Origin of the sequence: Neisseria sp. S1 (genome assembly GCF_048060015.1) — a bacterium.
Classification (GTDB): domain Bacteria; phylum Pseudomonadota; class Gammaproteobacteria; order Burkholderiales; family Neisseriaceae; genus Neisseria; species Neisseria arctica.
This window is the reverse complement of sequence record NZ_JBLUPI010000007.1, coordinates 57,672-173,014: the sequence shown is the minus strand read 5'-3', so window position 1 is coordinate 173,014 and position 115,343 is coordinate 57,672. Positions and strand designations below refer to the sequence as shown.

The window sequence follows — 115,343 nt, the reverse complement described above, 5'->3', positions numbered from 1 at the left end:
GGCAAAATTTTCGGCTACTTGAGAAGATACCCAATGGCGCTGTTCGTCATTCAACTGCTCCTCGGGTGTATTGACAATATCCAGCATACGGCTGGCTTCAAGGTAAGCCTCATCAAGGTTTCTGCTGGCTGGGCTGGTTTTCTGCATAGTTCCTCCTGGCATCGCACATGGTACTCACCGCAGGCACAACCTTATTGATGAAACGTTACAAAAACTGAATAACCAATAAAATTAAGCCGGCTGATTCGATAATTCTTTCATGGCACCGCTAAGATAAAATGGAATAAAAAAATCTAAAAAAACAAAAGCAAACTTGCTTTGACACCAATCTACCCTGTTTAATCAAAAGTCGTCAAGAGGGAGCTTTTTCCTTTCAGACGGCCTATACGCTATAATCACCCCCATTAAGTACCCTTGCCGATTGATGAAAATGAACCGTATTGCCGCCCTTCCCGACCATCTTGTCAACCAAATCGCAGCGGGTGAAGTAGTCGAACGCCCGGCCAACGCCGTCAAGGAGATCGTTGAAAACAGCATTGATGCGGGCGCTACCGAAATCAATGTCGAACTTTCGGGCGGCGGCATCAAACTCATCCGCATTACCGACAACGGCAAAGGCATTCATCCGGATGATATCGAATTGGCGCTTTCACGCCATGCCACCAGCAAAATACAAAGCCTTTCCGATTTGGAGCGCGTGGCTAGTATGGGTTTTCGTGGCGAAGGTTTAGCCAGTATCGCATCGGTATCGCGGCTCACACTAACCAGCCGACAAGCCGATAACAGCCATGGACGACGCATCAGTGCCGTAGACGGCAAACTCCACCAAGGCGGTGCTGCCGCACATCCGGTCGGCACTACCGTAGAAGTCGGCGAATTATTTTTCAACACACCGGCACGCCGTAAATTTTTGAAGTCGGAAAACACCGAATACGCCCATTGCGCCACCATGCTCGAACGCCTGGCATTGGCCAATCCCCATATCGGCTTTTCTCTCAAGCGCGAAGGTAAAACCGTTTTCCAATATCCGCCGCAATCGCTCGGTGAACGCGTAGCCGCGATTGTCGGCACAGACTTTCAGACGGCCTCGCTGGAAATCGACAGCGGCAGCGGCCCGTTACGTTTAACCGGTTTTATTGCCAAACCCACTTTTGCCAAAGGAAAAACCGACAAACAATTCTGCTTTGTCAACCGCCGCTTCGTTCGCGATAAAGTCATGCTGCATGCCGTCAAACAAGCCTATCGCGACGTTTTGCACAATGCACTTACCCCCGCATTCGTACTATTTTTAGAACTGCCGCCCGAAACTGTGGATGTCAACGTACATCCAACCAAAACCGAAATCCGTTTCCGAGGCAGTCAAGCCGTACATCAGCTGGTTTTCCACACCCTCAACAAAGCCTTAGCAGAAACCCGGGCCGACCAAACCGAAAGCGTTAGCAATGTAGGCAGCATACTGCATAACATTGCAGTGGGAAAAAACTCTGCAACCCCTACCTCTTCTTTTTCAGACGGCATGAATCCTTTACCTGCCGAAAAAAGTACTACTTTTAAAAATACCAATATCAAATCCGCGCCTGCCTCCTATACCCCGGCCGCACGGCCGACCCAACAACGCAGCCTATCCTTACGCGAAAGCCAGGCTGCACTCAATACATACGCGGAGCTATACCGTGACCATAAATCGGTTAGTCACAACGATACCGAACTGCACCCAATAGAATCGGCTTATTTCGGTGGCAAAACAAACGGAATCACCACACCTTCCACTGGTGAAAACCAAACAACCGATACGGAAACACCTCCCCTCGGCTTCGCTATCGCCCAACTTTTAGGCATTTATATATTGGCCCAAGCCGAGGAAAGCCTGTTGCTGATAGACATGCACGCTGCAGCCGAACGGGTGAATTATGAAAAAATGAAAGCACGCCGCAACGAACAAGGCAGCCTACCCTCACAATCTCTTCTGATCCCCGTTACCTTTACCGCAAGCCATGAGGAAATCGCCGCCTTGGCCGATCACGGTGAAATATTGCGCGAATACGGCTTGGAACTTTCCGATATGGGCGGCAACACCATCGCCGTTCGAGCCGTACCGCAAATGCTAGGGAAATCAGATGTTGCCGCACTGGCGCGCGATATGCTGCATGAAGTCGCCCATACAGGATCGGCACAAACCATAGAAGCACGGGAAAACCAAATGCTTGCTACCATGGCCTGCCACGGTTCGGTACGTGCAGGCCGCCAACTCACCCTGCCCGAAATGAACGCTCTCTTGCGCGATATGGAACGTACACCGCGTAGCAACCAATGCAACCACGGCCGCCCTACTTGGGTAAAACTGTCGTTAAAAGATTTAGATTCACTTTTTTTACGCGGGCAATAATCACTATCCATAACCCTTACATTGCTATCCTAAAGAATAGCCGACAGACATAACAAGATAATTGATTAATATAGAAAAATAAATTTACAAGCTACCCTAATCCCAATCTCAAGGGAATACCTTGCAAAGTTGCTTGCCCAACCATATCATGTTGCTGCAACCAAGTTACACAAAAATCAATATAAACACGCACGATGCTGGATGGATGACGATGGCTGGGATAAACCAAATGGATATTTTGCTTAGGCAAAGCCTGCTCTGGCAAAATGATGACAAGCTCTCCACTACGGATAAAACTATCTGCTAGCATCGCCGGCAGCTCACATATACCGTTACCCAACAATGCCCAATATCGCAAATGGAAATAATCATTGGTAGCAAAATGCGGCTTTACCACCAGTATTTTACCACCCAGTCTCCATTCTGCCTGCTTATCCGCCGCCTCTGCATTACAAGCCAAAGGAAAATCCAATAACCTGTCAATACTGTCCGGCATGCCGTAACGGGCAGTAAACGTTTTTCCGGCTACCAAGCGCATTTCCAGTTCCATCACTTTTTTCGCTACCATATTTTCCACTCCGACAGCTCCCACTCTAACAGCCACATCAATACCATCAGCAATCAGATCGAGTTTTCGGTTATTCGCTGCTACATGTACATCGATATCAGGATAAGCCAATTGGAAATCATGCAGTAATGCCCACCACAATTCAAAAGCTTGCGGCATCGAAAGTCTTAATTTTCCAGTTAATTTTTGCTGGCTGTTACGGATATACTGCTCTACCGTACTCAAACTTTCAATACTTTCTCCTGCCTGTTCAACAAGCTGCTGGCCGCTTGATGTCAAACGGATACCTTGGCGGGAACGCTCAATAAGCTGTACGCTCAAGTATCTTTCCAACTCTTTAATTTTTCGGCTCAAAGTGGCAATAGGAATGCCTGTTTTAGTGCTACAACCCGAAAAACTTCCCGCTTGAACCAAGGCAATAAACATTTTTACTGCATTTAAATCTATTTTTAATTTCCATATTTGAAAACAATACTTTCATTTTAGTATCTATTTTTTTATTTTTAAAACAAATACAATCAAATTCGTTATCCAATATAAGGTTCTATACAATGAAAAATACCGCTGCACTACTTCTAACTGCTTCACTTTTAAGCCAAACCGCTTTAGCGGATAACTTAAAATTTCATACTTACAACCCTCAAGAAAATAGTATTTTCCCGGTTACCAGCGTTATCGTCGAAGGAGACAGCGAGTTGATGCTTGTAGATGCACAATTCCAACGTAATGACGCACTGAAAGTAGTATCTCAACTGCAATCACTCAACAAACCTCTGAAAATCATTTATATCAGCCACTATGATCCTGATTTTTATTTTGGCTTAGATGTCATCACCCAAGCTTTTCCAAAGGCAAAGGTAATCGCTACTCCCGAAACTGCTAATCATATTCAAAACAGTATTATCGGCAAATACAACTATTGGTCACCGATTCTAAAAGAAAATGCCCCAAAGGCTTTAGTATTGCCACAACCTTTTACCGGCAATAACTTGACAGTCGGTAACAGCCGCATAGCCATAAAAGGCCAAGATATTGACCCTGCACATACCTATTTATGGGATACGCAAAGCCGCACCCTATTTGGCGGTGTGCAACTTTACCAAGGTATGCACTTATGGTTGGCTGACAGCCAAACGGCAGAAGCCCGTAGCCGCTGGCAGCAAAGCCTTCAACAAATGGCAGAATTAGAACCCAAAACGGTTATTCCCGGACACTTTATCGGTACACCTAGTCCAAAGGTTATTCAAGAAAACCAAGAATATCTGCGCCATGTGGAAAAAAATTGGCATCCAGGTGAAACAAGCAAGGTATTTATCCAAAAAATAAAAGCCGAATATCCGAATTACAAAGGCACCCAAGATTTGGAATTAAGTGCCAAGGTATTAAGCGGTGAAATGAAATGGCCGCAATAAGCGGAAACAAAACAATTGATACCCCGAAACTCTGTAAATACGATTAAGAATCTCAGCGTTTTTTACTACTGAAATACACACCACAGTCCTTTATTAATCTTGGTAAGCACGGATATGCACCAACGTGCTTACCTGATAGGACTCACCCTCCGAAGTTGTTAAATCTTAATACCTATTTTATACCGATCAATCTTTACAGACTTACTTATGGCAAAGGTCATAGGCACAGTATATTGTGATGCAATAGAAACACAGACACAAAAGAAGGCCTGGCAGTAGCAATCAAACCGGGCAGCTATTCGCTTACTCTCTAATTTAAGCTTTACTTAATCCTTCTATGTTAAGATTAATAAGAAATTATTAACGATAGAGAACTCTCATGCATTCCCACAGCGAACAACATTACAGCCACCGCGGTAACTGGCTGCGGGCCGGTGTGCTCGGTGCAAACGACGGCCTGATTTCAACCGCCAGCCTTTTGATGGGTTTAGCCGCTGCCAAGCCCGATTTCCACACATTAATGCTTACCGGTGTATCCGCCTTGGTAGCTGGAGCCATTTCCATGGCAGCTGGCGAATACGTATCCGTATCAAGCCAATCTGATACCGAACGCGCCGACTTAGCCAAAGAAGAATATGAATTGGCCAACAACCCCGAACGTGAACTAGCTGAACTGGCGGGAATTTACCGCCAACGCGGACTGACACCAGAGCTGGCTCAACAAGTAGCGGAACAGCTGACCGCACATAATGCGCTCGATGCCCACGCACGTGACGAAATCGGCATTACCGAAACCGCCAGTGCCAATCCTTTGCAAGCGTCGGGAGCCTCCGCTTTGGCTTTTTGTTGCGGAGCTATCCTTCCGCTGCTTGTTGCGCTGCTCACTCCTTCCGAACAATTAATGACGGTATTAGCCGGAACCACTTTAATCGGCTTGGCCATTTTGGGCTTTTTATCGGCCAAACTCGGCGGCGCACGGATTCTGCCGGCACTGATGCGCGTATTGATTTGGGGCTCCGTCGCATTGGCATCCACGGCTTTCATCGGTAAATTATTGGGGGTAAACGTGGCTTAAAGCCTTCTCATTTCCATAAAAGATTTCACCCCGCTTTCTGAAAAACAGCGGGGTGAAATCTTTTAATACGGATACCGATAGATCAAAATTTAAATATAGGCCGTCTGAAAATTACAGATACTTATCTTCTGTTTTTTCAGACGGCCTATTTTACGAAAATCACTTTAAATAGAAATTCTTTAGTCAATCTTGATATATTGTACCGATAAAATCTCGATGGTTTCCTGTCCATCCGGACCGTTCAGCACAACTTCATCTCCCTCGCGCGCCTTAATCAAACAGCGTGCCAAAGGAGATACCCAAGAAATTTTGTTGCGGGCGGTATCAATTTCATCCACTCCGACGATTTTAACGGTTTGCTCGCTGCCATCACCACGTAACAATTCAACCGTAGCGCTAAAAAATATCTGGTCGGTCGGCTCTCTTGCTTCGGGATCCACAACCACAGCCGCTTCCAAACGCTTGGTTAGAAAGCGAATGCGGCGGTCAATCTCACGCATCCGCCGCTTACCGTAAAGATAATCGCCGTTCTCACTGCGGTCGCCATTGCCGGCCGCCCAATTTACCACCTGCACAATTTCCGGGCGCTCTTTATTAACCAACTGGTAAAGTTCGTCTTTCAATGCCTGCCAGCCGCCGGGAGTAATATAATTTTTTAGCGTATCACTCATTTTACCAATGCTTAAGTCTAACCAATCATAAAAATACTGTTAAAACGCTTCACCTACTTTCACACCGCCGGCCAAATCTTTAGGACTCGCCAAACGGGCAACGGCAACCCTAGCAGCTTGAAACTCGGACATTTCCAAAATCGCTTGCACTTTTTCCGTTCCCAAAGTATTGGCCATATACTGCCAGCGTGCGGCCAGCTCGGGATTGTCGGGCATTTCAAAATTACAACGCAATTCATCAACCAAATCCGGGCGGTTACATACCAAAACAATATCGCAGCCCGCATCAAACGAAATTTGCGCACGCGCTTTAATTCCGCCCGCCCCGCTAGCGCCTTCCATAGTCAGGTCGTCTGAAAATATCACCCCGTTAAAGCCGATATCCCTACGCAGGATCTGCTTGAGCCATTTTTCAGAAAAGCCTGCGGGCTTCGAATCTACCAGAGGATAAACCACATGTGCGGGCATCACCGCCGCCATACCTTCGGCAGCCAATCGGCGGAAAGGCAGAATATCGGCCGCTTCAAGCTCATCCAAGCAACGATTATCTTGTGGAAGCACATGATGGCTGTCTCCCTCTACAAAACCGTGACCGGGAAAATGCTTACCGCAAGTTTTCATACCGCCACGATTTAAACCCTTCTGCAATGCCAAAGCCAATTCAGTAACAACCTCAGCCTCTCGGTGGAAACTACGGTTACCGATAACGGCGCATTGCCCCCAGTTCAAATCCAACACTGGCGTAAATGATAGATCAATACCGCAAGCAGAAAGTTCGGTAGCCAATACCCAACCGACTTGTTCCGCCTGAGCTTTAGCTGCATCCGCTCCGGATTCATCCCAAATTTCACCTAATACACTCATGGCGGGCAAACGGGTGAAGCCTTCTATGAAACGCTGTACCCTTCCTCCTTCATGATCTACGGCAATAATCAATTCGGGAGTACGCAAAGCTTTGATTTCCACCACCAACGCTTTAAGCTGCTCGATATTTTCAAAATTTCGACGGAATAAAATCACGCCGCCCACTGCCGGGTCGCGCAGGCGCTGCTTTTCTTCTTCAGTAAGCTTGAAAGCTTGTACATCGGCCATTACCGGGCCGCGCGGAATACGGGTTTCAGACATAGTATCCTCGGAGAAAACATAAAGTCCGACTTACTGATTTCAAGCCGAATCAAATATACTAAATTATGGTTTTCAAAAATTTCAGACGGCCTTTTTTTAAAAAGGCCGTCTGAAACGCATTAATCATCTTTATTGCAGATTCATTGCAAGAAACAAAGTACTGCCGTCGCGCTGCACCAAAAGCGGAATATTTTTTCCCGTACTTTCGATGGCACTTCGGAAAGTAGACTCATCTTCTACGCTCAATTGGCCAACAGCCAGGATCTCATCGCCCCTGCGTAACCCTGCCCGTGCCGCCAACCCTTCCGCATTCGACACCACCAAGCGTTTACTACCGTTACGCTCACGGACCTGCAAACTCAATCCCATTTCACTTATGGTAAAACCTTGGCCTTGTTGTGCACCAAAGGTAGTATTATCAGATGCAGCCTCACCCGACTCATTAGCACCATCAACCGAACCAAGCTGCACTTTGACTTCTACTTCCTTACCTTTTCGCCATACCCCCAAGATGACCTCTTTACCCGGTGCCATTGCACCTACCATAACGGGTAAGTCGCTTGAAGTACGGATTTCTTCACCGTTTACACTGCGGACGATATCGCCCACCTGCAATCCTGCCTTAGCAGCCGGACTAGACGGCAAAACTTTGGCAATCAACGCCCCGCTGGCCTTGTCCAAACCAAATGATTTGGCCAAATCATACGAAACTTCCTGAATAATCACGCCCAATTGACCGCGCTGTACTTTACCGGTTGATTTCAATTGTTCGGCAACATTCATGGCAACGTCAATCGGAATGGCGAAAGAAATACCCATAAACCCACCGCTACGGCTATAGATTTGAGAGTTGATACCAACTACCTGTCCGCGCAGATTAAATAACGGGCCGCCTGAGTTACCGGGGTTAATCGCCACATCGGTTTGAATAAACGGGGTGTAATTTTCATTTGGCAAACTACGCCCTTTAGCCGATACGATACCTGCCGTCACACTGTTATCAAAGCCAAACGGGGCGCCAATGGCGGCAACCCACTCGCCCGGCTTCAAAGTTTTGGGATTACCGACTTTTACGACCGGAAGGTCTTTGGCTTCGATTTTCAATAATGCCACATCGGATTGCTGGTCCGAACCAACCAGCTTGGCTGTATATTCGCGCTTGTCGTTAAGCAACACCTTGATATTGTTCATTCCGTTGACTACATGGGTATTGGTGAGAATATAGCCATCGGCGCTGATGATAAAGCCTGAACCGAAATTAAGCTCGGAATCCTCTTCTTGCTGCGGCACATCCGGCATATTCGGAACCAGTCGTTTGAAAAACTCGTAAAACGGATCATTGTCGGTGAATTGGCTCAAGTCCATACCGTTGTCACTGCGCGATGCAGTCGTCATCGTCGCTTTGTTTGCCTGAATATTCACAACCGTCGGGCCTTCTTGCTCAACCAGTTTGGTAAAGTCGGGCAGCAGCATATTAACCGTGCCGTCCTCGGTTTTAGTTTCGACCGTTTGTACCAAACTGCCTTCTTTAGCTTCATCTTGACCAAAAAAACTACTTACTTTGTCGCAGCCGCCCAAAGCCAGCGAAGAAGCAAGAAGCAGTGCGATATATTTTGGCTTATTATTCACAACTTTTCCTTTTGTTTTCATATTGTCCATCAACCGATCCAAAGATCATTTTAAATGAAATCAAGCCTGATTGCACAAAACGTTTATTAAAAAAATGAAATACTTGTTTATAGCCGTCTGAAAAAATAAGCAGAGCCCCAAACAAAATGCGATATAAACAATTACCATAGCAAAGCAATATCTTTAGAAATATTTTTCAAGGAAAATATTTTATATCTTTATTGTTTTTGCTGGATATTCACACAAATCATTAATAATGCAACGTTCGCACTGCGGCTTCTGGGCCTTACAGGTATACCGGCCATGCAAAATCAGCCAATGATGGGCATCCAGCAAAAATTCTTTCGGAACAAACTTCATCAGTTTGTCTTCAACCTCACGTACATTTTTACCCGGAGCAATCCGTGTACGGTTACTGACTCGGAAAATGTGGGTATCTACAGCCATAGCAAGCTGGCGAAAAGCCGTATTCAATACAACGTTCGCCGTTTTACGCCCTACACCGGGCAACTCTTCCAAAGCCTCTCGGGTATCCGGCACTTCCCCACCGTGTTTTTCTAATAAAATACGGCAAGTTTCAATAATATGCTTGGATTTGGTTTTATAAAGCCCGATGCTTTTCGTGTACTCCATAATACCTTCCAAACCCAAATCCAACATGGCTTGCGGTGTATTGGCAACAGGGAAAAGCTTGGCCGTGGCTTTATTCACGCCAACATCCGTTGCCTGCGCAGAAAGTAATACGGCAATCAGTAGCTCAAATGGGCTGCTGAAATTTAACTCGGTAGTCGGATGCGGATTATCGGCACGCAATCTTTCAAATATTTCTTGGCGGATATGTTTGTTCATAATCAATCATACTTTGTATCGTGATAAATCCTGTATCGCAAACCGGCCTAACACGGCAGCTACGGCCTATTTATGAGCGGCTAGGCGACAATTGTTCAGGGGGCGCATATCATCCGGGAGGCATTACCCTTAAATCAAATATTGTATATGGTTTTCCGAACACTGTTTCTTTAATTATTTACTTACCCGTATTACTTTGCTGCTCCCTGATCATTGCCCGAAAATCCCACGGAGCTTGCGGCCGGGCTGCCCGCCATAAACCAATACGGTTTTGCCGGGCTTGCGCTTGGGCATACGTATAATCACTGTAGTCCACACCATTTTGAGCACGCTTTGCATACTGCCTATAATGCCAAGCATGCCCGTTGGCAATCATCCACAAACCTACATCCCGGCCATTGAGGCGGACTTGAGCGACTTCCCGTCCGTAGCGGTCGCGATCGAACACCAGCACTTCCACATTTTGTCCCTCGATAATCTCCATCAAGGCCTTACGCGCTGCTTTACCGTATGCTTGGTTTAATTCGGGAGCATCGACATAAGCGAAACGTATACGCCGCCGTTGGCCGTTTGGATCAATTACCCTGATACTGTCACCATCAGATACGGCAGACACATATGCGCCAAAGTGTGCCTGTGCTGCCGATTCAGTCTGCTCACGACTTTGCTTCCTGATAAACTCAACACTATTTTGAAGCCATTGGGGCAATGCCGCATCCGACACATTTGCACCCAACAAACCGAATATGGCCACTACCCAGCCATATAAAAAACTCAAATCCATATTTACTACTTAAAATATTTGCCAGCTACCTTTATCGGCCGTTGATACCGCCAACCAAACCGAATCCTTTGTTTAATACTTATTTTCCGCGTATTTTCAAATTCTTAAATATTAGTTCTAATATTTTTATCTACTAATTCTTATATAAATACTTCTCGGAAAACATTCCACTGCACTCTTTTGTACTACCCCATAAATAAAACAAGGCCGTCTGAAACTAGGCTTTCAGACGGCCTTTGCCGGTATCATACCAACAATTTACTATTGAGGCTTAATGACTTTTGCCCCATCAGCAGTTCCCAACACCAAAATATCGGCCGCATTACGGGCAAACAAGCCGTTTTCAACCACACCGGCGATTTTATTAATTTCGTCTTCCGAAGTTAAAGGTTGAGGGAAATACATACCGTGTACATCTACAATCTGATTACCAGACTCGGTAACAAAATTCAAACGCAATTCCGGTTCACCACCCATTGCCAGCAAATGACGGGATACCATCGAGCGTGCCATCGGAATCACCTCTACCGGCAGGGGGAATTTGCCCAAACGTGACACATATTTGCTTTCGTCCGCGATGCACACAAAAGTATCCGCCATACTGGCGACAATTTTTTCACGCAAATGCGCACCGCCGCCCCCTTTAATCATTTGCAACGAATGATTGACTTCGTCTGCACCATCAAAATAAGCCGCCAAACCCATCACATCGTTTAGAGCTACCTGCGGGATTTCATACTTAGCCATCAAATCGGCCGTTGCCTGAGAGGTAGCGACCGCCCCTTTAATTTTCTTACCGCTTTTTCCCAAAGCTTCGATAAAGAAATTAACGGTTGAGCCCGTACCAATACCGATATACTCGTTTTCAGGTACGAATTCTACGGCTTTTTCTGCCGCAATACGCTTCAAATCATCTTGTGTTGCCATGAAATATCTCCTCGTTGAAACCACACTGACCAATAAATCCTAACATTTTTCCACCGCTGCCGCAGCAGTTTCACACCGCCCTATACTGCTTGCAACAAGATCGCAACCTGTGCCTCAATTGCTTCTACGCGCCCCAAATAGCCCAGCTTTTCGTTGGTTTTTCCTTTAATGTTGACGGCATTTTCAGACAAACCCAAATCCGCAGCGATATTGGCACGCATGGCAGCGATATGCGGAGCAAGCTTAGGCTGCTGAGCAATAATGGTGCTGTCTACGTTAACCACACGCCAGCCAGCCTCTACTACGCTACGGTAGGCTTCACGCAATAATATGCGGCTGTCTGCATCCTTAAATTCTGCTGCAGTATCAGGAAAATGGCTGCCGATATCGCCCATACCCGCGGCACCTAACAGTGCATCTGTAATCGCATGCAATAAAGCATCGGCATCAGAATGCCCCAATAAACCTTTCTCAAACGGAATCGTTACTCCGCCAAGAATCAAAGGGCGCCCCTCTACCAATTGATGCACATCATAGCCTTGTCCGATACGGATATTCATTATTTAACCTTCATACTTTCTATATCAGATCCCTATACGGATCCTATTTAATCTTTACCTAAAAAAATCATGGGCCTAACCAAATCAGACCATACTTATTGGAGGCACCATAGATACCCTTGAGGTTTACCCTTCATTCGTTTATTTTCAGACGGCACATTATTATAGGAACCCCATCAACAACCGACTGTGGCTTGTCGCCCATTAAATCGTCCTACAGTAGATATTTCACAAATTATCCGAAAGAAGCAGGCGCACAATATATTCATCCTGTGGCAGGGTCAATTTCAAATTGCGGCTATCCCCTTCTACCAAAAATGGTCTTATGCCCAATGCTTCCACAGCACCTGCCTCATCAGTTACCTTATCTAAATCACCCGACAAAGCACGCTGTAACAATGCAGCCTGAAACAGCTGCGGCGTTTGTGCCTGCCACAAACCATCCCGGGAAACGGTCTCTTCAACCTGCTGCCCTGCATCAGCCCGCTTGAGCGTATCGGCAACCGGCACAGCCAGGATTCCCCCTTCGGAGCGGCTTCCCGCCGATTCGATCAATCGGTCTAGAGCTTGTTCGGGTAAACAGCAACGTGCGGCGTCATGCACCAAAATGTTATCCTCTAACGCTGCAACACCTTTTCCCAGCAAAACATTGATACCGTTTCGCACCGTTTCCGCACGGCTTGCTCCACCACAACGTAAGATGCTCACACGCTCACATGATGAGGCCGTCTGAAAATAATTATCCTCCGGCGACAATACAACGGCTACATGATGTATAGCTGTATGATTGATGAATATGTCCAACGTATGCTGCAATACTGTTTTACCATGAATCACGACATACTGTTTAGGCTTGTCTGCACCAAAACGCGCGCCCACTCCAGCTGCCGGAATCAATGCGATATTACGCCTCATGCTTCAGCCTCTGCTTCTTTAGGCCGCCAAATACAATTGCCACCGGAAGCCTTGTCCAAAATATCCAAATATGCTTTATGCTCGGCCAATTCGGCTTCATCTGCCTTCAACACTTTCAAATGTACAGGACGTGCCACTTGCCGTACCTCCTCTTGGGCAGCGGTTTCTGCCAAACCATCAACCAAACTGAACTGGCCACGCGTCATCGCCAGATACACTTCACCCAACAATTCGCAGTCAATTAATGCACCGTGGTATACACGCTTACTACGATCTACATCAAAGCGGGTACACAACGCATCCAAACTGGCTTTTTGGCCCGGAAACATTTCGCGCGCCATCGATAAAGTATCCGTAACACGGCAGCCCAACTCCTCTATGCTTGGCAAACCCATACGGGAAAACTCCATATCCAAAAAACCTACGTCGAATTTGGCATTATGGATAATCAACTCGGATCCGCGTAAAAAATCGGCAATTTCCTGTCCCACCTTGGCAAATATAGGCGCATTTTTTTCTTCAAGCACCTCAATCGTTAAACCATGCACGGCGGCCGCCTCTTCCGGCATATCACGTTCCGGATGAATATATAAGTGTAGGTTACTACCGGTAAATTGGCGGTTTACCATTTCCAAACCGGCAAACTCCACCATACGGTCGCCGCTTTGGGGATAAAGACCAGTGGTTTCGGTATCAAGAATAATTTGACGTTGGCTCATACTAGATAAAAACTTTCTTTAAAATTCAACCGCATCATACTAAAAGCAGCCGTCAAAGTAAAAATAAGCCTGTTCCGATAATGAAAAACCATAACCATCCCTATTTAAATAAACTTTATTTCCTTTAAATACAAAATACTAAAATAATTTTATTAAATAATAACAATTATCATTTGCAATTATTTTTAATTTTCCGTACTATATGGTTAACGGTAACCAACAGTAAAGGAGAGTTATATGCCAGAAAATATTTTCAAGCAAATCTCTCTAGATATATTGCGACTACACCAGCATACATATCGTTTGCTATTAGCTACCCAATGTAATAACAGCGCTGAGGTTCATGAGAGCGTATATGTTACGCTTGATGGCAATTATTATGTTTGGCTGCCGCAAGCGGATATACCGTATAGAAACCGCCAAGGGATTTTTCTGATAGAAGACAATGCTAATCAAGCCCGTTTAAGCTGGATTGCAGACACCAAAGCTATCAGTCCTAAAAGCAGCCTGTATAGCCGCGCACTACACACACTCCAGCAACGCATACGTCATACAAAGGATTCTTTAATACAAGTTGCCAATACCCATCTGCTTGAACTGATACCCCTACAAGGCCGCTTTACTATAGGCAATAGCCAAGATTTCACACTTTGTGCCGGAGATTTGCATAGGGCTTTATATCCTGCAGCCCATCTTTCCATAGCAGATTTATAGATGCCCATAAAATTTTGGTAGTGGTTTGTGTTCCTTTTACGCCCCCTCACGCAGGGGCTTTTTTTTGCCTTCCAGACGGCCTCAAATAAATTACAATACGGCTTTGTATTCAATATTCCATATCACCATGCAACTACTCAAATATATCCAATCACAAGGCGTAGGCAGTCGCAAACAATGCCAATGGCTGATCGAAAACGACTGTATCGCCCTCAACGGTGAAATTTCCAACAACCCCAAAGCAGATATTAATCCTGATGATATCTACAAGTTAGAAATAGATGGTGAAGAAATCGTCACAGTACCGATGCCTTTTTTTTATATATTACTCAACAAACCTGCCAATTATGAAACCTCACACAAGCCCCAACAATATCCGAGTGTCTTCAGCTTGTTTCCCAACCATATGCGTAATATAGATATGCAGGCAGTCGGCAGGCTTGACGCAGACACCACCGGTGTTTTATTGATTACTAACGACGGCCAATTCAACCATCGGGTTACTTCGCCAAAGCATAAAGTGGCCAAACTCTATCGCGTCACACTCAAGCACCCGGCAGATGAGGAAATCTGCATGACGCTGAAAAAAGGCGTCTTGCTGCACGATGATCAAGAAACCGTTTGTGCCGCAGATGCCGTATTGGAAACCCCCACTACGCTGATGCTTACCATTACCGAAGGCAAATACCATCAAGTCAAACGTATGGTTGCTGCCGCTGGTAACCGAGTCAGCCATCTACACCGTGAAAAATTCGGAGAACTGGATACCCAATCGTTATTACCCGGGCAATGGAAATTTATTTCCCCCTTAAATCCATAAAATCCCAGTCAAATAAATTTATTAAATTTTATTTAATATCAACAAATTATTTATTCATTTTTCATATTTACAATTCTTAACACTAATTTTAGTGAACTATTATATAATTCTTACGTCTGAAGTAACACTTACTTCATGAGAAGTGAGTAAGTGAGTAAGACGTTTTCCCCGTAATGTGTTTGGCCATCTATACTTTTCCCCTTGGTATAGATGGTTTTTTTTATCTGCTGTTTTTAAACCTTGCCTGCCACCTTTTATTTATATCTTTACATTATCTATTCGTACCGTTTTTCCCAATTTTTCCTAGCACCTATTTCCCATATCATCTAACCACTGAATAATCGTTCTCATATGCAACACCTTATGACTTCAAACTGTAACCGCTTGTAACTCCACCTTGACTACACACCACTACATTACGATATAATCCGCCCTGTCAAAAAACTGCAATTTTGCGAAACATAAACTATATTATATAAGGAATTCAAACATGGGCATTAGGATTGCCATCAACGGCTATGGCCGTATCGGACGCCAAGTATTACGCGCAATCTACGATTATAAATTGGAAGACCAACTCGAGATTGTAGCCGTTAACGCCAGCGGCAGTTTGGAAACCAATGCCCATCTGACCAAATTTGATACCGTACACGGACGCTTTTCCGCCGATGTTGATCATGATGAAAACCATTTAATTATTAATGGTAAAAAAATCCCCTTCTTCTCTACCCGTAACCCAGCGGAATTACCTTGGGAACTACTGAAAGTAGACTTGGTAATGGAATGTACCGGCGCATTCACAAGCAAAGAAAAAGCTAAGGTACATTTGGAATCGGGCGCAAAAAAAGTGCTGATTTCCGCTCCCGGTGGAGACGATGTAGACGCTACGATCGTCTACGGTGTGAACCATGATGTTTTAACTGACGATATGACTGTAGTTTCCAATGCATCATGTACAACCAACTGCTTGTCCCCCGTTGCCAAAGTACTCAATGACGCCATCGGCATCCGTAAAGGGTTGATGACTACCATCCACGCCCTGACCAACGATCAAAACATTACCGACGTACGCCATAAAGACTTACGCCGCGCCCGTAGTGGTGTAGAGAATATGATTCCAACCAAAACCGGAGCAGCCAAAGCGGTCGGCTTGGTATTACCCGAACTCAAAGGCCGCTTAGACGGCTTGGCCATCCGCGTACCGGCAATCAACGTTTCGCTGGTGGACCTCAGCTTTAAGGCAGGCAGAGATACTACTGTAGACGAAATTAACGAAATCATGAAAAAAGCCGCCGAAAATGGCCCGTTAAAAGGAATTTTAGGTTACAACAGCCTTCCTTTGGTTTCTATGGATTTCAACCACACTACCGAAGCCAGCCATTATGATGCCACGCTCACCAAAGTAACCGGCGGCAATATGGTTAAAGTATTTGCTTGGTATGATAACGAGTGGGGGTTCAGCTGCCAAATGCTAAATACCGCCCGTGCGATGTTCGGCTTGGAAGTTAAACCGTTCAAATAATTTCCAAACGCAATATAGCAAAGGCCGTCTTTTCAGACGGCCTTTTACTTTTATCTGGCCCGATCTTATCTATTTCAACATTTCTTACCTTCTAAAAGGCTTTCTATCCTACGTCCTTTCACATTTTTTTTTCTAATCCGCTACTATCTAATCCATAATCCGCCACTAAAAATAAAACAGCCCGGATATTTCCGGGCTGTTCAAAAGTTAGGGGAACTTTACTCCAAAACTACCTCAACGCGCCGAGCTTCGGTATTACTACCGCTACCGCCGCCATCCGAGCTGGCCGGTTTGCGTAACTCGATCTGACTTTCAGGCACACCGAGGGCCAACAAGGCATCACGTACGGCAAAAGCACGTTGTTTCGATAATTCTTCATTTTGCTGTACATTACCGGTACTGTCATGAAAACCGGAAACCACTGCTTTTTTACCATTTTGAGTGCCGGCCAATACGTCTTGCAAAGCATCTTGCGCACCAACGGCCAAATCCGCCTTACCGCTGGCAAAATAGAATTTCACCACGCCATTTTCCACAACTACGGAAGCTTCATCCGCCGCACTGGCTGCAACAGGAGCCAAAATAACTTCGGCCGGATTAGCCACCGCTTCTGCTGAAGCGGCAGAAGCAGCTACCGTTTCAGCAGAAGCTGCCGAGGCCTGACCATAAGTGGGCGAACCTTCGACATGGCCGTTTTCCCAGCCCCAAATACCGTAAAATAATGTTGCCAAAACAGCCAGGCCCGCAGCTCCGCCGGCAATCCACAAACCTAAACGTTGTTCTTTATCGTCGTCACGATCAGACATTTCCAGCCTCTCTTTTCAAAGTAAAGCAAACAGGATATCAGCGTATTTGTAATACACCGTAATTTAGTGATTTTTCGCATTATACCCAACTTAACGGCGATGCGACAGCCGAATCCCTGTTCAATAGGCCGCCGAAACAGTAAAATAGCGGCTTTATCTCTCTACTATTCCGAACACTTTATCATGCTGACCTTTCAAGAAATCATCTTTAAGCTGCAAACTTACTGGGCTAACCACGGCTGTACCGTCCTGCAACCTTTCGACATGGAAGTCGGAGCAGGTACCAGCCATCCGGCCACCTGCCTGCGTGCCCTCGGCCCGGAACCTTGGTTTGCCGCTTATGTACAACCTAGCCGCCGCCCTAAAGACGGCCGCTACGGCGACAACCCCAACCGTTTGCAACATTATTACCAATTTCAGGTGGCATTAAAGCCGGCGCCGGAAAACATCCAAGAGCTTTACCTCAATTCATTGCGCGAACTGGGTATTTCACCGCTGGAGCACGATATCCGCTTCGTAGAAGACGACTGGGAAAACCCAACTTTAGGCGCATGGGGCTTGGGCTGGGAAGTATGGTTAAACGGTATGGAAGTTACCCAGTTTACCTATTTCCAACAAGTAGGCGGTATTGATTGTTCTCCCGTACTGGGCGAAATCACTTACGGTATCGAACGCTTGGCCATGTATCTGCAAGGCGTTGAAAATGTTTACGACCTGGTATGGGCGAAAACGCTCGACGGCCAAACCGTTACCTACGGCGATGTATACCACCAAAATGAAGTTGAACAGTCTACCTACAACTTCGAATACGCCAACGTAGAACTTCTGCTGCAAAACTTCAATAATTTCGAAGCCGAAGCCAAACGTTTGTTGGAAGTAGAAGACACCAGCCTTGCCCTGCCCGCCTACGAACAAGTATTGAAAGCAGGCCATACCTTCAACCTACTGGATGCGCGCGGTGCTATCTCTGTTACCGAACGGGCCACCTATATCGGCCGAGTGCGCACCCTCAGCCGTATGGTCGCGCAAAAATTTGTCGAAAGCCGTGAAAAATTAGGCTTTCCGCTGATTAAAAAACAAGCCGATTAAAAACATTAAAAGATATTTTCAGACGGCCTGATGTTTCTCTCAAGAATGCCGTCTGAAAACATACCGAAAGTTAAAAATATTATGACTAACCAAACCCTGTTAATCGAACTGCTCACCGAAGAGCTGCCGCCCAAAGCCCTCAATCTTTTGGGCAACAGCTTGGCAGACTCCATCGTCGAATCTTTGGAAAAAGAACAACTTATCGAAAGCAATCCTGATTACACCGCCTACGCCTCGCCCCGTCGTCTGGCTGTTCAAATACGTAACGTCAAATCCGTACAAGCCGACCGCCAAGTTACCCGCAAAGGCCCTTCAGTAGCAGCCGGTATGAAAGACGGCACCCCAACTAAAGCTTTAGAAGGCTTTGCCCGCTCATGCAATACCGATATCGCTTCGCTTTCGATCGTCAATGACGGAAAGCAAGATGTATATGCTTACGAATTTACCCAAACCGGCCAACCATTGAGCGCACTTATCAGTGATATGTTGGCGCAAGCAGTAAAAAAACTGCCGATTCCGAAAGTTATGCGTTGGGGCAGCAGTACCCATACCTTCGTGCGCCCTGTTCACGGCTTGGTCGTGATGCATGGCAAGGATACCGTACCCGCAACCGTATTAGGTTTGCAAAGCTGCAACCATACCTTAGGGCACCGCTTTCTGTCTCAAGGAGAAATAGTATTTTCCGATGCTGACGAATATGCTGAAAAAATGCGGAGTACGGGCAAAGTCATTGCTTCATTTGCCGAACGCAAAACGGCTATCCAATCAGCCTTAAACCAACAAGCCGCCGGCTTGGGAGCGACCGTAGCTGCCGATGAGGCCCTATTAGACGAAGTTACCGCATTAGTTGAATGGCCTGTCGTACTCGAAGCGGGATTTGAAGAACATTTCCTCGCCGTACCTCAAGAATGCCTGATCCTCACCATGCAGCAAAACCAAAAATACTTCCCGCTGTTAAACGGTAACGGAAAACTAATGAATCGCTTCTTATTGGTATCCAATTTAGAAGCCGAGAACCCCGCGCATATCATCCACGGAAACGAACGTGTATTACGCGCCCGTTTGGCTGATGCCGAATTTTTCTACAAGCAAGACCAAAAAGCCACGCTTGAAAGCCGCTTACCCAAACTGGAAAATGTGGTTTACCACAACAAACTGGGCAGCCAGGCAGAACGTGTAGCCCGTCTTACCACAATTGCCGCCTATGCGGCCGAAGCATTGGGCAGCGACAGCAAAACAGCAGAGCGTGCCGCCCGCTTGGCCAAAGCAGATTTGGTTACCGAAATGGTAGGTGAATTCCCCGAGTTACAAGGTACTATGGGCAAATACTATGCCCGCCTAGACGGAGAAAGCGAAGAAGTAGCCTCTGCCATCGAAGCACACTACCAACCGCGCTTTGCAGGTGACTCACTACCCGAAAGCCATACGGCCACCGCCGTTGCGCTAGCAGATAAACTCGAAGCCTTGGTAGGGATTTGGGGCATCGGCCTGATTCCGACGGGAGACAAAGATCCATATGCCTTGCGCCGTGCCGCTTTGGGCGTATTACGGATGCTCATGCGGCATGATTTGGGCATCAATGATTTACTTCAAGCCGCTTACGACAGTTTTCCTGCCGGCAAACTCGCATCTAACACCGTAGCCGAAGTAGCCGACTTTATGCGTGCACGTTTGGCCGTATTGCTTCAGAATGATTATCCGCAAGATATCGTTGCTGCCGTTTTAGTCAAACAGCCCTCACGCTTAAGTGATATCGAAGCGCGTCTGCAGGCTGTAAGCGCATTTAAGACACTGCCGGAAGCCTCTGCCTTGGCCGCAGCTAACAAACGTGTACAAAACCTGCTGAAAAAGGCCGATGCCGAATTGGGCTTGCCTGATCCTGCCCTATTCCAGCAAGAAGAAGAAAAAGCCTTGTTCACAGCCGCTCAAAATCTGGCACCTAAGATCGAATCAGCACTGGCTGCACAGGATTTCCAAACCGCCTTATCCGAGTTGGCTGCTATCAAGCCGCAAGTAGATACATTCTTCGACGGTGTGATGGTGATGGCAGATGATGCAAGCATTAAGCAAAACCGCCTTAACTTACTGAACAGTTTAGCTGAGCAACTCAATGCGGTAGCCGATATTTCACAGCTAACCGACTAAGGTTAAAGCCGGAATGTATATTTTCCAGAGGCCGTCTATTTTCAGACGGCCTCTGTCGTTTCCGCAAAAATGCTATAATCGGTCAAACCGCTTATAAAGAAAGCCTACCGCCATGTACGACAATATCCGATTCCATACAGATGAAAACTATCCTGCCAACCTTCCGCCGGAAGCCGCAGCCACCCATATCGGTATGTATTGGGCATGGGCCGCCTCGCAAGGCTTGGCAAACCCTGCTTGGCAAAATTCCCCCGAAAGCGCCTCGGATTTTAAAGCCATGCTGGCCGGAGAGATGAGCGGTGCTGATTTTGTATTGACCCATATGGACGGGGCACTTATTCCTGAAGATTTTAATGAGCTAGGACAACGCTTTACCGCCTTTTATTATGATGATGAAGACGAAGGCTATGGTAAATTTATGGAAGATTACGTGACTACCATGAATACCCCTGAACTCGACAGTTTTTATCACGTAAACAACAGCAATGAAAATCAACGGCTACTGGCAGCAGTTTTTCAGACGGCCTTCGAACAATGGCAAGAGTCTTTGCGCTAATCTATAAACCTATAAATATTAAAAAAGAAATTTCTAATGAACATTCTGATTACCGGCGGTGCCGGATTTATCGGTTCGGCAGTTATCCGCCATATTATCACCCATACCGAACACCATGTTATCAATGTCGACAAACTTACCTATGCCGGCAATTTGGAATCCCTCGCTTCCGTAGCCGACAACCCTCGCTACGCTTTCGAGCAAACCGATATCTGCAACCGCGTAGAATTAGACCGCATCTTTACAGAATACCGGCCTGACGCCGTGATGCATTTGGCTGCCGAGAGCCATGTCGACCGTTCTATCGATAGCCCAGCAGCCTTTATGGAAACCAATATTATCGGCACCTATACCCTTCTTGAAGCAGCTCGATCTTATTGGCAACAACTGCCAGCCGAAACTCAAAATAATTTCCGTTTCCATCATATTTCTACCGATGAGGTGTATGGCGACTTACACGGCAAGAACGACTTGTTTACCGAAACCACGCCCTACTCACCAAGTAGCCCCTATTCTGCCTCCAAAGCCTCAAGCGACCATCTTGTACGCGCATGGCAGCGCACTTACGGCCTACCGACACTGGTGACCAACTGCTCAAACAACTACGGCCCTTATCATTTCCCAGAAAAACTCATTCCTTTAATGATATTAAATGCATTGGCAGGCAAACCGCTGCCTGTTTATGGCGACGGCCAGCAAATACGTGATTGGTTATTTGTAGAAGATCATGCCCGCGCGCTCTATACTGTCCTTACCCGGGGCACAGTTGGTGAAACCTACAATATCGGCGGGCACAACGAGCAAAGCAATATTCATGTCGTACGTAGCATCTGTCAAATACTTGAAGAAATAGCTCCTCAAAAGCCCGATGGTGTAAACCATTACGAAGATTTGATTACGTTCGTTCCTGACCGTCCCGGGCATGATGTCCGCTATGCCATAGATGCCTCAAAAATCGAACGCGAATTAGGTTGGAAACCACAAGAAAGCTTTGAAAGCGGCCTGCGAAAAACCGTAGAATGGTATCTGAATAATACCGAATGGTGGCAACGTGTATTAGACGGTTCATATGCAATGGAGCGGCTCGGACACCCAACCACACGGGATCGGTAATACACACAAGCTATAACAAGGAATAAACATATGAAAGGTATTATTTTGGCTGGCGGCTCAGGTACCCGACTCTATCCGGTTACCCGCGGCGTATCCAAACAACTACTACCAGTTTACAACAAACCGATGATTTATTACCCTTTATCGGTATTAATGCTAGCCGGTATACGTGAAATTTTAGTCATTACCACCCCTGAAGATAATGCGGCTTTCCGCCGTCTGCTCGGTGATGGCAGTGATTTCGGCATACGAATAGAATATGCCGTCCAACCCAGTCCTGATGGTCTGGCCCAAGCTTTTATCATAGGCGAGTCATTCATCGGTAACGACAGCGTATGCTTAGTATTGGGTGACAATATCTTCTACGGGCAATCATTCAGCCAAAGCCTGCAAAAAGCAGCAGCACAGAGCCATGGCGCAACGGTATTCGCCTACCAAGTAAAAGACCCGCAACGCTTTGGTGTTGTTGAATTCGACAAAGACTACTGCGCCCTTTCTATCGAAGAGAAACCAATTCAACCCAAATCACACTGGGCCGTAACCGGCCTGTATTTCTACGATAACAGAGTAACGGAATTTGCCAAACAGGTTAGACCGTCCGAACGGGGTGAGCTGGAAATTACCAGTATTAACCAAATGTACCTAGAAGACGGTTCGCTGAAAGTACAACTACTCGGTCGTGGCTTTGCCTGGCTAGATACCGGCACACATGAAAGCCTACATCAAGCCGCATCATTCGTACAAACCGTTGAAGAACTGCAAAATATGCAGATTGCTTGCTTAGAAGAAATTGCATGGCGCAATGGTTGGCTTTCAGACGGCCAACTCGAAACCCTGGCTGCACCTATGGCAAAAAACGAATACGGACGCTATCTGTTGCGACTACTGCAACATACCCATTAAACCAAAGGTGAAAATATATGAACATTATCGACACCGCCATTGCAGACGTTAAAATCCTAGAGCCTAAAGTCTTCGGCGATGATCGGGGTTTTTTCATGGAAACCTTTCGTGACGAATGGTTCCGAACCCATATCGCCCCCCGTACCTTCGTACAAGAAAACCATTCGAAATCATCTGCTAACGTACTGCGTGGTCTCCACTACCAAACCCGCAACACCCAAGGCAAACTGGTACGCGTGGTAGCCGGAGCAGTATTTGATGTCGCTGTCGACCTGCGCCGCAACTCCCCCACTCTTGGCAAATGGGTCGGTGCAGAACTATCAGCCGAAAACCGCCGCCAACTTTGGGTTCCCGAAGGCTTTGCCCACGGCTTTTATGTTTTGGGCGAAGGTGCCGAATTTGTCTACAAATGTACCGACTACTATAATCCCGAAGCAGAACACTGCCTGCTTTGGAACGATCCGGATATCGGCATAGACTGGCCACTAAAAGGCGAACCGCAACTTTCAGCTAAAGATTTGAATGGTTTACCGCTTCACAAAGCCCCAATATTAGATTAAATCTTATGGATAAAAACATCACTATCAGCATCAACCGTTTTCGTAGCGGCGGCGGTATGGAAAGCTATACTTTTGACCTTGTTAAATATTTAACGGCAATCCAACATCCGGTCAAAATTTATGCTACTACCTTCGATACCCAACTGCCTCTATACCAACACATTAAAGCTGTAGAGATTAATCAAAAACGTATTCCCAAAAAACTTAGGCCGTTCTTTTTCAGCCCACAGCTACAAAAATACCGCCAATCGAATGAATATTTAGTTGCTTGTAACCCTACTGACTATGCAGATGTATTTATCTGTGGCGGTACGCACTTGGGCTACCTAAAAGGCATGCAAAAGCAAGGAGGGATTCTTGATAAGCTCATTATCCATCGTAACCATACCAATTATAAAACTGCAAAGTCTATTATGGCACACTCACACTTAATGCAACATGAGCTTACCTCTTTGTACGGTATATCCCCTGAAAAAATCCATGTAGTTCATCCACCAGCAGATACCGAACGCTTTCAACCTGCCAACAAGGAGCAAATTTCTAGACTCAGAAAACAATACGGCTTTAATGAAAAAGATACGGTATTCTTGTTTCCCTCTACTGGGCATAAACGTAAAGGTTTAGATTTTCTAGCCGATTTTTTTGAACAAACAAACTTACCTGTTAAGCTTGCCGTTGCCGGCTCTCCATTACCACGTCCTATGAAAAATGTGATAGAGCTGGGCTTTTGTAAAAACATGCCCGAACTCTACCAAGCTGCCGATTACACCATTATGGCGTCACAATACGAACCATTCGGATTAATTGGCGTAGAATCGGTATTAAGCGGTACACGTGTCGTATTGGCAGACAATATGGGATGTTGTGAAGTATTGAATAACCAAGCTGGCTTTTTCTTTTCTCGTAATAACCCTCAAACTTTAGCTGAATATATTACCCAAGCTGTTATATTAAAACAAAACGGCAAACATAAGATTAATAACCCTTTACAGGCATTAAACTATAACCCCACCCTCTCATACCATATAAATCAACTCTGCAAGATGCTGGAACCTGCTTAGTTTGTTTGGAATATAAAAAATGAAACTAATTATTCTTGACCGTGACGGTATTATTAACCACGACCGTGACGACTTTGTAAAAAATGTTGATGAGTGGATGCCGATAGAAGGCAGCATGGATGCCATAGCCCTTCTAACACAAGCAGACTATACCCTAGCAGTTGCTACCAACCAATCCGGCATAGGCCGCCACTATTTCACTATGCAAGACCTAACCGAAATGCACCAAAAAATGCACCGTTTAGTACAGCAGGCCGGCGGACACATCGATGGTATTTGGTTTTGCCCGCATACGGCCGACTCCGCATGTAACTGTCGCAAACCCAAACCCGGTATGATTGAAGATATTATCGACCGATTCAATGCCGAGGCCAAAGAAACTTGGCTGGTAGGCGACAGCCTACGCGATTTACAGGCAATTGCGGCGGTAGGCGGCAAACCCGCTTTAGTATTGACAGGAAAAGGTAAAAAAACACTTGCTACCCAAGCAGACCTATTACCTGAAAATACCCAAATTTTTGACGATCTGATGGCCTTTTCCCAGTATATCCGCGAGCAACAATCATCGGGGGCCGCGGACTGATATCTTTCTCCTAAACCCAATTTTTCAGGCGGCTCTTTCCCGAAGCAAAGCATGCCGTCTGAAAATATTCTTCTCCAAACATGCTACAATCCGCCTGATTTAGACGATTTAACCGGAATCATCATGCTGTTACTCCGAAATTTACTTTATTGGCTGTTATTGTGTCTGATTACCCCGCCGATGTTCTTATTTCTCTTTCCTCCTGCTTTACTGTTTCCAAATGGGGCAGGGAAAATGGGAAGATTATGGGCTCTTACCTTATTATGGATGCTAAAAAATATTATCGGCCTTAAATACCGCGTTATCGGCCGTGAAAATATCCCGACAGGTCCTGCTATTATCTGCAGTAAGCATCAATCGGGATGGGAAACCTTAGCCCTTCAAGAAATATTTCCGTTGCATGTATATGTAGCCAAACGCGAACTGTTCAAACTTCCTTTTTTTGGCTGGGGCTTGAAGCTAACCAAAGCCATTGGTATCGACCGCAGCAACAGTGCGGAAGCCAGTCGACAATTGATGGAGCAAGGTATTGCCCGCCGCAATGAAGGCTTGTGGATTGCTATTTTTCCCGAAGGTACCCGTATGCCGCCGGGTGAACGTGGGAAATATCGTTATGGCGGAGCCCGTATGGCTAAAATGTTTGAAATGGATTTGGTACCCGTTGCACTCAATAGCGGTGAATTTTGGCCGCGAAATTCTTTTATGAAATACCCGGGCGAAATAACCGTTATTATCGGCCGACCCATCGCACACAATAGTGGCACACCCGAAGAAATGATGAAGCGATGCGAACATTGGATCGAAGAGCAGCAATCACAAATCAGCGGTGTTGGCCCGTGCGCCAAACCCCCAAAGGCCGTCTGAAATGGATAATGACTCATTAGCCGCCGTTGCTTTTGCAGCGGTGGCACTAATTTTCGGCTGGCAGCATTTTAATCGGGCTTTGGTAAACAATGCTATTCCTGCACTTTGGCGCCGTATTATTTTAGGAACTGCTACCGTAATTATTTTACTAAGCTTGCTTTATTATCTCGGCTGGCTATAAATGCAAATATCTCATACTCTTTCAGACGGCCTTTCTATCTGTTTGCATATAGTCCGCCGTGCGAAAAAAAACATTATCTTGCGCCCTATGCACGGTAACCAGATCAGCTTAAGCATCCCGCCTAAGCTCAACGAAAAACAACTTCGCTACTGGCTTCAAACCAACGAAAAAGTCTTACGTAATATTCTTAAACGCAATCTTGCGGAAACGCCGTCTGAAAACAATATTCCTCAAAAAATCTGGTATCGAGGCATATCACATGATGTGAGAAGCCACAATAAGCCCTATATTGAGATTGCCGAAAACCATATTTTTCTTCCTGAAAAAGAGCAGGAGCAACAAAAAGCCCACTTGCTCCGCTTTTTAAGAACTCAAGCAGAAAATATCTTACTTTCACGCTTACAAACACATGCAGAACAATTAGAACTATTTCCCGCAGCCATAGCACTATCAAACGCCAAAACCTTTTGGGGAGTATGCCGTCCTCAAAGCGGCATCCGCCTAAACTACCGCCTAATAGGCGCACCCGATTTTGTAATTGACTATGTATGTATACACGAGCTCTGCCACCTGATTCATCCCAATCACAGCAAGCAATTCTGGGCTGCCGTCAACCTCTATACCCCGCATACCATTAACGCTAAAACATGGTTAAAACAACACGGTAAAGAACTTTTTATACTTGAGTAAAATATTTTGCATTTTAAGCAACCATTCAATTTAAAACCGATAGATTGATCACTATTGATATAACCTACCAACAATAGACCAATCATCTTCATATTCAAACCAATATAAACCTATTTGGGAATATAAATAAAAGGCCGTCTGAAAATATATTTTCAGACGGCCTTAAAAAAACTCAAAATATCACGGCATCAGCATGCCACCATTAACATGCAATGTCTGCCCGGTAATATATTTAGCCTGAGGGCTGGCCAAAAACAAAACCGCATCAGCAATATCCTGAGCTTCACCGAAACAGCCCAGAGCCGTTTGCGCTTCAAACATCGCACGCTGCTCTTCAGGTAAAGCACGGGTCATATCAGTATCAATAAAACCAGGAGCGACACAGTTCACAGTGATACCGCGACTGCCTACCTCACGTGCCATAGATTTTGAAAAACCGATCAAGCCTGCCTTTGCAGCCGAGTAATTAGCTTGACCAGCATTTCCCATTACGCCGACAACAGAAGTAATATTGATAATACGACCACTGCGCTGTTTCATCATTCCGCGTAACACGGCCTTACTGGCACGGAATACCGATTTCAGATTTACCTGCATAATAGAATCCCACTCTTCCTCTTTCATACGCATTAAGAGGTTGTCGCGGGTAATTCCGGCATTATTCACCAAAATATCTAATTTACCGTTTTCTTTTTCAATTTCAGAGATCAAAGCTTCGATACTACCTTCCGTAGCAGCATCCAATACCTTGCCCTCCCCACCCCATTGCGCCAAGCGCTCGCCTATAGCGGCTGCACCGCTTTCAGAAGTAGCCGTACCGACAACTTTGGCACCGGCTGCCGCCAACGTATCCGCAATCGCTGCGCCAATACCGCGCGAAGCACCTGTAACCAACGCAACTTTACCAGTTAAATTTTGTGAACTCATGAATCATCCTTTCTTTGGCAATCAGAATCGATATTGATACCGTACCCTAAAATCATTATTTCATATAAGAATTTTGACGATATTTTTTTGGCCTAAACCACTTATAAAATATTTTTCTATAAAACCTATTATAATACTTTTTTAATTTTTCCCTTTTTTCAAACCCAGACCACATTAATTCTTGAAAGTAAATTCCATTCTTAATATAAAACTCATAGTGCTTGTTATAAATTTTTAATAAGTTATTTGATTCATTTTCTTTGGAAATAGAATTAGAAACAGATGTTTTATTTTTTCTTTTCCTATAAAAAAATAAATATTCATTTATCTTAAATACCTTACCATTATTCTTTATTATAGAGATAAATAGATCCCAATCTTCATACATTGTAAGTGAAGTATCAAACCCTCCGACCTTATCAAATACTGACTTTCTAATCAATGCAGTAACATATATACAATTTTTTAATAAAAATCCAACTGTATCAAACTCCGGCAAATACCAAGGCTTATTTTCATTATCAAACAAAACAGCATTACTATAAACAATCGCGACATCATTATTAGACTCAGCCACAGCAACGCATTTTTCAATATAACTAGGATCTAATTTGTCATCCGAATCTAAACAAACTAAATATTTTCCCTTAGCATAAGCAATAGCATTTTGCCTAGCTACAGCACAATAAGCATTTTCTTGACTCAGAACTTTTAAATTGGCATTATTTTCCGCATAGTGCTCTAACAATCTAAGAGTACCATCTGTAGAACCATCATCAATAGCAATAACTTCAAAATTTTTATAAGTTTGGGCAAACAAACTCTCTAATGTTTCAGGCAAGTATTGCTCAACATTAAAACAGGGAATAATTACAGAAACTAAAGGATAATCAGCCAATATTATCTCCAATATATAACTCTATTGAGGAAGTGAAATTTTTTGATGTGGTTGAATATTTAAAATATATTTAATCCAGTTACCAAAGCTATATTTCTGGCGAATACCAATATCAATTTCATAGTATGGTAGCTCTAAAAAGTCATTTAACTTAGAAAAATCCTCACCATCCCAAACTAAAATATTATTAGGATGATAAAAATCATAATTTAAAACCTTCACATTCGTAGTAATAAGCTTTTTTCTATATCCCAATGCTTCAAATGTTCGAAATGATAAGCCCGAATGTTCATCTATTACAAAATCAACCAGGACCCTGCTTTGCCGGCTTCTTTTTAAATTCTCTTCAAAAGAAATAAATCCATTATTTAATTTAATTCCATCAAGATAACAAGTTCTTTTTTCAACCTCTTTTCCGCACACTTGTATATCAGCTGAATACTTATTTGCTTTTATGTATCTTAAAAAATTATTGATTACATTCACTCTACAATCCATATGTGCCCCAATAAAATAAAAATCGCTCTTTATTTCATAACTATCATGCAGATCATAATCAAAGTAAAAGTTAGTTGCTGGATAAATATTTAATCCTGGAAATTCCAAATCACTCGAATCAAAAACATAAAACCGATCAAATATATCAATTACTGAATAAATCTCAGGAAATCGATGTAAGCCGTCAAACTGGTAATTAACAATACCATGTTTACTTTCTTTACTAATAAATTTTAGAAAATCTTGGCTATATATATGGCCATTTATAAATAATGCATAGTCTAAACTTACTCCTTGAATTCTCTCACTTGCCAAATATTTCAATCTTTTAGCTTTTAAACTGTGCTTATAGCTATAATCACGATAACGGATTTTTCTCCATCTACCATAAATTCTTTCACTTAAAGATGGCTTCCAATTATCAAAATCTTCTACAATATTAATTACATTAAATCCATAATACTGTAGATTCTTTTCAATTAGCTTATACATCCCTGCAAAAGATGGCATTCCAAATAAAATAGTTTTATTCATTAGACTCTCTTCAAAAGCTATAAAAATAAAACACGCTGACGCTGCACTTTTTTTATCATTCTTATAGGCTTCAACAATACATGTTGAATTCTTTCAGAAAATTTTTTTCTTTTTTTCTTTTTAGGCAAGTTATTAAAATTAAAAAACCTATCTTTTTCCAATTGACTTACTAATCCTTTTTGTTTATTTAAAACACTATCTTGAATACAGAGAGCCGGAGTTAATTGGTATAAGGAAAATTTAGGAATATTATTCAAGTAATCATAAACTAATACATCTACAGGATTTAAATCATAAGCTGACAAAGTATGTATCTTTTGGAGTAACAGTCTAATAGCCTGATTTGATATAATATAAGCACCACATCCACTATTGCTGCTTTCTAGAAATTTAAACTGTCTGCCTTGATATTCTTGTATTCCAGTCGATTTTAAATTAATTAAGCGCAACACTGTCTCTAAGCATAGGAAATATGCATCATTAGCAAACCTCTGCTCCAACCATAACGTATCTATTAAAAATTTTTCAGCCTGACTTCCTAAAACAATATCATCCTCAAAAATAGCAATATATGGTAAATCCTCTTCAAGGCATTTCTGCCACAATGAAAGATGACTCATTAAACATGCCTTTTCTCCATCAGTCATATTGGGCTCATCTTGTAAACGCGGAAGTATCTTCACTATATGTTGCTGTAATTCAAACGATGGCTGTAGTGCATCAAAAAATTTAAATGGTATATTTTTCGCATCAAACTCGTTTCTAATATGTTGTCTTCTTTCCTCTGCTTGAGGAAGACTAATAACATAATTATGCAACATATATAAATTCCGATGAAAAATTAGGACAATAGACAATATGAAAGTGCCGCCCAAAAAAACTTCAGACGGCTTACATCATTTTGACTTAACTACAGATTATTTTAAATTAATAAATGCTACCACCTGCTCCATATTAGTTAGAGCCGTACAAACAGCGGCTTTATTAATACGTTTGGCCAAACCTGCCAAGACCTTACCCGGACCGCACTCCGCTGACTCAGTGATACCACGTTCAACCAATGCATTAACGGTTTCAGTCCATCGTACCGGGCTGTAAAGCTGACGTACCAATGCATCTTTGATTTTCTCCACATCAGTGTAAGCAGCCACATCGGCATTATGGATTACTTCGATTTCCGGACGGGTAATTTCCACGTCTTTTAATGCTTCTGCCAATTTTTCAGCAGCCGGCTTCATCAGGCTGCAATGCGAGGGTACAGATACCGGTAAAGGTAAAGCGCGCTTGGCTCCTGCTTCTTTTGCTAATGCAATTGCACGCTCCACGGCAGCAGTATGGCCGGCAATAACAACCTGGCCGGGCGAATTGAAATTAACAGCTTCGACTACTTCGTTTTGCGCCGCTTGAACACAAATGTTTTTTACCTGTTCATCTTCCAAACCCAAAATAGCAGCCATTGCTCCCACTCTGGCCGGTACGGCAGACTGCATCAATTCGGCACGCAAACGTACAAGTTTGACGGCATCTTCAAATTTCAATGCACCTGCAACTACTAAGGCCGTATATTCGCCCAAGCTATGACCTGCCACAACTTTAGGTGCCTGCCCACCTGCTTCAAGGTATGCACGGTAAGTGGCTACACCGGCAGCCAACATCAGCGGCTGGGTATTTACGGTTTCATTAATCGGCCCTGCATCTTCGGCATTCATCATAGCCCATAGGTCTTGGCCAAGAGCCTCAGAAGCTTCATCAAAAGTTGCTTTTACAACGTTACTTTCATTAAAACCGTTCATCATACCTAGGCTTTGCGAGCCTTGGCCGGGAAAGAAAAAGGCAAAGTTCATAATGTTCAACTCTTTTACATAAAAATATTCAAGAAAAATCCACACCAACTGCATAATAAAAGCAAACCGGCAAATACTGATTTCTTTTATTTTAAGATACTTCCCTCATACGATTGAGAGCCGCTTCCGTTTGGTTGTAGATATTCGGCACCATGCAGCTTCATACTCATCCCTTTGGGCGCCCCAACTGCAAACTGTAAGCTGTTTGTCAACGATTCGGCAAAATTTCCGCAATACAACTTACTACCCTGGTGATTTAGATTAGAATTTGCATCTGCATAAATTTTACCGCCGATATCACGCCATAATTTGTAAAATCCATAATCTTCAGACAAATAACGTCCACTATCCGGATGCACCATTACATCAAAAAAGCGGTAATGCAGTCCCTGATCGGCAACACCTAGTGTATCAGGTACATAACGCAATTGAGGATAGGCAGATATCATACGCTCAAATACGCTGCGTTTGATCAGCATAAATCCGGTAGGGGCTTCGTCTACTTCAAAAAAGCCGTCTGAACCGATGTTTATTTCAACTTCTCCGTTACTGTTGCATTGACTATGTTTACAGTATAACGGGTATATTGTGCTTCGAACTGCTGCCGTGTTATGCCCTGAGGAAGTCCGCCTAGCGGCCAATTTTCATGCTTGAGCGGATAAACCCCACAAGCGACATCGTAATCCGATAGTAATAAACGGATTGCCGCCTGCGGTGAAAATCCAATATCGCTATCTATCCAAAAAAGATGTGTCCACTGGGAATGAGATAAAAACTCGGCTACTGCATTATTTCTTGCCCGCGTAATCAGACTCTCTCCGCGTTGAAGGGATATCTGGCAAACCAAAACCATAGTCATAAGAGGCTGATAGCAGGTTTAACAATGACTATGTATAATTTTGAAAATATTTACCGTCATGACTGGGCGTCATTACTACGGGAAACATCTTCTTTAATTCGCTCTCGGGCAGCATAAAAATCTTATCCTAAATTACGACAACCCGTTCGACCCGAATTCAACGGTTAGCAAATGGGAAAGCCAATCCAAAATACCCGACCACACCAATAGTGACGTAACCAAAATATTTATCAATACGGTAATCCAAAAACAAGCAACAAACGGCTGTTTGGTAGTTTTATGGCGCCAGAAGAAACGCCCAAGCAATGCTCCGGGCCAACCGCCTATCAGGCCTACCGCCAACAAAGTCGATTCCGGTATCCTGCCGGCAAAACCCCTATAGGCTCCAAATGCCAAAGCGCGCTGTTTATCATGCCGGTACATCAACCAAGCGACTATGCTCCACACTGCATACCACAATGCCAACGGCCAAAAACAATACGTTAAAAAAGCCACATAAACCAGTATAAAAAATATATATAACGATATTTTGTATTTCCGCGGCACTAAGTATTTCTTTCCTGTTTCTGTGGAAGAGATAGAGGGCGATAAATGGGCATATTCGTCTTTTAATACCACTTTCACAGCTCGCTTACTTTCTTCCTCGCCGAATGGGCGGCATAGAAAATTAACAACTGCGCCCTCGAAAGGCTGCTTTCCATCTTGGCAAGCTGATAAATAAAATAATACACGCTCATTACCGTATTGTATGAAACCGTAATCACGACTTTTATCCCAATAAACAACACGCCCTTCCAACAACGTATTGATGGGGATGGAACTTTCTTGTTTTACCTGAGGCTCATCATCCCAGCTAACTCGATAATCCTCTTCAGCTTCAGCCTCAAGACCGGTTGTCACAATATTTTTTGTAATATCCGCCGAATGAGGTGAATCCGAAAGCTGTTCTACATCTAAATGGTCTACGCTAACAACATCGTCCAGTATCCATTGTCCATTACCATGCTGCAACAATAGCCCTTCTAGCATGCTTCCATCCTCTGGTACACGACGCTGGTCACGTAGGGACGGTCCTAAAATAAACACTTGCACCGGCCTGTCATCACCATAAAAACCATATCCGCCGTTGCGTTGGAAATCCCAATATTCGAGCACCAAACGCACCCTCTTTCCTTCAGGCGGCGGTTTCAGGCGTTCTACAGCAAGCGCCAGCGGGCGGCTTTTAGCATCGACTCCCAAACCATAGCAAACTTCGTCTCCTGCTTTCGGGAATTTATAATCTCCGGCAAGCTGTTCTGCTGTCAGCATCACATGCCTCCCCCTATTTTCATCCGAGCGGATCGCTCCGATTTTACGGTCATCAAACCAATAGCTGACCGTTCCGTAATGTTTATCGTGCTTCATTATTATTTTTTAAGTTGATTTATAAAATAAAAATAAGGCCGTCTGAAGGCTTCAGACGGCCTCTAGGCCTTTAATATTTTACCAGCACCGCCCCCCATGCAAAACCACCTCCTATACCTTCAAGCAGTAAAGTCTGCCCTCGGCGTATTTTCCCGCTGCGGATACCCGTATCCAAGGCAAGCGGAATAGAGGCTGCTGAAGTATTTGCATGCTCTTCTACCGTCAGAATCACCTTATCCATGCTCAAACCCAAATGTTTGGCGGTAGCTTCAATAATCCGCTTATTCGCCTGATGAGGCACAATCCAATCGATTTCCTCTGCCGAAGTACCGGTTTGCTCCAAAACATCCTCTGCTACTTTGGCCAATGTTTTTACTGCAAACTTAAATACACCGGGTCCGTCCATTTGCACAAACGGCGTACCGGTGATTTTGCCACCGGCGATTTGCCCCGGCACTTGCAACAAAGGTAAATAATTACCGTCTGCCTGCAGTTTTCCACCGATAATGCCCGGTTGCCCTGAAGCGCCCAACACGACTGCACCCGCACCGTCACCAAACAACACGCAAGTGCTGCGGTCGTTCCAGTCCACAATCCGACTGAATATTTCGGCCCCGATAACTAATGCTTTTTTAGCCATACCGCTTTGAATATACGCCTGAGCGGTAGTCAGGGCATACATAAAGCCGGCACATACTGCCGCCACGTCAAAAGCAGCGCATCCGGCGATACCCAATTTATTTTGAACGATCGTCGCGGTAGAGGGAAACTGCATATCAGGCGTAGCCGTTGCAAGTACAATCAGATCGATTTCTCCCGCATCTACACCAGCAGCCAGCAGAGCTCTTTTGGCCGCTTCTGTCGCCAAATCACTGGTTTTTTCATTATCTGCCGCAATATGCCGGGCTTTAATACCTGTTCTCGTGGTAATCCACTCATCAGAGGTATCTACCTTTTGTGCCAGTTCGTCATTAGTCACACGGCTAGCCGGCAGATAACTGCCCGTACCGAGAATTTTGGCGTATTGCATGGTTTTAGCCTTTACTGGTTTGCATCGTTAAGATGCGATTGTAGTCAAAACACTCTAATTACTCAATGCCGCCAAACCTATTTATCAGGGCTGCATCGCAAAAGCATCCCAACATTTACCAATATTTAGTCCAAATTATTGGCCATGGCCGCCTGTTCTGCTTCCATTTTCTTTTCCGATAAAACCGATAACTGGGCCGCAACACCTTCTTCTATTCTTGCCAAGCTTCCCGCCTTAGCTTCGTGGTATGCCTCTTCCAAGGCATAGGTAAATCCGACCGCATCTGTACCACCGTGGCTTTTAATGACCACTCCGCGCAACCCTAGGAAGATAGCACCGTTAAAACGGCGTGGATCCAGCTTGTTTTTAAAGCCCTTTAGAGCAGGTAGTGCAAATAAGGCAGCTGCCTTGGTAAACAGGCTGCTTTGAAATTCCTGCTTAATCGCGCCGCCCATAAATTTCACTGCGCCTTCAATGGTTTTTAGCATAATGTTACCTACGAAGCCATCAGCCACCACTACATCAACTTGCCCCCCGAATACCGCGTTACCCTCTACATTGCCGATAAAATTCATATCACTGCTTTTGAGCAAACGATAGGCTTGTTTAACAGTATCCGTACCTTTTATATCTTCCGTTCCTACATTCAGCAAACCGATACGTGGTGCGCCTTTTTCAGGGTACAATGCTTGAACAAGGGCACCGCCGATAACTGCGAACTGCACCAAATGCTCACTGGTACAATCAACATTTGCGCCCAAATCCAACATCAAAGTCATATGATTACCGGCAGATGGCAAAAACTTGGCAATAGCCGGCCGTTCAATACCTGGAATGGTTTTCAACACAAAACGTGCCGTTGCCATCAATGCACCGGTATTTCCAGCCGATACAGCGGCTTGCGCCCGCCCTTCCTTCACTTGGTTGATCGCCACTCGCATCGAAGAGTCTTTTTTATTTTTCAATGCCGACTGCGGCGGTTCGTCCATTTCAACCACTTGGGTAGCATGGCAGATTTCAATCCGATCCAATGGGGCTTTTGCTGCAGTCAAAGCCACACGGATTTTCTCTTCATCCCCCACCAAAATGAGCTTTACCTGCTCTTGTTGTTTTAAGAAAGCCAATACGCCCGGGATAGTGACATCCAGTCCGGCGTCTCCTCCCATAGCATCTACAGCCAAAGTAATCATTATCTATCCCCTTTCTTTTCAGACGGCCTTTGTCTTGGAAACGCAAGGCTGAAAGGATTTATCTGTCTATAAAAAACACCGCAGTAAATCAAAAAACACCGCAGTAAATCTGCTGCGAGATCATAGTTTTAATGCGGGCCGATCGCAGCCAAACGATTATGCTCGTCAAGCTCTTCCGCATCCCAAGGATAATTAATCCACCAGTCTTCCACAGTAATGCCGCTGAAATAAGGCATTCCCTCCGGTAGCTGGCCGACTTTATTCTTGATTTTTTCATGCAATACGGCAACACCAATAGTGCCGAAATCTTCTTTCGCCAGCTCTTTTAATACAAATTCCAACGTTACACGACTATCATCCACCTCATCAACGACAAGTACGTTTTTACCGGACAATACATCCGGCATTGGATCCAACCACTGGACTTTTTTAACTTCTTCAGTAGTTTTACCTTCATATTCGCTGTCGTAATAAGCAGTGGTTACAGCATAAATCGGAATATCAAGAAAGCAGCGCAAAATACGGGCAGGAATAAAACCTCCACCACCGATCGCAATCATGGCATCATACTTCACACCCGAAGCCTGAATTTTTTCTGCCAATGATTTGATAACGCGGTGGATATCATCATAGGTGTACCAAATTTTTGTTGTCATGGCTGAAACTACCACTAAAACGGCTCAGGCAAGCGAACCGCTGTTTGTTTAACGGAAAAAAGCCAGTAATTGCAGCTCAAAGGCAATCGTCTGGCTTTCGTCTTATTAGAAAAGGCAAAATAAAGATTATTCGCCTTTGGTTTTTACCACTTTACGGCCACGGTACATACCGTTGGGAGAAATGTGGTGCGGGCGGTGCACTTCGCCGGTAGCGCTGTCAACAGACAGAGCAGGCGCAGTCAACGCATCATGAGAGCGGTGCATACCGCGTTTAGAGGGAGATTTTTTGTTTTGTTGAACGGCCATTTCAAGCTCCTAAATTTTAAAATACAAATGGGTTAGCGGCTGCTTTTCAGCCCTGCCAATACGGCGAAAGGATTGGGTTTGTCTTGATTGACTTCAGTCAGTACAACATTTCCGCAATCCTCATGCCTCGGCGAAAACGGTAAAGCCATCAGGATTTGGTCTTCGAGCAACGCACGCACGTCCAATTCTTTCTCAAGCAGCATGCCCTCCAACTCATCATCGGCCAGCATGGCTTCGTCCAAACTGTTTTCATCAGCAAACAATACAATACGGCTTGCTTCATCAAACCGGAACGGCATCGGTTTTACACACCGCTGACAAATCAACGGTACGTCGCCTTTGAGCTCCAGTTCCAGAAACAAACGTTGCAAACGGTCTCGTCCGCCTTGTAGGGTAAACGATACCTTAGCTTGAGTGTCTGCCAAATATTCGTGCGACCAAACGCGTTCGTCAAGCTGATTCAGTATCAACTCGCCCTGCAAACGGCGCTTTTCAGCTGCGAACACCTCGGGGTCAATCAAAATAGGGTCTAACATAAACGGGGTATGATATAATTTTGAAAGCTTAACGTCAATGTTTTTACATATTTTATACAGATGAATACCTACTTACCAATTATTTTGGGTTCAACTTCCGTCTTCCGCCGGCAGCAGCTGGAAACACTGGGACTATATTTCGAAATCGCAAAACCTGAGTGCGATGAAACACCCCTATCAGGCGAGACACCTGAAACGACTGCCCTCAGGCTCGCAAAAAACAAAGCATATTCCTTAGCTGGAAAATTTCCGAAGGCCCTCATCATCGGTGCCGACCAAGTGGCCTACTGTAACGGCAGACAATTAGGCAAGCCCATGAGCGTAGCAAAAGCACAACAAATGCTAAAGGAACTATCAGGACAGCACATTGACTTTTACAGTGCCCTATGCCTACTGAATACCGCCACCGGCAAACTGCATAGCTATGTTGACCATACTACCGTCACTATGAGGGTTTTGAGCTCTGAACAGATCAGCCGCTATCTGGAACGAGAACCGGACGCTATATATTGTGCCGGAGCAGCGAAAAGTGAAGGGCTCGGCGCCGCTCTACTTTCACGGATTGGAACCACCGACCCCAACGCATTAATCGGCTTACCGCTTTTCCGATTGGTCGACTTTCTCAATACCGAAGGTATTTATATCGTATAAGAAAACAATAAATACTTATGGGTTGCATTATCTAACATTTTACCACCGACATTTAAAACGCCGTATATGAAACCAATTCTCTATCTTATCCCAACCCCCCTAGGCACTGCCGATACGCCCTGCTTATTACCTCACGAGCAGGCTCAAATTATTAATTTAAAAGACTTTGTTGTTGAGGCAGAAAAAACAGCCCGCGCCCATCTCAAACACTTAGGCGTTACGACACCTATTCGTGAATTAAATTTAAAACCGCTCAACGAACACACCCCACAAGAAATCTTACCCGAGCTTTTGAAGCCTATACACGAAGGCCGAAGCCTCGGATTACTCAGTGAAGCCGGCTGCCCGGCAATAGCCGACCCCGGCGCTAACTTAGTTGCACTGGCACACGCGCACGGCTTTGAAGTACGTCCCCTTATCGGCCCTTCAAGCCTATTACTGGCAATGATGGCTTCCGGTACAAACGGGCAAAATTTTGCCTTTAAAGGCTACCTGCCTACTGATAAAACAGAACGTTTGCAGGCATTAAAAAAACTAGAGCAGCATTCGCGAATAGAAAATGAAACCCAATTATTTATCGAAACGCCCTATCGGAATGATTCTCTACTCGAAGATGCCATAAATATACTGCACCCTGATACCCGCCTTTGCATCGCTTGCGACTTAACCTTACCCACCCAAAACATCATCAGCCTGCCTATATCCGAATGGCGCAAGCGCAGCGAATTACCTCAACTAAAAAAGCGCCCTACTATTTTCGTACTACATTCAGGCAGATAACCGTCAAAATTTTGACTGGATAAAACCCGTTTCCTCCAACCTGTAAACAAAACTTGCTAAAAAGCGGATTACTATCTATAATATCTAGCTTAATCGGAATGTAGCGCAGCCCGGTAGCGCACTTCGTTCGGGACGAAGGGGTCGGAGGTTCGAATCCTCTCATTCCGACCAAAAATTTTAAACCTGCTTTGATAAAATCAAAGCAGGTTTGCTTTTTATTTCAAAATAATATGGCTCAGCTTAGGGCAAATATAAACCGAACCCAGCCTTTTCACCCCCTCAAGATACTATCTTCATATTTCCCATAGTATGGCCTATTTACTCAGCCAAGCTTTTATATTTCTACACCATGGCCAATCCCGATGCGCTTATCCCACATGTACCCAGCAATCATTGGAAATTCAATCAAACCCAAGCCTCAATAATTTTCAGACGGCCTCTAAATTTTTAATCAACTTAAAAATACGCGCCCTATAATCAGCAAAATAAAAGGCCTACATGTTTCCATGCAAGCCTTAATTAAAAATTACAGCAATCCCTGTTTTTTCATCCGCTTATAAATCACCACCATAATGGCAATGTTCACAACAAAAACCATACAGTGAACAAAATTAAACCGTTTTACAACCTCGTACAACTCAACAGGGATAAACAAGCCGTAAGCAATAAAACTAAACCAATAACCCCAAGTTCGTTCACGATATAGCCCATAGCCTTCACCAAAACGAATCAGGGCATAAATTACCAACATAGTGATAACAGCATATACGTTGTGAATCGCCGTTTGACTCAATGCATACAATTTATCGATTTGATAAACAAGAAAGCGACCAAAAAAATGATGTAAACCTTCTGTTAGCACTTGTGCTAATAACGATAGTTTATCCCGATCGTACCAAATTACGGCAGCGGTAAGCAGTGCCAAAATTCCTTTGCCTACCTCATACAATGCAATGAACTGAACAGCAGAAAACGAACGGGGCTTTTCCATCATTATTTTTCTTTCAGGCGGCATCAGAACGATCAGTCAACGAGAAATCCAGAAAATGGATTCTATCTGCAAATCATAAAACCATACTGAAATTCCAACATTAAACAGAGCTTATACCTGCCTTTATTGATACAACCGGCATATAGAATATGCTTATTTTTTACGGCGGCGCTCGCCCGGCAGAGGCATATCCGCCCACTTCATAATATTGGCCACCTCTGCAGGATTCAACTCGTAAAACTGACCACGTTTCAAACGGTTGGGCAATCCTATCGGGCCAAAACCCACACGAACCAGCCGGCTCACAGTCAAACCTTGGCTTTCGAAAATACGGCGTACTTCGCGGTTTCGGCCTTCTTTAATCACCACGTTATACCATTTGTTCGCACCCTCTCCGCCCTGCTCGTATATGCGCTCTACTTTTGCCAAACCGTCTTCGAGCATCACGCCCTCTTCAGTCAGCATTTTCATTTGCTCGGTTGTCAACTCGCCCAACACACGGACGGCATATTCACGCTCAACCTCAAAACTTGGATGGGCAAACCGCTGTACCAACTCGCCCGAAGTAGTGAGAATCAGCAAACCGCTGGTATTGATATCCAATCGGCCGATAGCAACCCAGCGGCTGCTGGCGGCTTGCGGTAAACGGTCAAAAATACTAACGCGGCCTTGAGGATCGTCACGCGAAACAATCTCGCCTTCTTGCTTATAATACAGAATCACACGCGGCAAACGGTCGGCCCATTTCAGGTTAATCACCTGACCTTTCACCAATACCTGATCACCCGGAGCGACTTTTTCACCCAAACCGGCCACTCGCCCGTTAACTTTCACCAAGCCCTGTGCAATCCATTCTTCCATTTCACGCCGCGAGCCTACGCCTGATGCAGCCAATGCCTTTTGCAAGCGTACCGGTTCGATATATTCGGCATCTACACGCTTATCTTTCAAATCGCGTACACGGTCTTGGATTTTTTGGTTGGGCGAACGCACCACTAATTTCTTTGCCCGTGCGACACGCACTTTTGGCGCACTTTGCTCATTGCCAGTGGTATTTTTTAATTTATCATTAGCTTGCGGCTTACCTTTAGACGCTTGCGTTTGTGCTTTCGGACTACCCGAGCGTTTGGCTTGAGGTTTGCAGGTAGTAGGTTTGGTGCCCACACCGTCCCTAAACTCCCGTTTGCTGGTAGGTTGTTTACTTTTCATGACATATCTCCTAACTGTCTTCAAACAGTTCTTCTGCGGCTTATGCGGCAGGATGGTTAAAACGGTGCGGCGATTGCCCACCTCATTTGGCCCGACAACACCAATTAAACGCTTTTAAAATCATTTAATCCGTATTACGGTTTTCTGACGGCCTTTAATTTAATAAAGTGCCGCCGTTTTCTGATGCGGAAACGTTTTCTTCCGTATCCGCTATATCTTTCTCAGCCTCTGCGCTATCGTCTTCGGGTGGGGTTTCCATCAAATCCGGCAACACCAACTCACCCAATTCGGTCAACGGCGGCAGCTCGGTTAAATCATTCAACTGCAAATCGGTTAAAAACGCCTCTGTGGTCGCCCACAAAGCCGGCCGTCCGACCGTATCTCGATGACCGATTACCTCAATCCAACCTCTATCTTGAAGAGTCTGCATCACATTACTGGACACCGCCACACCCCGTATGCCTTCGATATCACCTCGGGTAACAGGCTGTTGGTAGGCAATAATCGCCAGTGTTTCCATTACAGCCCGCGAGTAACGCGGTGCGCGCTGCTCCTGCAAACTGCCCAAACGCTCGAATGCACGGGCATCAATTTGGAAGCGCCAGCCCTCATGTGTGTGAACCAACTGCAATGCACGGTTGTACCAACGTGCTTTCAGTGTAGAAAGTACGTCAATCAGCTTATCTGCGGAAAGCGGCGGCACACACAACTCTCGCATGGCTTTTTCGCTCAAGGGCTCGATTTGGGTTAACAGTGCGGCTTCTATCAGCGCATCGGGAGAAAGTTTATCGTTCATTCTTAAAATATTATTTTTTCAGACGGCCTGAAATAATGTGGAGCCGTCTGAAACCATATCATATCGGTTTACCGTTTTTTTGAATAATTACAGTATTTCAGGCATACGGTTTGCGGCCATTTTATTTTTCAGACTCTTGCGGATAGCATTCCTTAAATGTTCGGCCCGAAGCATTCTTCCATTCAGCTCTACCATTCGCGTTCTTACCAATTACCATCACAGCCGCATAACTGACACTGCTAAATATCTGATCTTGATTCAATCGGTATTGTTTGGAATTTACCGGCGACAACAAGCCCTCTGAAAGCCATTGTTGACGCAGTATTTCAATAGCGCGCGGCGCATATGAAGCATACTCGCTATTGATCAAAGAACCCGCCATTACAATAAATTGCTTACCGTCCTCATGTAAAAAGCCACGCGCATCCGCAACGCCACGTTTACAATAAAATATCTCCCTATTGTTTTCAGACAGCCTCTCATCAGCCGTTGTTTCAACGGATAAAGTTTTTCCATTTTCCACCACAACACCCGAAGCGCATATCTCAGGCAATACAGCAGCCTTCTCTTCCGTAAAAAAATCCTGATTCAATACCGCCAATAGGGTTTCGATTTCATCAAAAATATTCTCGCAGTCCGATCTGATCGAATCATGCAGATGGCGATGGTTGTTTCCGGCCGTTCCATTTTCCAACACCAGTCGTCCCGCCTTCTGCACATGTTCGATAGCGGTTTTCTCAAGATAATACAAATGATCGAGCGTACGAAAATCGTTATTCAGAACAACGGCAAACGCCCGTTGCCAAAACGGTTTGTTTTTGTCATGTGTTTTCAGACGCGCACCCAAATCGGAAGTTTGGCCGATGTAGAGCTGACCGTCTCCAAGCAGCAGATAAATACCCATATCCGCCGCTTCGTTCATTTGACAAAATTTTCCCAGCTCAGCGCGCGGAATATCAAACAGGCGGATATTGCTGTTACTGCTGCGCTCTACTTTGCGGATACTGCGCGGATTACCGTCGGGTAAAAAAATTCTGATGGTTTGCGAACGTAGTTTCGACATGGTTTCCGTAATGCAATCAAATTTGAACCGGTATTTTTCAGACGGCCCGTATATTGCCAAGCCGTCTGAAAATATTGTTTCATCAAATTAACATTTAATGCTCTTGCAGGGGTTGACCTTTACGCGCCGCTTTTCTAGCCTCGCGTTCGGCTTTTAACGCCGCCTCGTACTGCCGGGCTTTTTTCAACCAATTTTCCCACTGTTGCGGCGTTTCCAAAGTAATGCGGCCGATTTGGCCGTCGCGAAAATCAGTTAACGTATTTTCGGCGGCTTTTTGGTAGTTGATGCGCCCGCCCGGCAATAATGCGCCGCGTTTACGTCCTATCCATTCCAACCACTCGTCATCACGCCAGTGGCTGCTTGCATCTCTATCGGCTTGGTAACGCTCCTGCAACAACGACAAATAATGACGGCGCAGATAGTCCAAAAGCTCAAGTGCTACGGTTTCCTCATCCAAAGCATTACGCCCCACCGCACCGCTGGCAGCCAGATTATAACCGCTTTCCTCTACAATGATTTTAGGCCATAGCATTCCCGGCGTATCGTACAGCCAAAAATCATCGGCCAAAAACAAACGTTGCTCGGCTTTAGTAATCCCGGGTTCATTACCCGTTTTGGCTGACTTTTTACCCAGCATACCGTTAATCAAGGTAGATTTGCCCACATTTGGGATACCGCAAATCAATACCCTCAACGGCTTGTCGACACCTTTACGGTTTGGCACCAACTTTCGGCAGGCTTCAATTAATTTGGCAGCTGCCCCTCGGTCTGAGGCATCCAGCGCAATCGCATTGGTATTAGGACGGCTTTGAAACTCAGCCAGCCACACAGCGGTACGCTCCGGATCCGCCAAATCCTGTTTATTTAAAATTTTCAATTTTGGTTTATCGGCTGAAAGCTTTGCCAACAGCGGATTTTCGCTGGAAGCCGGCAACCGGGCATCGAGTACCTCGATCACCATATCAACACTTTTAAGCCTTTCAATAATGGCTTTTTTGGCCTTGTGCATGTGGCCGGGATACCATTGGATTGCCATATTGTTCTCTTTAATTTTTTATTTCATAATTGGCAGAGGCCCATTAGGCCAGGTTATTTTTGGCTTTTATTGAGTTATCAAACCAATAGGCCGTCTGAAAATATCTCGGAAAAGAATAATGTATTTCAGGCAGCACCAAGGCTGCCTGAAAATAAAACTGCATTATAGCAGATTGTATTTCTAAGCTTTTAACTTTTCAAAGCAATAACGATTCCATACTGTTTAACGCATGGCTAAATTCTGTGCCTGGCGGTGGCGTACCAGAAGTTCATACTGACCGGAAAGCCGTTCCGCCAAGCGCTCAACCATATAAACCGAACGATGCTGGCCACCAGTACAACCGATGCCTATGGTGACATAACTACGGCTTTCTATCTGCATTCTCGGCAACCAACGGGAAAGAAATAAGTTGATATCCTCAAGCATTTCACCCGCTAAAGGCTGGGCATCAAGATAATCTTGAATTTCTTTATCCATGCCGTTAAACGGCCTTAATTCAGGATCATAATAGGGATTAGGCAGGCTGCGCATATCGAATAAGAAATCGACGTTGGTCGGCACGCCGTATTTGAAACCGAAAGATTCCAAAATAACCAATAAGCCCTTACGCTGGATTTGCAACCATTGCTGTACGGTATAACGCAACTGTTGGGCATTCATCTTAGAAGTATCAATGCAGTATGCTATTTCTCTAAGCGGCGATAGGGCTTGCCTTTCTTGATTCAAACTTTCCAACAGTGTGAGATTTTGACCGGATAGGGGGTGGCTTCTGCGTGTTTCGGAAAAACGCCGTACCAATACGCCTTCCTCAGCCTCCAAAAACAGCACTTCGACTTCATGGCCCTGGTTTCGAAGATTTTCAATATGCTTTCGTGCTTCACACAAATCAATGCGTGAACGGATATCGACACTGATCCCTAAATTTTCTACAGTCTCTTCACCGATATGGTAAAGAATAAGTGAGGGTAAAAGTTTGAGCGGAAGATTATCGACACAAAAATAACCTAAATCTTCCAATAATCTTAGCGCAACCGATTTCCCCGAACCGGAAAGACCGCTAATTAGAACTATTTTCATGGTTGAGTTCGTCTTCTTTTAACATAGTTTGATGGCGTTCGAGAAATTCTTTGGTGCTGTCTTTACCCCGTAATTGCAAGATATAGTTCCGCACCGCAGCTTCTACCAAAACAGCAAGGTTTCGACCTATCGCTACCGGCAGAGTCACCGAACGTACACTTACATCTAAGATGGATTCGGTTTCGGTACGGATACTCAATCTGTCGAGCCGCTTCATATACTCATCATCAGCTGCAACCAGATTGATGATTAATTGAAGTATTTTTTTAGGTCGGATAGAGGTTTCGCCAAAAATATGGCGGATATTCAACACCCCTAAACCGCGTACTTCCAAGAAATCACGCAACATCGGCGGACAGCGTCCGTCCAATGTTTCCGGGCCTGTTCGGTAAAGCTCCACCGCATCATCTGCAATCAAGCTATGTCCTCGTGAGATCAATTCCAAAGCCAGCTCACTCTTACCTAAGCCCGATTGCCCTGTAATCAACACTCCCACTTCGAATACATCCAAAAACACACCGTGCTTTACCGTGGAAACAGCCAAAGTTCGCTGCAGATAAATCCGCAACACATCCATTAGATATGGGCTTTCCAGCTTGGAAGTCAGCAGCGGTACATTATGGGTATGGCAATAATCACGCAAAATAGGCGGCACAGGCAGGCCATTAGCGACAATCACCAGCGACATCGGAAAATCAAACAATTGGTCGAAACTGTATGAGATATCACCGTTCTCAACGCGCTGCAGATAATCGACTTCGGCAACACCTAATACTTGCACTTGATTGGGATGGATAAAATTCAAATGGCCGACCAGCGCCAAAACGGGCTTGTCGGCCTCTACGCCGATGCGGTTGTCGGCACCTGCCGTACCGGCTGCCCAAGCCAACTGCAATTTGGTTTGATTATCTTGATACAGGCGGCGGACAGAAACACTCGGCATGATATTTACTCTTCGGTTAGCAGGTGCTGTACCTCTGTGGGATCGGTTGCCGTCATCAAGGCTTCCCGTACTGCTTTTTGTGAAAATTTGCCCGCCAGCTTAGACAAAACTTCGAGGTGCTGGCCCGTCGCATTTTCAGGCACCAACAATACGAAAACAAGCGAAACAGGCTTACCGTCAGGCGCATCGAAAGCAACCGGTTCTTTGGTACGGATAAACGCACCGACAGCTTTTTTCACAGAAGCATGACGACCGTGGGGGATGGCAACGCCCTGCCCCAAGCCGGTAGTACCTAGTTTTTCACGGGCAAAAAGACAATCGAAAACATCCGCCCGTGCCAAACCGGCCTCATTTTCCAACAGCAGACCCACCTGTTCGAACAGACGTTTTTTACTGCTAACTTCCAAATCTAATAAAATATGGGAGATGGGCAAAATTTCGCCGATAAGGCTCATAGAACTTCTCTTTAGTAAGTAAGCAAAACAATCGCTGATTGTACCGAGTGTTGTTTTAAATCTCAATCTTTGCAAAGTATTTTACATTTGCAACGGCAACATAATCAGCACAATTCCAAAAATAAATCAATCATCTATAATTTAAAAAGTGCTTTAAAACTCAACTTCGGCACCTTAGGCGGCCGCAAACGGATCCATTTAAAGTTTGAAAGCATAATGTAAAACAATACCCACAAACCAAAGCAGGCCTATCCGGTTATTTTCTAAAAATATACGGAAACATGCTCCCCGATCACGCGTCTTAATCGTCCGATACTGATGCCATTGCCAGTAAACGACAATCGGTAAAACCACCCAATAAGGCCATGTTGCTCCAATCTGCCACCCTAAAACAGCCATCAAAGCAGTAAACCAGAAATGACATAACATCACCGCCGCAACATCATAATCGCCAAATGTAATGGCTGACGTTTTAATGCCTATTTTAAGATCATCTTCTTTATCAACCATGGCATAAACAGTGTCGTAAGCCAATGTCCAAAACACATTAGCCACAAAAAGCAACCATGCCAAATGAGGTACATCCGCGCTTACCGCTGCGAAAGCCATAGGAATACCGAATGAAAAGGCCAAACCGAGATAGAGTTGCGGCAAGGGAAAGAATCTTTTGGTAAAGGGATAAGTCATCGCCAGAAACAGTGCAGGCAGGCTCATCAGCCACGTCAGCGCGTTTAAAGGCAACAAACACAAGGCTGCCAACAAACACAATATCAACACCAACAGCAAAGCTTCGCTTTTGGTAACCAAACCTTTGGCAAACGGCCTTTGGTTTGTACGCTCAACCGCCCCGTCTATATCACGGTCAGCAAAATCATTAATGACGCATCCCGCACTGCGCATTAAAAAAGTACCGCAAACGAAGGCAAACAAAATAGGCCAATCGGGCATACCTTCTGCCGCAATCCATAGCGCCCAAAGCGTCGGCCACAATAAAAGCAACGTACCAATAGGCTTCTCGATACGCATCAGACGCGCATACACCGATATTCTGCCAACCGCATAACGGGGCAGAAACCGCAGTAATAGTCTTTTAATATTCTTTTCCATGGAAAGTTAAAGTAAAGGAGTTGGTTTTCATAAGGCCGTCTGAAAATTTTATATCAATATTATAGAAATATATTTGAGCAATGAAAGCATATTCCAGGCAATCGGGCATTATATGGCTTTTACATTCCATCTACCACATATTGATCCTATGTCTTAAATTTAGCACCCGGCGCCTTAATTATAAAAACAGCTTTTCATAATGCAAACTAAGCCGCCAGCAAACTTATTGTGGCTTGGCCGGTAAAAACTGAGACAAAGCAGGTAAAAAGCATTCTGCCAAACCAAGTGTTTGCCCTTCCCAATCAAAAAACGAACGCCTTGCCAATACCTCCTGCGCAACCAAATCTTGCGGCAACCGGGCAGGCGGTATACTTGCGTATTCGAAAGACGTACGGATCAAGGGCAGAGAGCCGCCAAACAAACGTTCCCCCAAAGGTTGGGTACCACAATCAAGTAATGCCGACCATCTATCTGCACCTTCATGACACATACTACGTGCCCACACTACCGGTGTGCCGTTCAAACACAATAAAACATCGCGGGCAAACCAATTATTTTTACCCTGCTCTTGCAAACCACCTGCAAAAACCGGATCAAAACCCACATTCCCAAGATACAGCAGCCGCACTGAAAATTCCGCCCCCAAACTGCGCAAGGCCGCCGTCAAAGATTGTGCGACTGCCACTTCGGGAGTAAAAAAAACATCCGGCAAAGAAGCCTGCCAATTTAATAAATTATCCATGCGCCGCATTATATAGGCCGCCTGAAAAGCACGCTATAATCACAATACGATTAGCGGATACTTTAAAGAGAATAAAAATGGATCTTATTTTATGGCGGTATGCCGAAGCCGAATACGGGCCACCCGATCTGGAACGCCGTCTGACCGACAAAGGATGCAAACAAGCCAAACAAATGGCCGCCTGGCTAAACCGACACCTGCCTCCCAATTATCAATTATGGGCATCACAAGCAGAACGCAGCCGGCAAACCGCTTCTTATCTGAGGGAGGATTATTTGTCGCTTTCCCGCCTCAATCCGGAAACCGATGCCCGCACGCTCCCCCGGCTATTAGAAAGTATCCATAACGATGAAACCGTTGTCATTGTCGGCCACCAGCCTTGGTTGGGCGAGCTAACCGCTTTTTTATTCAATGGCGATTGGTCCGACAAACAATATTGGTCATACAAAAAAGGAGGATTCTGGTGGCTTCAAATCAAAGCAACAGAAGAAGGCGGATATAACGTCAAGCTCAAAGCCGCACTTACCCCTTCTGTATTAGCGGCACGATAAAAGGCAACACAAAACCCCGTATAAAATTACCACAGCCTTCATAAAGCGCTTTTCACCATCCTTCACCGGCATACAATCCAAAGCCTGCCCGCAGACTGCATGCCGGAAAGCATAAACTATAAAATCATAGTTGATATGCGCGCTTATCGGCTTGCTTTTCAGACGGCCCCAAATAAAAAGGTACGAAAACAAAACAAGCCCGAAGCTTATTCTTGTATTTTTATTTGCCATCTGCCAGATTTATGTTTCATTTTCAAAAATGCCGTCTGAAATCTTAGCCGTATTCCATATATGTCTATATATACTCCAAACAATACTGTTCCCAAGCCAAATCAGATTTAGTCTGCACACCCAACAAACTTGTAATATAATTTAAGATTAGATTAAAAAACCTAATTTCGGCGCCATGTCCAAACAAAAAGCCCCTCTTACCAAACGTATCACCCGTTTATGCCGTATGGCATGTTGGTTGTTCCGTACCGGTCGCGACCTGCGCAATGTAAAAAGCGACGATGCTGCCGGGCGGGAACAGGTATTGATCCGTCTAGGTAGCGGTGCTTTGGCAGCCATGGATATCCGCCTTGAAATCGGAGCACCGCCCCGAATGCTGCAAGGGACAGGTGCATTAGTTGCCGCCAACCATATTTCATGGTTGGATATTTTTGCCATCAGCGCAGTCTATCCAAGCAGTTTCATTGCAAAAAAAGAAATCAGCGGCTGGCCCATATTAGGCAAAATGGGACGAAATGCCGGCACAGTATTCATCAACCGCGACTCCCGCCGCGATATCGAACCGGCCAAACAAGCAGTTAACGACGCCCTTCGGCATGGTTTGAATGTCAGCTTCTTTCCTGAGGCGCGCACTTCACTGGGTATTGATGTTTTACCTTTCAAAGCCGCATTATTCCAAGCCGCCATCGACAGCAACGTACCGATTCAAAGTATTGCTTTACGCTATTATGATCATACCGGGCAACGCACCACCACCGCCTCGTATGCAGGCAAAACAAACCTTTTCCGCTCTCTTTGGCGTATAGTTTCCATGCCCGGCCTATGCATCCGTATCGATTTTGACGCTCCCCTCATGCCCGAACAATATCCCGGAGCAGACCGTTTCCAACTCAAAGAAATTTCCGAAAACTTTGTCCGTAGCAAAGTGATGACCGACAGCCCGGTCGCCCACACGCATACGGATACATCGCCCCAACAAACAAATCCAATCAAATTTTAAATATATATAGCTTTTCATAATAACAATCATTTGAAGTGTAAATTAACACCCCCACCGATAGACGCTATAATGCAAAGCGTGAAATCAATATAGTTGTTCCAACCTTTTTAACGATTAGGAGTAATCACATGGCTTTAGTAGATCGTACCGGTCAAAAAGTACCGAGCTGCACCTTCCACACCCGCGTAGGCGATTCTTGGAAAGACGTTACTACCGATGAATTGTTCAGCGGCAAAAAAGTAGTCGTATTCTCTCTGCCGGGCGCATTCACCCCCACCTGCTCTTCTACCCACCTTCCCCGCTACAACGAGTTGGCCAACGCGTTTAAAGAAAACGGTGTAGACAGCATCTTGTGCGTATCAGTAAACGACACTTTCGTAATGAATGCTTGGGCTGCCGACGAAGAGTCTGACAACATCGTGATGATCCCCGACGGCAACGGCGAATTCACCGAAGGCATGGGCATGTTGGTTGACAAAAACAACCTGGGCTTCGGTAAACGCTCTTGGCGTTACTCTATGCTGGTAAACGACGGCGTAATCGAAAAAATGTTCATCGAACCTGAAAAAGAAGGTGACCCCTTCGAAGTATCAGATGCCGACACCATGCTGAAACACATTGCCCCCGAATGGAAACCGCAAGAATCCATCGCTATCTTCACCAAACCCGGCTGCCAATTCTGTGCCAAAGCTAAAGCCGCTTTGGAAGAAAAAGGCTTGGCTTACGAAGAAATCGTATTGGGTAAAGACGCCAGCATCGTATCTGTACGCGCTATTACCGGTAAAGCTACCGCTCCGCAAGTATTCATCGGCGGCAAATATATCGGCGGCAGCGAAGATTTGGCAGCTTACTTGGCCAACGTTTAATACCGTTAATGCAAACCGAAAAATCAGGCTGTTTCAACAACCTGATTAATCAAGGGTTATCCGCATAGTCACAGGGCATCCTAAGGCAGGCGGGTAACTCTTTTTATATCCGGCTTTACAAATTGCTTTTAACTACCCTGCCGATAGCAAGGCCTTAAATAATCTTTTGATTTCTTAAGTTTAAAATGATAATACAAAGCCGAAATAATCCCATACCAACAAAGCGATGCCGTCTGAAACGGCCGCCCAAGGAAACAGAATGAAAAAAATCCAAGCAGACGTAGTAGTTATCGGCGGCGGCACCGCCGGCATGGGCGCATTCCGCAACGCGCGCCTGCACACCGACAATGTTTATTTAATTGAAAGCCATGCATTCGGCACCACTTGCGCACGCGTAGGCTGTATGCCTTCCAAATTACTGATTGCCGCAGCCGAAGCCCGCCATCATGCCTTGCATACCGACCCGTTCGGCGTACATCTGGACAAAACCAGTATTGAAGTCAACGGTGAAGAAGTTATGAACCGCGTTAAATCCGAACGCGACCGCTTTGTCGGTTTCGTAGTGAGCGACGTAGAAGAATGGCCGGCCGATAAACGCATCATCGGTGCGGCAAAATTCATCGATGAACACACCGTTCAAATCGACGACCATACCCAAACCACTGCCGACCGCATCGTCATTGCTACCGGCTCGCGCCCGATTATTCTCCCTCAATGGCAAGGCTTGGGCGACAAGCTGATTATTAACGATGACGTTTTCTCTTGGAATACGCTGCCCGAAAGCGTCGCCGTATTCGGCCCCGGCGTTATCGGTTTGGAGCTCGGCCAAGCACTGCACCGCTTAGGAGTTCGCGTACACATCTTCGGCTTGGGCGGTATGCTCGGCGGCATTTCCGATCCTGTGGTACTTGCAGAGGCCAAAGCCGTATTCGGCGAAGAGCTCACTATGAATCTGGATGCCAAGACCGACGTAAAACTCAATAGCGAAGGTAAAGTAGAAGTACAATGGAGCGAAGGCAGCGAAAGCGGTGTATTTACCGCCGATTACCTGCTGGCCGCAGTAGGCCGCCGCCCCAACACCGACCAAATCGGCTTGGAAAACCTCAATATTGAGTTAGACGAACGCGGTGTTCCCAAAGCCGACCGTCTCACCATGCAAACCAGCATTCCCCACATTTTTATCGCCGGAGACGCGTCCAACCAACTGCCGCTGCTGCATGAGGCCAGCGACCAAGGCAAAATTGCCGGGGAAAACGCGGGTACTTACCCCGAAATCCGCAATGGTTTACGGCGCAGCCCTATCGGCGTAGTCTTTACCAGCCCGCAAATTGCCAGCATCGGTCTGAAATTTGCCCAAATCCAAGCCCAATATCCCAATCAGGATGACGTTGCCATCGGCGAAGTATCCTTCCGCAATCAAGGCCGCAGCCGTGTGATGCTGGTTAATAAAGGCCACATGCGCGTTTACGCCGAACAAGGCAGCGGACTATTCCTCGGCGCCGAAATCGTCGGACCCGCAGCCGAACACCTTGCGCATCTGCTGGCTTGGGCACACCAGCAAAAAATGACCATCGCACAAATGCTCGATATGCCTTTCTATCATCCTGTGATCGAAGAAGGCCTGCGTACCGCACTACGCGATGCAAACAGCAAACTAAAAACCGCTTAACCGGTATAGGATTGCTACTTAAAAGCCTAAAAAACAAATGCCGTCTGAAAATTCAGACGGCATTTTATTTAATTTATCCAATCAAACTGACCATATTTCATTACTGATAAAGCCCTAAACGTTTATCCGCGATAAGCTATAATAAAAAACCTTTACCAACCCAATCTTATCTCACAAACATGACCGATTCAGCCCCTATTATCCTAGTCTTCACAGCCCTTGCCGCAGCCGCACTGAGTGCATTACTTGTTTGGCTGGTACTGCGTAACAAACATCAAACCGAAACCGCACAACTCAACAACCGCCTTACCGAACTGAACCAACAATACCAATTCTCCGAGAAAACACGCACCTCGGCAGAAGCCGAACTGGCAGAGCTGCAACAACAATACCGGCACAGCCAAACCGCTCTTGCTGCGGCTGAAACCATCGCCGCCCAAATGCCCGGCCTACAAACCGAACTCCAAGAAAGCCGTAAACTTGTTCACGAGCTACAATCACAAATACAAGATGTACATAGCCGTCTTGCCGCCGCTACCCAACAAGTTGAAAATCTGCAAGCCCACAACAATGAATACGGCCGTCTGAAAGAAGACTACCAAGAATTACAGCAAACCTATTCCGCCCTGCAAGTTAGTAACGAGCGGCTGCACACCCAAATCCAACAAGAGCGGCTGGCGTACGAAGAAAAAACCGCACTGGTCAACCAAGCGCGACAACAGCGGGATACAGAATTCGGCGTTCTACAAGCCGAAGCGACAGAATTACGCCGGCAGTTGGCCGAAGAGCAAGTCCGCAATGAAGGCCTTGCCACCCGCATTGAGCAAGACCGTATTGCCCACGAAGAAAAGCTCGCCTTACTTACCGAGGCGCGCACCAGCTTAAGCGACCAATTCCAAAATCTCGCCAACAGCATACTCGAAGAAAAAACCAAAAAATTCAACGAACAAAATACCGAAAGCCTCAACCGGTTGCTCAATCCGCTCAATGAACGGATGGGGCAATTCAGCCAATTGGTACAAAATACTTACGAAAAAGAAGCCAAAGAACGGTTAACTCTCGAAAACGAACTCAAACGCCTGCAAAACCTCAACACGCAACTGCATAATGACGCCCAAGCACTTACCCAAGCCCTCACCGGCACTCAAAACAAAACCCAAGGCAACTGGGGCGAAATGATACTCGAAACGGTATTAGAAAATTCGGGCCTACTCAAAGGCCGTGAATATATTGTCCAGGCTGCAGGCACACGTACGGAAGAAGACGGCAGCACACGCCGGCTGCAACCCGATATTCTCGTCAACCTGCCCGACAACAAACAAATCATTATCGACAGCAAAGTATCCCTGACATCTTATGTGCGCCATACCCAAGCTGCCGACAGTAGCGAAGCCAAACAGCACTTGGCGGCACACGTCGCCAGCATCCGCGCGCACATCAAAGGGCTTTCCCTCAAACAATACAGCAACATCGAAGGTATCAATACCCTCGACTTCATTTTTATGTTCATTCCAGTCGAGCCCGCTTATCTGTTGGCTCTTCAACACGACAATACCCTATTTCAAGAATGCTTCGACAAACGCATCATGCTGGTCGGCCCCAGTACCCTGCTGGCTACTTTACGGACTGTAGCCAATATTTGGCGTAATGAGCAGCAAAACCAAAACGCACTTGCGATTGCCGAAGAGGGCGGCAAGTTATATGACAAATTCGTCGGTTTTGTCGGCACACTGGAAAATATAGGTAAAAACCTGGAGCAGGCACAAAGCCAATATCAGGCTGCCTATAAGCAACTTTCTGAAGGCAGGGGCAATCTGGTAAATCGCGCCCAAAAACTTTACAAATTGGGAGCGAAAGCCAGCAAGCAATTAGAAAAATCCCTAATCGAACAAGCCCAAAACCGCCAGGAAGCATTACCTGAATATTCAGAGCATAAAGCCGACACGGCAGGCGGCTCGTTAGTGGAAAATTAATTTATCTACTTCGACGGCCAACACCTGCAACCAAAATACATCGCCCCCACTATTACCTAACAATCTTTAAAAAGCCGTCTGAATACGCATTTTTCAGACGGCATCATCAAATAATAAGGTGTATATATCCATATCTTTTCCATATTTTCCCGTTTGGCAAGCTATGCAACAAAAAATGCCCGCATTATCCTGCAGGCATTTTTTTGAGGCCCCGTAAGTGTTTTTATGTATACTGCCTATTATTCCGTCAGATTCACCTTGCCGCGCATCATGGCTGCGTGGCCGGGGAATGAGCAGAAAAATTCATACTGGTTTCCGGCTGCGAATTTACCGGTGTCAACCGTAAACGTAGTTTCCTCACCGCCACCGATCAAGCTACTGTGTGCAATCACACGAGCATCATCGGTTTTTACAAATTCGTTATCGGCACCTGCTGCGGCAGATTCTTTCACCACAGCATCCACATCTTCGGCCTTACTAATCACAATATTATGCCCCATTGCCGCTTTGGGCATTTTGCCCACATGCTTCAGCGTAATCGAGAATTGCGGGCAAGCTTTACTGATATTGATTTCCGACACATTAAACTTCATAGCGTCATCAGATTCCACAACCGTACTACAAGCCGCATCTGCCGCCGCGACAGATGCGGTTTCAGCAGAGGCGGCCATTGCGACCGATGCCGGAGATTCGGCAGCGGGCGCTGTGGTTTCAGCAGATTTGGGAGCCTCTTGGGAACAGGCTGCCAAACCCAGTACGGCAGCGGAAATCATAGCCAAATAAGTTTTCATAATCTTACTCCTTTGAGAACACGGAATACTTTCCCAATAAAAATAACCCTGATAGCAAGCATTCGCAACGGTGTTCAGTATGATACGGATATGCTTTGGCTGCTTTGTGTTAAATCAAACAACACAACCGCACAATATAAAGCAGCGAATATCCATATTCTTCCTAGCACCGCCCGAATTTGCATACCTATCCGTACAGCCGATAAAATTCTGCCGCCGACTATAAAACTCCACCACGGGCAAGATATAAAAAGACCAGCTCTTTAGAATATAAGTTTTAAAAATAAACTGTAAAATCTCCTACTACCCAAACCATAAAAAGGCCGTCTGAAAATTTCAGACGGCCTCTCAATTGATTTAAAGCATATTAATCAGTCAAATTCACCTTGCCGCGCATCATCGACACATGGCCGGGGAACGTACAGAAAAACTCATATTGGTTGCCCGCCGAGAATTTGCCGGTATCAACCGTGATGGTAGTTTCCTCACCGCCACCCACCAAATTACTGTGGGCGATTACACGGGTATCATCCGCCTTAATAAAGTTATTGTCGGCACCCGCACCCGCACCTTCTTGAACCACGCCGTCAACATCTTCCGTTTTCGCAATCACAAGATTGTGTCCCATTGCCGCTTTCGGAATCGTACCTACATGTTTCAAAGTAATAGAGAATTTCGGGCAAGCTTTGCTAATATTAATTTCAGATACATTGTATTTCATCGCATCAGTTGCTTCGACAACCGTACTGCACGCCGCATCAGAGGCTGCCGCAGTTGCCGGAACCGCTGATGATGCAGCAGCCGGGGCTGATGCAGGTGCGGTTTCTGCTACCGGAGCAGAAGCTGCTGCTGAAGCCTCGGTAGCAGGTGCTGCTGTTTCGGCAGATTTCGGAGCTTCTTGCGAACAGGCAGCCAAGCCTAATGCAGCAGCGGAAATCATAGCCAGATAAACTTTCATAATATACTCCTTGGTATTTCTAGATTTCCCTAAAACAGGGACGGGTTAGCTGAGAAACGCAATACAAAAGCTCGGTTTTTAGCAGCAAGCCATACCTTATCCGTCGATTGGTTTCCAACCATAGCAGTTTCGGCCAAACCGATATGTCATATGGTCTATGTATTGTGTATCAGTTTTGTCTTATATCAAAATAAAACGACATAAATTTACACATGCATAACACAATACAATAAGTATGAATCCGCACAATCTTACTCAAATAGCATTAACACTCCATCAATAAGATAAATTTTTAAAATATATTCAATATTCTAGAAATTACCCAGCCGTATTTTTCCGACGCCACACCAACTTTTGCAAAGCCTCAGCCAGCTCCGGATGATGCTGTAACTGTCTGGCTGTGCGGCTGAAACCATCCAAAGCCGCTTTGCTCATCTGCAAGCGGTTTTCTCTTAACGCCTGGGGCGGCTGCGGTATCAAACGTGCCCGCACCCTCTCTATACGGCTATCCAACTGCCGCAACTGTGGCAATAGCCCCGGCATCAACATTTTCAAACGTGACGCCGCCATATTATTGGTTGCCAACAATACCAAACAACCTTCTTCAATACATGCCGTCTGAACATAAGGACGTAAATTGGCCGGAAGAATCTCACTTACCCGGCTATGCAGTCTATGCCAATAACGTGCCTGCGCAATCAAGCTCTTTAACCGGGTGTGTTCTACCGCTCCGGTATTACGCCTACCGATTTGGTCTAAATCCATAATACTGATCCGTATCCGATACCCTTCGACGGGCGAAGATCTGGGAAAAGTTATATTCCCAGAATTGAAATCCGGCCGCTCGGCCGCCATATCTGTCAGCATTGTCCCTTAAAACGCAGCGTTTGTGTTAAAATCGGCAGTTGATTGCCAACTTTAACTCTGGCGCAGGAAATCCATATATGCTTACAAAATTAGCCAAAAAAGTCTTTGGCAGCCGTAACGACCGTCTGCTCAAACAATACCGTAAAACAGTTAATCGAATCAATGCCCGCGAAGCCGAAATCCAAGCACTCAGCGATGAAGCGCTTCAAGCCAAAACCGCCGAATTCAAACAACGCTTGGCCGATGGCGCAACACTTAACGATATTCTCGAAGAAGCTTTCGCCGTTTGCCGCGAAGCTTCCCGACGCGTGCTCGGCATGCGTCATTTCGATGTACAGCTGATCGGCGGCATGGTATTGCACGACGGTAAAATTGCAGAAATGCGTACAGGCGAAGGCAAAACACTGGTTGCCACCCTCCCCGTCTATTTGAATGCCCTATCCGGAAAAGGCGTACATGTCGTAACCGTCAACGACTATCTTGCCCGCCGCGATGCCAGCATCATGGAGCCACTGTATAACTTCTTAGGCTTAAGCGTAGGCGTGATTGTGGCTGATATGGAGCCTTTCCATCGCCAAACCGCTTACAACGCCGATATAACCTACGGCACCAATAATGAATTCGGTTTCGACTACCTGCGCGACAACATGGTTACCGACCAATACGATAAGGTTCAGCGCGAACTGTCATTTGCCGTAGTAGACGAAGTCGATTCAATCTTAATCGACGAAGCGCGTACACCGCTGATTATCTCCGGCCAAGCCGATGATAACGTACAACTTTATCAAGTCATGGATAAAGTACCCGCCATGCTTACCCGCCAAGAAACCGAAGAAGGTGAAGGCGATTACTGGGTGGACGAAAAAAGCCATGTGGTTATCCTGAGCGAAGCAGGCCATGAGCATGCCGAAGATATTTTGGTAAAAATCGGCCTGTTACAAGAAGGCGATTCCCTATATTCCGCTGCCAATATTATGCTGATGCACCATCTGATGGCCGCATTACGCGCACACAGCCTGTTCCACAAAGACCAGCATTACGTTATCCAAGACGGCGAAATCGTTATTGTCGATGAATTTACAGGCCGTCTGATGGCAGGACGCCGCTGGTCCGAGGGCTTACATCAAGCCGTAGAAGCAAAAGAAGGCGTAGAAATCAAACGTGAAAACCAAACACTGGCTTCAATTACCTTCCAAAATTATTTCCGTCTCTACGACAAACTTGCCGGCATGACCGGCACAGCCGATACCGAAGCATTTGAGTTCCAAAGCATCTATGGCTTGGAAACGGTTATTATCCCGACCAACCGTCCGATGCAGCGCAAAGATGCCAACGACCAAATCTTCAGAAGTGCAGAAGAAAAATACGAAGCCGTCGTCGCCGATATCAAACGCTGTTATGAAGCCGGTCAGCCCGTATTGGTGGGCACCACCAGTATCGAAAACTCCGAACTCGTATCCCAGCTTCTAAATCGTGAGGGATTACCTCACAACGTCTTAAATGCCAAAGAGCACGAACGTGAAGCACTGATCGTGGCACAAGCGGGCAAATCCGGCATGATTACCGTAGCCACCAATATGGCCGGACGCGGTACCGACATTGTATTGGGCGGCAACGTCAAACACCAATCCGATGCCATCATGGTCGACAACAGCCTGAGCGATGAAGAAAAAGCCTCCCGTATCGCCGCGCTGGAAGCCGGTTGGGAAGAAGAGCATCAAAAAGTATTGGCTGCCGGCGGCCTGCACATCATCGGAACGGAGCGCCACGAAAGCCGCCGTATCGACAATCAACTGCGCGGTCGTGCCGGCCGTCAAGGAGATCCCGGTTCAAGCCGCTTCTACCTTTCGTTTGAAGATCCTTTACTTCGCCTGTTTGCACTTGACCGTGCTGCTGCCATTCTCAACCGCCTCGCACCCGAGCGCGGCGTTGCCATTGAACACGGCCTGTTAACACGCCAAATCGAAGGGGCACAACGCAAAGTTGAAGGCCGCAATTTCGATATGCGCAAACAAGTATTGGAATATGACGACGTTGCGAATGACCAGCGTAAAGTGATTTACCACCAACGAAACGAAATCCTAACCAATCACAACGTAACCGAGCTGGCTAAGAGTATCCGTGAAGAGGTAATCGGTGACTTGGTCGATTTGCATATGCCGCCTGACAGCATGGAGGAGCAATGGGATATTCCCGCACTTGAAGCCCAATTAGCAGGCGAATTCCGCGTTCACGCCGATATTCAAGGTTGGCTCTCAGCAGAAAAAACCTTAGATAATCCGGATATCAAAGCCCGCCTGATAGAGCAAGTAGAACGTGAATATGCCGAAAAAGTAGAAATTGTCGGCGAGCAAACCATGAGCGGCTTCGAACGCAACGTTATGTTGCAAGTTATCGACAGCAACTGGCGCGAACATTTAGCCGCTATGGACTACTTACGCCAAGGCATCCATCTGCGCGGTTACGCACAGAAAAACCCCAAACAAGAATACAAGCGCGAAGCTTTTTCAATGTTTGAAAACTTATGGAGCAGCATCAAGCACAACGTTGCCTCATTGCTAACCTCTGTTCAAATAGAGCGTACCGAAGACATCATTGCGGAAACACAACCGCAGGAAATTAGTGACATACAAGAAATCCATTCCGGTGCACCTGCTATGGCGGAAGTTTTGGGAGAATCGCGCGACAATTTGGCTACCGAAGCTTTCGATCCGACAGGTAACGATTTCAGCCCGGAAGCATTAGCAGCTCGAGGCCAACTTATCCACCGCAACGATCCCTGCCCTTGCGGTAGCGGCAAAAAATATAAGCAGTGCCATGGCAAACTAGCCTAAATACGGGCTTCTTACTAAAAAACCGCTGTATATTACAGCGGTTTTTTGTAACCTAATATCATGTGCATAAGGATCTGCAACAGGTATCATCAAACAGCCGTCTGAAAATAATGGCTAGAACCCTATAAACTTCAAGTATTTCAATTTTTTGAAAATCCACAGCCAGTTTCAATTAGAGATACCAATAGTCTTACGGCGAGTCTGTTAAGATTTAAATAAAACAATAAATAAGTTCTCTTACTGAAAATGAAATCGCGACTTCCCAATACCGCCCATTACTAAGTTTTAACCTTTTATTACCTGGTTCAGCATTTCAGCTCCACTTAATGTTAAATTATTTTTACAAATAAAATATATCTAACAACCAGATAAGTTTATTTAATAAATATGAAAACGCTAAACTCTAAAATCAAACCCTTAGCAACAGCTTTAGTCACCCTTACCTTACCAACAACTCTTTTTTCGGCTCCCATCGCTGCAGAATCAGAACATCAAGCCGCCGAAGTACAACAAAATCATTTTTTGCGCGAACAGCTGCGCATCGACCAGCAACAGCAACAATGGCAGCCTAGCCAAGATGTACGTTTAGATAGAAAAATACAATCACCTGCAACAACCCTGCCGGAGGAGGAGTCTCCATGCTTCCACATCCAACAAGTATTGCTTGATGGCGATAGTGCACAGCAATTTCAAGCAGACCTCAAAAAGTCATTAGATTCTCTCGGATTTAAATCCGGTATGTGCTTGGGGGCACAAGGAATCAACCGCATAATGTCATCTACCCAAAATACATTAATCGGCAAGGGTTATATCACCACCCGCATTTTGGCTGCCCCGCAAGACTTAAATAACAGTATCCTGACCTTAACTGTTGTCCCCGGACGTATAGGCAAACTATATGTGCAAGGAAATGAAAACAGCAATAATACCGCAGGACGCATTGCAAACTTTCAGAACGAATTTCCTATTTCAAACGGCCAAATTCTCAATCTCCGTGATCTGGAGCAAGGGCTGGAAAATCTCAAACGTATACCCACTGCGGAAGCCGACATCCGCATCGAACCGGCAGCAGCCCCCGACCAAAGCGACGTGGTGGTGCAATGGCAGCAGCGCCCTCTGCCCTACCGCCTGAGTTTCAGCGTTGACGACAGCGGCAGTAAGGAAACCGGCAAATACCAGGCCAATGTGACCTTCTCGGCCGACAACCCGTTTGGTTTGAGCGATTTGTTCTATCTTTCATACGGCCGCGATTTGGGCCATAAAGCCAGCTACACCGATAACGACGGCCACACCACCGGCAGCGGCAGCAAATCGCTGGCGGCACATTATTCAGTGCCGTTCGGCAACTGGCTGTGGGCGTTCAACCACAGCCGTTACCGCTACCATCAGGCGGTGGCCGGCGATAGTGAAAACTATGATTACAACGGTGAGCGCTTCAATACCGACATCGGCGTCACCCGCCTGCTTTACCGGGATGCCCACCGTAAAAGTCATGCCGGTTTGAAACTGTGGAAGCAGGAATCACACAGTTTCATCAATGATGCTGAAATTCCCGTACAGCGCCGCAAAACCGCCGGTTGGGGACTCAATCTGAGCCACAAGGAATACATCGGCAATGCCACCCTCAACCTTGGTGCGGCCTACAAACGCGGTACCGGCGGGGCCAACAGCTTGCGTGCGCCTGAAGAAGCCGTCGGCGAAGGCACTTCGCGCATGAAAATCCTCACTGCCGATGCCGATCTCAACCTACCCTTCTCCATCGGCAAACAGACTTTGGCCTACGACACCGCCGTACATGCCCAATGGAACAAATCGCCGCTGATACAGCTGGACAAACTTGCCATCGGCGGGCGATACACCGTGCGTGGCTTCGATGGCGAGATGACCCTGGCGGCCGAGCGTGGCTGGTATTGGCGCAACGATCTGAGCTGGCAATACCGGCCGGGACATTTGGCGTATATCGGTGCCGATGTCGGCCATGTGTCTGGGCCATCCGCGCCGAAATTGCTCGGTCAAACTCTCGCCGGCGGCGTGGTCGGTCTTAAAGGGCAAATCAAGGCCAGCGGCCAGCTTTATTACGATGTGTTCGCCAGCAAGCCGTTTAAAAAGCCCGCCGGCTTTCAAACGGCCAATACGGCATTGGGATTCAGTTTGAATTATTCGTTTTAATGAAAAGCAGATAAATGAAATTTGAAGATATAGATGTTGTTGCTCCGAGCCTGTTTCCTGATGAAATTTGGAATGAAGCAGAGGTTTTTGGCGCTATTACCTGGTTGTGGATGAAATCAAAAGCCTATTGCAACAGCCCTATCAACGAAATGGCTGCTTGGGTATTGCCCGTATTGAAAAATGGCCAGTTTGCCTTGTTTAGCCGCCATGCCCAACCTCTGGGTTATATCACGTGGGCCTACTTCGATGAGGCGGCTCAATCACGTTACCTGGAATCGAACGACAGCTTGCTGCAGAACCAAGATTGGAACAGTGGTGATTGCATGTGGTTCATTAATTGGTTTGCTCCCTTTGGACACAGCCGCCTAATAAAAAATATAACGGTTCAGCTATTTCCCCATCAATGCGCGCGTTCTTTACATCATAGAGGGGATGAACGCGGCATGAGAATCATGTTGTTTAAAGGGCAAGCCGTTGATGCTGTACAACAAGCTGCATGGGAGAAGGCTCACCCTATACGGCAAGCACCGTTTTAAACAATTATTTAGTATCTATTCCAATTATTCAAACGTCTATTTGAACAAAGCATTATCATGAACAAAACCCTATATAAAGTCATCTTCAACAAAAAACGTGGCCAAATGGTGGTGGTTGCCGAAAATACTACCCGTGAAGGTAAATCAGTTCAGGACAGCGCGGGTGGTACGACTTTAGCAAGGGGAACAACTCCGGTGTTGCATCTACCAGTTGTCTGTTTCTCGCTGATGCTCGCGTTCGGTTTGGCGTTGGTACTTCCCGCTCACGCCACCGGCATTACGGCCGACAAAGCCGCCCCGCAAAACCAGCAGCCCACCGTCTTAAAAACCGGCAACGGCCTGCCGCAAGTCAACATCCAAACGCCGACGGTCGGCGGCGTATCGATGAACCAATACCGCCAGTTCGACGTCGACGTCAAAGGCGCCATCCTCAACAACAGCCGCAGCAATACCCAAACGCAGCTGGGCGGCTGGATACAGGGCAATCCGTGGCTGGCCGGCGGCGAAGCCAAAGTGATTGTGAACCAAGTCAACAGCAGCAACCCCAGCCTGCTGAACGGCTACATCGAAGTGGGCGGCAAACGCGCCGAAGTGATCATGGCCAACCCCGCCGGCATTCAGGTGAACGGCGGCGGCTTCATCAACGCCGCCGGCGTCACACTCACTACCGGCAAACCAGTACTCAACAACGGCTACCTTGAAAGCTTTATCATACGCGGTGGCAGCATCGGCATTACAGGTAAAGGCCTTGATACGTCCGACAGCGACTACACCCGTATCCTCGCCCGTGCCGCCCAGGTCAATGCCGGCATTTGGGCGAAAGACTTGCAAGTGGTTGCTGGCAGCAACGACATCCACGCCGACGGCACGCATACCCCGGTTGCAGACGGCCAAACTACTGATACCCCCCAAATGTCCATCGATACCGGCAGCCTCGGCGGCATGTATGCCGGTAAAATCCGCCTTGTCAGCACCGATAAGGGCATCGGCATCAACAATGCCGGCCAAATCTTCGCAGGAGCGGGCGGCGTCACCCTCAGCGCCGACGGCAAAATCGGCAACAGCGGCAGCATCGTTGCTTCCGAGCAAAAGCAAAGCCATGCTGATAATGCGTCCGTCAGCATTCGTGCCGATGCGCTTGAAAACAGCGGCAGCATTTCTGCCCAAGGCAAAGCCGCCATTCAGACGGCCTCATTGAACAACAGCGGTCTGTTAGCCTCCTCCAACGAGCTGAACATCCGTAATAGCGGCGAAATCAGCAACAGCGGCCAAACCAGCGCAGCCCGCCTCGATATTGGAACAGACACTCTCCTCAACAGTGGCGACATCAGCCAAACCGGTTTGCAGACATTGACTGTAGATACCGCGACGCTCACCAACCGTAGCAACGGCCTGATCGGCTACACCCCGGCCGACAGCAGCACCGGCGACGGTTCCACCGATAACGGCAGTAATAACGGCAACGCCTCTCCTGCCCCCAGCACCGCCACTGGCGGAGGTGTCACTACTACCGTGCCGACTACAAGTATTCCTGTAACACTAGCCGCAGGCAGCATTACTGTTGTAGATAACCTAATTAACAGCGGCAGTATCAGTGCCAACGGCGAAACGGATGTGAACAGCCACAGCAGTCTCAGCAATCAGGGCATATTGAATTTGCATAACCTGAACGCAGGAGGACAAACATTCAACAATAACCAAGGCCAAATCGAAACCACTGATTTCCAAAGCGCAACTCAGGCATTCAGCAACCAATCCGGCCGAATCAGCGCCCATCATGGCATCAATATCGAAAGCGAGTACTTTGACAACAGCAAAGGCAATATAGCTTCCGGTGAAAGCACCGAAATCCGAACCAGTGAGGGTAACAACCGGCAAGGCAGCATTGCCAGCGCCGATGCACTCTATATCAATGCCGCAGCACTTTGGCAAAATCAGGCAGGCAAACTGCATGCCAATCAATCCATTACGCTGCAAAGCAAAGGCATTGACAATCAAGCCGGTGAAATCATCTCAGGACAAGATACCGTTTCGATTGATGGACAATCAGGCAGCCTTAACAACCAGCAAGGCCGCATCCAATCCACGGGAAATATCTCGCTGGCGGCAAGCGGCATCCAGAATACTGAAGGCACAATACAGGGACACAAACTGGATGTGCGCGCAGGCAACCAGCAAATCAACAATACACAAGGGAAACTGCTAAGCCAGACCGACTTGCAAATAAGCAGCGGTGCTCTAGACAATAGCCAAGGCCAAATTCTAGCCAATCAAAACATTACCATGGACACACAAGGTCGGCAACTTACCAATACCGATGGGCAAATCGGTGCTGGGCAGCAGGCTGAAATTCAAAGCGGAGCTTTACTGAACCAAAATGGGAGTCTGATTGCGCAGAAAGCCGCCTTGATTAACACGCACCAGAAAATATTGGACAATAGTCATACTGCTGGCAGCGGAGGCATTTATGCAGCCGACCTCAATATTCAAAGCGGCAGGATGAACAACGATGATGGCACAATAGCTGCTAAAACAGCCCATATCCAGGCAACCGAAAGCACCAACAACCAAGGCAGCATCGCTGTTGCTGAGTCTTTGCAACTCACATCCCGGACGCTGGACAATACTCAAGGGCAAATAACGGGCGGCGATACGCTGCTATCCTCCGGTGTTCTGACCAATCGACAAGGACATATACTCAGCACCGGCATGCTGACAGCCAATGTGACGGGCGACTTGAACAACCAAAGCGGCTTGATTGCTGCAAATCGGTTACTCAGTCTAAACAGCAACAATCTGGACAATCAAAACGGTGAAATAGGCTCCGCAAGCTCCACAACAACAATCAATAATAGCGGCAATCTACAAAATCGGAGCGGTCAAATCACGGCGGCCGATCAACTGCACATCCAAGCCCAGAAAATTGGCAATCAAAGCGGCATCCTGTCTGGCGGCCAGATAGCCCTCCATGCCCAAAAAGACCTGGACAACAGCCGGGGTCGTATTGTTTCGGGTGGTGAAACCACCCTAGCCAGCTTGGGTTTGAATAATCAGGCTGGTGAAATCAGTGTTAACGGACATCTGCATATCGACACCCAGCAACAACAACTCAATAATCAGAATGGCCGTATCAGCGCCATCACGCAAGCCGAGCTACAAAGCGGCGCGTTAAACAACAGCAGCGGCATGATACAAAGCAACGGTACGCTCAATATCGATACGCACGGCCATGCATTCAACAATCAGAACACCCGCAGCAACGGCGGCTTGTTGGCACAAGACTCCCTGTCGATCCATACTTCCTCGCTAGAAAACCAGCAAGGCAGCATATTGAGCGGTAATAACATCATTGTCGACAGCACGGCCATTTATAACCAAAACGGAGAAATCCAGACCATTGGCAATATGCAGCTTGCCAGTACCAACGAGCTAAATAACCAACAGGGGCTGATGGCTGCCGGAGAATCCCTTTCCATTCAAACAGCCTTGTTGGATAACAGCCGAACCCAAACCGAAAGCCAAGGCATTCAAGCCAACCACATAGACATCAACAGCCATAACCTGGATAACAGCCAAGGCAAAATCACTGCGACTGATACACTTTCTCTCAGTAATGGCAATCATCCGCTGACCACCCTCGAAAACCACACTGGTAAATTGTTTGCAGGCAACCAACTCAATTTGAGCAGCCAAACTCTGAATAACCTTGACGGCAAAATCATCTCTTTGGGCAACCTGAATGCCCATCTTGCCTCGGATTACCAGCAGCGTGGCGATATGGCCGCCTCAGGTAACGCAAATATTCAAATTGACGGCACACTGGATAATCGGGGCAATTTGCAAGCCGGCCAACAATTGCATTTGCAAGCGGACAAGCTTGACAACACAGCTACCGGAGCAATCAACGCCACTGACACACAAATTCAGATCAGCGGCACCCTAACCAACCAGGGCCTGATTGATGGTGCCGACACCGTGATTGCAGCGCAAACGCTCCACAATCTAGGAGAAAACGCCAAAATTTATGGCAATCACCTGGCTATTGCCGCCCAAACCCTGAATAACGACAATGAAAACGGTAAAGCCGGCACCATTGCAGCACGAAACCGTCTTGATCTTGGAGTAAAAAACCTCACCAACCGGGAAAATGCACTAATACTCAGCGATGGAGAAATGGTCATTGGTGGTGCACTGGACGAACGAAACCAAGCCATCGGCACAGCGGACACCATCCACAACAGCAGCGCCACCATCGAATCTGGTGGTGAGATGCAAATTTACGCCAAAGAACTGCGTAACACCAACGAGCACCTTAAGACCGAGCTGGTGGAAACCAGTCATGAACATATCGTCGAATACGGGGCACAAGGGCGCGATGAACGATTGCGCGAAGGCACTCAGACCGAATTGGGCTGGAGTATTTTTAACGATGAATCCAATCAGTTGCGCACTCCTGACGGCCAACGCCATGAAAGCTGGCATAAGTATGATTATTGGCGTATTACCCAGGAAACCCGTGTTACAGAAACTGCTCCGGCCAAAATTATTGCCGGTAACAATCTGACCATTAACGCCAGTGAATTGTGGAACAGCGACAGCCAAATCGTGGCTGGAGGCAAGCTGGCTGCTAATCTGCCTAAAGGCCAATTGTTTAATAAAGAATCCTTCGGCACTAAGATAACTCATGATTTGGGTTGCGCGGTCGAGAACGCAAATGCCGATGGTTGCCTGACCCGGCAACAAGCAACCGAGGCCGGGCTCAACATAAGCAAAGGGCACTGGAACAGCGAATCCTCTCCAGGCCTGCATTCTTACTGGCGTAACCACCAAAAAGGTCGGGATAGCACAGGCCACAACCGGGTAGATTACGCTCCGGCGCCGGAAATCAATAACCATATTTCCCTCGGCTCTTTTGCCTACCGGGAATATGCGGCTGTTACACCTGCAAACACCACTGAGAAACGCCAGGGTTTGCGCATCAACGCCGATGCGGCCACATCGGTCATAGACATCCCAAATCGTGCTACCACGGCCCAAACTATCACTGTCGAAGCCATAAAAACACAAAATGACAGCCAGCAAACAGTACGACAAACCAATGCAGCCACCGCTGCCGAAGTAGCCGTGCGTACCGGCACACCGGGCGCTACACTGCCGAACAGCAGCCTGTTTGCCATTAATGCCCAGTCTGGCAGTTATCTGATTGAAACCGACCCTGCTTTTACCAATTACCGCCAGTGGTTATCCAGCGATTACATGCTCAAAGCCTTGAACATTGATTCCGGAAATATGCATAAACGCTTAGGCGACGGCTATTACGAGCAACGCATGGTCACTGAGCAGATTCTGAACCTCACCGGCCAACGTTATTTGAATGGCCATAGCAATAATGAAGAACAATTCAAGGCCTTGATGGACAGCGGAATCACTGCTGCACAAGCTTTCAACCTCGCTCCCGGTATCGCCTTGAATGCAGAACAGATTGCTCGCCTTACCAGTGATATCATCTGGCTGGTTGCTCAAGATGTTACATTACCCGACGGTAGTGTCCAAGCTGTCTTGGTACCGCAAGTTTATGTCCGTGTACAACCGGGTGATATAGACGGCAACGGCGCACTACTCTCAGGCAGTGTCGCTGCATTGGATATAGGCGGCAACCTTGACAACAGCGGTACCATAGCCGCCCGCCAAGCCTTGCAAATTAATGCCGATACGGTTAACAACATCGGCGGCAGAATCCATGCTGCCCGATTGGCTGCCAATGCCGCCGAAGATATCAACAATATTGGAGGCAGCATAGATGCCGACAATACCTTACTGCTGCAAGCAGAGCGCGACATCAATCACCGCAGTACCAGTGCAAGCAACCAAAACGAACAAGGTTCGGTTACCCATCTTGATCGCTTGGCCGGCATTTACGTTTCTGGTGCAGAGAATGCGATTCTGCAAATGGATGCCGGGCGTAATATCAACCTTGCTGCCGCCGACATCGGCAATTCAGCAGTCAACGGTCAAACGTTGTTGCAGGCGGGTAACGAGATTGTACTGGGATCCGTGGGTACTGGCCGCCATCAGGAAAACCATTTTGATGCCGACAACCATATTATCCGTGACAGTCATACCGATATAGGCAGCACCATTCATGCACAAGGCGATATTACGCTGGCAGCTCAAAATAACATCAGTACCACAGCCGCCGATCTTTACAGCAGCGACGGCAAACTCAATCTGAGCGCCGGTAACGATATTGCACTGAATGCAGGCAACAGCAGCAACACGGTTGATGACGCCTCCAAGCATGTCGGACGAACCGGAGGAGGACGTAAGCAGACCAATATCAGCAATATCCGGATAGCTGAAGAAAATGCCGTTGGCAGCAATCTTGCCGCACGAAATATCCAGATTAGTGCAGGCAATGATTTGACGGTAAGTGGCAGTAACATTTTGGCACAAGAACAAACCCGTTTAGCTGCCGGACAAAATATTCATATTGATACCGTTACTGATACTACTCATCATGAAAACTTCCAGCAGGAAACACGCAAAGGCTTTACCGGCAGCCTGAAAGGCGGCATTGCCTCCGTCGGCTATGGCAAATCCAGCCAAAGCCTGCAACAAGAAGGCACAAGCCCAACCCTTACCCTTTCCCAAATCGGCAGCACCCAAGGCAACACAACCATTATTGCGGATAAGGCTCTCAATATCGAAGCAGGCCGTCTGAATGCCGGTCAAGACATAAACCTGCAAGGCAGCGAAGTCAACCTGACCGCAGCGCATATCACAGACAGCAACCATACCGAGCAGCAAAGCAAACAGAGCGGCTTATCCGTAGGGCTGGTTTATAACCCGCTCAAAGTAACCAAAGACGTTTACGACCAAACCATGGCCGGCAGCCAAAACAGCGGCAGCCTGGTCGGAAAATCCGTTACGCACGGCTTGGCCACATTTAAAGGCGCTACGTCTGTACAATCGCCTCTGGTTATCCGCGGAGGCCAAACCAATAGCGAGATCCGGCAAAATACCGCTTCGGAACAAGCCGTTACCGGAGAAATCACCGCAGGCCGCAACCTAAACATTATCGCTACCCAAAGCAGCATCAACAGCGAAGGCACTAAAATCTCCGCCGAAGGCAACGCCCTGCTGCATGCCCGCGACAACATCAACCTAGGATTCGCCACCGATAGCCAAAACCAAAACGCGCAAAGCCGCCGTAGCGGTTTCGCTATCGATACCGTCGACGTGCTGACTCCCGCCGGCACATTCAAAGACCGCGGCGACGGCCGGGGCGCACTGGCCAATACTACCGCTACCCGATTGTCCGTAGGCGGTACCGCCACCCTGCAAACCCAAAAAGGCGATATCAACATTTTAGGCAGCAGTGCCGTCGCACAAGAAGATCTCACCCTCAATGCCGCCCGCGATGTCAATATCCGCTCTACCCAAAACAGCAGCAACCTCAGCGAAACACAAACCGCCAGCGGCATCGGCTCCGCCCAAATCTCCGACACCGAATACTTCAGCGGCTGGATGAAAAACACCCGCAGCTCCCGCAGTAGCCAAGTAGAGCAAGTCAAATCACAAGTCGGCAGCTTGGGCGGCAATGTCAACATCCAAGCAGGCGGCAACTATACCCAACAAGTTGCGGATATAGCCGCGGCCAAAGACATCAACATCCGCGCGCAAAGCATCGACATCCTTCAAGACCACAACCTCGGCAGCAGCAGCCAATCTGAACGAGACCTTAAAATCGGTGCATTCGCCAAAGTCTCATCACCGCTCATCGACTTAGCCAATGCCGCCGAAGGCGCAGTAAAAAGCAAAGCCGACGACCGCACCCGCGCCCTCCAAGGGCTGGCCGCCGGTGCCCAAGCCTATCAGGCTTACGATGCCGCCAACAAAGTCGCCGGCGCAGCCGCCGATAACGCTCAAGCCGTACAAAAAGCACTGCAAAACGGCACTGCCGTCGACCCCAAAGACTTAAAACAAGGAGCCGTATTGGCAAAAGCCGAAGCCGGCATCGGCTTTAAAACCGCCAATTCCAGCCAAAACCAAAGCTACGCGCAAAGCCAAAGCAACCGCCTGTCTGCAGGAGGAAACGTCAACCTCCAATCCACCGCAGGCGATATCCGCATGCAACACACGCAGGTACAAGCCGGCGATACCCTCTCTTTGGATTCCGCCCGCGATATCATGCTCGAAGCCGGCCAAAGCCGGCAGCATGCAGACGGTAAGAACAGTAATGTCGGCGCATCTGTCGGCGTAGGCGCATCCGTAGGGGCACAAACCGGCGTATACGTTTATGCCGAAGCCGGTGTCAGCAAAGGCAAATACCGCAGCGATGCCCAAACCCACGAGAACACCACGCTCAATGCCGACCACATCCGCATCACCGGCAAAGGCGATACAACCCTGCGCGGTGCCACCGCCACCGCCCGCCGTATCGACACCGATATCGGCGGCAAGCTCCATATCGAAAGCCTGCAAGACACACTTTCTCAGGAAAGCAAACAAAGCGGTGCCGGCGTACGGGTACAGGTATCCCTCGGCACAGCTTGGGAAGCCTCGGGCAACTTCAACCAAAGCAACGGCAGCGGACAAAGCGCAACCGTCAACCGACAATCCGGCCTCTTTGCCGGAGAAGGCGGCTACCATGTCAAAGCCGACAGCGTCCACCTCAAAGGCGGCGCCATCGCCTCAACCGCACCAGCAGCGCAAAACGAGCTGACTGCCGACAGACTTACCTTTGAAGATATTCAAAACCAAAGCAGCTACAAAGCGTCAAATATCGGTTTGAGCGGCGGCTACGGCGGACAGCTCAATTCTGGCGAAGCCTTCAAACAAAGCGCATTAGGCAAATCATCCGCCATTGCCAGACAAAGTATGAACCAAGGAGCCAGCTTCGCCCCTACCCTGCCGCAATACGAAAGCGGCGGCGACAGCGGCACCACCTACGCCACCCTAAGCGAAGGCCGTCTGAATATCGGCGGTAAAGCAACCACCGCGCAGGAATTGGGCATCAACAGCGATGCGGCAGCCGCCCACCGCCAAATCGACGCCCTACCCGATATCCGCGAGGTGATGCAGAAACAGCAAACCGTTGCCAAAGCCACTGCCGACATCTTCTCCGCCGTACGCACCTTTAGCGGCAATATGGCTGCCGATGCCCTAAAAGAGCAAGAAGCCGCCCGCGCAGAAGCCCTGAATAACCTGTCGCCCGAACAACAAATGCATTACGCCAATCTGGACGACACAGGAAAAACCCTCTTTCTGCTAAACAATAGCGAAAACTTTCAGACGGCCTATGCAAAAGCCCGCGATTGGGGCGTAGGCGGCAGCAACAGCCGCGCCCTAAATGCCGCAACCACCCTCATTACCGGCGTATTGGGCGGACAAAGCGACCTGCAGGCAGCCGCCAACACCCTCGCCCCTTATGCCGCTGCCGCTATTGGACAGCAATTCGGCCACGGTGAAAACAAAAACGAAGCCGCCCAAATACTGGGCCACTTCGCATTGGGCGCGACCTTGGCCTACATTAACGGCAGCAACCCCGCATCGGGCGGCAGTGCAGCCGTAGCCGCCGAAAAAGCCGCACAATATTTGGTACAACAGTATGACGACGGACAAACCGCCCTCGACCCGGTAACGGGCGAATTCAACGCCAACCTGTTACCCGAGCATATCAAAGAAGAAATTAAATCGACTACCGGTGTAATTGCGTCTATCGTTGGCGCAACCGGAGACGGCGGCTCTGCCTTGGGTGCGCAGATTGGCGGGGTGATTGGGCAGAATGCGGTCGAGAATAACGATGTTGGTGCTTCTTTTTCTGCGTGGAGGGCTGAGCAAGAGCTGTTAAAACAAGACCCTAAAGCATACGCACAACTAAAGCGGGAACAATCGGAAATTCTAGACCAAGTTGCCCGTCTACTGATTACTCCTTATGGAGCGGGAAGAGATTACTATGAAGCAGAAGATTTAGCAGGAAAAGCTTTAGCCGTTGCAGCCGTTATTCCTGGCGAAAAGCTTGCTGTAAAAGGCTATGGCTTAGCTAAAAAACTATTGGCAGAGGCAGCAAGCCTGTATAAATCAGGTAAACTTATTGCTGGTGGAACCAAAGTTGAGCGAGCTATTGTAGAGTTACAACGAGGCAGAATCAACCAATGGAGTAAAATTGCAAATAAACCTGATGCTAATACCATTTACCGCTTTGATAACGGATTCCAATATGCAACAGACACCCAAAAGAGGGTAAAAGCTGTTTCTGCGGATTTGAAAATTGACCCATGGGATAGAAACACCTATCAGCAGCGTATTGCAGGAGGCTCATGCCGTCAGCAGTCGGATTGTGGTGGTCATTTGATTGCCTCAATGTTTGGTGGTCCGGGCGAAGGGATTAATTTAGTACCGATGGATGCTAAATTGAATGGCAGTAGTGGTGAGTGGTATAAGTTGGAACAACAATGGAAGAAAACGCTTGAGACTGGAGGAAGGGTGCAAGTGAAAATAGAGCCAATTTATACAGGAAATAGCAAACGCCCAGATGCTTTCAAAGTAACGGAAATGATAAACTCTGGTCGTCCAAAGGTTAGTACATTGAAAAATACACCCACAGGTAAATAAACATGAATGATCAAAAAATATATCAAGAATTAGGTAAGTTATTATGGTCAATAATGGATCACGATGCACAGATATTTTTTTGTGATGGCTATATTTATCCAGAAATTACATCTTATAGTTTTTCATGGATAGATTTTAATGGGCAAGAAAAATGGTTTGATTTTGATGACATTAGAAACAACGCCGGAGATGAAGTAACTGATTTAATAAAGACTCTCTCTAAAAATAAAATATTTAAAGAAAAATGGTCTCATTATAGAATTAGCCTAACAAATGAAGCTAAATTTAATATTCAGTTTTTTTATATTCCAGAAGAAGACCATTGGCCTGGCTTATATTCACGAGGTATCAGCGATTTAACTGAAGAAGAGGCTGAAAATATTTACTACGTCCCGAAAGAACTGTGGGAAGAACGCGTAAAATTAAAACGTCAGCAACAATCTTAAATTTATTCAAGGCCGTCTGAAATCTCTTTCAGACGGCCTCTTTTCTTTAACAATTAAGTAGCAAACAACACCCTCGCCCTTGATTCCGCCCGCGATATCATGCTCGAAGCCGGCCAAAGCCGGCAGCATGCAGACGGTAAGAACAGTAATGTCGGCGCATCTGTCGGCGTAGGCGCATCCGTAGGGGCACAAACCGGCGTATACGTTTATGCCGAAGCCGGTGTCAGCAAAGGCAAATACCGCAGCGATGCCCAAACCCACGAGAACACCACGCTCAATGCCGACCACATCCGCATCACCGGCAAAGGCGATACAACCCTGCGCGGTGCCACCGCCACCGCCCGCCGTATCGACACCGATATCGGCGGCAAGCTCCATATCGAAAGCCTGCAAGACACACTTTCTCAGGAAAGCAAACAAAGCGGTGCCGGCGTACGGGTACAGGTATCCCTCGGCACAGCTTGGGAAGCCTCGGGCAACTTCAACCAAAGCAACGGCAGCGGACAAAGCGCAACCGTCAACCGACAATCCGGCCTCTTTGCCGGAGAAGGCGGCTACCATGTCAAAGCCGACAGCGTCCACCTCAAAGGCGGCGCCATCGCCTCAACCGCACCAGCAGCGCAAAACGAGCTGACTGCCGACAGACTTACCTTTGAAGATATTCAAAACCAAAGCAGCTACAAAGCGTCAAATATCGGTTTGAGCGGCGGCTACGGCGGACAGCTCAATTCTGGCGAAGCCTTCAAACAAAGCGCATTAGGCAAATCATCCGCCATTGCCAGACAAAGTATGAACCAAGGAGCCAGCTTCGCCCCTACCCTGCCGCAATACGAAAGCGGCGGCGACAGCGGCACCACCTACGCCACCCTAAGCGAAGGCCGTCTGAATATCGGCGGTAAAGCAACCACCGCGCAGGAATTGGGCATCAACAGCGATGCGGCAGCCGCCCACCGCCAAATCGACGCCCTACCCGATATCCGCGAGGTGATGCAGAAACAGCAAACCGTTGCCAAAGCCACTGCCGACATCTTCTCCGCCGTACGCACCTTTAGCGGCAATATGGCTGCCGATGCCCTAAAAGAGCAAGAAGCCGCCCGCGCAGAAGCCCTGAATAACCTGTCGCCCGAACAACAAATGCATTACGCCAATCTGGACGACACAGGAAAAACCCTCTTTCTGCTAAACAATAGCGAAAACTTTCAGACGGCCTATGCAAAAGCCCGCGATTGGGGCGTAGGCGGCAGCAACAGCCGCGCCCTAAATGCCGCAACCACCCTCATTACCGGCGTATTGGGCGGACAAAGCGACCTGCAGGCAGCCGCCAACACCCTCGCCCCTTATGCCGCTGCCGCTATTGGACAGCAATTCGGCCACGGTGAAAACAAAAACGAAGCCGCCCAAATACTGGGCCACTTCGCATTGGGCGCAACCTTGGCCTACATTAACGGCAGCAGCCCCGCATCGGGCGGCAGCGCAGCCGTAGCCGCCGAAAAAGCCGCACAACAATATAACTGCATGATAACAACCAAACAAAATAGCAAAAGCAATAAAATAACTATTATTTTCCCCAAACTGTCCAAAAAGGTTTTCAGGTACAATACAACCTTTCAATTTTTTCCTTTTCCAAACATTTATGCTGAAAATTATCTCTGCCAATGTAAACGGTATTCGCTCTGCCGCCCAAAAAGGCTTTATTGAATATCTTGCCCGAGTAGATGCCGATGTGGTATGCGTACAAGAATTAAAAGCCCAAGAGGCTGATATGAAGCCTGAAATGCGTAATCCGAATGGTATGCACGGTGTATGGCATTGTGCCGAAAAACGCGGCTACAGCGGTGTGGCCATTTATAGCAAACAGGCTCCGGATAATGTTCAATATGGTATGGGTATTGAAGAATTTGACCGTGAGGGCCGTTTTGTACGTGCCGATTTCGGTAATCTCTCTGTTATTTCGCTTTACTTACCCTCGGGTACCAGCGCGCCGGAACGACAAGAACTCAAATACCGTTTTCTCGATGCGTTTTACCCGATGTTGGAAACTATGAAAATGGAAGGCCGTGATATTGTGGTATGCGGTGACTGGAATATCGCCCATCAAAATATCGACTTGAAAAACTGGAAAGGCAATCAGAAAAACTCTGGCTTTTTACCCGAAGAGCGTGAATGGATAGGCAAGGTGATTCGCGATTTGGGCTGGGTGGATATGTGGCGCAAATTGTACCCCGAAGTACCTGGTTATACTTGGTGGAGCAACCGCGGGCAGGCCTATGCGAAAGATGTGGGCTGGCGTATCGACTATCAAATGGTAACGCCTCACTTGGCCGAACGCGCACTGCACGCCCATATTTATAAAGATGAAAAATTCTCCGATCATGCACCTTTAGTGGTGGAATATGATTATTCGCTGTAAACGCTTTAGCCCTACTGTTTATTTTCTATCCGATAAGGCCGTCTGAAACTTTTAGGCAAAGCCATGCATACGCAAGAACTCGAAGACCTTACCCTACTGCTGGTCCGCGATGCGGACGAGCCTGAAATGTGGATCGACCGTTGGGCAGTCAGTTATCCCACCGTCCGCCTTACGGAAGTTTCTCAAAACCAGACAATTGCTCACTGGCAACAGGTTATTGAACAGGCTTGGCAGGATATACATAGTCGGAATATCGCTGTAGTTTCACATGGCGCGGGCGTGTCCGGCTGGTTGGCATGGCTTTATCTCGCAGATGTCAACACGCAAAAGCGGATCAAAAATATGATTTTAGTTTCGCCTCTGCAACACGCGTTTCCCGATGATGGCTGCCATACACTGCAAAGGGTACGTTGTCACTGCAAAACCGCTTTGGTTATCGGAAATAACGACCCTTACTGCACCCGTGAATGGGCAGCTTCACAAGCGGCCTGTTGGAATGCCCTCTTACTTACGTCGCCTCATGAAGGCCATTTGAACGGTTATCTGCATGGTTGGCAATGGGGAATGAAATTAATGCAGGAAATGCTACTCAATTAACACCGGCTGCTAAAGTCTTCACTAAGCGGCTGCTCCTAAAAAGTTATGCGGCTTGCAGCCCAACCTCGTGTTTCCTACCGCCGCAGCACCTCTTTCGCTCCATCTCAAAAAAATATACGTATCAATTAAACGAACTATTTTCTGACTGGCTTTCTTTAAATACCGGCCTTTCTATTTCTTTCATTCCACACCAACCTTATAAAAGGAAAAGCCAAGCCGATGTAAAGCATTCCTGCCATATATCAAATATGTCCGCCACTTATTTGTATGCTACACTAAGCGGCACATACTGGGGCCGCCTGAATCCTTATAGCTTTCAGACGGCCTTATCCCTACCACCGCCCTTGCAAACATTGCGCTTGCAAACGGCACGTCAGCGTCATTGCGCCGCTGCAAACCACAGAAAGCCATATCATGACCGTATCCCCAGTTGCCTTGCGCCGCCAAAGCGAACGCAACCCGCACGCTACCGCACAATATTGGCGCAAATGCCAAGTAGAAGAACTGTTTGAAATGCCGTTTCTCGACTTAGTTTACCGGGCCGCAGAAGTACACCGCCGGCATTTCAACCCACAAGAAATCCAACTCTCTACCTTACTCTCCATCAAAACCGGCGGTTGCCCCGAAGATTGCGAGTATTGCCCGCAATCGGCGCATTACAGCACCGAGGTTCAAAAAGAAACCATGATGGATGTGGCCGAAATTCTCGAAAAAGCACAAATCGCCAAAGCACGCGGAGCCAGCCGTTTCTGTATGGGTGCTGCCTGGCGCGGCCCCAAGCCGAAAGATGTCGAACAAGTTAGCGAAATTATCGCTGCCGTCAAAAATCTCGGCTTGGAAACTTGTGGAACCTTCGGTATGCTCGAAGAAGGCATGGCCGAAGACCTCAAAAAAGCCGGACTGGATTACTACAACCATAATCTTGATACCGACCCCGAGCGTTACAACGACATTATCCATACCCGCCAACACGAAGACCGTATGGATACCTTAGGTAAAGTACGCCGTGCCGGTTTGAAAGTATGCTGCGGCGGTATCGTCGGCATGAACGAAAGCCGTCCCGAGCGTGCCGGCTTGATCGCCAGCCTCGCCAATCTCGACCCCCAGCCCGAAAGCGTACCCATCAACCAACTGGTAAAAGTAGAAGGCACGCCGCTGGCCGATGCCGAAGACTTAGACTGGACAGAATTCGTACGCACCATCGCCGTTGCCCGCATCACCATGCCCAACAGCTATGTACGACTTTCCGCAGGGCGCAGCGATATGCCCGAAGCCATGCAGGCCATGTGTTTTCTGGCAGGTGCCAACTCTATTTTCTACGGCGACAAGCTATTGACTACCGGTAACCCCGAAGAAGACAAAGACCGCCTGCTGATGGACAAATTAGGCTTGCGGCCGCTGCAATACCAAACAGAAGCCTAAGATACTTCACTCTTCGTTTGCCCGATATTAAAAGCCGACAGTTTGTGAACTGTCGGCTTTTAATATCGGCATACCCATAAACACACACCAGCCTGATGAATTTCAAAAATATATCGTCTGACAACCTCCCATATCATTTTAAGCCTTAAGCCGCATTAAAAGCCTATCAACCAACCATCATACATTCAGACGGCCTTTTACATCACAAATACAGATACGTTTTCCAATAATTAAAAGGCAAGCAGCATTCAGAATCAAACAACTTAAATTACAGTCAAAATCTCTTTACAATCAAAATCTATCGCGTATGTTGAAGAGAGAATGGTTTTACGATAACGTTGGAGCCTTCAGGCCACCCATCCAAATGCCGATTACGGCCTTGCTCTGCTTGCCACTTGCTCCAACCACACGGAAACGGAAGTCCACTATGCAACTGACCGAACTAATTTACTATCCCGTTAAATCCATGCGCGGCATCAACATGGCACAAACGGAAATCCTACCCATGGGCATTAAACACGACCGCTGCTGGCTGCTGACCGACCTTACAGGCAATTTCATCACCGCCCGCAAATATCCCCAACTACTTCTATGGCAGGCAACCGTGGAAACCGATGGTTTATACCTGACCGCACCTGATGGAGAATCCCGCTTTTTTCCTACCGAAAAATTTACGTTAACAAGCAATGTAACCGTATGGAAAGATACTTTTGCCGCACAACAAAACACCAATGATACAGACCCATGGTTAAGCAGCAAAATCGGTACGCAATGCCGTCTGAATTATATCGGCGCACCAAGCAACCGTACCCTTGCCGGCACAGACACCCCTCTTTCCTTTGCCGACGGTGCGCCCTATCTGCTTACCAACCAAGCCTCTTTGGCGGCTCTCAATACCACCCTACCCCGCGCAGTGGAAATGCGCCGCTTTCGCCCTAACCTCGTGATTAACGGTATCGAAGCGTATGAAGAAGAAAGCTGGCGGGAAATTCAAATCGGTAATGTGCGGTTTGAATTATTCAAACCTTGTACGCGCTGCGTGATGACTACCGTAGATTTGCACAACGGCGAAAAAGACCCTCAGCAACAGCCGCTGAAAACCCTAGCCCAAACTCGAAAAGCCATTTTCGGTATGAACATGCGGGCACTCAACAGCGGCACGGTTGCCGTAGGTGATGCTGTTACCGTATTGGCATAATTTTGTTTGCAATCATATAAGCTATCAATGAAAAACAGAAAAATCACTTTTATATCAATTAATTGACACAAACTTGTTTAGCCACCACGGGTCATAACTCATAATTTACGCGCCCAGTTATGACGGCTTTCTCCTACTCAATAAAATCAAACCACATAGACTAAACTACAATCACCTAGCACCAGCATTGGCTATAATAGGTTTACTAAGGTTATTGCAAATTTATAGGCCGTCTGAAACTCAATATTTCAGACGGCCTATCACCTCGTACCAATCAATTTTATGCGCTTAATTTCTCCAACCATTTGTATTGATGGTCGAAAGATACACCCAAATCATAATCTGCCATCCACGGATAAGATTCGCTATATTCAGATGGCATCGGTGCCAAAGCCAAGCCGCGCGGCGCAATATTCGAAGCAATGTTCAATACGAAACCATGCAATTGCGCCACCCGCAAATAGATCAATACCTGCGGCTGTAAACAGAAATCCCACCCGCAAAGCATACCTTGGGCGGAACGGCGTGCGGTAGCAGGTTCGAGCAAAGAAGTGAGCGAACCGATCATTGCTTTGATATCCCCCTCTGCCAACGCCTGCAAAAATTGAAAATCCGCCAAACGCTTTTGCATTGCTTTGGTTACCGGCTTTTCTAAAAATAACGCACAACGCTGTGCCACGGCAGAAAAATCGCCTTTCAAAGCCAATAAAATCGTTTGCGCCAAATACGGTTCGCCATCCACACCGGAAAACTTAAACCCGCCCTGCCCGATATGTTCGGTATTTTGCTGCAAAAATCCGATTAAAGCAGGATTTCCCGACATTAAAGCCGCAAACAAAATATAGATATAATTTCCGCTATGAACCTTAAACGGCTGGCCGCCATGACCATCATTAAAAGCAGCCATAATATGCAGTTTGCCCGCCGTATAACACTCTTGACGGAAGGCTCGGAGATCGGTCTGCTCTAATGCAACAAAAGCACGGGCAAAATGGATATTTGATAATTTATCCAAAGCTTCAAGAGCCGCCGAACCGCCCGCGTGAATCCGTTCAATCAGAGATTGCGTATCCGATGCGGCCAGTTGCCGCCCTACCGCCCATTCCCGGTCGTATTCGGCACGGTTTTTCGCCAACATATACATGTTTTTCCCCTTATCGAACCGTTATTAAAACCATACTAAATTAGCATATTTTCAGACGGCCTGAAACTTTATCCGCCGTTTTCCGCTTGACTCTACATACGGATTGTATCAAGTGCGGCACAATAGTTATTATCTTTACTATTTTATATCCGAATAGTGATGCACAACTTTCTCGATGGCACATATTGCCGCTAGTCATTCTGAAGAATGGCAATACCGCACCAATCGGCTATCATATAAATTAATCATTTTGTCGGAAAGCCTACTGTCATGATACAAATTACACCCGCCGGCCAAACAAGCACAACCTTTGCAGAGCCTGTCGAAATGCTGTACGCATGCCACGAAAAAGTACGCCGTTTCTGCAACGATATTAATCTTCTACCGCAACACATTGCCGAAAAAGGATATGACGCTGTTGCAGCCCAAGCCGTACGACAAATCATCCGCTACTTCACACAGGCTGCGCCACTTCACCATCAAGACGAAGAAGAGGACTTTTTCCCTCTATTGGTACAATATGCCCCGCAAACTCAAAATGATATCAACCTGCTGTTACAACAGCACGAATCCCTTCATCTCAATTGGTTAGCACTTACCGCAGAATTTGAAAAATTAACCGGCGACACGCCATATCTTCCGAATGAAGAAATTCTGCGTCGTTTTACGCGAGCCTATAAACAACACTTGGCGCTGGAAGAACCCTTATTTGAGCTAGGCAAAAAATTTATTCCGGTCGAACAGTTAACCATTATCGGTGAAAAAATGGCCGCACGCCGCCGCTCGGCTTAAGTTTTATTTATCAATTTAAAGCCTGATACTCCCATCATTTTTTAGTCAATTAAAAATAAACTTTTTTCAAACCTATCTGGCCCAAAGTAAAAAATGCCGTCTGAAACTTAGTTTCAGACGGCATAGCATATTTGGCCGGCAATTATTCAATATTAAACAGTTCAATCATTTTACAATAATCAACCCAATAATAATGTATCATCCGCCACTTTCTCACCACGCGTGCGCTCAAACATGTCCAACAAATCAGGAACATCCATACCCGCACGCTCCTCACCTGATACATCCAACACCACCTGCCCTTGATGCAGCATTACCGTACGGCTACCGTGATCCAAAGCCTGCCGCATCGAATGAGTAACCATCATGGCCGTGAGTTTGTTTTCATTCACGATACGGTCGGTCAGCTCCAATACAAAAGCCGCCGTTTTCGGGTCGAGTGCGGCGGTATGCTCATCAAGCAACAAAATCTTACTGGGCTGCAGGCTAGCCATCAGCAAACTAACTGCCTGCCTCTGTCCGCCCGAGAGCAAGCCCATACGGTCGGTTAAACGGTTTTCCAAACCCAACTTCAGTATTGAAAGTTTTTCACGGAAAAGCTCGCGGTTCGCCTTATTCAAAGCCAACCCCAAGCCGCGTTTTTGTCCACGCTTATAAGCAAGTGCCATGTTTTCTTCAATACTCAGAGCTTCACAAGTTCCTGCCATCGGATCTTGAAACACCCGAGCGACAAGATGTGCGCGCTTATGGGCGGGCAAACGGGTAACATCTTGGCCGTTAATCGTAATCACTCCCGAGTCCACCTGCAAATCACCGCTGATGGCATTTAAAAATGTAGATTTACCCGCGCCGTTGCTGCCGATAACGGTTATAAATTCACCATCTGCAATGCTCAAGCTGGTGCCGCGCAAGGCCGGGTTTTCAATCGGCGTACCCGGGTTAAAAGTAATTTTCAGATTATCGGCGCGCATCATGATGAATATTTCCTTTTCAATCGGCGTTTGATATAGGGCATACGCAAAGCAATCACTACCAAAACGGCGGTAAGCAGATTCAAGTCTTGCGGGCCGAAACCTATATTGCGCAAAGTTTCGCTGCCTAAGGCCAAGGCGATAAACAAACGGTATAGCACCGCCCCTACCACCACCGATAGTATCCATACCCACACACGCTTACTCGGCATTAAAGTTTCGCCGATAATCACTGCCGCCAAACCGATCACAATCGTACCTACACCGATAGAAATATCAGCACCGCCCTGTGTTTGCACAAACAGCGCGCCGCCCAATGCAACCAGTGCATTGGAAATCGCCATACCGATAATAATCATCTTAGACGTACCCACGCCCTGTGCCCTAGCCATACGGCCGTTAGCCCCCGTCGAGCGCATCGACAAACCCGCTTCTGTTGAGAAAAACCAGTCCATAACCAGTTTTGCCACTATCACGAAACCCAAAATCACCAGCGGCTGCACCCAATATTGATTACTGAAATCCTCGGCAACAAATGGAGTAAATACGGTACTCTCCCCAATCAGCGGTACATTCGGCGCCCCCATAATTCTGAGGTTGACGGAATACAGCGCGACCATCACCAAAATACTGGCCAAGAGCTGCAAAATACCCAGCGACACATGCAACCAGGCAGTAACCACACCGGCTACCGCGCCTGCAAGCATTCCTGCGGCACAAGCTAACCACGGATTTACCCCGCTTACGATACAAACTGCGGCCACCGCACCACCCAAGGGAAAACTGCCGTCGGCAGTCAGATCAGGAAAATCCAAAATGCGGAAGGAAATCAACACACCGATGGCTACCAGTGCATAAATCAAACCGCTTTCAAACGCTCCGAATAATGCTTCTATAGACATTTTTTTCTGCTTATTTTTCAAACTGTAAATCCAACAATAAAGACCGTCCGAATAATGATTTCCGTTCAGACGGCCTTTATGGTTCCGAGAGACTGCGTAAAACCTTCAGCAATCTCATCCAATGTTCTGCTTTACTCCTGTACCTCTGCCGCCTCTTTCAAAACTTCATCCGAAAGAGTCAGGCCTTGCTCTTGCGCATGCTTTTTATTCACGATCAGATCAAGCTTGTCCATGCGGACAGAAGGAATATCGCCGGCTTTTTCACCTTTTAGAATACGGGCAACCGTTTCTCCGGTTTTCTTACCCAGATCAATATAATTAACACCCAATGCGGCTACTGCACCGCGCTTTACCGAACCGGTATCAGATGCCAAAAGTGGCAGCTTATTTTCTACGGCTACTTTGTAAAGCGACTCAAATGCAGACACCACATTGTTATCCAATGAAGTATAGATCAAATCAGCTTTGCCTTTCAGGCTGCGGGCAGCAGTCGGCACATCGGCACTGCGCTGTGCAGGAGCAGCCTCTACGGTGATATTTTGAGGAATCAAGGCTGCTTTCAGCTGATCCAATACGACCGTTGAATTTACTTCGCCCGGGCTATACACATAGCCGACGGATTTTACATTAGGCACAATTTTCTTGATCAATTCGATCTGCGGCTCCAACGGCAGCTCATCAGAAACGCCGGTAACGTTTGTTTTAGAAGCCTCCCAACTCGGCACCAGTTTCGCCGCAACTGGATCAGTTACTGCCGCATATACGATCGGAATGGTTTTGGTTGCCGCAACCATGGATTGTGCACTGGGTGTGGCGATGGCAACAATCACATCGGGTTTGTCGCCTGCAAATTTCTTCGCAATTTGCCCCGCTGTAGCCGTACTGCCCTGTGCGGATTGGAAATCGACTTTCAGGTTTTTACCCTCTTCAAAACCTTGTGTTTTCAGCTCCTCTATCACACCTTTACGCACACTCTCCAAAGCAGGATGGTCGACAATGGCTGTGATTGCTACATACTTTACGGTTCCGGCAGCAGGAGCGGCATCAGTAGCAGCGGCACTTTTCTGCTCGGCAGGCGAACATGCGGCCAAAGCCATCGCAGCCACTGCAAGCAATGAAAATTTAGTAGTATATGTTTTGCTCATTTTTTATCCTTATCGGGCAAACAAAATAGTCTGTGCTTCGAATATTAGGCGAAAAAAAAATAAATTGCACTGGGTAAAATTACAGGAATCGATACCTAAAACATGATTTGAAAAAATTTAATTCTAAAAAAAAATTACTTTAAATAAATTTATGTCAAATTAGCTTCACTACAAAACACTTAAAAATAAAATGAATGAAATTTTCGTAGCAATATGGTTTATTCAAAAACATCTGAACACAAAAAGGCCGTCTGAAACTTTTTTCAGACGGCCTTAGGATAAGGTCGTTAGTTATCCAATAAACTGAGCTTATTCAGGAATACGCAACTTCTGCCCCGGATAAATTTTGTTGGGATCACTCAACATAGGCTTATTGGCCTCGAAGATCTTCATATATTTGTTGGCATCACCATAGTATTTTTTAGCAATACCAGACAAAGTATCACCACTTACCACATCATGATATTGTGCAGCAGAGGCAGCAGGGAATACCAAATTATTATCAACATCAGCCACACCGGTTACATTGCCGGCAGCCAGCACTGCTTTTTCGGCAGCTTCTTGAGAAGGTGCTGAACCGTTTAAGGTAACCTTGCCGGTCGCACCGTCGAAAGATACTGCCAAACCGGTTAAACCGAGATTTTGTTTTTCGATATAGGTTTGGATCGCAGCAGAAGCTTTACCGTTCAAATCCGCCACATTGGCAGCAGCCGCAGCCGCTACTTCTTTTTCATCTTTACCAAACAGCTTTTCACCTGCATTTTTAACAAAGCTAAACAGCCCCATAATTTAGACTCCCTAAGAGATTTAAAAACCCGAGCCACGCCCGGTTCGTTTATAAGATTCCATTTAGCCGCCAAATTTTCAAGCAGCATTTGTAAAAATTACTCGAATTTACATATGGATATACCTATCTAATAGATCTTTCTTCCATGGAAATCAAATGCAAGATCTCCCCCAAAAGAACTTCCTTAATATTATTCTCTTTACAATTTATGTGTATTGCACTGTCCACAAATCAGCAGCCTAAAGATATTATTGCTACAATAACTGCTACTGCTTCATCATTATTCCAACCAAGCGGCAACAGCCATGAGCGGCAACATTACCTTATTTACATTATTTTTAATCGGCTTTTTCGGGGGCGGACATTGTGTCGGCATGTGCGGCGGACTCTCCAGCGCATTTGCCTTACAGCTGCCATCGCACATCCGGCGCTTTTGGTTGATTTTACTGCTTAATATCGGCCGCATCTCCAGTTATACGATTATAGGTGTCTTACTCGGAGTACTAGGCCAAGTCGGTATTTCATTAGATCAAACCCGTAGCATTCAAAATATTTTATTCATCGCCGCCCATATACTTCTACTGCTGTTAGGCCTGTATCTGGCTGGTCTTACCAACACCGCCAGCAAAATCGAAAACCTAGGCCGCCCGATATGGAGACGTTTAAATCCTCTGCTCAACAAATTACTACCGATACGCTCACTACCGGCTTGTTTGGGAGTCGGTATTTTATGGGGCTGGTTACCTTGCGGATTGGTATATAGCGCATCACTTTACGCACTAGGTAGTGGGAGTGCCTTAAAAGGCGGATTGTATATGCTGGCTTTTGCCTTGGGCACCCTACCTAATTTGCTTGCAATGGGCTTTTTCGCAAGCCAACTTAAAGGATTTCTGCAACAACAATATGTCCGTTTTATAGCCGGCATGTTGGTATGTGCTTGGGCCTTGTGGCAATTGGCTTATTTTACATGGCGGCAATCTTTTTTTTAAAACGGAATATGGATGGCTTAGCTTTCCGCAATAAGAAAACCGGCCTCTCTAAAGCCGGTTTTCCAAAATAACAGGCCAACAAAAAATCTTGAAGCCAGTTGTTAGGTAAATTCAAACAAAGGTTCTTCTTTCTTCTTTAAAGTCGTCAGTTTGACCGTCAAATACTTCAAAATCACACCGTATGCGGGTAAAAAGAATAAACCGCAAATAATCAGTTTGAATAAGAAATCAACAAACGCAATCTCTGGCCAATTGGCCGCCATGAAACTGTCACTACTGGCGTAAAAAGCTATACTGAAGAAAACCAAAGTATCAACCGCATTACCAAATCCTGTTGAAGCTGCGGGCGCAACCCACCAAGCTTTCAGACGGCGTAAGCGATTAAAAACAAAAATATCCAAAAGCTGCCCTACTACATAAGCAGCAAAACTAGCCAAGGCAATCCGCCCGACAAAGGTGTTAAAACTGGACAGAGAGGCCAAGCCCATCCAATTTCCCTCGCTGAACAACACCGAAACCACATAAGACAACAGTAAGGCCGGCAGCATCACCCAAAAAATAATCCGACGTGCCAAATATTGGCCGAAAATGCGTACTGTCAAATCGGTAGTTAGAAAAATAAAGGGAAAAGTAAAAGCTCCCCATGTAGTATGAAAACCAAAAATTTCAAATGGAAACTGCACCAAATAATTACTGGCAGCAATAACTAAAACATGAAAAAAGCACAACCAAACCAAAGCCTTGCTTTGTTGCTCCGCTGTAAAATGATACATAACAATCTTTCAATCAGAATAAAGTAAACCGCATACCTCTATCATTCATCATTGGCATACAAAAGCAGCCGGAAAGAAACTTTCAGACGGCATACCAATTGAGGTATTTCACTTAAGCTTAAAAAATAATCGGGTAATTTTGTTTAAGGCAAATCGTAAGTAAAGAGGCGGTTTTCAGCCATTTTTTCAAAGCGTGTTCCCGGGCGCCCATAATTGGCAAACGGGTGAATGGCAATACCTCCGCGCGGGGTAAACTCCCCCAGTACTTCGATATACTTAGGCTGCATCAACGAAATCAGATCCTTCATGATGATATTCACACAATCTTCATGAAAATCACCTTGATTCCTGAAACTAAAGAGATAGAGTTTGAGTGATTTACTTTCCACCATTTTCACGTCAGGAATATAACGGATATAGATAGTGGCGAAATCCGGCTGCCCGGTCATCGGGCACAGGCTGGTAAATTCAGGACATACGAACTTAACGAGATATTCATTATCCGGATGCTTATTGTCAAAAGCTTCCAGTACTTCCGGAGCATATTCGGTTTTATATTGGGTATTATTATCACCCAATAAAGTAATCCCGCCTAACTCCTGTTCACTTCTAGACATATCAATTTCCTTAGTTTTTTTATGTGGGAGGTTCTCGAACCACAAGTGCAATTTTTAAATTATAGCATTAAACCGATAACACATAAATTTTACGTCTCCATATTTAATTCAAACTGTAATAATTGGCATTTTAATACTCCTATTTTCCATTTTATGGAATATAGAAACACCATCCTAACGTAGGAAAATTCCTAATCCACCCCCAAACATTAATGCAATAAATATGCAAAAATACTTTTGTTACAGAATATAACTGCATCATTTTTATGAAAAATAAAATAATAATTCTTAATGCTATTTTATTAGTAAAGTATAGAAACTAAATTCAAATCCAAAAGTCTAACTGGAGATACAATGTATTTAATTTATAAACAAAACAAATTCAATGGAGCATGAGTTGCACTATGTTTAGACCAATCATTTATTACGGTATAGGTATTTGGGCCGCGGCATTACCAGCTTGGGGCCTAGAATATAAGATCCTTACTCCCGATATCACCTTTCCCGTCCGCATTGAAAAAGAAGCAGCCCCCACAGTAGCTATGCCCCAAACAGATGCTGCATTTTCAATTAAAATTGAACACTCTTCTCCTTTACCAGTACCCGAAAATACTGCTATTGCATCAAGTCCGTTTGCAAACAACGATCAATCTCCCTTCCCAGCTGCCGGCAGAACATACCGTATTGATTTCGGCAACGAACGTTATAATTTTACCGTTGTTTCTGATAATGAAATTCTCCTCACCCCAATTACTCAAGGCAGCATATACCGTACTCATGCAGCCATCACAACAGTATCTCCCACCCTTTATCTCATCAGCTGGCGCACAACAGACAACCAACCGCGAACCCAAGTACTAGACTTAAGGAAAGCCGCCATATACGAGCACTCCGCTGATCAAAATACACTTTCCCTAAAAAAAGGTATTTTGACATTACTCCCAAAACCTGGCGAAAGCTAAAAATAGAAAAGCAACCCGCAACACAACTTACAATAAAACAATCAAGAAGTGATTAAACCGCCTGTTGCATAGCTTAACCGATTATCTATTTTATAGCCTACCTGCATTTACCCTCTGCTAACATGAAGTTTCCACTGTTAATGTAACTTAGGTTTTGCTTAAATCTAATTTTCGAGATAATAAATATGAGTTTTTCACAAGCCGAATTATCTAATGCTTTACGCCTGCTTTCCGAGCGACTGCCTCAATTTTCAGAACCGCAGGCACGGGCAACGCGCATGCTTCGTGTTGTTACCGAACGCTTGAGCAGCAAACTGAATGAAAGTCTGAAAGCTTACGGCATTAATGAAAACCTTTGGTTTGCCGTAATGGCGGTATATGTAAGCCCAAACAGTGAAATTCTTCCCTCCCGCCTGAGCGATTTGATGGATCTGACCCGTACCAGTGCTACCCGTCTTTCCGACGAAATGGTAGAGCGCGGCTGAGTAGAACGGCATATAAACCAACAAGACCGTCGGCAAATCGTGCTAAAATTAACTGCCGAAGGTGAATCATTCATCCAGAAAATTTGGCCTAAGATTTCTGATAATGGCGATAATGTCTGGGACGTATTTACCGAAGAAGATTATACCCAACTGCACCATCTGCTGAGCAAACTACTGACCCGACTGAACAACTGATTTGGTCGCAGGCAGAAGTATTGCTGGAAAACTGTATGAACCGTTTATTTATCCTAAGATGCGCAACGCTGGTAAGCGCAATATCACTATTGGCAGCATGCGCACCCCTTGGAAAACAATCGCCGTTGGAATCTCCAACGGCGTATTCGTTGCCGAAAGGCCGTTCCACACCAAGTGCCCCATACTGGTGGCGGCAGCTAAATGATCCTCAGCTCAATCGATTGGTTAACCGCGCATTAGCAACCTCACCGGACTTGCGCGCCGCCCAAGCCCGCTTTAATCAGGCGCAAGCCCAACTGGGGATCACCGAAGCCGCCGATAAAACTCAAATCGGTTTAACCGCCCAAGGGGCAGGAATCTACGTTTCACCCAAGCCCTCCTCACCATACGGCGATACCGGAAATACTTTAAAATTTGCCAACTTGGCCGTACAAAGCAGCTGGGTATTCGACTTTTGGGGCAAAAACCGTGCCCGCATACGTTCCGTTTTAGGACAAAAACAAGCAGTTGCATATGAAGCGGAACAAACCCGCCTAACAGTTGCACAAGCGGTTGCCGCCCAATATTTCAGCTTACAAAGCCTTTCTGCACAAGAAAAAATCTTACAAGAACGAATCGCTCTCGCATCAGAAACCGAAACGCTATTACGCCAACGCATCCAAGCACAACTATTGCCTGGTAGTGCCTTATATCCTGCCGAGCAGGCTCAGCTGCTTTTGCAAAGTCAGCTTCTTGAATTGCAACGCCAAAGCGCCCGTCTCCGTCACAGTCTTGCAACACTCTGCGGGCAGGCTCCCAATGCACTCGATAACTTCCAACCCACGGCGATTTCAAATGCTCCTTCATTGCGCATCAACAATATCCGGGCAGATTTACTGAGCCGCAGGCCCGATATTGCCGCTCAAAAAGCTTTACTGCTTTCTCGCTCCGAAGACATCACAGCAGTGAAAGCGGAATTCTACCCGAATATCGAACTTAAGCTTTTGGCCGGCTTATCGCATATTGACGCTTTCAATATTGTAAACGGCAAAAATTCCGCCATGCTGGGGCTTCTGCCTGCCGTTAATTTACCGATTTTCACTTCAGGAGCCTTACAATCACGGTTAGCCATGAGCCGCGCAGAATATAACCGTCAAATTGCCCTATACGACCAAACCGTATTGAATGCCATGCGCTCAACGGCAGATGCGGTCAGTGATTACCAAATACTGCAAGAACAAGCTAATTTGCAAAAGCGTGCGGAGCAAACCGCAAACAAATCAGCCACGGCCAGCCAACGTAGAGTCCGTGCCGGATTGGATAGCAAGCTCACTTATCTGCAAAAACAAGACGCAGCACTACAACAACAGCAACAAAGTGTAAAAATCCAAGCTGATTTGCTAACCTCATGGAGCAATTTACATGCACAGCTTGGCGGAGGATTTAAGGCGGAATAAAATAAACTTCTGCCAATTATTTTCAGACGGCATCCATACATCAGAAAAGTATGTATGCCGTCTGAAAGCATTTTTGAATAAACCGTATTCAAATTTCCGTATTAAAATGAATACAATTGCCTTAACCAAACGAAATAGTATAAGGCAGCGGAGCGCAAATAGTCGTACAATTCAAAGTAATCATATCGGGGCAACCAAGTACGAAACGGGCGACAACATCGCAAAATCGATTCCAAACTGATACCTGCCGGCCGCACAAAACCAATCGTCCCGACACTGTTGTGAATAAAGAATACAACCAAACAAAGCCGAATATCACTATGAATAACAATCATACTTCTTCCCCAAGCACCGAAATGGCAACAGAACAACCGGGATCTATTACCGTTAGAAAAACCGGCATATCCGGCCACCGTAAACGTAATCTGACTCTGCTAACTCTCTTTTTTATCATCATCGGTCTCGGATTCCTACTGATATACCTGCTGGTTTGGCAACACCAAGAAGAAACTGAAGACGCCTATGTTGCCGGCCATTTGGTACAGATCACCCCCCAAGTAGCTGGAACTGTACGCAAAGTGGCTGTCGAAGATACTGATATCGTAAAAAAAGGCGATGTCTTGGTAATACTGGATGATAGTGACTTCCAACTGGCATACGACAGGGCGCAAAGCGAACTGATTCAGGCTATCCGCCAATACCAACAACAAAATGCAGGCAATGCCGAAGCGCAAGCACGGGTTTTAGCCGCTAAAGCCGATTTGGCAAAAGCACAGGCAGACCTACGCCGGCGCGAATCTTTGGCCGGCACGGATGCTATTTCAGGAGAAGAACTCAGCCATGCTCGTGCCGCTGTGGTGCAGGCACAAACCGCTTTAAAAGCAGTTCAGGCTCAAGAATCATCAGTTCAAGCCGCATTAGGTAAAAATATTCCCCTACGCCAGCAGCCAGCAGTACAAACTGCCGTCAGCCACATTAAAGATGCTTGGTTAAACCTTCAGCGTACCCAAATCCGCGCTCCCACCTCAGGCCAAATCGCTAAACGCAATATCCAAATCGGCCAAAAAACAACACCCGGCGCACCGATGATGGCTGTTGTTCCTTTACAAGATCTTTGGGTGGACGCCAACTTTAAAGAAGTACAATTAAGCAAAATGCGCATAGGCCAACCTGTAGTCATGACTTCTGACCTTTATGGCAATAAAGTCAAATACCGAGGCAAAATTATGGGGCTATCGGCCGGAACGGGTAGCGCTTTTTCTATGCTGCCGCCGCAAAATGCTACTGGCAACTGGATTAAAGTTGTGCAACGCGTACCGGTACGTATCAGCTTGGATCCGCAAGAATTGCAAAAAAATCCTCTTCGGGTCGGTTTGTCTATGTCGGTTACAGTCGACACCAAGAATGAAAACGGCGAAAACATGGCGGCTGCCGCAGCCAAAAATATAACAGCCCCCGAAGCAGACCCGGTAGACTGGGCTGCCGCAGATGCACTGATTGACCAAATCTTTGAAAAATACGCAAAATAAATACCTTAGGCGGCCGGATAAGAATTTATCAGGCTGCCGTTATATTCAGTCTAAAATGTATTTCCCAATAAAAAAGACGGCCTTATTTGCCGAATTACTTAATCGCTTGGCTGATGTACAAGGCCGTCTGAATGATTTATCTCCGGTAACATTCCGCAAAGCATCCATTCCGATTTGCCAAACAATTTTCAAACACAAACTTCTTCTGATGCAACTTATGCTTTTAAACGGCCTTTTTGTAAGAAACCCGCTTCTCTACCCAAACCAATAAAATTTACAGGCCGTTCTATTAAAAATAAAAAGTGTTGTAATGAAAATTATCTGACTGCTGTTTCAAGCCCTTATCCGGCAGGCCGTCTGAAATCCAAAGGAAAATATTATGAATCACCCGCCACTCAAAGGCCTTCCATTGGTGTTGGTTACCTTAGCATTGAGTATGGCTGTTTTTATGGAAGTGCTGGACACCACCATCGCCAACGTAGCCGTTCCCGTTATCGCAGGCGATTTAGGAGCGGCTACGACACAAGGAACCTGGGTGATTACCTCTTTTGCCGTAGCCAATGCCGTTTCAGTTCCACTCACCGGCTTTATGGCCCGTCGTTTCGGTGAAGTACGCGTATTTGTTTTTTCTACCATTGGCTTTGTTGTTATGTCATGGCTGTGCGGTATTGCCCACAGTTTGGGCTTATTGGTGTTATTCCGTGTATTACAGGGTTTTATCGCGGGGCCGCTCATACCTCTTTCTCAAAGCTTGCTGATGGCATCTTATCCTCCCGAAAAACGGACATTGGCACTGGCTTTATGGGCGATGACTGTCGTTGTCGCTCCGGTAATGGGGCCTATCTTAGGCGGGTGGATTTCCGATAATTGGCATTGGGGCTGGATTTTCTTTATCAACGTACCTATCGGCCTGGTTGCCGCATTAGTTGCTTGGAAACATCTGCGCCACAGAGAAACCGAAATACAACGGACACCTGTCGACTATACAGGATTGGTTTTAATGGTTATCGGCGTCGGTGCATTACAAATGATGCTTGATCGCGGCAAAGAATTAGACTGGTTTGCATCAGGAGAAATTATTTTATTGGCTGTCATTGCCACTGTCTGCTTAGGCTACTTTATCGTATGGGAGCTGGGCGAAAAATATCCGATTGTTGACTTATCACTCTTCAAAGACCGTAATTTTACCGTGGGCGTCATCACTATTTCCCTAGGTTTTATGCTCTACATGGGAACGCTCACCCTGCTACCGCTAGTATTACAGGGGCACCTCGGATATACCGCCACCTGGGCGGGGCTGGCGGCTGCACCCGTCGGCATTCTGCCGGTCATTTTATCCCCTATTATCGGACGCTTCGGCGGAAAACTCGACATGCGTTGGTTGGTAAGTGCCAGCTTTCTGGTTTTTGCCGGCACCTTCTATTGGCGCACCACCTTCTATTCCGGTATGGATTTCGGCAACGTAGTTTGGCCGCAATTCTGGCAAGGCTTGGGCGTAGCTATGTTTTTCATGCCGCTTACCACCATTACACTTTCCAATATGAAAGGCTCCCAAATCGCCGCCGCAAGCAGCTTATCAAATTTCCTAAGGGTATTTATGGGCGGTGTCGGCGTATCTGTGGTAACCACGATGTGGGAAAAACGCGAAGCCCTTCATCATACCCAATTGGCGGAAAATATTACACCCTATTCCGATGCCACACGCGAGGCATTAAACGGTATGGCACAACTGGGCATGAATGATACACAAGCATACGGGACGATAGCCCGCACCATTTCCCAACAGGGCTTTTTAATCGGCTCAAACGAAATATTTTGGGCAGGAAGCATTTTGTTTATTCTCATGATTACCGTAGTATGGTTTGCCAAACCGCCCTTCGGCAGCGGAGGCGGCGGCGGACACTGAAAATTCCCAACCCTCCAAAATAATAATTAAGAAGTACCCAAGGCCGTCTGAAAGCTACAACCCCATACGCATATTCTTTATTTGCTATAATCGACCATATTTGCCCTACCCTTTGTTATTTTGAAGAAAGACCGTTATGTCTGATTTCCGCCAAGATTTCTTAAAATTCTCTCTCAGCCAAGATGTTTTGCGTTTCGGTTCATTCACCACCAAAGCCGGCCGTCAGTCTCCTTACTTCTTCAATGCCGGTCTATTTAACGATGGCGCCGGAACCTTGGCACTAGCCAAATTTTATGCCGAAGCCATTATTGCCAGTAAAGTTCAATTTGATATGCTGTTCGGCCCTGCCTATAAAGGCATTATCTTGGCGGCCGCTACAGCCATGATGCTGGCCGAAAAAGGGATAAACGTACCTTTTGCCTACAACCGGAAAGAAGCGAAAGACCATGGCGAAGGCGGCGTATTGGTTGGCGCACCGCTACAAGGTAAGGTATTGATTATCGATGATGTCATATCTGCCGGAACTTCCGTACGCGAATCAGTAAAATTGATTCAAGGTGAAAACGCCGAACCGGCAGGCGTTGTGATTGCACTTGACCGCATGGAAAAAGGCACCGGCGAGCTTTCGGCGGTACAAGAAGTCGAGCAACAATACTGTCTGCCGGTTATCTCCATTGCAAATCTCAACGATTTATTCACCCTCTTACACAATAATGAAGAGTTTGGAAGTTACTTAGAACCTGTTCGGCAATACCGCGAACGGTATGGCGTAGAGTAATACCTAACCGCCTTTTTCTCAGGCGGTAGTTGATATACACAAACTCAGAAACCCCTTAAAATAATATATCCTTGATTCAAAAGGCCGAGCCGATTATGCCAGTCAGCGTGTGTCCGCACTGTAAAACCCAGCTATGGGTTAAAGACAACCAACTTAATGTTGCCCAAGGCTATGTCGTGTGCAGCAAATGCGAAGGTTTGTTCCAAGCCAAACACCATACCCGCGAGATGCCTAAAAATGTCAAACCAGGCCAATTACCTAATGCCATCACCGACGTAAAGCTGGTTCATAGCCTAGGCCCTCAAGTCCGCAAGCAAAAAACCATGAGCAAGCACGAAATTGCCGACTTGCTCGATAATATGCTGACTACTACGGCCAAACGAGAACCCACCAATCAGGCCACCTCACAAAAAGATGCCAAAGAAGGCTTCAACTGGACCATGGCTTCAATGGTGGCCCTTACCGTATTGATCATGCAACTTTTCTACCTTTTCTTACTGCGCTAAGCCGAAAATGAGTCATTCCGAATTTTTCGTTCCCGACTTTCGTGAAGCCGCCCCCTATATTAACTATCTACGGGGCAAAACTCTCGTTATCGGCATCTCCAGCACACTGTTAGAGGGAGCTACCCTACGTTCGATCGCATCCGACCTAAACCTGCTGGCTAGCTTAGGTGTGAAACTTGTAGTCGTACACGGCTCGAGAAGCCAAATCAATAGCCTACTCGAAGCAGACAGCATTACTCCGGAATATTACAACAACCGCCGCATTACCGATGAAACCACTCTTATTCGTGCCAAACAAGCCAGCGGTATGCTGCGTTACGAAATAGAAGCCGCATTAGCTGTAGGTATCGCACCTTCTCCTTATCGCAATAAACCTCTACGCACAGCTGGCGGCAATATGGTTTCTGCTCGCCCGTTGGGTGTAATCGACGGTATAGATATGGGCTATACCGGCCGTATCCGTAAAATTGATACTGAAGCCATCCGCCAATATTTGGATAACGGCACATTGGTATTAATCAGCCCGCTCGGCTATTCTCTGAGCGGAAAAACTTTCAATCTCAGCATGGGTGATATTGCCGAGGCAGTTGCCATCGCCTTAGCCGCCGAAAAATTGATTTACCTGACCGAGCAGGAAGGTATTCTCGATAAACAAGGCCTGTTACTCGACAACCTCTCTGCCCGCGAAGCACAAGAATATTTAAACTCAGACCGTATCCATGACCAACAACGCCGCCTTATCGGCCATGCGATCAATGCTGTCGAAAATGGTGTAAGCCGCACACAAATACTTAGCGGCCTCCAAGACGGCAGCCTGATTCGCGAACTATTCACACGGCATGGCGCAGGTACATCTATTGCCCGAAACCCGTTTATCAACATTCGTCAGGCTACCAGCAGCGACATTGCAGCCATCATTACCTTAATACGCCCCTTGGAAGAGTCCGGTATTCTATTGCGCCGCAGCCGTGAATATCTTGAAAACCACATTAGCGAATTTTCCGTATTAGAACACGACGGTCATATCTACGGCTGTGTCATCTTGAAAACCTTTGATGAAGCGGGTGTGGGAGAATTGGCTTGTTTAGTCGTTTCACCCGAAGCACAAGATAGCGGGTACGGTGAACTCTTACTTGAGCATTTGATCAACCAAGCGAAAGCACGCGGTATCCATACTCTTTTTGCCCTATCCACCCATACTGGCGAATGGTTCATCGAGCGCGGCTTCCAAACGGCTTCGGTAGACCAACTGCCCACCGAGCGTCGCCGCGAATATGATGATAGCGGACGCAAATCCAAAGTATTTGTTTATCGGATCTAAATCCCACAATATACAGGTTGTCTGCATTCGGCTAAAATAAAAGCCGTCTGAATCATTCTCAAAGGAACGACACCATGACCCGTATGGTTCACTGCGTGAAATTGGGCAAAGAAGCCCCCGGTATGAAATTCGCACCTCTTCCCAATGAGTTGGGGAAGCGTATTTTTGAAAATGTATCACAAGAAGCATGGGAGGCATGGACACGTCATCAGACCATGTTGATTAATGAAAACCGTTTGAGCTTGGCAGACCCCCGTGCCCGTCAATATCTTGCACAGCAAATGGAAAATTATTTCTTCGGCGATGGAGCCGACCATGTGCAAGGCTATACACCCCAAGAGTAACTTCTTTGATTAGCCAATAAAAATCAAACCAAGCCATCACCATATGGCTTGGTTTTACTTATCTCCGCCGAAAATAACTAGCGTAACCAAACATTTTTAAATACTGGCCTAGAATTTATTCGACCACAGAAATTCTATGCTTCATATATACAAAAAACTGAATAATCTAGTATGTTGGCATCAGTCAACTTTCAGACGGCCCTTCTTATCGATTATTTATTTGGCAATAACTTAATCAAAATACCCAGATCATAAGTAACAATTAAGAAACTATACCTGAAAATCTTAATATCATCTCCATGAAGCAAAAACCTCTGCCTAGGCAGAGGTTTTAATCAAGCAATTCTGATACTTATTTGATGCGCATATCACCAGTTTCTACAAAACGCTGATGCCATGACAACGCCTCATTCAGAACATGAGGAGTATGCAGACCACCTGCTTTTTCAGCGCGCTCATAGTATTCTTTCAACATCGGACGATAATCCGGATGCGCACAATTTTCAATAATCAGTTTGGCACGTTGACGCGGAGACTTACCACGCAAATCAGCCAAACCTTGCTCTGTTACCAATACCATCACATCGTGTTCGGTATGGTCGTGATGCGACACCATCGGTACGATGCAAGAAATCGCACCGTCTTTTGCGACAGAAGGTGTCACAAAGAAAGACAAGAAGGCATTGCGTGCAAAGTCGCCCGAACCACCAATACCGTTCATCATATTGGTTCCCATGATGTGGGTAGAATTTACGTTACCGTAAATATCACACTCGATCATTGCATTCATCGCAATCACACCTAAACGGCGCGACACTTCGGGGTGGTTTGTAACCTCTTGCGGGCGCAGAATGATTTTTGATCTCAATGTTTCAATATTGGCATTAAAACGATCAAGCGCATCAGGGCTGAATGACAATGCGGTTGCCGAAGCAGACAACATTTTTCCTGAAAGAATCAAATCCAACATGCCGTCTTGTAAAACTTCGGTATAGCCGGTCAGATTTTCAAAGGGACCGTCTTGCAAACCTGCCAATACGGCATTGGCTACGTTACCCACGCCTGATTGCAACGGCAAAAGGTTTTTCGGCATACGGCCCATTTTCACTTCATGAGAGAAGAAATCGATAATTTGGGCGGCAATGCGTTTCGAATTATCATCCGGATCAGCAAATTTGCTGTTACGATCAGGCAAATCGGTTAATACCACCGCAACGATTTTATCCGGATCGCATTCCAAATAAGGGGAGCCAATGCGGTCATTCGGTGCGGTAATCGGAATCGGTTTACGATTCGGCGGCACACCGATATCGGGATGAATATCGTGCATACCTTCAAGCAAAATGTTCTGACGACTGTTAACTTCAACAATCACCTTTTTCGCAGACTTCAACCATTGGTTATTAGTACCGATACCCAACGAAGGTATTAAACGGCCATCAGGCAAAATACCGGTTACTTCAATCAACGCAACGTCCATTTCTCCAAAAAAGCCGTAGCGCACTTGCTGCTCCAAGTGAGACAGATGCACGTCAATATAGTTGGTAGCGCCTGCGTTAATTTGTTTGCGCAAAGTGGGATCAGATTGGAACGGCGTGCGGAATTTGATACCTTGCGCACGCGCCAATACACCGTCGCACTCATCTGCGGTAGAAGCACCGGTCAACATGCCGATACCGAATTCCTCACCACGTGCATGCGCCTCTTCCATGCGCTTTGCCAACGCTGTTGGCACAGCTTTAGGATAGCCTGCACCGGTAAAGCCACTGATACCTACATTCATACCGTTTTGAATGAATTCGGCTGCCTGCTCCGCGCTCATAATTTTTTCACGCAAACCTGCGTGCTGTACGCGCTCGTAATTATTTGCAGCAGTCATAATCTTTTCTCCTAAGTGACGGTCTGTTTACCTTGATAAATGAATTGAATTTCATATTGTCTGCCATCAGCAGCACAAGCCGTTTCTACACGGCATTCTCGGATTATAGCTTGGGATTGCCAACAAATCAGCCTTATTTTGCACATATCGCCCAATTAAATACAAGCTCTAAAAATACTCTTAATTTCTTCAATCATTTAAGATTGAAAGAAATGTAGCATCCCGTTACCAGAAAGATGGTTCAATACGAAATTACTCCACCCATTATCCTACATAAGTAAATTACTTTCTTCCAACTTCTTGTATTTTCAGTAAACTCCCCTAATTTTTTGAAGTAAGCGAAATGTACCGCCACATGATATTTTTCCGGCTCATGTCCAATACCAACATAAATAAACTATTCTGATAAAATTTTTAGGAACTCACATTTATTTGAGAGAATTTTTCAACATTTTTCATGATTTGCTGTTAAAATCATTTTTCTTCAACAACGTACTTACTATCTAAATAAAAGGAAGCAAACGCCATGCAACGCGACGTTTACGATTACACACAACCAGCCGCCCCCGGCGCAGTACAAAAAAATACCGTACTGCAAAAAACCTATGGCCTACTAGGTCTATCATTTATCCCCTGTGCCCTCGGCGCATTTTTAAGCAACCAAATGGGCTTTAGCCTGTTCAGTTTATTTGGCAACCGTTGGGTAGCTTTAGGCGTATTCTTCGCCTTTTTCTACGGCATGTGTTTTTTGATTGAAAAAAACCGCTATAGCAATACCGGCGCTGCTTTGCTTATGGTATTTACTTTCGGCATGGGCGTATTGATTAGTCCTCTTCTTCAATACACATTGAGCTTTAGCAATGGCGCACAAATAGTCGGTATTGCGGCAGTCATGACAGCAGCGGTTTTCTTTACCATGTCTGCCTTAGCAAGACGCACCAACGCCGATATGCAGTCTTTGGGTCGTTTCTTAACGGTTGGAGCGGTAGTATTGATGGTTGGCGTAATTGCGAATATCTTCCTGCAAATTCCCGCTTTAAGCCTCACGATTTCTGCCGGCTTTGTGATTTTCAGCTCACTACTGATTATGTATCAAATCCGCACTGTAATTGACGGTGGCGAAACCAGCCATATCAGTGCCGCTTTAACCATCTTCATTTCAATTTACAATATCTTTAGCAGCCTGCTGCATATCTTGACCTCTCTCACCGGTGAAGATTAAGCAGCACCCCAAAATAGCCTCTATACGACGATACGATATATGAGCTGTTTTTAAAAGTTATTAAATAAAAATGCCGTCTGAAAAACCTTCAGGCGGCATTTTCTTTGACATCATCAGTTTGGGCGTTTATGCTGCAATCTGCATTAAATAACATCGTATCAATATGAACCAAACTATCCGTCGCGCGGTTTATGCCGGCAGCTTCGACCCCCCTACCAACGGCCATTTATGGATGATACGCGAAGCACAAGCTTTATTTGACGAATTGATCGTTGCCATCGGCGTTAATCCTGACAAACGCAGCACATACAGCATACAAGAACGCATTGAAATGCTGGAGGCCATTACCAAAGAGTTTCCAAACGTACGTATTACTTCGTTTGGTAATCGTTTTTTAGTAAATTATGCATACAGCATCGATGCCCAATTTATTGTGCGCGGCATACGAACAGCTTCAGATTATGAATATGAACGCTCAATGCGCTATATCAATAGTGATTTGCAGCCCCAAATCTCCACCGTATTGCTGATGCCTCCTCGGGAATTTGCCGAAGTATCATCAACTATGGTTAAAGGCATGGTCGGCCCCGAAGGTTGGCGCGACATGGTACGCCGCTACCTACCCGGCCCTGTATATGAAAAAATTCTGCGCGACCACGAAACTGCTGCCAAATCGTCCTGATTCGAAATTCCAACAACACATTCCGCGCAATATGCCCTTCTATTTATTCTGATTGATATATGCCGCCTGAAATGTTCAGACGGCATATATCACCATTATGCAGCTTCAGATATATATTCTACTGGTAAAACCTGTAAATCGCCGAGTCATTTCCTCAAGTCGACATAACGATTCTGCATCGAATCAATAACCTTTTTATCGGCATCTAAATCTTTGTTCAAATATAGATGATAAACAAAAACGCCTCTCCTAACAGGACAGGCGTTTTTATCAACCGGAAAATATAGCTTATTTGGCAGCGGATGCCGCAGAGGCGGCTTCAGCAGAAGCTCCGGCAACGGCTTGCTCACCCCAAACCGCAGGATATTTGTAACCTTGGAAACGCTTGTGCGCATAAGCTTTGAATTCATCAGTATTATAAGCTTCGGTTACATCTTTCACCCATTGGCTGTCTTTATCAGCAGTTTTCACAGCAGACCAGTTTACATAAGCAAAGCTAGGTTCTTGGAACAAGGTTTCGGTCAACTTCATACCGCTGCTCATAGCATAATTGCCGGTTACGATTGCAAAGTCAACGTCTGCACGACTACGCGGCAACTGAGCTGCCTCCAGTTCAACAATCTTAATATTTTTCAGATTTTGGGCGATATCGTTTTTAGAAGCAGTTAGCGGGTTTACGCCTTCTTTCAAAGTAATCCAGCCCAATTCATCCAACATAACCAAAGCACGGGCGAAGTTGGAAGGATCGTTCGGTGCGGATACGCTGCTGCCGTCTTTCACTTCATCCAATGATTTCAGCTTACCGGGATACAGACCCAAGGGAGCGGTCGGCACTTGGAATACTTCTGTAATGTCTAAGTTATGCTCTTTTTTGAAATTATCCAAATAAGGTTTATGTTGGAACACATTGATATCCAACTCACCTTCGGCCAAAGCCAAGTTCGGGCGAACATAATCGGTAAACTCAACCAACTTTACTTTATAGCCTTTTTTCTCCAATGCAGGCTGGATTTGGTCTTTTACCATATCACCGAAATCACCCACTGTTGTACCGAAAACAATTTCTTTTTTATCAACAGAGGTATCAGTCGTACCAGAAGCAGCCGAAGCAGCGGCGGGAGCAGTTTCTTTCTGACCACCGCATGCCGCCAGTGCCAATGCCAATACGCCGGCAGAGAAAGTTTTCAATAAAACGTTGGCTTGCATAATATATCTCCTTGAAATGAATGCAATGTTTTGTTTGATTAAATATAAATTATTCCGAGGCCGTCTGAAAACAAAATATTCCGGCGACCTGCTATCTTAATGCTGAATCTGATACCTACAATTATCTCTTATCCAACTTACGGGCGATAAACATGCCCAAACTCTGGATACACACTACCAATAATACCAAAATAGCAACGATAAAAATAATAACTTCGGTCTGGTAACGGTAATAGCCGTAACGAATGGCCAAATCTCCCAAACCGCCGCCGCCGATCATACCTGCCGCCGCACTGTATGACAGCAGGCCGATAGCCAATACGGTAATGCTGGAAACCATACCCGCTCGGGCTTCGTTCAACAATACCTTACGAATAATCGTCATCGGTGTCGCCCCCATACTACTGGCTGCCTCAATCACACCACGCGGTACTTCACGCAGGTTTTGCTCAACCAAACGGGCAAAATAAAATAAACCGGATACGCTTAACACCAGCGAGGCCGCTACAGGGCCAATGGTACTGCCGACAATAGCGCGTGTGGCCGGAATCATGGCAATCATAAGAATTACAAACGGAAATGCCCTCATCAGATTGACCAGATTATCCAACACCAGATTAATCGGACGGCTGTAATGCAGCTGGCGGTTTGCCGTTACAAACAACCATACGCCGAGTAGAGTACCGAAAATAGTGGCGAATGTTGTGGAAAGACCGACCATAATAAAAGTTTCCCACAGGGCTTGGATAATTTCGCCGCGCATCCCGCTGATTGTGGCGACAGCTTGTGCAAAAGTGATATCGGCCATTTCAATCCTCCTGAATCAGTTCGCGGCCAATTTCAGATTGGGCATGAATCCGGTTGTCGCGCACATCCACCACTTCCAGCAGTTTACCTTGGTGTAATAAAGCCGCACGGTCGCACAGGCGACGGATAACGCTCATCTCATGGGTAACGATGACAATCGTTACATTGAAGCGGCGGTTAATGTCTTGCAAGCATTCCAATACGCTGCGGGTAGTAGCGGGATCCAATGCCGAAGTGGGTTCATCAGCCAAGATCACGTTGGGGCTGGGCGCCAATGCACGGGCGATGCCTACACGCTGCTTTTGCCCGCCTGACAGTTGGGAAGGATAATGGCCGGCACGATCATCCAAACCAACGATTTCCAAGCATTCGGTTACGCGCTGCTTGATTTTGTCACCCGTCCAACCGGCAATTTCTAAAGGAAATGCAACATTGTCGGCTACGGTTCGGTTACTTAACAAATTGAACTGCTGGAACACCATGCCGATATTTTGGCGCGCACGGCGCAAATCGGCAGCATTGAGCGCCGTAAGTTCCTGTCCGTCCACCACCACTTTTCCAGTATCGGGACGTTCAAGCAAGTTAATCAGACGCAACAGCGTCGATTTGCCGGCTCCCGAATAACCCATCAAGCCGAATACTTCACCCTGCTCGATAGACAAGGTAGTCGGCTCTACGGCAGTAAACCATGATTTGTCGCGATGTTGGTAACGTTTGGAAACGTTGTCCAGAATAATCATAACCCATCCAAAAACAACAAAGCCCGTTGTGTAACACAGCGGGCCAAAAATTATATACGGCATTACGGCATCTCAACCGCACGCTTTAGCTGTTTTCGCGCCCGCAAGCTGTGTCAAATCGGCGCATAAAATTAATCTTCAAAAGATACTGCAAATTTTAATCAAAGTCAAGTTTTGCAATATAAAATGCCGTCTGAAAGTTTTCAGACGGCATGAAATTACGGATGAGATTTATTTCATGGCAGCAGCCAATGCCTGTACATTGGAACGATACATTTTGACGTAAGTATCGGCATTACTGTTTTTGCCGAGCGCATCCGAATAAAGCCTGCCGCTCGGTTTCACACCGGTTTCTTTTGCAATACGCTCAACCATGCGGCCATCTTTGATATTTTCGGCAAATACAGCCTGAATACCCTCGCGCTTAATTTGCCGGATAATCGCTGCAACTTGTTTGGCCGAAGGTTCTGCTTCGCTGCTCACCCCTTGCGGTGCAACAAATTGTATATTGTAACGCTTGCCCATATATGCAAAGGAATCATGTCCGGTCAGCACTTTACGCTTAGATACAGGAATAGCAGCAAAGGTTTTGGCAGTATCGACATGTAGTTTTTTCAATTCGTTTTGATATGCGGCAAAACGGCGGCGGTATTCCGCCCTACCCTCGGGATCGGCCTTTATCAAGGCCGCAGTTACATTCGCCGCATAACGCTGCATCAGCATAGGATCATTCCACACATGAGGATCAAACTCACCGTGGTCGTGGTCATGATCATGGCCGTCTCCGTGGTGATGCCCTTCTTCCATAGCAGCCAACGGCTTGATACCTTGGGTAGCTTCAGCATACGCCACTTTGCTTTGCTTCACCGCCCGTTGCAATTCGGCTTTTTCCAAACCCAAACCATTAAGCAACACTAAATTTGCACTGCGTATTTTCTGGATATCACCACTGGTCAGATGGTAGGCATGGGCATCTTGATCCGCACCGACTATATTCTGTACTGCCACCCGCTCACCACCGATTTGCTTGGCAACGTCGCCTAAAATACTAAAGCTGGCCACTACTTTCAGTGGCTCGGCCTGCACACCGAACGAAACCAAAGCCGCCAATATGCCCAATTTCCAATGCTTCATAAAATCCTCCAATGATATAACATAACAAATTGCAGTAAAAAAACAGTATAACAGTTGGCCTGTTAGCCTTTATTACACAACTCTTTCAAGCCAATCCCATATTCGGTTAACAGCTAATTACCCGTAATCGACAATACAATTATCAGTTACACCATGCTGCCAACCTAATGTCTCCAACCATAGAGGCCGTCTGAAAGTTTTTCACTCACACTTATAATTTTCATTGAAACGGAATGCAGACGGCACTATTCATCAGACTTTGTGATGGCGTAAACGACGCAACCACTTCGGTAACAAACCGCTTTCCCAACCGAACACGACCGACAATAAATAAGCCACACCACACCATAAGATAATCGCCGGCCCCGAAGGTATTTCAATGTAATACGAAAACAGCAACCCACCAAACCCGCACAGCAAAGCAAATCCTACCGTCAACAACAGCAGCACGCCCATACTTCTTGCCCATAAACGGGCGGTAATCGCAGGCAACATCATTAATCCGACAGACATTAACGTCCCCAATGCCTGAAAGCCCGCTACCAAATTCATAACCACCAAAATCAAAAACAGGATATGCCAAAAGCCACCTTTACCACCCACAGCCTTTAAAAACAGCGGATCAATACTCTCAAGCAGCAGAGGCCGGTAAATCACTGCCAATGTAACGATTGTCAGGCTGGCTACAACGGCGACCAATTGTAAAGCGGGCAAGTCTACCGCCAATACCGAGCCAAACAGCAAATGCAGTAAATCCACACTGCTGCCGCTTTTACTCACCAGCACAACGCCGACTGCCAAGCTGCTAAGATAAAATGCGGCAAAGTTGGCATCTTCCTTCAAATTAGTGAAACGGCTAACCAAGCCTGCCAACAAAGCCATCAGCATACCGGCTGCAAATCCGCCCAAGCTCATTGCCGGAAGGCTGAGACCGGCAAACATATAACCTATGGCCGCACCCGGTAAAACGGCATGGCTCAGGGCATCACCTACCAAGCTCATGCGCCTCATCACCAAAAACACCCCTACCGGCGCAGCACTCAAAGCTAAAAATACCACCGAAGCCAGCGCATAGCGCATGAAGTCGAATTCTACAAAAGGGGAAACAATCAATTCATAAATATTCATTTTATACCGTACCGCTTTTTTCAGACGGCCTTAAGCCTTGATCAAAAGCCGTCTGAAAATATCAGGCCGCACACCAATCACCGCTACCGTGGCGCATCATGACATCATTGGCCTTTGCCAGAGCCTCATCCACCAACACTTGTTCGGTAGCTCCCGCCGCAATTTTTTCCCGTGCCACCAATACTGTTTTCGGGAAATATGCACGCACCTGCTCATAATCATGCAATACCGCAATCACCCCGCATCCTTCGCGGTTACATTGGCGCAAAACTTCCAATAGGGCATAAGTCGTTTTCGCATCCACTGCATTAAACGGCTCGTCCAACAACAAAAAACGGGCGTTCTGAACTAACATTCGGGCAAACAATACCCGCTGAAACTGGCCGTTTGACAAATGCCCGATTTGACGGTCAGCGGCATCGGCCATTTCCACCCGTTCCAAAGCTTGCATTACCCGCTTACGTTGTACGGCATTTACTTGTTTAAAAAAGCCGATTTCATACCAAAGCCCCATAGCCGCCAATTCAAAAACTGTCATCGGCTGGCTACGGTCGATTTCGCTTTGTTGGGGCAGATAGGCGATCCCACTGCGCTGCAAATCCTTATATTCTACTTTTCCGGTATCGGCTTTTACCAACCCCATCACGGCTTTGAGCAAAGTAGACTTACCTGCGCCGTTCGGCCCAAATACCGCCCACATCTCACCGTTATCGAAAGTCATATCAAAATGATGGATAGCCGGGCGGTGCTGGTAACTTACAGTCAGATTTTCAACAACGATACTCATAACCCAACCGCCCAGAAGTAAACACCCCACAGCAAAAGCAATGCTGCCGCAGCCAAAATCAGTCGCCGGCTGAGGCCGGCCAGTAAAATAGATTTCATAAGTATGAAGAGTTCAGACGGCCTGCCGAAAAAGCAGGCCGTCTGAAAACAGATAATATTAGAATAACAGCAAAATGATACTGTATAACATTATAATTGTAAAATATACCGTCGCATAACAAACCAGGCCGTCTGAATTTCGGTACAATACATTTTTTTCAATCTGCACGGAGCCGTTATGTCCGAACCCTTGCTCAGCGACAAACTCAATCTCGAAACCGCCCGCATTTCATGGCTTGAACTACAACCGCACTTTGCACGCGGCGCAGCGGTTTATGTGGCCGAAGATTTGGATTTAATCGGCATTGCCAAGATGATGGCTGACGATAACAGTACTGAGTTGGCAAAGCTGATGCAGCAAGGCCGGTTCGGCGTGGTGACGGAAAATCAGGCACGGCAGTTTCTCGATGACAACCAGGATATGTGGGCAGTCGTAGTGGCACCCTGGGTATTGGTGCAACCTTGCCGAGATTAAAAACCAATGGCTCTCACATACAAACCGCCCTCTCCCCGGGCGGTATTTTATAACAGCCTCTAATACTAATACGGCAATGATACGGCAGCATATCGCGGCACCTGCACCATTCTTTGAAACGATCTCTGAATTATAGACAAGGCCGTCTGAAAAAGAGTAAATCTTTCAAAAATATAATTCTTTCAGTTTACTCAAACTCAAAATAGCCATTGCGATACGGTATAAATCACCAATCCCACCAAACCGCCGACGAGCGTGCCGTTGATACGGATAAACTGCAAATCTTTGCCGACGCTTAATTCCAATTTTTCCACCATCTGACGGCTGTCCCAACTTTTCACCTTTTCAGCCACAAACGCTGCTGCCCGATCTTTATACTTCATCACAAAATCTCGTACCATCAACGACAAACGTACATCTACCCGCCGCATAAACTGCGGATATTCATGTGCTTGAGACAACATATGGTCAAGCAATTTGTTCAACTGCGCCAAGCACAACGAATCTGTTTTCACCACATCGGCAGCCGTCCAATTCTGCAAGCTCACCCAAGCGCGCGCCAATGTATCTTGTACCGCCGGTGAATGTGCCAACTGCATCTTGCCCTGTTCCAAACGCTTATGCCATAACCGAGAGTGCCTCAGAGCGTCGGTAATACGGTCGAACTGTTCTTCATAACCCAAACGCAAGCGGTGCTGCGGATTATCCAGAGCCGCTGCTAAATAGTCATCTGCCCAATCCAAAGCTTTAGCTGCTACCCAGCCGTCTACACGTTCTACCAGCGTACCCTTTAACGATGCCTTGATTTTGTCCCACGCACTGGACGCATCACTTTCTACCCTTGCCGCCCACTCCCGCAGATTTTGCTCAAGAATGACCCGTGTTTCGGCATCTTGTAACCAACGTCGCAACTGTTTGATAGAAGCCAGCAGCAGCATTTCATGCAAGCCCTGAGCTTTTAATACGGCCATACCATTGGCCAACGTTTTACCGATTTTATCGCCGCTGTATTGTTCCGCCAGCATAAGGCTGCCGAATCGCGCCACTTGGTCGGGTTTGGCCACCTTTAATAAAATCGGCAGCTGTACAGCCAACCAAGGCAACCAACGCCGGCGCATATCTTCTCCGGCAAGCCAACGTAATAATTTTTCACTCGGCGCAGCTTGATAAACACGCAATGCAATAGGCCGCCCCTGCAAAAAATTGTTTTCGATAAAACGCCCTAATTCATCCGCAATACGGTGTTGGTTACGCGGCAAAATTGCCGTATGCGGAATCGGTAGGCCTAAAGGTCGGCGGAACAATGCCGTTACTGCAAACCAATCAGCCAAAGCCCCAACCATAGCCGCTTCGGCAAAAGCTTTAACATAACCGAGAACGGGATATTCGCGCACATAAGACGCCGACGCCGCAAACAAAATACAGGCTGCTATCAGTAAGCCGGTCGCCAACCGCCGACCACGGCGCAACCGCTCACGTGCCGCAGCACTACGTGCTTGTGCAGAAAGAGTATGCATAAGTTTTCCAAATAAAACAGGCCGTCCGAATTATAACGCGCCGCCCCTACCATACACCATTGATTATTTTTTAAGCAAATCTATTTTTATCAATTCATTCAAAATATAACCCCACTTATCCACACATCGTACACACAGCCGCAAACAGCAGATGAGGATAAGCAACTTTGCCCACTATGTATCAAACCTCCCCCCTCATGCCAACATTGCCTACTTTTTAAGCAAATCTATTTTTTCCAAGCAATTCAAATCATAAAGCAGCTTATCCACACACCATGCACATGACAGCAAACAAACTATGCGGATAAATATCGAATAAATTGAGCTACCCGACATTAACAATCAAACAACCATACAAGCCCAAAAAAAATCCGATTAGCTAAAAAATATCTTGTCTAACTTTCAGACGGCCTAATATATGGCAACCATACAACTGCACACTTTTTAAGCAATTATATTTTTCTAAAATATTTCAAGCGACAACAATACTTATCCACATAATGCGCACATATACGCAAACATTTATCAAGGATAAATCCGCAGTATTTTTCAGGCAGCCTTAACCTGACTTATGTTTCAGACATAGTACAAATATGGAAGAATTAACTGCTGGGCAAATATTTGTATATATTGCGACCCCACCAATCAGCACATTGCCCATTTTTTAATCAATCATAAATTTTCTAAGCGATTCAACTAAAAAGCCTACTTATCCACAAAGCGTACACAAGGGAACAAACAGCTTATCGGAATAAGTTTGCCGTCGAAGTCTTAATCGGCTATATTGAAAAAGGCTGTTGAAAACGATATGCCATCTGAAAATCCAAGCCATACCCGACAACAACCGCCTGCTTTTGTTTGATCATTCTTTACTATGACTGAACTAACCGCTACCGATTGGTTACTACTCGCCCTTCTGATGCTGCCGGTAATTACCACTTTATTACCGCTATGTAAGCACCCCCATTGGGTATTTCGTATTTTTGACTTTCCCCGCCTGCAAATTGCAGCCGTCAGCCTTTTATGCGTAATACTCAACTGGCTGCTACGCCCTACCGATTATTGGTTATTCAATGTTTTTGAAGTTATCAATCTGGCTTGTTTTCTCTACCAACTTAAAGCAATCTCCGCCTATACCCGTCTCACCCGACCTGAAGTATTACAATACCTCGGGCCCGATAACGAACATACTATTTCCCTGCTCACCAGCAATGTGCTCACCCCAAACCGGCGTACCGATTTGCTATTGGCGCAAATACGCCGACACCAGCCCGATGTTGTTCTAACACTGGAAACCGATATATGGTGGGAAAAGCAATTGTCCCCTCTCGAAACCGATATGGGCTACACCTATACGGTTAAAATCCCACTCGACAATCTTTACGGTATGCACTTATACAGCCGTCTGCCGCTACGCGATGTAGAAATCCGCCATTGGGTGGCAGAAAATATCCCTTCGATTGCCGCCGGTTTGCAACTGCGCTCCGGCCAATGGATTCGTATTTACTGTTTACATCCGATGCCGCCAAGCCCTACCGAAGCAGATACCGCTACCGACCGCGATGCCGAGCTACTGTTAGTCGGCAGGGAAATCGGTCGCAATAACCATTCCGTATTAGTATTCGGCGACCTGAATGATGTCGCATGGTCCCGCACTTCGCAATTATTCCAACAAATCAGCGGACTTCTCGACCCCCGCAAAGGCCGCGGGCTATACAATACCTTTCATGCCAGCTACCCACTGCTGCGCTGGCCTCTCGACCATATTTTCCACAGCAACGATTTCATGATGAGTGAAATTAAAGTTTTGCCTTCGATCGGTTCCGACCATTTCCCCGTATACGGTAAATTCCAATTCTCGCCGGCCGCCGAAATGCTTCAAGAAGAAAGCCTGCCTGATGAGGACGATAAGCAGGAAGCCGCCGAAAAAATCGCCGAGGCCGAACCCTTAAAAGAGGTAGTCGGCGAGAAATACACACATAACCAACCGAAAGAACAATCGAAAAACAAATTTTAAGCCGACTAAACAAAATTGTTTGGAATAAAAAGATAGGCTCTGTTATTCCAACCGATACATCGACTCCAGGCGGCTCCCGGCTGGAAATACAGCATTTCTTCATCAAGCCTAACACTACAACAAATATTTCAAATCGGCACCTAATAAAATAAAGGCCGTCTGAAAATTTCAGACGGCCTTACTGGTTCTAAGAAACTAATTACAAACGTTGGGCATCCACAGCCGCCAACGCAATCATGTTCACAATGCGGCGTACGGTTGAAATCGGCGTTACGATATGAGCCGGCTTATTCAAACCCATCAAAATCGGGCCGACAGTGATACCGTTGGAAGAGTGTACACGCAAGAGGTTGTAACTGATATTGGCGGCCTCTACCCCCGGCATTACCAATAAGTTAGCCGAACCGCTAAGCGTGGTTTCGGGGAAGATTTTTTTGCGCATCACTTCGTCCATCGCCACATCGGCCTGCATCTCACCATCCACTTCCAATTCGGGATCGGCAGCACGGATAAGCTCCAAAGCTTTCTGCATCTTCAGTGTATCTTTATCCACATGCGAACCGTAGTTGGAATTAGATACCAATGCCACCTTCGGTTTAATACCGAAACGCTTCATTTCTTGGGCGCACATAATCGTACCCTTGGCAAGCTGTTCGGCGGTCGGCTCATGGTTTACATAAGTATCTGCGATAAAATAGTTGCCTTTATTAGAAATCAACGCATTCATGGCAAAGGCGTCTTTTTCGGGATTGTTATAGCCGATCACCTCTTCCATGATGGTGAAATGGTCGCGGAAGCGGCCCATCGTACCGCACACCAGGCCGTCTGCATGACCCAAACGCACCATTAGCGCTCCGATCAACGTACTGTTGGCACGAACGCGGCGGCGGGCCATTTCTTCGGTTACACCCTTACGCTGGCGCAGTTTGTAATATTCTCTCCAGCTTTCCTCAAAATAAGGATTTTGGTGCGGATCGATAACGGTAAAATCCTTACCTGCTTGGATTGTTAAGCCTTGAGACTGCAAACGCTCCTCAATCGCTTCCAAGTTACCTACCAAAATCGGGAAAGCCAGTTTTTGCGTTGCCACTTGTTGGGCGGCATGCAAAATACGCTCGTCTTCACCTTCGGTTAATACAATACGCTTGATTTCTTTCTTAGCCTGATTGAATACCGGACGCATAAACAGGCTGGTTTTATAAACGCTTTGTGTCAATTTTTCAACATAAGCATCCATATCGGTAATCGGGCGCGTTGCCACTCCCGAATCCATGGCAGCTTGTGCAACGGCCGGTGCGATTTTGGCAATCAGGCGCGGGTCGAAAGGTTTGGGAATCAGATATTCCGGGCCAAAAGTAAGCTCTTCGCCGCCGTATGCGCCCGCCACTACATCACTGGCTTCGGCCAAAGCAAGATCCGCAATCGCGCGCACGCAAGCCAATTTCATTTCTTCGTTGATCGTCGTCGCACCCACATCCAGCGCACCGCGGAAAATAAAGGGGAAACACAATACATTGTTAACTTGATTTGGGAAATCAGAGCGCCCCGTACCGATTACCACATCAGGGCGGGCAGCTTTGGCTTCTGGCGGCCAAATTTCCGGCTGGGGATTGGCCAAGGCAAATACGATTGGCTGGTCATTCATCGTTTTGAGCATTTCGGTGCTCAAAACATTGGGACCCGATAAACCTAAGAAAATATCTTTACCCGGAACCGCATCTCCCAATACGCGCTGACCGTTGTCGGCAATGGCGTATTGTTTTTTAGATTCGTCCATGCGGTCTTTGTCTTCACGGGTTTGGTAGATCACGCCTTTCGAATCGCATACGGTGATATTTTCACGCTTCATACCCAAAGCAACCAACAGGTTCAAACAGGCAATCGCCGCTGCGCCCGCACCCGAGCAAACCAATGTTGCCTCTTCGATTTTTTTGTTAACAACGCGCAAGCCGTTCAATACGGCGGCTGCGGTAATGATGGCAGTACCGTGTTGGTCATCGTGAAATACGGGAATATTACAGCGCTCGCGCAGCTTTTTCTCAATGTAAAAACATTCGGGCGCTTTGATATCTTCAAGATTGATACCACCGAAAGTAGGTTCGAGCGAGGCGATGATATCAACTAATTTATCAGGATCGGTTTCATTGACTTCGATATCGAATACGTCGATACCGGCGAATTTTTTAAACAGTACGCCTTTACCCTCCATAACCGGCTTACCTGCCAGCGCACCGATATTACCTAAACCCAATACGGCGGTACCGTTGGAAATTACGGCAACCAAATTACCACGCGCGGTATATTTGTACGAAGCCAGAGGGTCGTTGTAAATTTCCATACAAGGCGCGGCAACACCGGGCGAATAGGCCAAAGAAAGGTCATACTGAGTACCCAGCGGCTTTGTCGGCGCAACTTGGATTTTACCGGGGGTTGGAAATTCGTGAAAATGAAGGGCTGCTTCTTTGATTAAATCGTCCATGCTTTTCGTATCCTGATAATTGGCTGGCTGTTTGACAATACCGTCTGCATATCCCAACGGTGAAAATAAGGTTATAAAGCAGCAATGTTATCATGTGTAACTGCCGCCGCATACAACCAATAAATAAAAAGGCCGTCTGAAAGAAATATTTTTCAAACGGCCCTGATTAAAACCAATAAAAATAATACTGTTAAAGCTTAGTTGGCAGAGCTGACCGCAGGGGCCAGCAGTTTGTCCATAGGCTTCAGACTAATTGCATTGCCCTGACTAACCAACCATTTGTCTTCTACGCGCCAAATCCCGCCCGCATCCTCTACACGCACATACCAGTGGTGGGTTTGCGGCAAAGGCTTGAATACTGCGTTATATTCATATTTTCCGCCCGAGGCCACCCCCTCTTGGACAGGCTGTAGTTTTACGGTTTGATCCCCTGCTTTGCGTGCCGGATGCATCAACAGCAAATTCAGAGGCTGTTTGGGATCGAAATCACCGCTTACAAAAACTTTTGCACTATCGAAACCCGGGCTTACCAATACTTGGGCATGAATATTACGCTTATATGCCTCTTCATCACGGTGAAGCTGGATATCAATATGCTTGCCGTCTTTATAGTAATCATCGCTCACCAAATCTACGGAATTGCTTCGGGCGATATACAAGGTGATAAAAGCAGCCACTACTACAATAGCAGGGCCGCTCATAAGAATCCAAGGCCAGGGTTCTTTATACCAAACCTTGGATTTTTGCTGCTCTTTAGCCAATATTACTCTCCGATAAAAGATGCTTTTTCAGTAATGGTGCGAAATTCAGATTCATCATCTGTCTCGTGGTAACGGAAGGTAAACTCAATCGGATGGCTGCCTTTATCCGCATATTCAGGAATGGTAGAAACCTGAACGGGAATAGTGATGGTATCGTTTCCCGGAATACGCACCCCCTCTTCTGGCAGGCCGGTAAGGGCGATATCTTCAAAACCGCTTACGCTGGCTTTGAGCACCTGTTCGTCTTCACTGGAGTTGATAATGCGCAGATTATAAGCATTTTCCAACCAACCCGCTTTATTTTCACGCACCATCACGCCACGGTCTTTGATAATGTCGATACGCAACGCTTCGCGGGTAGAGATTCCGAACAACCACGCTGCCACGGCGATAAATAAAACAGCACCATAACCCAACACACGCGGGCGCAGCAAGCGTTTTTTGATATCTTTATCTGTATATTCGTGCTTAAGCACGCTTTCGGTGGTATAGCGTATCAGGCCGCGCGGATAGTTCATTTTATCCATGATTTCATCACAAGCATCAATACAAGCGGCACAACCGATGCACTCGTATTGCAAACCATCCCGGATATCAATACCTACGGGGCATACCTGAACACACATCGTACAGTTGATACAATCGCCCAAAGGCGTTTCTTCGCGGCTGACATTTTTCTTACGGGCGCCGCGTGGTTCGCCGCGCTCCTCATCATAAGAAATAATCAATGTATCGTGATCGAACATGGCACTTTGGAAACGCGCATACGGGCACATGTATTTACACACTTGCTCGCGCATAATATGTGCAAATAAGAAAGTCATGAAGCCGTAAAAAGCAGCCGCAAACAATGCGCCCCCGCTGATACTGAAATCAAACAGGCTTGGAATCAGCTCCCGGATAGGGGTAAACCAACCGGCAAATGTCAACCCTGT

The 115,343-nt window shown here is 46.5% G+C and carries 104 protein-coding genes, 1 tRNA gene, 1 pseudogene and 1 riboswitch (2 of these 107 cut by a window edge); of the genes and pseudogenes, 50 read left to right on the top strand and 56 right to left on the bottom strand.

The features are described 5' to 3' along the window. Positions 1 to 147: the 5' end (the start) of a putrescine aminotransferase gene (locus ACEPPX_RS07285; RefSeq protein ID WP_416623508.1), read on the bottom strand. 1,233 nt of this gene lie to the left of the window's left edge; the window shows 147 of its 1,380 coding nt (coding positions 1-147); the start codon lies at positions 145 to 147; its stop codon lies beyond the left edge, outside the window. 283 nt (positions 148 to 430) lie between these two features. On the opposite strand from ACEPPX_RS07285, the gene mutL reads away from it, so the two are divergent. Next, positions 431 to 2,386, top strand: coding sequence for a DNA mismatch repair endonuclease MutL (gene mutL / locus ACEPPX_RS07280; RefSeq protein ID WP_416623516.1), 1,956 nt, complete (start codon positions 431 to 433; stop codon positions 2,384 to 2,386). A gap of 91 nt (positions 2,387 to 2,477) precedes the next feature. On the opposite strand, the gene ACEPPX_RS07275 is transcribed toward mutL, so the two are convergent. After that, positions 2,478 to 3,401 carry a LysR substrate-binding domain-containing protein gene (locus ACEPPX_RS07275; RefSeq protein ID WP_416623515.1) on the bottom strand — a complete coding sequence of 308 codons (924 nt, stop codon included), beginning with the start codon at positions 3,399 to 3,401 and terminating at the stop codon, positions 2,478 to 2,480. A gap of 104 nt (positions 3,402 to 3,505) precedes the next feature. Here ACEPPX_RS07275 and ACEPPX_RS07270 point away from each other — a divergent pair, with 104 nt between their 5' ends. Further along, the gene (locus ACEPPX_RS07270; RefSeq protein ID WP_047761119.1) at positions 3,506 to 4,366 is read left to right on the top strand and encodes an MBL fold metallo-hydrolase; all 861 of its coding nucleotides are present in this window, start codon (positions 3,506 to 3,508) and stop codon (positions 4,364 to 4,366) included. 379 nt (positions 4,367 to 4,745) lie between these two features. Next, on the top strand, positions 4,746 to 5,441 hold the full coding sequence (locus ACEPPX_RS07265) for a VIT1/CCC1 transporter family protein (protein WP_047761118.1): 696 nt from the start codon (positions 4,746 to 4,748) through the stop codon (positions 5,439 to 5,441). Positions 5,442 to 5,620: 179 nt separating this feature from the next. Here the strand turns inward: ACEPPX_RS07265 and greB are convergent, their stop codons facing one another. From greB to dnaQ, 9 genes are all read right to left on the bottom strand, one after another. Then, positions 5,621 to 6,112, bottom strand: a complete 492-nt coding sequence (greB, locus tag ACEPPX_RS07260; protein ID WP_416623507.1) for a transcription elongation factor GreB — start codon at positions 6,110 to 6,112, stop codon at positions 5,621 to 5,623. A 39-nt stretch (positions 6,113 to 6,151) separates the two neighbouring features. Then, on the bottom strand, positions 6,152 to 7,237 hold the full coding sequence (gene nagZ, locus ACEPPX_RS07255; protein WP_416623506.1) for a beta-N-acetylhexosaminidase: 1,086 nt from the start codon (positions 7,235 to 7,237) through the stop codon (positions 6,152 to 6,154). Between the two features lie 129 nt (positions 7,238 to 7,366). Then, positions 7,367 to 8,866 (bottom strand): DegQ family serine endoprotease, encoded by a 1,500-nt coding sequence (locus tag ACEPPX_RS07250; RefSeq protein WP_047761180.1) that lies wholly within the window; start codon positions 8,864 to 8,866, stop codon positions 7,367 to 7,369. Between the two features lie 210 nt (positions 8,867 to 9,076). Continuing rightward, positions 9,077 to 9,715 carry an endonuclease III gene (gene nth / locus ACEPPX_RS07245; RefSeq protein WP_047761115.1) on the bottom strand — a complete coding sequence of 213 codons (639 nt, stop codon included), beginning with the start codon at positions 9,713 to 9,715 and terminating at the stop codon, positions 9,077 to 9,079. A gap of 178 nt (positions 9,716 to 9,893) precedes the next feature. Beyond that, complete coding sequence (locus tag ACEPPX_RS07240; protein WP_053008338.1) at positions 9,894 to 10,499, bottom strand: thermonuclease family protein; 606 nt, start codon at positions 10,497 to 10,499, stop codon at positions 9,894 to 9,896. 261 nt (positions 10,500 to 10,760) lie between these two features. Continuing rightward, positions 10,761 to 11,426, bottom strand: coding sequence for a ribose-5-phosphate isomerase RpiA (gene rpiA, locus ACEPPX_RS07235; RefSeq protein WP_047761114.1), 666 nt, complete (start codon positions 11,424 to 11,426; stop codon positions 10,761 to 10,763). Between the two features lie 80 nt (positions 11,427 to 11,506). Then, positions 11,507 to 11,986 carry a 2-C-methyl-D-erythritol 2,4-cyclodiphosphate synthase gene (ispF, locus tag ACEPPX_RS07230; protein WP_416623505.1) on the bottom strand — a complete coding sequence of 160 codons (480 nt, stop codon included), beginning with the start codon at positions 11,984 to 11,986 and terminating at the stop codon, positions 11,507 to 11,509. Positions 11,987 to 12,214: 228 nt separating this feature from the next. Beyond that, positions 12,215 to 12,901 carry a 2-C-methyl-D-erythritol 4-phosphate cytidylyltransferase gene (gene ispD / locus ACEPPX_RS07225; RefSeq protein WP_416623504.1) on the bottom strand — a complete coding sequence of 229 codons (687 nt, stop codon included), beginning with the start codon at positions 12,899 to 12,901 and terminating at the stop codon, positions 12,215 to 12,217. Further along, positions 12,898 to 13,620 (bottom strand): DNA polymerase III subunit epsilon, encoded by a 723-nt coding sequence (gene dnaQ / locus ACEPPX_RS07220; RefSeq protein ID WP_416623503.1) that lies wholly within the window; start codon positions 13,618 to 13,620, stop codon positions 12,898 to 12,900. Before dnaQ ends, ispD begins: the two co-directional genes overlap by 4 nt. A 237-nt stretch (positions 13,621 to 13,857) precedes the next feature. Between dnaQ and ACEPPX_RS07215 the strand changes: the two genes are divergently transcribed. The 3 genes from ACEPPX_RS07215 (at position 13,858) to gap (ending at position 16,676) form a co-directional block, all read left to right on the top strand. After that, on the top strand, positions 13,858 to 14,334 hold the full coding sequence (locus tag ACEPPX_RS07215; RefSeq protein ID WP_416623502.1) for a pyridoxamine 5'-phosphate oxidase family protein: 477 nt from the start codon (positions 13,858 to 13,860) through the stop codon (positions 14,332 to 14,334). Positions 14,335 to 14,461: 127 nt separating this feature from the next. Then, positions 14,462 to 15,154 carry a pseudouridine synthase gene (locus ACEPPX_RS07210; RefSeq protein WP_416623501.1) on the top strand — a complete coding sequence of 231 codons (693 nt, stop codon included), beginning with the start codon at positions 14,462 to 14,464 and terminating at the stop codon, positions 15,152 to 15,154. A gap of 490 nt (positions 15,155 to 15,644) precedes the next feature. After that, the gene (gene gap / locus ACEPPX_RS07205) at positions 15,645 to 16,676 is read left to right on the top strand and encodes a type I glyceraldehyde-3-phosphate dehydrogenase (RefSeq protein WP_416623500.1); all 1,032 of its coding nucleotides are present in this window, start codon (positions 15,645 to 15,647) and stop codon (positions 16,674 to 16,676) included. 218 nt (positions 16,677 to 16,894) lie between these two features. Here the strand turns inward: gap and ACEPPX_RS07200 are convergent, their stop codons facing one another. Beyond that, positions 16,895 to 17,482 carry an OmpA family protein gene (locus ACEPPX_RS07200; RefSeq protein WP_416623499.1) on the bottom strand — a complete coding sequence of 196 codons (588 nt, stop codon included), beginning with the start codon at positions 17,480 to 17,482 and terminating at the stop codon, positions 16,895 to 16,897. Positions 17,483 to 17,665: 183 nt separating this feature from the next. Here ACEPPX_RS07200 and glyQ point away from each other — a divergent pair, with 183 nt between their 5' ends. The 11 genes from glyQ (at position 17,666) to ACEPPX_RS07145 (ending at position 27,227) form a co-directional block, all read left to right on the top strand. Then, on the top strand, positions 17,666 to 18,571 hold the full coding sequence (glyQ, locus tag ACEPPX_RS07195; protein ID WP_047761106.1) for a glycine--tRNA ligase subunit alpha: 906 nt from the start codon (positions 17,666 to 17,668) through the stop codon (positions 18,569 to 18,571). 81 nt (positions 18,572 to 18,652) lie between these two features. Next, a complete protein-coding gene (gene glyS, locus ACEPPX_RS07190) occupies positions 18,653 to 20,716 on the top strand; it encodes a glycine--tRNA ligase subunit beta (RefSeq protein WP_416623498.1) in 2,064 nt (687 codons plus the stop codon). A 112-nt stretch (positions 20,717 to 20,828) separates the two neighbouring features. Next, on the top strand, positions 20,829 to 21,272 hold the full coding sequence (locus ACEPPX_RS07185) for a cell surface protein (RefSeq protein ID WP_416623497.1): 444 nt from the start codon (positions 20,829 to 20,831) through the stop codon (positions 21,270 to 21,272). 36 nt (positions 21,273 to 21,308) lie between these two features. After that, the gene (gene rfbB, locus ACEPPX_RS07180) at positions 21,309 to 22,385 is read left to right on the top strand and encodes a dTDP-glucose 4,6-dehydratase (RefSeq protein ID WP_416623496.1); all 1,077 of its coding nucleotides are present in this window, start codon (positions 21,309 to 21,311) and stop codon (positions 22,383 to 22,385) included. A gap of 30 nt (positions 22,386 to 22,415) precedes the next feature. Then, positions 22,416 to 23,288, top strand: coding sequence for a glucose-1-phosphate thymidylyltransferase RfbA (gene rfbA / locus ACEPPX_RS07175; RefSeq protein WP_047761103.1), 873 nt, complete (start codon positions 22,416 to 22,418; stop codon positions 23,286 to 23,288). A gap of 17 nt (positions 23,289 to 23,305) precedes the next feature. Then, positions 23,306 to 23,848, top strand: coding sequence for a dTDP-4-dehydrorhamnose 3,5-epimerase (gene rfbC, locus ACEPPX_RS07170; protein WP_416623495.1), 543 nt, complete (start codon positions 23,306 to 23,308; stop codon positions 23,846 to 23,848). 5 nt (positions 23,849 to 23,853) lie between these two features. Beyond that, complete coding sequence (locus ACEPPX_RS07165) at positions 23,854 to 24,909, top strand: glycosyltransferase family 4 protein (RefSeq protein WP_047761101.1); 1,056 nt, start codon at positions 23,854 to 23,856, stop codon at positions 24,907 to 24,909. Positions 24,910 to 24,928: 19 nt separating this feature from the next. Continuing rightward, on the top strand, positions 24,929 to 25,492 hold the full coding sequence (gmhB, locus tag ACEPPX_RS07160) for a D-glycero-beta-D-manno-heptose 1,7-bisphosphate 7-phosphatase (RefSeq protein WP_416623494.1): 564 nt from the start codon (positions 24,929 to 24,931) through the stop codon (positions 25,490 to 25,492). Between the two features lie 123 nt (positions 25,493 to 25,615). Beyond that, entirely contained in the window at positions 25,616 to 26,356 is a 741-nt protein-coding gene (locus tag ACEPPX_RS07155; protein WP_416623493.1) for a lysophospholipid acyltransferase family protein, read from the top strand. 1 nt (position 26,357) lies between these two features. After that, a complete protein-coding gene (locus ACEPPX_RS07150) occupies positions 26,358 to 26,537 on the top strand; it encodes a hypothetical protein (protein WP_416623492.1) in 180 nt (59 codons plus the stop codon). Beyond that, on the top strand, positions 26,538 to 27,227 hold the full coding sequence (locus ACEPPX_RS07145; RefSeq protein WP_416623491.1) for a M48 family metallopeptidase: 690 nt from the start codon (positions 26,538 to 26,540) through the stop codon (positions 27,225 to 27,227). Positions 27,228 to 27,407: 180 nt separating this feature from the next. On the opposite strand, the gene fabG is transcribed toward ACEPPX_RS07145, so the two are convergent. The 13 genes from fabG to ACEPPX_RS07080 form a co-directional block, all read right to left on the bottom strand. Next, positions 27,408 to 28,154, bottom strand: a complete 747-nt coding sequence (gene fabG, locus ACEPPX_RS07140) for a 3-oxoacyl-ACP reductase FabG (protein ID WP_047761097.1) — start codon at positions 28,152 to 28,154, stop codon at positions 27,408 to 27,410. 55 nt (positions 28,155 to 28,209) lie between these two features. Further along, positions 28,210 to 29,052, bottom strand: coding sequence for a glycosyltransferase family 2 protein (locus ACEPPX_RS07135; RefSeq protein ID WP_235284604.1), 843 nt, complete (start codon positions 29,050 to 29,052; stop codon positions 28,210 to 28,212). Between the two features lie 21 nt (positions 29,053 to 29,073). Then, the gene (locus tag ACEPPX_RS07130) at positions 29,074 to 30,084 is read right to left on the bottom strand and encodes a hypothetical protein (protein WP_416623490.1); all 1,011 of its coding nucleotides are present in this window, start codon (positions 30,082 to 30,084) and stop codon (positions 29,074 to 29,076) included. Positions 30,085 to 30,101: 17 nt separating this feature from the next. Then, positions 30,102 to 30,905, bottom strand: a complete 804-nt coding sequence (locus ACEPPX_RS07125) for a glycosyltransferase family 25 protein (RefSeq protein ID WP_416623489.1) — start codon at positions 30,903 to 30,905, stop codon at positions 30,102 to 30,104. A gap of 96 nt (positions 30,906 to 31,001) precedes the next feature. Beyond that, a complete protein-coding gene (gene fabD, locus ACEPPX_RS07120; protein WP_416623488.1) occupies positions 31,002 to 31,928 on the bottom strand; it encodes an ACP S-malonyltransferase in 927 nt (308 codons plus the stop codon). A gap of 86 nt (positions 31,929 to 32,014) precedes the next feature. Beyond that, positions 32,015 to 32,407, bottom strand: coding sequence for a hypothetical protein (locus tag ACEPPX_RS07115; protein ID WP_416623487.1), 393 nt, complete (start codon positions 32,405 to 32,407; stop codon positions 32,015 to 32,017). A 50-nt stretch (positions 32,408 to 32,457) separates the two neighbouring features. Further along, positions 32,458 to 32,787: a hypothetical protein gene (locus tag ACEPPX_RS07110; protein WP_416623486.1), complete on the bottom strand. Its 330-nt coding sequence runs from the start codon at positions 32,785 to 32,787 to the stop codon at positions 32,458 to 32,460. A 132-nt stretch (positions 32,788 to 32,919) separates the two neighbouring features. Next, entirely contained in the window at positions 32,920 to 34,191 is a 1,272-nt protein-coding gene (locus ACEPPX_RS07105) for a DUF1294 domain-containing protein (RefSeq protein WP_416623485.1), read from the bottom strand. A gap of 70 nt (positions 34,192 to 34,261) precedes the next feature. Next, on the bottom strand, positions 34,262 to 35,221 hold the full coding sequence (locus ACEPPX_RS07100; RefSeq protein ID WP_416623484.1) for a beta-ketoacyl-ACP synthase III: 960 nt from the start codon (positions 35,219 to 35,221) through the stop codon (positions 34,262 to 34,264). 125 nt (positions 35,222 to 35,346) lie between these two features. Next, positions 35,347 to 36,411, bottom strand: a complete 1,065-nt coding sequence (gene plsX / locus ACEPPX_RS07095; protein WP_416623483.1) for a phosphate acyltransferase PlsX — start codon at positions 36,409 to 36,411, stop codon at positions 35,347 to 35,349. A 128-nt stretch (positions 36,412 to 36,539) separates the two neighbouring features. Continuing rightward, entirely contained in the window at positions 36,540 to 37,067 is a 528-nt protein-coding gene (locus tag ACEPPX_RS07090) for a phosphoribosyltransferase (RefSeq protein WP_416623482.1), read from the bottom strand. A 126-nt stretch (positions 37,068 to 37,193) separates the two neighbouring features. Further along, positions 37,194 to 37,373, bottom strand: a complete 180-nt coding sequence (rpmF, locus tag ACEPPX_RS07085) for a 50S ribosomal protein L32 (RefSeq protein ID WP_047761090.1) — start codon at positions 37,371 to 37,373, stop codon at positions 37,194 to 37,196. A gap of 32 nt (positions 37,374 to 37,405) precedes the next feature. Next, entirely contained in the window at positions 37,406 to 37,909 is a 504-nt protein-coding gene (locus ACEPPX_RS07080) for a YceD family protein (RefSeq protein ID WP_047761089.1), read from the bottom strand. 60 nt (positions 37,910 to 37,969) lie between these two features. Between ACEPPX_RS07080 and ACEPPX_RS07075 the strand changes: the two genes are divergently transcribed. From ACEPPX_RS07075 to ACEPPX_RS07065, 3 genes are all read left to right on the top strand, one after another. Then, positions 37,970 to 38,560 (top strand): Maf family protein, encoded by a 591-nt coding sequence (locus ACEPPX_RS07075; RefSeq protein WP_416623481.1) that lies wholly within the window; start codon positions 37,970 to 37,972, stop codon positions 38,558 to 38,560. Positions 38,561 to 38,626: 66 nt separating this feature from the next. Next, a complete protein-coding gene (locus ACEPPX_RS07070) occupies positions 38,627 to 39,340 on the top strand; it encodes an SAM-dependent methyltransferase (RefSeq protein WP_416623480.1) in 714 nt (237 codons plus the stop codon). 94 nt (positions 39,341 to 39,434) lie between these two features. Further along, positions 39,435 to 39,511 (top strand) — tRNA-Pro (locus ACEPPX_RS07065). Between the two features lie 355 nt (positions 39,512 to 39,866). On the opposite strand, the gene ACEPPX_RS07060 is transcribed toward ACEPPX_RS07065, so the two are convergent. The 10 genes from ACEPPX_RS07060 to ACEPPX_RS07015 all read right to left on the bottom strand — a co-directional run bounded on the left by ACEPPX_RS07060 (position 39,867) and on the right by ACEPPX_RS07015 (position 48,759). Continuing rightward, on the bottom strand, positions 39,867 to 40,334 hold the full coding sequence (locus tag ACEPPX_RS07060; protein WP_416623479.1) for a DUF2127 domain-containing protein: 468 nt from the start codon (positions 40,332 to 40,334) through the stop codon (positions 39,867 to 39,869). Between the two features lie 150 nt (positions 40,335 to 40,484). Beyond that, positions 40,485 to 41,540, bottom strand: coding sequence for a pseudouridine synthase (locus ACEPPX_RS07055; RefSeq protein ID WP_416623478.1), 1,056 nt, complete (start codon positions 41,538 to 41,540; stop codon positions 40,485 to 40,487). A 154-nt stretch (positions 41,541 to 41,694) separates the two neighbouring features. After that, positions 41,695 to 42,336: an SMC-Scp complex subunit ScpB gene (scpB, locus tag ACEPPX_RS07050; RefSeq protein WP_416623477.1), complete on the bottom strand. Its 642-nt coding sequence runs from the start codon at positions 42,334 to 42,336 to the stop codon at positions 41,695 to 41,697. A gap of 121 nt (positions 42,337 to 42,457) precedes the next feature. Beyond that, a complete protein-coding gene (locus ACEPPX_RS07045; RefSeq protein ID WP_416623476.1) occupies positions 42,458 to 43,399 on the bottom strand; it encodes a GIY-YIG nuclease family protein in 942 nt (313 codons plus the stop codon). 94 nt (positions 43,400 to 43,493) lie between these two features. Then, positions 43,494 to 44,435: a ribosome biogenesis GTPase YlqF gene (gene ylqF / locus ACEPPX_RS07040; protein ID WP_416623475.1), complete on the bottom strand. Its 942-nt coding sequence runs from the start codon at positions 44,433 to 44,435 to the stop codon at positions 43,494 to 43,496. Positions 44,436 to 44,657: 222 nt separating this feature from the next. Beyond that, a complete protein-coding gene (gene rapZ, locus ACEPPX_RS07035) occupies positions 44,658 to 45,512 on the bottom strand; it encodes an RNase adapter RapZ (protein ID WP_047760649.1) in 855 nt (284 codons plus the stop codon). Continuing rightward, on the bottom strand, positions 45,493 to 46,455 hold the full coding sequence (gene hprK / locus ACEPPX_RS07030; protein ID WP_047760650.1) for an HPr(Ser) kinase/phosphatase: 963 nt from the start codon (positions 46,453 to 46,455) through the stop codon (positions 45,493 to 45,495). Before hprK ends, rapZ begins: the two co-directional genes overlap by 20 nt. 5 nt (positions 46,456 to 46,460) lie before the next feature. Further along, the gene (gene ptsN, locus ACEPPX_RS07025) at positions 46,461 to 46,910 is read right to left on the bottom strand and encodes a PTS IIA-like nitrogen regulatory protein PtsN (RefSeq protein ID WP_047760651.1); all 450 of its coding nucleotides are present in this window, start codon (positions 46,908 to 46,910) and stop codon (positions 46,461 to 46,463) included. A 198-nt stretch (positions 46,911 to 47,108) separates the two neighbouring features. Further along, positions 47,109 to 48,017: a 4-hydroxybenzoate octaprenyltransferase gene (gene ubiA / locus ACEPPX_RS07020; RefSeq protein WP_416623474.1), complete on the bottom strand. Its 909-nt coding sequence runs from the start codon at positions 48,015 to 48,017 to the stop codon at positions 47,109 to 47,111. A 223-nt stretch (positions 48,018 to 48,240) separates the two neighbouring features. Then, a complete protein-coding gene (locus ACEPPX_RS07015; protein WP_416623473.1) occupies positions 48,241 to 48,759 on the bottom strand; it encodes a chorismate--pyruvate lyase family protein in 519 nt (172 codons plus the stop codon). 77 nt (positions 48,760 to 48,836) lie between these two features. On the opposite strand from ACEPPX_RS07015, the gene ACEPPX_RS07010 reads away from it, so the two are divergent. The 5 genes from ACEPPX_RS07010 (at position 48,837) to rmuC (ending at position 55,049) form a co-directional block, all read left to right on the top strand. Further along, positions 48,837 to 49,310 carry a SixA phosphatase family protein gene (locus ACEPPX_RS07010; protein ID WP_416623472.1) on the top strand — a complete coding sequence of 158 codons (474 nt, stop codon included), beginning with the start codon at positions 48,837 to 48,839 and terminating at the stop codon, positions 49,308 to 49,310. A gap of 406 nt (positions 49,311 to 49,716) precedes the next feature. Next, positions 49,717 to 50,541 carry a 1-acylglycerol-3-phosphate O-acyltransferase gene (locus ACEPPX_RS07005; RefSeq protein WP_416623471.1) on the top strand — a complete coding sequence of 275 codons (825 nt, stop codon included), beginning with the start codon at positions 49,717 to 49,719 and terminating at the stop codon, positions 50,539 to 50,541. 128 nt (positions 50,542 to 50,669) lie between these two features. Further along, a complete protein-coding gene (locus tag ACEPPX_RS07000; protein WP_047760655.1) occupies positions 50,670 to 51,407 on the top strand; it encodes a glutathione peroxidase in 738 nt (245 codons plus the stop codon). 259 nt (positions 51,408 to 51,666) lie between these two features. Further along, positions 51,667 to 53,076 carry a dihydrolipoyl dehydrogenase gene (locus tag ACEPPX_RS06995; RefSeq protein ID WP_416623470.1) on the top strand — a complete coding sequence of 470 codons (1,410 nt, stop codon included), beginning with the start codon at positions 51,667 to 51,669 and terminating at the stop codon, positions 53,074 to 53,076. 440 nt (positions 53,077 to 53,516) lie between these two features. Continuing rightward, entirely contained in the window at positions 53,517 to 55,049 is a 1,533-nt protein-coding gene (gene rmuC, locus ACEPPX_RS06990; protein ID WP_416623514.1) for a DNA recombination protein RmuC, read from the top strand. 239 nt (positions 55,050 to 55,288) lie between these two features. On the opposite strand, the gene azu (ACEPPX_RS06985) is transcribed toward rmuC, so the two are convergent. The 3 genes from azu (ACEPPX_RS06985) to ACEPPX_RS06975 all read right to left on the bottom strand — a co-directional run bounded on the left by azu (ACEPPX_RS06985) (position 55,289) and on the right by ACEPPX_RS06975 (position 57,563). Further along, positions 55,289 to 55,840: an azurin gene (gene azu / locus ACEPPX_RS06985; protein WP_416623469.1), complete on the bottom strand. Its 552-nt coding sequence runs from the start codon at positions 55,838 to 55,840 to the stop codon at positions 55,289 to 55,291. Positions 55,841 to 56,207: 367 nt separating this feature from the next. Then, the gene (gene azu / locus ACEPPX_RS06980; RefSeq protein ID WP_047760658.1) at positions 56,208 to 56,798 is read right to left on the bottom strand and encodes an azurin; all 591 of its coding nucleotides are present in this window, start codon (positions 56,796 to 56,798) and stop codon (positions 56,208 to 56,210) included. A 318-nt stretch (positions 56,799 to 57,116) separates the two neighbouring features. Further along, on the bottom strand, positions 57,117 to 57,563 hold the full coding sequence (locus ACEPPX_RS06975) for a DciA family protein (protein ID WP_416623468.1): 447 nt from the start codon (positions 57,561 to 57,563) through the stop codon (positions 57,117 to 57,119). A 179-nt stretch (positions 57,564 to 57,742) separates the two neighbouring features. Between ACEPPX_RS06975 and secA the strand changes: the two genes are divergently transcribed. The 10 genes from secA to ACEPPX_RS06925 all read left to right on the top strand — a co-directional run bounded on the left by secA (position 57,743) and on the right by ACEPPX_RS06925 (position 79,894). Beyond that, entirely contained in the window at positions 57,743 to 60,499 is a 2,757-nt protein-coding gene (secA, locus tag ACEPPX_RS06970; RefSeq protein ID WP_416623467.1) for a preprotein translocase subunit SecA, read from the top strand. A gap of 387 nt (positions 60,500 to 60,886) precedes the next feature. Further along, positions 60,887 to 62,668 carry a ShlB/FhaC/HecB family hemolysin secretion/activation protein gene (locus ACEPPX_RS06965; protein WP_416623466.1) on the top strand — a complete coding sequence of 594 codons (1,782 nt, stop codon included), beginning with the start codon at positions 60,887 to 60,889 and terminating at the stop codon, positions 62,666 to 62,668. Positions 62,669 to 62,682: 14 nt separating this feature from the next. Continuing rightward, positions 62,683 to 63,204 carry a toxin-activating lysine-acyltransferase gene (locus ACEPPX_RS06960; protein WP_416623465.1) on the top strand — a complete coding sequence of 174 codons (522 nt, stop codon included), beginning with the start codon at positions 62,683 to 62,685 and terminating at the stop codon, positions 63,202 to 63,204. Positions 63,205 to 63,261: 57 nt separating this feature from the next. Continuing rightward, positions 63,262 to 73,821: a hemagglutinin repeat-containing protein gene (locus ACEPPX_RS06955; RefSeq protein ID WP_416623464.1), complete on the top strand. Its 10,560-nt coding sequence runs from the start codon at positions 63,262 to 63,264 to the stop codon at positions 73,819 to 73,821. A gap of 2 nt (positions 73,822 to 73,823) precedes the next feature. Next, positions 73,824 to 74,267 carry a hypothetical protein gene (locus ACEPPX_RS06950; protein WP_416623463.1) on the top strand — a complete coding sequence of 148 codons (444 nt, stop codon included), beginning with the start codon at positions 73,824 to 73,826 and terminating at the stop codon, positions 74,265 to 74,267. 99 nt (positions 74,268 to 74,366) lie between these two features. Beyond that, complete coding sequence (locus ACEPPX_RS06945; protein WP_416623462.1) at positions 74,367 to 75,965, top strand: hemagglutinin repeat-containing protein; 1,599 nt, start codon at positions 74,367 to 74,369, stop codon at positions 75,963 to 75,965. Continuing rightward, a complete protein-coding gene (locus ACEPPX_RS06940; protein WP_047760673.1) occupies positions 75,901 to 76,677 on the top strand; it encodes an exodeoxyribonuclease III in 777 nt (258 codons plus the stop codon). Before ACEPPX_RS06945 ends, ACEPPX_RS06940 begins: the two co-directional genes overlap by 65 nt. Before the next feature lie 63 nt (positions 76,678 to 76,740). Next, on the top strand, positions 76,741 to 77,274 hold the full coding sequence (locus ACEPPX_RS06935) for an alpha/beta hydrolase (protein WP_416623461.1): 534 nt from the start codon (positions 76,741 to 76,743) through the stop codon (positions 77,272 to 77,274). A gap of 414 nt (positions 77,275 to 77,688) precedes the next feature. Then, a complete protein-coding gene (gene bioB, locus ACEPPX_RS06930) occupies positions 77,689 to 78,696 on the top strand; it encodes a biotin synthase BioB (RefSeq protein WP_416623460.1) in 1,008 nt (335 codons plus the stop codon). A gap of 427 nt (positions 78,697 to 79,123) precedes the next feature. After that, a complete protein-coding gene (locus tag ACEPPX_RS06925) occupies positions 79,124 to 79,894 on the top strand; it encodes an MOSC domain-containing protein (protein ID WP_416623459.1) in 771 nt (256 codons plus the stop codon). 280 nt (positions 79,895 to 80,174) lie between these two features. Here the strand turns inward: ACEPPX_RS06925 and ACEPPX_RS06920 are convergent, their stop codons facing one another. Further along, a complete protein-coding gene (locus tag ACEPPX_RS06920; protein WP_416623458.1) occupies positions 80,175 to 81,032 on the bottom strand; it encodes a hypothetical protein in 858 nt (285 codons plus the stop codon). A 285-nt stretch (positions 81,033 to 81,317) separates the two neighbouring features. Here ACEPPX_RS06920 and ACEPPX_RS06915 point away from each other — a divergent pair, with 285 nt between their 5' ends. After that, positions 81,318 to 81,830 (top strand): hemerythrin domain-containing protein, encoded by a 513-nt coding sequence (locus ACEPPX_RS06915; protein WP_416623513.1) that lies wholly within the window; start codon positions 81,318 to 81,320, stop codon positions 81,828 to 81,830. Positions 81,831 to 82,009: 179 nt separating this feature from the next. On the opposite strand, the gene ACEPPX_RS06910 is transcribed toward ACEPPX_RS06915, so the two are convergent. From ACEPPX_RS06910 to lysM, 4 genes are all read right to left on the bottom strand, one after another. Next, complete coding sequence (locus ACEPPX_RS06910; RefSeq protein WP_047760679.1) at positions 82,010 to 82,804, bottom strand: ABC transporter ATP-binding protein; 795 nt, start codon at positions 82,802 to 82,804, stop codon at positions 82,010 to 82,012. Beyond that, positions 82,801 to 83,703, bottom strand: a complete 903-nt coding sequence (locus tag ACEPPX_RS06905) for an ABC transporter permease (protein WP_416623457.1) — start codon at positions 83,701 to 83,703, stop codon at positions 82,801 to 82,803. Before ACEPPX_RS06905 ends, ACEPPX_RS06910 begins: the two co-directional genes overlap by 4 nt. A 131-nt stretch (positions 83,704 to 83,834) precedes the next feature. Further along, the gene (locus tag ACEPPX_RS06900) at positions 83,835 to 84,848 is read right to left on the bottom strand and encodes an ABC transporter substrate-binding protein (protein WP_047760681.1); all 1,014 of its coding nucleotides are present in this window, start codon (positions 84,846 to 84,848) and stop codon (positions 83,835 to 83,837) included. 309 nt (positions 84,849 to 85,157) lie between these two features. Further along, the gene (gene lysM, locus ACEPPX_RS06895; RefSeq protein WP_047760682.1) at positions 85,158 to 85,634 is read right to left on the bottom strand and encodes a peptidoglycan-binding protein LysM; all 477 of its coding nucleotides are present in this window, start codon (positions 85,632 to 85,634) and stop codon (positions 85,158 to 85,160) included. Between the two features lie 306 nt (positions 85,635 to 85,940). On the opposite strand from lysM, the gene ACEPPX_RS06890 reads away from it, so the two are divergent. Further along, positions 85,941 to 86,624, top strand: coding sequence for a sulfite exporter TauE/SafE family protein (locus ACEPPX_RS06890; RefSeq protein ID WP_416623456.1), 684 nt, complete (start codon positions 85,941 to 85,943; stop codon positions 86,622 to 86,624). Between the two features lie 101 nt (positions 86,625 to 86,725). Here the strand turns inward: ACEPPX_RS06890 and ACEPPX_RS06885 are convergent, their stop codons facing one another. Then, positions 86,726 to 87,397, bottom strand: coding sequence for a 7-cyano-7-deazaguanine/7-aminomethyl-7-deazaguanine transporter (locus ACEPPX_RS06885; protein WP_416623455.1), 672 nt, complete (start codon positions 87,395 to 87,397; stop codon positions 86,726 to 86,728). Between the two features lie 143 nt (positions 87,398 to 87,540). Beyond that, a complete protein-coding gene (queF, locus tag ACEPPX_RS06880) occupies positions 87,541 to 88,014 on the bottom strand; it encodes a preQ(1) synthase (RefSeq protein ID WP_416623454.1) in 474 nt (157 codons plus the stop codon). Between the two features lie 4 nt (positions 88,015 to 88,018). Next, positions 88,019 to 88,063: riboswitch (PreQ1 riboswitch) on the bottom strand. Positions 88,064 to 88,418: 355 nt separating this feature from the next. Between queF and ACEPPX_RS06875 the strand changes: the two genes are divergently transcribed. The 9 genes and pseudogenes from ACEPPX_RS06875 to ACEPPX_RS06835 all read left to right on the top strand — a co-directional run bounded on the left by ACEPPX_RS06875 (position 88,419) and on the right by ACEPPX_RS06835 (position 97,476). After that, positions 88,419 to 88,976 (top strand): MoaF-related domain-containing protein, encoded by a 558-nt coding sequence (locus tag ACEPPX_RS06875; protein ID WP_416623453.1) that lies wholly within the window; start codon positions 88,419 to 88,421, stop codon positions 88,974 to 88,976. 185 nt (positions 88,977 to 89,161) lie between these two features. After that, positions 89,162 to 89,656: pseudogene (locus ACEPPX_RS06870) on the top strand (MarR family transcriptional regulator). 35 nt (positions 89,657 to 89,691) lie between these two features. After that, entirely contained in the window at positions 89,692 to 91,092 is a 1,401-nt protein-coding gene (locus ACEPPX_RS06865; protein ID WP_416623452.1) for an efflux transporter outer membrane subunit, read from the top strand. 356 nt (positions 91,093 to 91,448) lie between these two features. Next, the gene (locus ACEPPX_RS06860; protein ID WP_416623512.1) at positions 91,449 to 92,621 is read left to right on the top strand and encodes an efflux RND transporter periplasmic adaptor subunit; all 1,173 of its coding nucleotides are present in this window, start codon (positions 91,449 to 91,451) and stop codon (positions 92,619 to 92,621) included. A 379-nt stretch (positions 92,622 to 93,000) separates the two neighbouring features. After that, entirely contained in the window at positions 93,001 to 94,527 is a 1,527-nt protein-coding gene (locus tag ACEPPX_RS06855; protein WP_416623451.1) for a DHA2 family efflux MFS transporter permease subunit, read from the top strand. Between the two features lie 136 nt (positions 94,528 to 94,663). Beyond that, positions 94,664 to 95,305 (top strand): orotate phosphoribosyltransferase, encoded by a 642-nt coding sequence (gene pyrE / locus ACEPPX_RS06850; protein WP_047760691.1) that lies wholly within the window; start codon positions 94,664 to 94,666, stop codon positions 95,303 to 95,305. Between the two features lie 95 nt (positions 95,306 to 95,400). Continuing rightward, positions 95,401 to 95,811, top strand: coding sequence for an MJ0042-type zinc finger domain-containing protein (locus ACEPPX_RS06845; RefSeq protein WP_416623450.1), 411 nt, complete (start codon positions 95,401 to 95,403; stop codon positions 95,809 to 95,811). A 7-nt stretch (positions 95,812 to 95,818) separates the two neighbouring features. Beyond that, a complete protein-coding gene (gene argA, locus ACEPPX_RS06840; RefSeq protein ID WP_416623449.1) occupies positions 95,819 to 97,132 on the top strand; it encodes an amino-acid N-acetyltransferase in 1,314 nt (437 codons plus the stop codon). 74 nt (positions 97,133 to 97,206) lie between these two features. Further along, the gene (locus tag ACEPPX_RS06835; protein ID WP_047760694.1) at positions 97,207 to 97,476 is read left to right on the top strand and encodes an oxidative damage protection protein; all 270 of its coding nucleotides are present in this window, start codon (positions 97,207 to 97,209) and stop codon (positions 97,474 to 97,476) included. A gap of 352 nt (positions 97,477 to 97,828) precedes the next feature. Here the strand turns inward: ACEPPX_RS06835 and ACEPPX_RS06830 are convergent, their stop codons facing one another. Beyond that, positions 97,829 to 99,355 carry an acetyl-CoA hydrolase/transferase family protein gene (locus ACEPPX_RS06830; RefSeq protein WP_047760695.1) on the bottom strand — a complete coding sequence of 509 codons (1,527 nt, stop codon included), beginning with the start codon at positions 99,353 to 99,355 and terminating at the stop codon, positions 97,829 to 97,831. Between the two features lie 526 nt (positions 99,356 to 99,881). Between ACEPPX_RS06830 and ACEPPX_RS06825 the strand changes: the two genes are divergently transcribed. Next, positions 99,882 to 100,577 (top strand): Bax inhibitor-1/YccA family protein, encoded by a 696-nt coding sequence (locus tag ACEPPX_RS06825; protein ID WP_047760696.1) that lies wholly within the window; start codon positions 99,882 to 99,884, stop codon positions 100,575 to 100,577. A 163-nt stretch (positions 100,578 to 100,740) separates the two neighbouring features. Continuing rightward, a complete protein-coding gene (gene coaD, locus ACEPPX_RS06820; RefSeq protein ID WP_416623448.1) occupies positions 100,741 to 101,259 on the top strand; it encodes a pantetheine-phosphate adenylyltransferase in 519 nt (172 codons plus the stop codon). Between the two features lie 288 nt (positions 101,260 to 101,547). On the opposite strand, the gene ACEPPX_RS06815 is transcribed toward coaD, so the two are convergent. From ACEPPX_RS06815 to ACEPPX_RS06790, 6 genes are all read right to left on the bottom strand, one after another. Then, complete coding sequence (locus ACEPPX_RS06815; protein ID WP_416623447.1) at positions 101,548 to 102,465, bottom strand: MetQ/NlpA family ABC transporter substrate-binding protein; 918 nt, start codon at positions 102,463 to 102,465, stop codon at positions 101,548 to 101,550. A 121-nt stretch (positions 102,466 to 102,586) separates the two neighbouring features. After that, complete coding sequence (locus ACEPPX_RS06810) at positions 102,587 to 103,273, bottom strand: methionine ABC transporter permease (RefSeq protein WP_416623446.1); 687 nt, start codon at positions 103,271 to 103,273, stop codon at positions 102,587 to 102,589. 1 nt (position 103,274) lies between these two features. Next, positions 103,275 to 104,012, bottom strand: coding sequence for a methionine ABC transporter ATP-binding protein (locus ACEPPX_RS06805; protein ID WP_416623445.1), 738 nt, complete (start codon positions 104,010 to 104,012; stop codon positions 103,275 to 103,277). Between the two features lie 231 nt (positions 104,013 to 104,243). Beyond that, on the bottom strand, positions 104,244 to 105,146 hold the full coding sequence (locus ACEPPX_RS06800) for a metal ABC transporter solute-binding protein, Zn/Mn family (protein WP_047760701.1): 903 nt from the start codon (positions 105,144 to 105,146) through the stop codon (positions 104,244 to 104,246). A 252-nt stretch (positions 105,147 to 105,398) separates the two neighbouring features. Further along, the gene (locus ACEPPX_RS06795) at positions 105,399 to 106,274 is read right to left on the bottom strand and encodes a metal ABC transporter permease (RefSeq protein WP_047760702.1); all 876 of its coding nucleotides are present in this window, start codon (positions 106,272 to 106,274) and stop codon (positions 105,399 to 105,401) included. A 61-nt stretch (positions 106,275 to 106,335) separates the two neighbouring features. Continuing rightward, positions 106,336 to 107,061 carry a metal ABC transporter ATP-binding protein gene (locus ACEPPX_RS06790; protein ID WP_416623444.1) on the bottom strand — a complete coding sequence of 242 codons (726 nt, stop codon included), beginning with the start codon at positions 107,059 to 107,061 and terminating at the stop codon, positions 106,336 to 106,338. A 276-nt stretch (positions 107,062 to 107,337) separates the two neighbouring features. Here ACEPPX_RS06790 and ACEPPX_RS06785 point away from each other — a divergent pair, with 276 nt between their 5' ends. Continuing rightward, on the top strand, positions 107,338 to 107,634 hold the full coding sequence (locus ACEPPX_RS06785) for a DUF2288 domain-containing protein (RefSeq protein ID WP_416623443.1): 297 nt from the start codon (positions 107,338 to 107,340) through the stop codon (positions 107,632 to 107,634). A gap of 197 nt (positions 107,635 to 107,831) precedes the next feature. Here the strand turns inward: ACEPPX_RS06785 and ACEPPX_RS06780 are convergent, their stop codons facing one another. Continuing rightward, complete coding sequence (locus ACEPPX_RS06780) at positions 107,832 to 109,151, bottom strand: DUF445 domain-containing protein (protein ID WP_416623442.1); 1,320 nt, start codon at positions 109,149 to 109,151, stop codon at positions 107,832 to 107,834. 874 nt (positions 109,152 to 110,025) lie between these two features. Between ACEPPX_RS06780 and ACEPPX_RS06775 the strand changes: the two genes are divergently transcribed. Beyond that, a complete protein-coding gene (locus ACEPPX_RS06775) occupies positions 110,026 to 111,168 on the top strand; it encodes an endonuclease/exonuclease/phosphatase family protein (protein WP_416623441.1) in 1,143 nt (380 codons plus the stop codon). A 199-nt stretch (positions 111,169 to 111,367) separates the two neighbouring features. Here ACEPPX_RS06775 and ACEPPX_RS06770 read toward each other — a convergent pair whose 3' ends face one another. The 3 genes from ACEPPX_RS06770 to ccoG all read right to left on the bottom strand — a co-directional run. After that, positions 111,368 to 113,647 (bottom strand): NADP-dependent malic enzyme, encoded by a 2,280-nt coding sequence (locus ACEPPX_RS06770; RefSeq protein ID WP_047760708.1) that lies wholly within the window; start codon positions 113,645 to 113,647, stop codon positions 111,368 to 111,370. A 197-nt stretch (positions 113,648 to 113,844) separates the two neighbouring features. After that, the gene (locus tag ACEPPX_RS06765; protein ID WP_416623440.1) at positions 113,845 to 114,408 is read right to left on the bottom strand and encodes a FixH family protein; all 564 of its coding nucleotides are present in this window, start codon (positions 114,406 to 114,408) and stop codon (positions 113,845 to 113,847) included. A 2-nt stretch (positions 114,409 to 114,410) separates the two neighbouring features. Next, positions 114,411 to 115,343, bottom strand: the 3' portion of a protein-coding gene (gene ccoG / locus ACEPPX_RS06760) for a cytochrome c oxidase accessory protein CcoG (RefSeq protein WP_416623439.1). 495 nt of this gene lie beyond the right edge of the window; only the last 933 of its 1,428 coding nucleotides appear in the window; the start codon falls outside the window, past its right edge — the gene reads right to left on this strand; it ends in the stop codon at positions 114,411 to 114,413.

Bases quoted from the DNA above. Each gene is read 5' to 3' on its own strand.
- mutL (WP_416623516.1), top strand. From the start codon at position 431: ATGAACCGTATTGCCGCCCTTCCCGACCATCTTGTCAACCAAATCGCA.
- ACEPPX_RS07270 (WP_047761119.1), top strand. From the start codon at position 3,506: ATGAAAAATACCGCTGCACTACTTCTAACTGCTTCACTTTTAAGCCAA.
- ACEPPX_RS07265 (WP_047761118.1), top strand. From the start codon at position 4,746: ATGCATTCCCACAGCGAACAACATTACAGCCACCGCGGTAACTGGCTG.
- greB (WP_416623507.1), bottom strand. From the start codon at position 6,112: ATGAGTGATACGCTAAAAAATTATATTACTCCCGGCGGCTGGCAGGCA.
- nagZ (WP_416623506.1), bottom strand. From the start codon at position 7,237: ATGTCTGAAACCCGTATTCCGCGCGGCCCGGTAATGGCCGATGTACAA.
- nth (WP_047761115.1), bottom strand. From the start codon at position 9,715: ATGAACAAACATATCCGCCAAGAAATATTTGAAAGATTGCGTGCCGAT.
- ACEPPX_RS07240 (WP_053008338.1), bottom strand. From the start codon at position 10,499: ATGGATTTGAGTTTTTTATATGGCTGGGTAGTGGCCATATTCGGTTTG.
- rpiA (WP_047761114.1), bottom strand. From the start codon at position 11,426: ATGGCAACACAAGATGATTTGAAGCGTATTGCGGCAGAAAAAGCCGTA.
- ispF (WP_416623505.1), bottom strand. From the start codon at position 11,986: ATGAATATCCGTATCGGACAAGGCTATGATGTGCATCAATTGGTAGAG.
- ispD (WP_416623504.1), bottom strand. From the start codon at position 12,901: ATGAGGCGTAATATCGCATTGATTCCGGCAGCTGGAGTGGGCGCGCGT.
- dnaQ (WP_416623503.1), bottom strand. From the start codon at position 13,620: ATGAGCCAACGTCAAATTATTCTTGATACCGAAACCACTGGTCTTTAT.
- ACEPPX_RS07215 (WP_416623502.1), top strand. From the start codon at position 13,858: ATGCCAGAAAATATTTTCAAGCAAATCTCTCTAGATATATTGCGACTA.
- ACEPPX_RS07210 (WP_416623501.1), top strand. From the start codon at position 14,462: ATGCAACTACTCAAATATATCCAATCACAAGGCGTAGGCAGTCGCAAA.
- gap (WP_416623500.1), top strand. From the start codon at position 15,645: ATGGGCATTAGGATTGCCATCAACGGCTATGGCCGTATCGGACGCCAA.
- ACEPPX_RS07200 (WP_416623499.1), bottom strand. From the start codon at position 17,482: ATGTCTGATCGTGACGACGATAAAGAACAACGTTTAGGTTTGTGGATT.
- glyQ (WP_047761106.1), top strand. From the start codon at position 17,666: ATGCTGACCTTTCAAGAAATCATCTTTAAGCTGCAAACTTACTGGGCT.
- glyS (WP_416623498.1), top strand. From the start codon at position 18,653: ATGACTAACCAAACCCTGTTAATCGAACTGCTCACCGAAGAGCTGCCG.
- ACEPPX_RS07185 (WP_416623497.1), top strand. From the start codon at position 20,829: ATGTACGACAATATCCGATTCCATACAGATGAAAACTATCCTGCCAAC.
- rfbB (WP_416623496.1), top strand. From the start codon at position 21,309: ATGAACATTCTGATTACCGGCGGTGCCGGATTTATCGGTTCGGCAGTT.
- rfbA (WP_047761103.1), top strand. From the start codon at position 22,416: ATGAAAGGTATTATTTTGGCTGGCGGCTCAGGTACCCGACTCTATCCG.
- rfbC (WP_416623495.1), top strand. From the start codon at position 23,306: ATGAACATTATCGACACCGCCATTGCAGACGTTAAAATCCTAGAGCCT.
- ACEPPX_RS07165 (WP_047761101.1), top strand. From the start codon at position 23,854: ATGGATAAAAACATCACTATCAGCATCAACCGTTTTCGTAGCGGCGGC.
- gmhB (WP_416623494.1), top strand. From the start codon at position 24,929: ATGAAACTAATTATTCTTGACCGTGACGGTATTATTAACCACGACCGT.
- ACEPPX_RS07155 (WP_416623493.1), top strand. From the start codon at position 25,616: ATGCTGTTACTCCGAAATTTACTTTATTGGCTGTTATTGTGTCTGATT.
- ACEPPX_RS07150 (WP_416623492.1), top strand. From the start codon at position 26,358: ATGGATAATGACTCATTAGCCGCCGTTGCTTTTGCAGCGGTGGCACTA.
- ACEPPX_RS07145 (WP_416623491.1), top strand. From the start codon at position 26,538: ATGCAAATATCTCATACTCTTTCAGACGGCCTTTCTATCTGTTTGCAT.
- fabG (WP_047761097.1), bottom strand. From the start codon at position 28,154: ATGAGTTCACAAAATTTAACTGGTAAAGTTGCGTTGGTTACAGGTGCT.
- ACEPPX_RS07130 (WP_416623490.1), bottom strand. From the start codon at position 30,084: ATGAATAAAACTATTTTATTTGGAATGCCATCTTTTGCAGGGATGTAT.
- ACEPPX_RS07125 (WP_416623489.1), bottom strand. From the start codon at position 30,905: ATGTTGCATAATTATGTTATTAGTCTTCCTCAAGCAGAGGAAAGAAGA.
- fabD (WP_416623488.1), bottom strand. From the start codon at position 31,928: ATGAACTTTGCCTTTTTCTTTCCCGGCCAAGGCTCGCAAAGCCTAGGT.
- ACEPPX_RS07115 (WP_416623487.1), bottom strand. From the start codon at position 32,407: ATGCTGATCAAACGCAGCGTATTTGAGCGTATGATATCTGCCTATCCT.
- ACEPPX_RS07110 (WP_416623486.1), bottom strand. From the start codon at position 32,787: ATGACTATGGTTTTGGTTTGCCAGATATCCCTTCAACGCGGAGAGAGT.
- ACEPPX_RS07105 (WP_416623485.1), bottom strand. From the start codon at position 34,191: ATGAAGCACGATAAACATTACGGAACGGTCAGCTATTGGTTTGATGAC.
- ACEPPX_RS07100 (WP_416623484.1), bottom strand. From the start codon at position 35,221: ATGCAATACGCCAAAATTCTCGGTACGGGCAGTTATCTGCCGGCTAGC.
- plsX (WP_416623483.1), bottom strand. From the start codon at position 36,411: ATGATTACTTTGGCTGTAGATGCTATGGGAGGAGACGCCGGACTGGAT.
- ACEPPX_RS07090 (WP_416623482.1), bottom strand. From the start codon at position 37,067: ATGACAACAAAAATTTGGTACACCTATGATGATATCCACCGCGTTATC.
- rpmF (WP_047761090.1), bottom strand. From the start codon at position 37,373: ATGGCCGTTCAACAAAACAAAAAATCTCCCTCTAAACGCGGTATGCAC.
- ACEPPX_RS07080 (WP_047761089.1), bottom strand. From the start codon at position 37,909: ATGTTAGACCCTATTTTGATTGACCCCGAGGTGTTCGCAGCTGAAAAG.
- ACEPPX_RS07075 (WP_416623481.1), top strand. From the start codon at position 37,970: ATGAATACCTACTTACCAATTATTTTGGGTTCAACTTCCGTCTTCCGC.
- ACEPPX_RS07070 (WP_416623480.1), top strand. From the start codon at position 38,627: ATGAAACCAATTCTCTATCTTATCCCAACCCCCCTAGGCACTGCCGAT.
- ACEPPX_RS07060 (WP_416623479.1), bottom strand. From the start codon at position 40,334: ATGATGGAAAAGCCCCGTTCGTTTTCTGCTGTTCAGTTCATTGCATTG.
- ACEPPX_RS07055 (WP_416623478.1), bottom strand. From the start codon at position 41,540: ATGAAAAGTAAACAACCTACCAGCAAACGGGAGTTTAGGGACGGTGTG.
- scpB (WP_416623477.1), bottom strand. From the start codon at position 42,336: ATGAACGATAAACTTTCTCCCGATGCGCTGATAGAAGCCGCACTGTTA.
- ACEPPX_RS07045 (WP_416623476.1), bottom strand. From the start codon at position 43,399: ATGTCGAAACTACGTTCGCAAACCATCAGAATTTTTTTACCCGACGGT.
- ylqF (WP_416623475.1), bottom strand. From the start codon at position 44,435: ATGGCAATCCAATGGTATCCCGGCCACATGCACAAGGCCAAAAAAGCC.
- rapZ (WP_047760649.1), bottom strand. From the start codon at position 45,512: ATGAAAATAGTTCTAATTAGCGGTCTTTCCGGTTCGGGGAAATCGGTT.
- hprK (WP_047760650.1), bottom strand. From the start codon at position 46,455: ATGCCGAGTGTTTCTGTCCGCCGCCTGTATCAAGATAATCAAACCAAA.
- ptsN (WP_047760651.1), bottom strand. From the start codon at position 46,910: ATGAGCCTTATCGGCGAAATTTTGCCCATCTCCCATATTTTATTAGAT.
- ubiA (WP_416623474.1), bottom strand. From the start codon at position 48,017: ATGGAAAAGAATATTAAAAGACTATTACTGCGGTTTCTGCCCCGTTAT.
- ACEPPX_RS07015 (WP_416623473.1), bottom strand. From the start codon at position 48,759: ATGGATAATTTATTAAATTGGCAGGCTTCTTTGCCGGATGTTTTTTTT.
- ACEPPX_RS07010 (WP_416623472.1), top strand. From the start codon at position 48,837: ATGGATCTTATTTTATGGCGGTATGCCGAAGCCGAATACGGGCCACCC.
- ACEPPX_RS07005 (WP_416623471.1), top strand. From the start codon at position 49,717: ATGTCCAAACAAAAAGCCCCTCTTACCAAACGTATCACCCGTTTATGC.
- ACEPPX_RS07000 (WP_047760655.1), top strand. From the start codon at position 50,670: ATGGCTTTAGTAGATCGTACCGGTCAAAAAGTACCGAGCTGCACCTTC.
- ACEPPX_RS06995 (WP_416623470.1), top strand. From the start codon at position 51,667: ATGAAAAAAATCCAAGCAGACGTAGTAGTTATCGGCGGCGGCACCGCC.
- rmuC (WP_416623514.1), top strand. From the start codon at position 53,517: ATGCCCGGCCTACAAACCGAACTCCAAGAAAGCCGTAAACTTGTTCAC.
- azu (WP_416623469.1), bottom strand. From the start codon at position 55,840: ATGAAAACTTATTTGGCTATGATTTCCGCTGCCGTACTGGGTTTGGCA.
- azu (WP_047760658.1), bottom strand. From the start codon at position 56,798: ATGAAAGTTTATCTGGCTATGATTTCCGCTGCTGCATTAGGCTTGGCT.
- ACEPPX_RS06975 (WP_416623468.1), bottom strand. From the start codon at position 57,563: ATGGATTTAGACCAAATCGGTAGGCGTAATACCGGAGCGGTAGAACAC.
- secA (WP_416623467.1), top strand. From the start codon at position 57,743: ATGCTTACAAAATTAGCCAAAAAAGTCTTTGGCAGCCGTAACGACCGT.
- ACEPPX_RS06965 (WP_416623466.1), top strand. From the start codon at position 60,887: ATGAAAACGCTAAACTCTAAAATCAAACCCTTAGCAACAGCTTTAGTC.
- ACEPPX_RS06960 (WP_416623465.1), top strand. From the start codon at position 62,683: ATGAAATTTGAAGATATAGATGTTGTTGCTCCGAGCCTGTTTCCTGAT.
- ACEPPX_RS06955 (WP_416623464.1), top strand. From the start codon at position 63,262: ATGAACAAAACCCTATATAAAGTCATCTTCAACAAAAAACGTGGCCAA.
- ACEPPX_RS06950 (WP_416623463.1), top strand. From the start codon at position 73,824: ATGAATGATCAAAAAATATATCAAGAATTAGGTAAGTTATTATGGTCA.
- ACEPPX_RS06945 (WP_416623462.1), top strand. From the start codon at position 74,367: ATGCTCGAAGCCGGCCAAAGCCGGCAGCATGCAGACGGTAAGAACAGT.
- ACEPPX_RS06940 (WP_047760673.1), top strand. From the start codon at position 75,901: ATGCTGAAAATTATCTCTGCCAATGTAAACGGTATTCGCTCTGCCGCC.
- ACEPPX_RS06935 (WP_416623461.1), top strand. From the start codon at position 76,741: ATGCATACGCAAGAACTCGAAGACCTTACCCTACTGCTGGTCCGCGAT.
- bioB (WP_416623460.1), top strand. From the start codon at position 77,689: ATGACCGTATCCCCAGTTGCCTTGCGCCGCCAAAGCGAACGCAACCCG.
- ACEPPX_RS06925 (WP_416623459.1), top strand. From the start codon at position 79,124: ATGCAACTGACCGAACTAATTTACTATCCCGTTAAATCCATGCGCGGC.
- ACEPPX_RS06920 (WP_416623458.1), bottom strand. From the start codon at position 81,032: ATGTTGGCGAAAAACCGTGCCGAATACGACCGGGAATGGGCGGTAGGG.
- ACEPPX_RS06910 (WP_047760679.1), bottom strand. From the start codon at position 82,804: ATGATGCGCGCCGATAATCTGAAAATTACTTTTAACCCGGGTACGCCG.
- ACEPPX_RS06905 (WP_416623457.1), bottom strand. From the start codon at position 83,703: ATGTCTATAGAAGCATTATTCGGAGCGTTTGAAAGCGGTTTGATTTAT.
- ACEPPX_RS06900 (WP_047760681.1), bottom strand. From the start codon at position 84,848: ATGAGCAAAACATATACTACTAAATTTTCATTGCTTGCAGTGGCTGCG.
- lysM (WP_047760682.1), bottom strand. From the start codon at position 85,634: ATGGGGCTGTTTAGCTTTGTTAAAAATGCAGGTGAAAAGCTGTTTGGT.
- ACEPPX_RS06890 (WP_416623456.1), top strand. From the start codon at position 85,941: ATGAGCGGCAACATTACCTTATTTACATTATTTTTAATCGGCTTTTTC.
- ACEPPX_RS06885 (WP_416623455.1), bottom strand. From the start codon at position 87,397: ATGTATCATTTTACAGCGGAGCAACAAAGCAAGGCTTTGGTTTGGTTG.
- queF (WP_416623454.1), bottom strand. From the start codon at position 88,014: ATGTCTAGAAGTGAACAGGAGTTAGGCGGGATTACTTTATTGGGTGAT.
- ACEPPX_RS06875 (WP_416623453.1), top strand. From the start codon at position 88,419: ATGTTTAGACCAATCATTTATTACGGTATAGGTATTTGGGCCGCGGCA.
- ACEPPX_RS06865 (WP_416623452.1), top strand. From the start codon at position 89,692: ATGAACCGTTTATTTATCCTAAGATGCGCAACGCTGGTAAGCGCAATA.
- ACEPPX_RS06860 (WP_416623512.1), top strand. From the start codon at position 91,449: ATGGCAACAGAACAACCGGGATCTATTACCGTTAGAAAAACCGGCATA.
- ACEPPX_RS06855 (WP_416623451.1), top strand. From the start codon at position 93,001: ATGAATCACCCGCCACTCAAAGGCCTTCCATTGGTGTTGGTTACCTTA.
- pyrE (WP_047760691.1), top strand. From the start codon at position 94,664: ATGTCTGATTTCCGCCAAGATTTCTTAAAATTCTCTCTCAGCCAAGAT.
- ACEPPX_RS06845 (WP_416623450.1), top strand. From the start codon at position 95,401: ATGCCAGTCAGCGTGTGTCCGCACTGTAAAACCCAGCTATGGGTTAAA.
- argA (WP_416623449.1), top strand. From the start codon at position 95,819: ATGAGTCATTCCGAATTTTTCGTTCCCGACTTTCGTGAAGCCGCCCCC.
- ACEPPX_RS06835 (WP_047760694.1), top strand. From the start codon at position 97,207: ATGACCCGTATGGTTCACTGCGTGAAATTGGGCAAAGAAGCCCCCGGT.
- ACEPPX_RS06830 (WP_047760695.1), bottom strand. From the start codon at position 99,355: ATGACTGCTGCAAATAATTACGAGCGCGTACAGCACGCAGGTTTGCGT.
- ACEPPX_RS06825 (WP_047760696.1), top strand. From the start codon at position 99,882: ATGCAACGCGACGTTTACGATTACACACAACCAGCCGCCCCCGGCGCA.
- coaD (WP_416623448.1), top strand. From the start codon at position 100,741: ATGAACCAAACTATCCGTCGCGCGGTTTATGCCGGCAGCTTCGACCCC.
- ACEPPX_RS06815 (WP_416623447.1), bottom strand. From the start codon at position 102,465: ATGCAAGCCAACGTTTTATTGAAAACTTTCTCTGCCGGCGTATTGGCA.
- ACEPPX_RS06810 (WP_416623446.1), bottom strand. From the start codon at position 103,273: ATGGCCGATATCACTTTTGCACAAGCTGTCGCCACAATCAGCGGGATG.
- ACEPPX_RS06805 (WP_416623445.1), bottom strand. From the start codon at position 104,012: ATGATTATTCTGGACAACGTTTCCAAACGTTACCAACATCGCGACAAA.
- ACEPPX_RS06800 (WP_047760701.1), bottom strand. From the start codon at position 105,146: ATGAAGCATTGGAAATTGGGCATATTGGCGGCTTTGGTTTCGTTCGGT.
- ACEPPX_RS06795 (WP_047760702.1), bottom strand. From the start codon at position 106,274: ATGAATATTTATGAATTGATTGTTTCCCCTTTTGTAGAATTCGACTTC.
- ACEPPX_RS06790 (WP_416623444.1), bottom strand. From the start codon at position 107,061: ATGAGTATCGTTGTTGAAAATCTGACTGTAAGTTACCAGCACCGCCCG.
- ACEPPX_RS06785 (WP_416623443.1), top strand. From the start codon at position 107,338: ATGTCCGAACCCTTGCTCAGCGACAAACTCAATCTCGAAACCGCCCGC.
- ACEPPX_RS06780 (WP_416623442.1), bottom strand. From the start codon at position 109,151: ATGCATACTCTTTCTGCACAAGCACGTAGTGCTGCGGCACGTGAGCGG.
- ACEPPX_RS06775 (WP_416623441.1), top strand. From the start codon at position 110,026: ATGACTGAACTAACCGCTACCGATTGGTTACTACTCGCCCTTCTGATG.
- ACEPPX_RS06770 (WP_047760708.1), bottom strand. From the start codon at position 113,647: ATGGACGATTTAATCAAAGAAGCAGCCCTTCATTTTCACGAATTTCCA.